The sequence below is a fragment of the uncultured Cloacibacillus sp. genome, from assembly GCF_963926575.1.
GTDB lineage: Bacteria > Synergistota > Synergistia > Synergistales > Synergistaceae > Caccocola > Caccocola faecigallinarum.
Window position 1 is genome coordinate 918,150 of the sequence record NZ_CAWUXW010000003.1, and the last position, 115,343, is coordinate 1,033,492.

General features: G+C 52.5%; 91 protein-coding genes, 2 tRNA genes and 1 other annotated feature (2 of these 94 cut by a window edge). Of the genes, 38 read left to right on the top strand and 55 right to left on the bottom strand.

Annotation, left to right across the window (positions count from 1 at the left end):
- The 12 genes from ABGT66_RS09525 to ABGT66_RS09580 form a co-directional block, all read left to right on the top strand.
- Positions 1 to 1,616, top strand: the 3' portion of a protein-coding gene (locus ABGT66_RS09525; protein ID WP_346690365.1) for a hypothetical protein. It extends 805 nt beyond the left edge of the window; the window shows 1,616 of its 2,421 coding nt (coding positions 806-2,421); the start codon falls outside the window, past its left edge; it ends in the stop codon at positions 1,614 to 1,616.
- Positions 1,613 to 2,353 (top strand): hypothetical protein, encoded by a 741-nt coding sequence (locus ABGT66_RS09530; RefSeq protein WP_346690366.1) that lies wholly within the window; start codon positions 1,613 to 1,615, stop codon positions 2,351 to 2,353. Before ABGT66_RS09525 ends, ABGT66_RS09530 begins: the two co-directional genes overlap by 4 nt.
- 18 nt (positions 2,354 to 2,371) lie before the next feature.
- Positions 2,372 to 3,577, top strand: coding sequence for a type IV secretion system protein (locus ABGT66_RS09535; protein WP_346690367.1), 1,206 nt, complete (start codon positions 2,372 to 2,374; stop codon positions 3,575 to 3,577).
- A 25-nt stretch (positions 3,578 to 3,602) separates the two neighbouring features.
- Positions 3,603 to 4,250, top strand: a complete 648-nt coding sequence (locus ABGT66_RS09540; protein ID WP_346690368.1) for a VirB8/TrbF family protein — start codon at positions 3,603 to 3,605, stop codon at positions 4,248 to 4,250.
- A 23-nt stretch (positions 4,251 to 4,273) separates the two neighbouring features.
- Positions 4,274 to 5,461 carry a P-type conjugative transfer protein TrbG gene (gene trbG / locus ABGT66_RS09545; protein ID WP_346690369.1) on the top strand — a complete coding sequence of 396 codons (1,188 nt, stop codon included), beginning with the start codon at positions 4,274 to 4,276 and terminating at the stop codon, positions 5,459 to 5,461.
- 124 nt (positions 5,462 to 5,585) lie between these two features.
- The gene (locus ABGT66_RS09550; protein WP_346690370.1) at positions 5,586 to 6,716 is read left to right on the top strand and encodes a TrbI/VirB10 family protein; all 1,131 of its coding nucleotides are present in this window, start codon (positions 5,586 to 5,588) and stop codon (positions 6,714 to 6,716) included.
- Positions 6,717 to 6,727: 11 nt separating this feature from the next.
- Entirely contained in the window at positions 6,728 to 8,071 is a 1,344-nt protein-coding gene (locus ABGT66_RS09555) for a TrbI/VirB10 family protein (protein WP_346690371.1), read from the top strand.
- 2 nt (positions 8,072 to 8,073) lie between these two features.
- Positions 8,074 to 10,347 carry a type IV secretory system conjugative DNA transfer family protein gene (locus ABGT66_RS09560; protein WP_346690372.1) on the top strand — a complete coding sequence of 758 codons (2,274 nt, stop codon included), beginning with the start codon at positions 8,074 to 8,076 and terminating at the stop codon, positions 10,345 to 10,347.
- Positions 10,331 to 10,840 (top strand): S26 family signal peptidase, encoded by a 510-nt coding sequence (locus ABGT66_RS09565; protein ID WP_346690373.1) that lies wholly within the window; start codon positions 10,331 to 10,333, stop codon positions 10,838 to 10,840. The genes ABGT66_RS09560 and ABGT66_RS09565 overlap by 17 nt, the downstream gene beginning before the upstream one ends.
- Positions 10,837 to 12,042 (top strand): hypothetical protein, encoded by a 1,206-nt coding sequence (locus ABGT66_RS09570; RefSeq protein ID WP_346690374.1) that lies wholly within the window; start codon positions 10,837 to 10,839, stop codon positions 12,040 to 12,042. The genes ABGT66_RS09565 and ABGT66_RS09570 overlap by 4 nt, the downstream gene beginning before the upstream one ends.
- A gap of 36 nt (positions 12,043 to 12,078) precedes the next feature.
- Positions 12,079 to 12,861 carry a nucleotidyl transferase AbiEii/AbiGii toxin family protein gene (locus ABGT66_RS09575; protein ID WP_346690375.1) on the top strand — a complete coding sequence of 261 codons (783 nt, stop codon included), beginning with the start codon at positions 12,079 to 12,081 and terminating at the stop codon, positions 12,859 to 12,861.
- Positions 12,849 to 13,172 carry a hypothetical protein gene (locus ABGT66_RS09580; protein ID WP_346690376.1) on the top strand — a complete coding sequence of 108 codons (324 nt, stop codon included), beginning with the start codon at positions 12,849 to 12,851 and terminating at the stop codon, positions 13,170 to 13,172. The genes ABGT66_RS09575 and ABGT66_RS09580 overlap by 13 nt, the downstream gene beginning before the upstream one ends.
- Before the next feature lie 348 nt (positions 13,173 to 13,520).
- On the opposite strand, the gene ABGT66_RS09585 is transcribed toward ABGT66_RS09580, so the two are convergent.
- The 6 genes from ABGT66_RS09585 to traI all read right to left on the bottom strand — a co-directional run bounded on the left by ABGT66_RS09585 (position 13,521) and on the right by traI (position 30,599).
- The gene (locus tag ABGT66_RS09585; protein ID WP_346690377.1) at positions 13,521 to 14,843 is read right to left on the bottom strand and encodes a hypothetical protein; all 1,323 of its coding nucleotides are present in this window, start codon (positions 14,841 to 14,843) and stop codon (positions 13,521 to 13,523) included.
- A gap of 268 nt (positions 14,844 to 15,111) precedes the next feature.
- Positions 15,112 to 15,552, bottom strand: coding sequence for a hypothetical protein (locus ABGT66_RS09590; protein WP_346690378.1), 441 nt, complete (start codon positions 15,550 to 15,552; stop codon positions 15,112 to 15,114).
- A 20-nt stretch (positions 15,553 to 15,572) separates the two neighbouring features.
- Positions 15,573 to 26,129: an LPD5 domain-containing protein gene (locus tag ABGT66_RS09595; RefSeq protein WP_346690379.1), complete on the bottom strand. Its 10,557-nt coding sequence runs from the start codon at positions 26,127 to 26,129 to the stop codon at positions 15,573 to 15,575.
- A 20-nt stretch (positions 26,130 to 26,149) separates the two neighbouring features.
- Complete coding sequence (locus ABGT66_RS09600; RefSeq protein ID WP_346690380.1) at positions 26,150 to 26,638, bottom strand: TnpV protein; 489 nt, start codon at positions 26,636 to 26,638, stop codon at positions 26,150 to 26,152.
- Between the two features lie 736 nt (positions 26,639 to 27,374).
- Positions 27,375 to 27,893 (bottom strand): putative metallopeptidase, encoded by a 519-nt coding sequence (locus ABGT66_RS09605; protein WP_346690381.1) that lies wholly within the window; start codon positions 27,891 to 27,893, stop codon positions 27,375 to 27,377.
- Positions 27,894 to 27,899: 6 nt separating this feature from the next.
- Positions 27,900 to 30,599, bottom strand: coding sequence for a TraI/MobA(P) family conjugative relaxase (traI, locus tag ABGT66_RS09610; RefSeq protein ID WP_346690382.1), 2,700 nt, complete (start codon positions 30,597 to 30,599; stop codon positions 27,900 to 27,902).
- 596 nt (positions 30,600 to 31,195) lie between these two features.
- Between traI and ABGT66_RS09615 the strand changes: the two genes are divergently transcribed.
- The 4 genes from ABGT66_RS09615 to ABGT66_RS09630 all read left to right on the top strand — a co-directional run bounded on the left by ABGT66_RS09615 (position 31,196) and on the right by ABGT66_RS09630 (position 35,138).
- Entirely contained in the window at positions 31,196 to 31,606 is a 411-nt protein-coding gene (locus tag ABGT66_RS09615; RefSeq protein WP_346690383.1) for a hypothetical protein, read from the top strand.
- A 5-nt stretch (positions 31,607 to 31,611) separates the two neighbouring features.
- Positions 31,612 to 32,481 carry a hypothetical protein gene (locus tag ABGT66_RS09620; RefSeq protein ID WP_346690384.1) on the top strand — a complete coding sequence of 290 codons (870 nt, stop codon included), beginning with the start codon at positions 31,612 to 31,614 and terminating at the stop codon, positions 32,479 to 32,481.
- A gap of 32 nt (positions 32,482 to 32,513) precedes the next feature.
- Positions 32,514 to 32,717: a hypothetical protein gene (locus tag ABGT66_RS09625; protein ID WP_346690385.1), complete on the top strand. Its 204-nt coding sequence runs from the start codon at positions 32,514 to 32,516 to the stop codon at positions 32,715 to 32,717.
- Positions 32,718 to 33,014: 297 nt separating this feature from the next.
- The gene (locus tag ABGT66_RS09630) at positions 33,015 to 35,138 is read left to right on the top strand and encodes a DNA topoisomerase 3 (protein ID WP_346690386.1); all 2,124 of its coding nucleotides are present in this window, start codon (positions 33,015 to 33,017) and stop codon (positions 35,136 to 35,138) included.
- Positions 35,139 to 35,577: 439 nt separating this feature from the next.
- On the opposite strand, the gene ABGT66_RS09635 is transcribed toward ABGT66_RS09630, so the two are convergent.
- The 10 genes from ABGT66_RS09635 to ABGT66_RS09680 all read right to left on the bottom strand — a co-directional run bounded on the left by ABGT66_RS09635 (position 35,578) and on the right by ABGT66_RS09680 (position 51,847).
- Complete coding sequence (locus ABGT66_RS09635) at positions 35,578 to 36,195, bottom strand: hypothetical protein (RefSeq protein WP_346690387.1); 618 nt, start codon at positions 36,193 to 36,195, stop codon at positions 35,578 to 35,580.
- 646 nt (positions 36,196 to 36,841) lie between these two features.
- Positions 36,842 to 37,789: a hypothetical protein gene (locus ABGT66_RS09640; RefSeq protein WP_346690388.1), complete on the bottom strand. Its 948-nt coding sequence runs from the start codon at positions 37,787 to 37,789 to the stop codon at positions 36,842 to 36,844.
- Positions 37,786 to 38,868 carry a hypothetical protein gene (locus ABGT66_RS09645; RefSeq protein WP_346690389.1) on the bottom strand — a complete coding sequence of 361 codons (1,083 nt, stop codon included), beginning with the start codon at positions 38,866 to 38,868 and terminating at the stop codon, positions 37,786 to 37,788. Before ABGT66_RS09645 ends, ABGT66_RS09640 begins: the two co-directional genes overlap by 4 nt.
- Positions 38,858 to 41,233: a dynamin family protein gene (locus ABGT66_RS09650; protein WP_346690390.1), complete on the bottom strand. Its 2,376-nt coding sequence runs from the start codon at positions 41,231 to 41,233 to the stop codon at positions 38,858 to 38,860. Before ABGT66_RS09650 ends, ABGT66_RS09645 begins: the two co-directional genes overlap by 11 nt.
- 2 nt (positions 41,234 to 41,235) lie before the next feature.
- Positions 41,236 to 43,602, bottom strand: coding sequence for a dynamin family protein (locus ABGT66_RS09655; protein ID WP_346690391.1), 2,367 nt, complete (start codon positions 43,600 to 43,602; stop codon positions 41,236 to 41,238).
- On the bottom strand, positions 43,599 to 45,896 hold the full coding sequence (locus tag ABGT66_RS09660) for a dynamin family protein (RefSeq protein ID WP_346690392.1): 2,298 nt from the start codon (positions 45,894 to 45,896) through the stop codon (positions 43,599 to 43,601). The genes ABGT66_RS09655 and ABGT66_RS09660 overlap by 4 nt, the downstream gene beginning before the upstream one ends.
- Before the next feature lie 233 nt (positions 45,897 to 46,129).
- Positions 46,130 to 47,119: a WYL domain-containing transcriptional regulator gene (locus tag ABGT66_RS09665; RefSeq protein ID WP_346690393.1), complete on the bottom strand. Its 990-nt coding sequence runs from the start codon at positions 47,117 to 47,119 to the stop codon at positions 46,130 to 46,132.
- 622 nt (positions 47,120 to 47,741) lie between these two features.
- Complete coding sequence (locus ABGT66_RS09670) at positions 47,742 to 49,448, bottom strand: GTPase (RefSeq protein ID WP_346690394.1); 1,707 nt, start codon at positions 49,446 to 49,448, stop codon at positions 47,742 to 47,744.
- Positions 49,449 to 49,462: 14 nt separating this feature from the next.
- Positions 49,463 to 51,547, bottom strand: a complete 2,085-nt coding sequence (locus tag ABGT66_RS09675; protein WP_346690395.1) for a GTPase — start codon at positions 51,545 to 51,547, stop codon at positions 49,463 to 49,465.
- 42 nt (positions 51,548 to 51,589) lie between these two features.
- The gene (locus ABGT66_RS09680) at positions 51,590 to 51,847 is read right to left on the bottom strand and encodes a hypothetical protein (RefSeq protein ID WP_346690396.1); all 258 of its coding nucleotides are present in this window, start codon (positions 51,845 to 51,847) and stop codon (positions 51,590 to 51,592) included.
- A gap of 102 nt (positions 51,848 to 51,949) precedes the next feature.
- Here ABGT66_RS09680 and ABGT66_RS09685 point away from each other — a divergent pair, with 102 nt between their 5' ends.
- The 7 genes from ABGT66_RS09685 (at position 51,950) to ABGT66_RS09715 (ending at position 59,603) form a co-directional block, all read left to right on the top strand.
- Complete coding sequence (locus ABGT66_RS09685; protein ID WP_206197938.1) at positions 51,950 to 53,800, top strand: recombinase family protein; 1,851 nt, start codon at positions 51,950 to 51,952, stop codon at positions 53,798 to 53,800.
- A gap of 78 nt (positions 53,801 to 53,878) precedes the next feature.
- Positions 53,879 to 54,058, top strand: coding sequence for a transposon-encoded TnpW family protein (locus tag ABGT66_RS09690; protein WP_005930684.1), 180 nt, complete (start codon positions 53,879 to 53,881; stop codon positions 54,056 to 54,058).
- Between the two features lie 134 nt (positions 54,059 to 54,192).
- Complete coding sequence (locus tag ABGT66_RS09695) at positions 54,193 to 54,489, top strand: hypothetical protein (protein ID WP_005930687.1); 297 nt, start codon at positions 54,193 to 54,195, stop codon at positions 54,487 to 54,489.
- A gap of 185 nt (positions 54,490 to 54,674) precedes the next feature.
- Complete coding sequence (locus tag ABGT66_RS09700) at positions 54,675 to 55,508, top strand: methyltransferase domain-containing protein (RefSeq protein ID WP_002584969.1); 834 nt, start codon at positions 54,675 to 54,677, stop codon at positions 55,506 to 55,508.
- A 131-nt stretch (positions 55,509 to 55,639) separates the two neighbouring features.
- Positions 55,640 to 55,936 (top strand): DUF3847 domain-containing protein, encoded by a 297-nt coding sequence (locus ABGT66_RS09705; protein ID WP_016147288.1) that lies wholly within the window; start codon positions 55,640 to 55,642, stop codon positions 55,934 to 55,936.
- 241 nt (positions 55,937 to 56,177) lie between these two features.
- On the top strand, positions 56,178 to 57,686 hold the full coding sequence (gene mobQ / locus ABGT66_RS09710) for a MobQ family relaxase (RefSeq protein ID WP_005930696.1): 1,509 nt from the start codon (positions 56,178 to 56,180) through the stop codon (positions 57,684 to 57,686).
- 15 nt (positions 57,687 to 57,701) lie between these two features.
- On the top strand, positions 57,702 to 59,603 hold the full coding sequence (locus ABGT66_RS09715) for an AAA family ATPase (RefSeq protein WP_035393622.1): 1,902 nt from the start codon (positions 57,702 to 57,704) through the stop codon (positions 59,601 to 59,603).
- Between the two features lie 387 nt (positions 59,604 to 59,990).
- Here ABGT66_RS09715 and ABGT66_RS09720 read toward each other — a convergent pair whose 3' ends face one another.
- Positions 59,991 to 60,116 carry a hypothetical protein gene (locus ABGT66_RS09720; RefSeq protein ID WP_346690397.1) on the bottom strand — a complete coding sequence of 42 codons (126 nt, stop codon included), beginning with the start codon at positions 60,114 to 60,116 and terminating at the stop codon, positions 59,991 to 59,993.
- Positions 60,117 to 60,404: 288 nt separating this feature from the next.
- Between ABGT66_RS09720 and ABGT66_RS09725 the strand changes: the two genes are divergently transcribed.
- Positions 60,405 to 61,604 (top strand): ATP-binding protein, encoded by a 1,200-nt coding sequence (locus ABGT66_RS09725; protein ID WP_346690398.1) that lies wholly within the window; start codon positions 60,405 to 60,407, stop codon positions 61,602 to 61,604.
- A gap of 60 nt (positions 61,605 to 61,664) precedes the next feature.
- On the opposite strand, the gene ABGT66_RS09730 is transcribed toward ABGT66_RS09725, so the two are convergent.
- The 8 genes from ABGT66_RS09730 to ABGT66_RS09765 all read right to left on the bottom strand — a co-directional run bounded on the left by ABGT66_RS09730 (position 61,665) and on the right by ABGT66_RS09765 (position 66,984).
- Positions 61,665 to 61,793: a hypothetical protein gene (locus ABGT66_RS09730; RefSeq protein ID WP_346690399.1), complete on the bottom strand. Its 129-nt coding sequence runs from the start codon at positions 61,791 to 61,793 to the stop codon at positions 61,665 to 61,667.
- Between the two features lie 123 nt (positions 61,794 to 61,916).
- On the bottom strand, positions 61,917 to 63,113 hold the full coding sequence (locus tag ABGT66_RS09735; protein ID WP_346690400.1) for a hypothetical protein: 1,197 nt from the start codon (positions 63,111 to 63,113) through the stop codon (positions 61,917 to 61,919).
- 112 nt (positions 63,114 to 63,225) lie between these two features.
- Positions 63,226 to 63,474 carry a helix-turn-helix transcriptional regulator gene (locus ABGT66_RS09740; protein ID WP_346690401.1) on the bottom strand — a complete coding sequence of 83 codons (249 nt, stop codon included), beginning with the start codon at positions 63,472 to 63,474 and terminating at the stop codon, positions 63,226 to 63,228.
- Between the two features lie 406 nt (positions 63,475 to 63,880).
- A complete protein-coding gene (locus tag ABGT66_RS09745) occupies positions 63,881 to 65,395 on the bottom strand; it encodes a helix-turn-helix domain-containing protein (protein WP_346690402.1) in 1,515 nt (504 codons plus the stop codon).
- Between the two features lie 2 nt (positions 65,396 to 65,397).
- Complete coding sequence (locus ABGT66_RS09750; RefSeq protein ID WP_346690403.1) at positions 65,398 to 66,195, bottom strand: ParA family protein; 798 nt, start codon at positions 66,193 to 66,195, stop codon at positions 65,398 to 65,400.
- Positions 66,196 to 66,200: 5 nt separating this feature from the next.
- A complete protein-coding gene (locus ABGT66_RS09755) occupies positions 66,201 to 66,407 on the bottom strand; it encodes a hypothetical protein (RefSeq protein ID WP_346690404.1) in 207 nt (68 codons plus the stop codon).
- A 12-nt stretch (positions 66,408 to 66,419) separates the two neighbouring features.
- Positions 66,420 to 66,692, bottom strand: a complete 273-nt coding sequence (locus ABGT66_RS09760) for a hypothetical protein (protein WP_346690405.1) — start codon at positions 66,690 to 66,692, stop codon at positions 66,420 to 66,422.
- Between the two features lie 25 nt (positions 66,693 to 66,717).
- Positions 66,718 to 66,984, bottom strand: coding sequence for a helix-turn-helix transcriptional regulator (locus ABGT66_RS09765; protein WP_346690406.1), 267 nt, complete (start codon positions 66,982 to 66,984; stop codon positions 66,718 to 66,720).
- A gap of 110 nt (positions 66,985 to 67,094) precedes the next feature.
- Between ABGT66_RS09765 and ABGT66_RS09770 the strand changes: the two genes are divergently transcribed.
- Positions 67,095 to 67,565, top strand: a complete 471-nt coding sequence (locus ABGT66_RS09770; protein WP_346690407.1) for a helix-turn-helix transcriptional regulator — start codon at positions 67,095 to 67,097, stop codon at positions 67,563 to 67,565.
- A 331-nt stretch (positions 67,566 to 67,896) separates the two neighbouring features.
- On the opposite strand, the gene ABGT66_RS09775 is transcribed toward ABGT66_RS09770, so the two are convergent.
- From ABGT66_RS09775 to ABGT66_RS09800, 6 genes are all read right to left on the bottom strand, one after another.
- Entirely contained in the window at positions 67,897 to 68,751 is an 855-nt protein-coding gene (locus ABGT66_RS09775) for an aldo/keto reductase (protein ID WP_346690408.1), read from the bottom strand.
- 129 nt (positions 68,752 to 68,880) lie between these two features.
- A complete protein-coding gene (locus tag ABGT66_RS09780) occupies positions 68,881 to 69,945 on the bottom strand; it encodes an iron-containing alcohol dehydrogenase family protein (RefSeq protein ID WP_346690409.1) in 1,065 nt (354 codons plus the stop codon).
- A gap of 68 nt (positions 69,946 to 70,013) precedes the next feature.
- A complete protein-coding gene (locus tag ABGT66_RS09785) occupies positions 70,014 to 71,213 on the bottom strand; it encodes a hypothetical protein (protein WP_346690410.1) in 1,200 nt (399 codons plus the stop codon).
- A 76-nt stretch (positions 71,214 to 71,289) separates the two neighbouring features.
- Positions 71,290 to 71,528: a binding site (T-box leader), on the bottom strand.
- A 145-nt stretch (positions 71,529 to 71,673) separates the two neighbouring features.
- Complete coding sequence (locus ABGT66_RS09790) at positions 71,674 to 72,372, bottom strand: hypothetical protein (protein WP_346690411.1); 699 nt, start codon at positions 72,370 to 72,372, stop codon at positions 71,674 to 71,676.
- Positions 72,369 to 73,868, bottom strand: coding sequence for a DUF1538 domain-containing protein (locus tag ABGT66_RS09795; protein ID WP_346690412.1), 1,500 nt, complete (start codon positions 73,866 to 73,868; stop codon positions 72,369 to 72,371). The genes ABGT66_RS09790 and ABGT66_RS09795 overlap by 4 nt, the downstream gene beginning before the upstream one ends.
- 116 nt (positions 73,869 to 73,984) lie before the next feature.
- Positions 73,985 to 74,061: transfer RNA gene (locus tag ABGT66_RS09800), tRNA-Arg, on the bottom strand.
- A gap of 52 nt (positions 74,062 to 74,113) precedes the next feature.
- Here ABGT66_RS09800 and tadA point away from each other — a divergent pair.
- Complete coding sequence (tadA, locus tag ABGT66_RS09805; protein ID WP_346690413.1) at positions 74,114 to 74,569, top strand: tRNA adenosine(34) deaminase TadA; 456 nt, start codon at positions 74,114 to 74,116, stop codon at positions 74,567 to 74,569.
- 134 nt (positions 74,570 to 74,703) lie between these two features.
- Positions 74,704 to 74,795: transfer RNA gene (locus ABGT66_RS09810), tRNA-Ser, on the top strand.
- A 191-nt stretch (positions 74,796 to 74,986) separates the two neighbouring features.
- Here ABGT66_RS09810 and ABGT66_RS09815 read toward each other — a convergent pair.
- The 8 genes from ABGT66_RS09815 to glgB all read right to left on the bottom strand — a co-directional run bounded on the left by ABGT66_RS09815 (position 74,987) and on the right by glgB (position 84,809).
- Positions 74,987 to 75,325, bottom strand: a complete 339-nt coding sequence (locus tag ABGT66_RS09815) for a helix-turn-helix transcriptional regulator (RefSeq protein WP_346690414.1) — start codon at positions 75,323 to 75,325, stop codon at positions 74,987 to 74,989.
- Between the two features lie 2 nt (positions 75,326 to 75,327).
- Positions 75,328 to 75,690 (bottom strand): type II toxin-antitoxin system RelE/ParE family toxin, encoded by a 363-nt coding sequence (locus ABGT66_RS09820; protein ID WP_294195221.1) that lies wholly within the window; start codon positions 75,688 to 75,690, stop codon positions 75,328 to 75,330.
- A gap of 277 nt (positions 75,691 to 75,967) precedes the next feature.
- Positions 75,968 to 76,609 carry a class II aldolase/adducin family protein gene (locus tag ABGT66_RS09825; protein WP_346690415.1) on the bottom strand — a complete coding sequence of 214 codons (642 nt, stop codon included), beginning with the start codon at positions 76,607 to 76,609 and terminating at the stop codon, positions 75,968 to 75,970.
- Positions 76,610 to 76,620: 11 nt separating this feature from the next.
- A complete protein-coding gene (locus ABGT66_RS09830) occupies positions 76,621 to 77,874 on the bottom strand; it encodes an MFS transporter (protein WP_346690416.1) in 1,254 nt (417 codons plus the stop codon).
- A 56-nt stretch (positions 77,875 to 77,930) separates the two neighbouring features.
- Positions 77,931 to 79,238 carry a glycosyltransferase family 2 protein gene (locus ABGT66_RS09835; RefSeq protein ID WP_346690417.1) on the bottom strand — a complete coding sequence of 436 codons (1,308 nt, stop codon included), beginning with the start codon at positions 79,236 to 79,238 and terminating at the stop codon, positions 77,931 to 77,933.
- Positions 79,239 to 79,323: 85 nt separating this feature from the next.
- A complete protein-coding gene (locus ABGT66_RS09840; protein ID WP_346690418.1) occupies positions 79,324 to 81,240 on the bottom strand; it encodes an LTA synthase family protein in 1,917 nt (638 codons plus the stop codon).
- Positions 81,237 to 82,766, bottom strand: a complete 1,530-nt coding sequence (malQ, locus tag ABGT66_RS09845) for a 4-alpha-glucanotransferase (protein ID WP_346690419.1) — start codon at positions 82,764 to 82,766, stop codon at positions 81,237 to 81,239. The genes ABGT66_RS09840 and malQ overlap by 4 nt, the downstream gene beginning before the upstream one ends.
- Positions 82,767 to 82,898: 132 nt before the next feature.
- On the bottom strand, positions 82,899 to 84,809 hold the full coding sequence (gene glgB / locus ABGT66_RS09850; protein WP_346690420.1) for a 1,4-alpha-glucan branching protein GlgB: 1,911 nt from the start codon (positions 84,807 to 84,809) through the stop codon (positions 82,899 to 82,901).
- A 63-nt stretch (positions 84,810 to 84,872) separates the two neighbouring features.
- On the opposite strand from glgB, the gene ABGT66_RS09855 reads away from it, so the two are divergent.
- Together ABGT66_RS09855 and ABGT66_RS09860 are read left to right on the top strand one after the other, a co-directional pair.
- Positions 84,873 to 86,306, top strand: a complete 1,434-nt coding sequence (locus ABGT66_RS09855; protein WP_346690421.1) for an FAD-linked oxidase C-terminal domain-containing protein — start codon at positions 84,873 to 84,875, stop codon at positions 86,304 to 86,306.
- 6 nt (positions 86,307 to 86,312) lie between these two features.
- Complete coding sequence (locus ABGT66_RS09860) at positions 86,313 to 86,768, top strand: hypothetical protein (protein ID WP_346690422.1); 456 nt, start codon at positions 86,313 to 86,315, stop codon at positions 86,766 to 86,768.
- 45 nt (positions 86,769 to 86,813) lie between these two features.
- Here the strand turns inward: ABGT66_RS09860 and ABGT66_RS09865 are convergent, their stop codons facing one another.
- Positions 86,814 to 88,328: an AMP-binding protein gene (locus tag ABGT66_RS09865; protein ID WP_346690423.1), complete on the bottom strand. Its 1,515-nt coding sequence runs from the start codon at positions 88,326 to 88,328 to the stop codon at positions 86,814 to 86,816.
- Between the two features lie 102 nt (positions 88,329 to 88,430).
- The gene (locus tag ABGT66_RS09870; protein WP_346690424.1) at positions 88,431 to 90,023 is read right to left on the bottom strand and encodes an ABC transporter substrate-binding protein; all 1,593 of its coding nucleotides are present in this window, start codon (positions 90,021 to 90,023) and stop codon (positions 88,431 to 88,433) included.
- Between the two features lie 114 nt (positions 90,024 to 90,137).
- Between ABGT66_RS09870 and ABGT66_RS09875 the strand changes: the two genes are divergently transcribed.
- Positions 90,138 to 90,671, top strand: coding sequence for a DUF1850 domain-containing protein (locus ABGT66_RS09875; RefSeq protein ID WP_346690425.1), 534 nt, complete (start codon positions 90,138 to 90,140; stop codon positions 90,669 to 90,671).
- On the opposite strand, the gene ABGT66_RS09880 is transcribed toward ABGT66_RS09875, so the two are convergent.
- From ABGT66_RS09880 to ABGT66_RS09920, 9 genes are all read right to left on the bottom strand, one after another.
- Positions 90,668 to 91,483 (bottom strand): hypothetical protein, encoded by an 816-nt coding sequence (locus ABGT66_RS09880; RefSeq protein ID WP_346690426.1) that lies wholly within the window; start codon positions 91,481 to 91,483, stop codon positions 90,668 to 90,670. The two genes, ABGT66_RS09875 and ABGT66_RS09880, sit on opposite strands and share 4 nt — an antisense overlap.
- 70 nt (positions 91,484 to 91,553) lie before the next feature.
- A complete protein-coding gene (locus ABGT66_RS09885; protein ID WP_346690427.1) occupies positions 91,554 to 92,510 on the bottom strand; it encodes a TAXI family TRAP transporter solute-binding subunit in 957 nt (318 codons plus the stop codon).
- Between the two features lie 79 nt (positions 92,511 to 92,589).
- A complete protein-coding gene (locus ABGT66_RS09890; RefSeq protein ID WP_346690466.1) occupies positions 92,590 to 94,635 on the bottom strand; it encodes a TRAP transporter permease in 2,046 nt (681 codons plus the stop codon).
- A gap of 475 nt (positions 94,636 to 95,110) precedes the next feature.
- Positions 95,111 to 95,770 carry a deoxyribose-phosphate aldolase gene (deoC, locus tag ABGT66_RS09895; protein ID WP_346690428.1) on the bottom strand — a complete coding sequence of 220 codons (660 nt, stop codon included), beginning with the start codon at positions 95,768 to 95,770 and terminating at the stop codon, positions 95,111 to 95,113.
- A complete protein-coding gene (locus ABGT66_RS09900) occupies positions 95,767 to 96,678 on the bottom strand; it encodes a LysR family transcriptional regulator (protein ID WP_346690429.1) in 912 nt (303 codons plus the stop codon). The genes deoC and ABGT66_RS09900 overlap by 4 nt, the downstream gene beginning before the upstream one ends.
- 158 nt (positions 96,679 to 96,836) lie before the next feature.
- Positions 96,837 to 97,961: a sodium ion-translocating decarboxylase subunit beta gene (locus ABGT66_RS09905; protein WP_346690430.1), complete on the bottom strand. Its 1,125-nt coding sequence runs from the start codon at positions 97,959 to 97,961 to the stop codon at positions 96,837 to 96,839.
- A gap of 2 nt (positions 97,962 to 97,963) precedes the next feature.
- A complete protein-coding gene (locus tag ABGT66_RS09910) occupies positions 97,964 to 98,167 on the bottom strand; it encodes an OadG family protein (RefSeq protein ID WP_294194029.1) in 204 nt (67 codons plus the stop codon).
- A 902-nt stretch (positions 98,168 to 99,069) separates the two neighbouring features.
- Positions 99,070 to 99,834 (bottom strand): hypothetical protein, encoded by a 765-nt coding sequence (locus ABGT66_RS09915; RefSeq protein ID WP_346690431.1) that lies wholly within the window; start codon positions 99,832 to 99,834, stop codon positions 99,070 to 99,072.
- A 132-nt stretch (positions 99,835 to 99,966) separates the two neighbouring features.
- The gene (locus ABGT66_RS09920) at positions 99,967 to 101,307 is read right to left on the bottom strand and encodes an S-layer homology domain-containing protein (protein WP_346690432.1); all 1,341 of its coding nucleotides are present in this window, start codon (positions 101,305 to 101,307) and stop codon (positions 99,967 to 99,969) included.
- Between the two features lie 561 nt (positions 101,308 to 101,868).
- Here ABGT66_RS09920 and thrS point away from each other — a divergent pair.
- Positions 101,869 to 103,758: a threonine--tRNA ligase gene (gene thrS / locus ABGT66_RS09925; protein ID WP_346690433.1), complete on the top strand. Its 1,890-nt coding sequence runs from the start codon at positions 101,869 to 101,871 to the stop codon at positions 103,756 to 103,758.
- A gap of 79 nt (positions 103,759 to 103,837) precedes the next feature.
- On the opposite strand, the gene ABGT66_RS09930 is transcribed toward thrS, so the two are convergent.
- A complete protein-coding gene (locus ABGT66_RS09930; protein WP_346690434.1) occupies positions 103,838 to 104,512 on the bottom strand; it encodes a hypothetical protein in 675 nt (224 codons plus the stop codon).
- Positions 104,513 to 104,793: 281 nt separating this feature from the next.
- Positions 104,794 to 106,338, bottom strand: a complete 1,545-nt coding sequence (locus tag ABGT66_RS09935) for an S-layer homology domain-containing protein (protein ID WP_346690435.1) — start codon at positions 106,336 to 106,338, stop codon at positions 104,794 to 104,796.
- A 508-nt stretch (positions 106,339 to 106,846) separates the two neighbouring features.
- On the opposite strand from ABGT66_RS09935, the gene ABGT66_RS09940 reads away from it, so the two are divergent.
- From ABGT66_RS09940 to ABGT66_RS09960, 5 genes are all read left to right on the top strand, one after another.
- Positions 106,847 to 107,086 (top strand): type II toxin-antitoxin system RelE/ParE family toxin, encoded by a 240-nt coding sequence (locus ABGT66_RS09940; RefSeq protein ID WP_346690436.1) that lies wholly within the window; start codon positions 106,847 to 106,849, stop codon positions 107,084 to 107,086.
- Positions 107,087 to 107,126: 40 nt separating this feature from the next.
- Positions 107,127 to 107,300 (top strand): hypothetical protein, encoded by a 174-nt coding sequence (locus tag ABGT66_RS09945; RefSeq protein ID WP_346690437.1) that lies wholly within the window; start codon positions 107,127 to 107,129, stop codon positions 107,298 to 107,300.
- Positions 107,301 to 107,449: 149 nt separating this feature from the next.
- A complete protein-coding gene (locus ABGT66_RS09950; protein ID WP_346690438.1) occupies positions 107,450 to 108,601 on the top strand; it encodes a tyrosine-type recombinase/integrase in 1,152 nt (383 codons plus the stop codon).
- Entirely contained in the window at positions 108,595 to 110,106 is a 1,512-nt protein-coding gene (locus ABGT66_RS09955) for an S-layer homology domain-containing protein (RefSeq protein WP_346690439.1), read from the top strand. The genes ABGT66_RS09950 and ABGT66_RS09955 overlap by 7 nt, the downstream gene beginning before the upstream one ends.
- Positions 110,107 to 110,280: 174 nt before the next feature.
- The gene (locus ABGT66_RS09960) at positions 110,281 to 111,057 is read left to right on the top strand and encodes a hypothetical protein (RefSeq protein ID WP_346690440.1); all 777 of its coding nucleotides are present in this window, start codon (positions 110,281 to 110,283) and stop codon (positions 111,055 to 111,057) included.
- A 487-nt stretch (positions 111,058 to 111,544) separates the two neighbouring features.
- On the opposite strand, the gene dut is transcribed toward ABGT66_RS09960, so the two are convergent.
- The 3 genes from dut to rpsO all read right to left on the bottom strand — a co-directional run bounded on the left by dut (position 111,545) and on the right by rpsO (position 114,695).
- Positions 111,545 to 111,982: a dUTP diphosphatase gene (gene dut, locus ABGT66_RS09965; protein ID WP_346690441.1), complete on the bottom strand. Its 438-nt coding sequence runs from the start codon at positions 111,980 to 111,982 to the stop codon at positions 111,545 to 111,547.
- Positions 111,982 to 114,315, bottom strand: a complete 2,334-nt coding sequence (locus tag ABGT66_RS09970; protein ID WP_294193855.1) for a polyribonucleotide nucleotidyltransferase — start codon at positions 114,313 to 114,315, stop codon at positions 111,982 to 111,984. The genes dut and ABGT66_RS09970 overlap by 1 nt, the downstream gene beginning before the upstream one ends.
- A 113-nt stretch (positions 114,316 to 114,428) precedes the next feature.
- The gene (gene rpsO / locus ABGT66_RS09975; RefSeq protein WP_087368601.1) at positions 114,429 to 114,695 is read right to left on the bottom strand and encodes a 30S ribosomal protein S15; all 267 of its coding nucleotides are present in this window, start codon (positions 114,693 to 114,695) and stop codon (positions 114,429 to 114,431) included.
- Here rpsO and ABGT66_RS09980 point away from each other — a divergent pair.
- Positions 114,664 to 114,993: a hypothetical protein gene (locus ABGT66_RS09980; protein WP_346690442.1), complete on the top strand. Its 330-nt coding sequence runs from the start codon at positions 114,664 to 114,666 to the stop codon at positions 114,991 to 114,993. The two genes, rpsO and ABGT66_RS09980, sit on opposite strands and share 32 nt — an antisense overlap.
- A 2-nt stretch (positions 114,994 to 114,995) precedes the next feature.
- On the top strand, positions 114,996 to 115,343 hold the 5' portion of the coding sequence (gene pgsA, locus ABGT66_RS09985) for a CDP-diacylglycerol--glycerol-3-phosphate 3-phosphatidyltransferase (RefSeq protein WP_346690467.1). The gene runs 201 nt beyond the window's last position; only the first 348 of its 549 coding nucleotides appear in the window; its start codon is at positions 114,996 to 114,998; its stop codon lies off the right edge, out of view.

The following is a 115,343-nucleotide window of genomic DNA, read 5'->3' on the forward strand; positions in this document are numbered from 1 at the left end:
CCAAAGAACAAAAAAAATGGGCGCAGCGCAAAACTCCTATGCTGGCGCAGCTCTTCGACAGGCCGACCAGCCGCTTGAACAAAGACGCGCTTGTCCAGGAATCCGATGTAAATGATGCGCTCCAGGCCCTCAACGAAGGCGTCGTCTCATACGGTCATTACACCAGCATCATAATCATAAGAGACGAAGACATGGACAGGCTCAACGATAAGACAAGAGAAGCAGTCCGCGTCGTCGAAAACATCCTTTTCAAAGTCATTGTCGAGCACCGCAACGCGATGGATGCGTTCATAGGCTCTCTCCCTGGTCACGGATACGAAAACGTCCGCAAGCCCCTGCTCCACTCGCTCAATCTTGCCCATATGCTCCAGCTAGGGTCAATGTGGCCTGGCGAACCTGAATGCCCGTGCCCTCCGCCCATGTATCCGCCGCACTCGCCCGCGCTCATTCAGGCTACCTCTGCTGGCGGCAGCCCATTCCGGCTCCACCTTCACTTCTCGGATATCGGGCACACGCTCATTTTAGGGCCGACGGGCTCCGGCAAATCGACGCTGCTTGCGACGATAGCCGCGCAGTTCGACCGCTATCCGAACAGCCAGATATTCATCTTCGACAAAGGCAGAAGCATGTATCCTCTGATAATGGCGATGAAACGCTCCGCCTTCTACAACCTCGGCGGCGAAAATACCCCTTCCCTATGCCCGCTCGCCTGTCTCGAAACCCGGGCTGACATAACATGGGCGATGGAGTTCGTAGAAACGCTGGTAACGCTCAACAAAGGCGAAGTGACGCCGCAGCGCCGCGCGCTCATCGAAAGCGCGATACAGACGATGGCCAAAGGCACAACCTCATCTGAAGAACGGTCGCTCGGCGCTCTGCAAGTCAACATACAGGACGAGCACATCCGCGACGCCCTCAACATCTACACCATGAACGGCGCATACGGGCAATACCTCGACGGCACTTCGACCGACATCTCCTATTCCCGCGTCAACGCCTACGAACTCGAAGAGCTCATGAACCACGCTCAGCAGGTCGTTACGCCGACTCTCCTCTATCTCTTCCACGAAATAGAAAAGCGGCTCGACGGTAAGCCGACGCTCATAATCCTTGACGAAGCGTGGCTCGCTCTCTCGACTCCGCTGTTCGCCGCGAAGCTCAAAGAATGGCTCAAGGTACTGCGAAAGGCGAACGCAGCCGTAGTGCTCGCAACTCAAAGCCTCGTCGACGTGCTCAACTCGGACATAGCGAGCGCTGTACTCGACTCGTGTCCGACAAAAATCCTGCTGCCGAACGCCGAAGCTCGCTCTGAAACGATGAAAAAGCTCTACGCAGAGCAGCTTCGCCTAAACGACGCAGAGATAAACACAATAGCCGGAGCTATCCCAAAACAGGATTACTTCTTCGTCAATCCATACGGACGACGGCTTTTCCGTCTTTCGCTCGGCGACGTCTCCCTGAGCTTCGTCGGCGCTTCAGGCAAAGATAACTTGAAGCGCATCGACGAGCTTATCGAGCAATACGGCGAAAACTGGCCCGTACAATGGCTCCGCGAACGTCGTCTCGACGACTGGGCCGATTACTGGATGCAAGTAGAAACGGAGCGCGTGGAATGAGACGCATCGTATTCATTGTGATAATAACAGCCGTACTCTGCTGCACGCTCATATTGTCCGCATACGCGGGAGGCGGAGGAATGTCAGGCGGCGCGCTCGAAACCACGCAGCTCGCCAACAACAGCGAGCTCGGCGCGATACTCGGCCAGGAGGTCGAGCAGATTTCCAACCAGGTTAAGCAGATAACGAACCAGCTTAACCAATACAACGAGATGCTCAAACAAGGATTAAAACTGCCGACCTCTTTTATTAACGATGTATCCGGCCAGCTCCAAAGCCTACAGACTGCGGTTCGGCAGACGGTCGGTCTCTATCAGAGCTACGGGCGCTTCGTCGACTCGCTTGAACGTATGCTCGATGCCCCGCTCTCAAGCAACGCGCTCGATAACGCTGTTACTCGCTCACGCCAGGCGACGGCTACTCTCAACGCCATTGCCAACAAGATCGACCAGACGATAAAGCAGATTGAGCGCGACAATCAAGTGATAGAAGAACTCCACGGGCGCAGCGCTAACGCAGTCGGTCAGATGCAGGCGCTCCAAGCTGGCAACGAAATCGCAGTAGCAATCGCTCAGGAGATTAACAAGCTGCGCAACGACATCAACATACTCCAGTCGCAGCTGCTCGCGATAGAAGCCGAACGTCAGCAGGCGAAATCGGAAGACATCTATTACGACCGGCAGATGCAGAGCGGCGAGCTTGACGATTCTACCGTCACAACAGACTTCGACCATTAAAGGAGTAATCATTACATTATGCAGAAACTCCTCAAAAAGACAGGAAAAATTTGCTGTGCGTCAGCTTTGCTGATTATTGCCGTAATGCTCACGGCAGATCTATCATCGGCAGCACAAGTAGATGAAGTCATAGAAAAGTTCCAGGACGTGTTCAAGACAAATACAAACATCACCGACTTCCTCTATTCTGCTGGCCGCACGTTATTCTGGGTTCTCGCGTCTATACAGATTGGATGGAATTTATGTCAACTCGCATTAGAAGGCAGAGCCGACATACAGTCCGTTGTATTAACCGTGACGAAAAACATCGTCATACTCGGGATAATGTGGTTCTTCTTTTCGCGGGCATCGCAGCATTTCGAGCTTATCATACAAGGCTTTCAAAACGCAGGAAAAACACTCAGCGGCTCAGGCACAATGTCTGAGTTGATAAACCTTGGAATGCGGACAGTGACGGGGCTCTTTGATAGTTTACGAGCTGTTCCAGGCAGTACGTTTGCAAAAATACCGGAATATATAATAGCCGGACTTTGCTCTGTAGTGATACTGCTATGCTTCTCGCTCGCCGTCCTCACGCTTATCATCGGCTTGTGCAAGCTGTATCTGTCCGCAATGGTGGCGCTTTACTTCGTGGGATTCGCCTCATGCGACTATACGCGCGGAATAGCAATAACCGCTTATAAATCGGTGTTCTGCTCCAGCGTAGAAGTATTCGTCATGTACTTGCTTTTCGGTATAGGCAATCAGATCTTTCCCTCATTTTTCGACGACGTGCAGACAATGACGCAGTCAGACATAATTCCGCTCTGCTTCCAGCTTGTCGTAGCGACGTTCGTCTTCAGCGGCGCGCTGAAAACCCTGCCTCAATTCGCAAGCGGCATAGTCGCCGGATCCCCGCTAGGAGGCGGAATGCAGGCCGGCTCTGGTGCTGCGTTAGCAGGTGCAATAGCCGGAGCTGTCACGACCGGTGTAGCTACCGCCGTGGGAGCCGGTATCGGAACCGCCGGAGGCGTAAAGCTTGCAGCGGCGACAGGAGGCGGTAAGTGGTCGAAACTCGGCCACGGTCTTGCGGGAGCTGTAAAAGGAGGCTACGGAGGAGAACACGGCGCGGTCGGCAACTTAATGCGTCAAGCGGGGTTCAGCGCAGTCAGGCGAGGCGTTGAAAAACAATACAACAACATAACTCCGCCAGACGGAAACCCTAACAACGTACCACCGCAATAGTCCATAAAAAAAGGAGATATAAGAAATGGACATATTTAAGACAAAGAAAGCAGCATTAGACAAGTATGCGGCGCTTAACAAGGCAGCCGTATGCTGGCGCACGGTAGCGATCACCGAAGCTATTGCAGTAATAATACTTGCAATAGGTCTAGTAACGCTCTCAAACAGCAAAGAGATCGTGCCGTGGGTAGTCCAGGTCGACAAACACAATTTCGCCATTGCGACAGGCCCCGCGGAACGCGCAAAGGCGGCAGATCCGCGCCTCGTCATTGCGAGAATCAGCCAATTCGTCGAAGGGCTCAAGTCCATCACCGCCGACCCTACAGCACAAGGCTGGCTCATCAAGCGCATGGTCTACAGCACGCTTCCCGAATCAAGTTCCGCGCTCAATACAACTAATCAGTTCTATCGCGCCAACGATCCGTTCAAACGCTACAAAGACAAGCGTGAAACCGTCGCCGTAGAAGTCCGCACCATACTGCCGATGGGCGCTAACAGCTGGCGCGCCGAGTGGACTGAGCACGTCTTCGTCGACGGGATCAGAACACGCAACGAAAACTGGAGCGGGGTCTTCGAGGTCAGCACCTCGGCGCCAACAGACGTAGACAAAATCAAGGACAACCCGCTCGGGATATACGTAGTGTCGTATTCCATGAACAGAGACTTCAAATAACAAATAAAACCGGAGGAAGCACAATGAAAAGAGAATTTGTCCTAATCGCGCTCATATCCACACTAATGACAAGCTGCGCCTACGCCGCTCCCAACTCAGCAGACTACGCCGAACAGGAATTTAAGGAAATGTACGGAACGATAAAAGAAAAAGTACAGCCTAGGCCGATCGACGAGAAAGCGTCAAAACTCGCGGAAGAATTCGCGAAGAAGAACAACGGCCCGGATCCGTCGCTCGGCAGAGGCGGGGCCGTCATATTCACATACGGTTCCACAATGCCGCGCATACTTTGCCGCCCCATGCGCGTCGTCGACATCGAGTTAGAACCTGGCGAAACCGTCACAACTGCTCCCTTCATCGGCGACAGCGTGAACTGGCAGGTGCTTCCCGCATCTTCCGGTTCCGGTGCAGACTTAACCATGCACGTAATGGTCAAGCCGTCCATGCCTGACCTAATGACGAACTTGGTAATACATACGTCGCGCCGCTCGTACCACCTCGACCTCGTATCAAGTAACAAGCACTACACACCGCACGTCGCCTTCAGGTATCCGCAGAGCGTCAACCAGTCTGAATGGAATGCCTTCCTTGAAAACATAGCGAAGCAAAAAGCTGCGGAAAAGGCAAACCGGCCATACGTACTTCCGCACGAAGCAGAAGCGTCCGCGCCCAAACCTTCGGACGAAAAAACAGCAAGCCCATCCGCGCGACCAACGTTGTCCGCTCTGGACTACGGCTACAAAATCGTCCCTAAAAGCAAAAATATCAAATGGCTTCCAGCGGCGGTATATACCGACAACGTGAAGACGTACATCCAATTTCCGCAGAACCTCAAAGTGCTTGAAGCCCCTGTCTTCATGGCCGTCCGCAACGGCGCTCGAGAACTCGTCAACTACCGCGTCGTCGGTAACACCTACGTCATAGACGCGATTATAGACAACGGGGTGCTTCTCGCCGGAAGCGGCGCGTACTCGCAGAAAGTCGTGATAGTCAAAGACAAAAAAGAGGCGAACAAAAAGCAGGAATCCCTAAAGAAATCCTCCCCATCTAATAAAACATACAAGCCGTCCACATCCGCGAAAAATTGGGGAGAACCGCAGCTTGAAAAGAAATCATACACATACGCAGACTATCTAAAAGAACGCAAGGCTAAAAAAGCGGCGAAGCGTGCGCAAGCGGAAGCCGCCAAAGCAAGCGCGGTAACTGAATAGCATGACAAAGAGCGCGATAAATCATCTCATATCAATAACCCTGGCCGCGCTTGCGTCCGTCGCGCTCTTTGCACAGCAAGTACCGGCGGCGGAAGAGTTAAGCCAGGATGAAATTGACCGCATCATGTCCATGCGCGCGGCCCCATTCCGCGAAGCGCCGGACGGAGACAGAGAGCCGCTGCCGCTGGGTATGGTGTACCTCGAAGACGGCACGCCTTACATCGTTGAAGAAGAACCGTCTGTCTCCCGTGAAGAAATAGCAAACGGCATCAAGACCTATACGTCGAGCATGACTCCGAAGTGGGAAACGCCGGCTCCGGCGCTTGAGACGACGCCCCAGGCAAAAATCGTCCCTCCGCAAAAGGCAAGCATTTGGAACAAATACTTGGCGCGACCGGCGGAAGTCAAGCGCATGGGCGTCGTCAACTCCGGCGTCATAATCCCTGCGATGCTTCTCACAGGTCTCAACTCAGACTTGCCCGGATACCTCATAGCTCAAGTCTCCGAACCGGTCTACGACTCCCCTACCGGAACGGAGCTGCTCATACCGCAGGGCTCCAGGCTTTTCGGCGAATACGACAGCAAAGTGATATTCGGCCAGCGGCGTCCGCTCATAAAATGGAGCCGCCTCATCTTCCCAGACGGCTCCGTCCTCGACATGGACAACATGCCGGGAACAGACCGCAAAGGTTATGCGGGATTCAAAGCGAGCGTAGACAACCACTATCTGCCTATGTTCGGCTCCGCCGTTATGATTTCCGTTTTTGCAGGATTAGCCGAAGAATACGGCAAAGATGAAACTGAAATAACGATTTCTCAGCCCCGCGTAGTCCTGGGTGATACAGAGCTCGTCGGCACAATCAAGGGCTGGAGCACAGACATGGCCCCCATAGGCTACCTAATGTGCGACGGCTCCGAGTTCGACGAAGCGTTATATCCAGACCTCAAAGAACTACTCGGTGAAAACAAAACCCCGGATTACAACAGCAGCGACCCCAACGGCATCAAATGGATAATCCGCGCACGTGCCAGCCGAAACATGTCCTTCGGCACGGGAAGCGGCGCAACCGTCGCCGTCGTAGACGACGACGGCAATGAAATCGTTAATGAAATAGCGGATTCCCTTGCGGACATGGCGGACAGGCTGCTTCGCAAATATCTCGACATGGCCCCAACGCTCCGCGTCAAACCGGCCTACAGATTTTCAGTCATCGTCAATAAAGAGCTTTTACTGCCAGTCCGAGAAACACTTTAGGAGGAACAGAAATGGCAAACTTAGAAGACAAAGAAACTCCCAACATCATCACGCCCAAAAAGAACAAGAAATTCTCAAAGCGTGTAGTAATAACCATCGCCGCCGTAGGGACGTTGGTGCTGCTAGTAATCGGCATCGCCGGCATAACGCCACCTAGAGAGCGCGCGGCCCGCACAGCCGGCGAAGAAACGCTTAAAATGGCCTCGGCTGAACAGGCGCTCGATATCGACAAAAAAGTCTACGAAGCCAGTCTGCCTAGCATGAGTGACATCGTGAATAAATACAAAAGCGATGTCCAGGAAGCCGACACACCTTCTCCGCAGAAAAACGAACAGGCCCCACTCATGCAGCCGGTATTCGATGGGGCTAAACAGGAGACAGCAGAAAGCAGTCTCAGCGACGCCGACCGCGACCGCCTCAATTATGAACGTGCGGCAAGACGCCAGTGGCTTGAACTTCAGCGAGAAGCGTTCCTTTCTTCTCCGGCTGCCTCGCAGGGAGGGAACTGGAGCGGGCACGAAAGGCAGAGAGAATCTGAAACGCAAGACACGCAAACATCAAGAAGGGGAATATACGACGATAATCCCTATCTTGAAATATACAACAAATACCTGGAACACGAATCAAACAAAGCAGCCGGAGAAGCAAGTCAGAGCCAGAGTGATAAAGAGAAATTCTTTAATCAGCGCAACTCTGGTAGGGGGGTCTTAACCACGACAGCTCAATCCCCAATATCTCCTTATATAATCCCATCCGGCACGATGATCCCCTGCAACCTCATAACCGGCGTCAATTCAGACCTTCCAGGTTACGTAGTCGCTCAGGTGTCCGAAAACGTCTGCGACTGGAAAAATCCAGACGTGATACTCATACCGCAAGGCACAAGAGTATTCGGTATATACGATTCAAAAATTGCTTTTGCGCAAAGAAGAGTACAAATCTCATGGTCAAGGCTTATCTACCCCGACGGAACGACGCTCGACCTCCAGGGAATGCCCGGAGCAGACAAACGCGGATATTCCGGCCTTTCCGACAAATATTATCCGCGTTACGGACGCCTGCTGACGGCAGCCATAATGACGGCTGCGTTCAGCTCCGTCGGCCTTCTCTTCGACGACGATAATGATACGGTCGTATCAACCGGCGGCAGCACAGTCGTAATACCTGACAACGGCAACAACGCCAGGAACGAGTTCGCGCGTGAAATAGCTGATTCCATCGGCAACGCAGGCGAACAGCTCTTCAACAAATATCTCAACAGCCAGCCGACAGTCCTTATCCGTCCCGCAAAACGCTTCAACATCGTAATCAACGCTGACGTTCCGTTCTTCAGCTCATACGGTAGGACAAGATAATCATGGCTATGGAAAACAACCGCACATGGGTTGAAAAGGGCGATTACTCAGTCCCGAACAACACGCCTAAGCCCTTAATTCCTCTGAAAGTAAAAGGGCTGTTATTCCTGCTCTGCTACTTCATTTTGGCCGACATTGCTCTCAACGTGTGTTTGTCCAGATATTACCACGAGCGTGCATTCACATCTTCACCCTTCTGGGGTTGGCGTGCCTTCATAGCCTACATCGCCTACTATGGCGCAGTCCCGTATCTTAAAACAGTATCTGCCGTGCTCGCTGCTTCGTTCCTGGCCGCCGCCGTACTCTTCCGAGTATGGTTCTTCGATCGGGTCGCATCCGACAAAGAGAAGCTGGCCACGCTGCACGGCTCGGCCCATTGGGCGTCAAAAGATGAAATTATAAAAGCTGGCCTCATGCCGCCGGACGGAACTCCGAAAGACAAAATCAAAATAGGCGCGACGCTCGGCGGCTGGAAAGACAAAAAAGGCGTGATACACTACCTTCGCCATTCAGGGCCGGAACACCTTCTTGTCGTCGCTCCGACACGTTCCGGTAAAGGTATAAGCATCGTCGTTCCCACGCTGCTGTCATGGCCGAAATCAATAATGGTACTCGACATAAAAGGAGAGAACTGGCTCCTATCCGCCGGTTGGCGTCAGAAACACATCGGCCCATGTCTCCGCTTTGAGCCTACTGACCCGAACGATGGCTGCGCGAAATATAATCCGCTGAATGAAATAGCCTTGGACACAACTGACGAGACCCGTGACATACAAAACATAGCGACTATGATATGCGACCCGGACGGCAAGCATGGCGACGACCACTGGATAAGCAACGCAACAACACTCCTGACCGGCGCGATAACTCACGAATGCTACTGTGCCAAAAACGACAAGAGAGAGCCGTCGATGCTTAACGTCCGCAACACAATCGCCGGAGGGGACATACAGTTCAGTATGCAGAACTGGCGCGACACTAAACATAAAAAAAATGATAATGGCGAACTGATTACACACCCTACGGTCGACGCGGTAGCCCTTGAAATGCTGCAAAAGGCGGATAAAGAAGTCTCTTCCATATTCTCGACCGCAATCACCAAACTCAGCCTATGGCTTGACCCTGTAGTGGCGAAAAACACTACCCAAAGCACATTCAGCATAAGCGATTTGGTAGACCGTGACGAACCGGTCTCTTTATACGTCGTCGTTCCTCCGAGCGATCTGACACGCCTTCGCCCCATACTGCGCCTCCTAGTCACACAGATCATATTTGGTCTGACAAAACGCATGGAGGCCGACAACGAGCATGGCGGAGTAAAATCCGGCCACAAGCACCAGCTGCTCATGCTGCTCGACGAGGCGGCGCGCCTTGCAAAACTTGACGTCCTTCAGGACGGCTTATCATATTTCGGCAGTTTTGGCCTAAAAGCCCTGCTCATATTCCAGTCATTCAAGCAAGTCTCAGATATTTACGGCAAAGACGAAACCGTAACGGCAAACTGCAAAGTACAAGTCTTCTTCGCTCCGAACGAGGAAGAGGACGCGAGGCTTATCTCCGAAAAGCTGGGCAAAACGACCGTAACGGTTGGCAGTTCCAACATCTCCGGCAAGAGATTCGCCGTCGGCCCGTTCGGAAAATCCTCGGAAAGTATCTCTTACAGCCAGCAGGCGCGCGAACTTATGACTCCCGACGAAGTAAAGCGTCTTCCCGGGCCGACGAAAGACGCCGACGGGCGCGTGACTGCTCCTGGAGACCTTCTGCTCATCAGCTCGGGGACAGCGCCGATATACGGCGTGCAGACGCCCTATTTCTTCGATCCGACAATCAACGATAGGTCGAAAATTAAGCCTCCGACGGAATTGATAGTTATGAATAATCCGCAGAAAACAGATGAACACGCCGCTGGCCCAAATGAAGAAAACCACGAGATCCAGCCTGCTCCATCCAAAGAAATAGAACACCAGGAGGTTGAGTCTCCGCAAACCGACGAACAAATCACAAAAGACGGGCCGGAAACTGACACACCTCCGATCGACGACGAGCTCTTAAGCCTCGTCTCATCGCCTGACGACATCGACGAGAAAGCAGATCCTACAACTCCGCCGGAGGAAACCGACACACTTTCTCCTGCGGAAATTCAGTCAAAGACAGAAACAGCAGCTTCGCAGCGCATAGAGCCTTCGAACAACGATAAACCGTCCATCCTGGATTTGTTCTATCCAGACGAAGCGCCGTCAGCCTACGGATACAGCGGCAATGAACAGAAAGACTAAAGCCCTCACTCTTGCTTTGCCCTTTATCACCTTGTTGGCCGCCGTAACGGCTTTCCGCCACTTCAATCTTTATATCAACATGACGGAAAGCCTGCCGCTGGGCATTTACACGCTCAAGACATCAGAAAAGATACTGCGCGGCGACGTCGTGCTTGTCGTCGATCTCGACGAAATCGGCGTCGACCGCAAACTTTGCCGCCAAAGTCGTATGCTCAAAGAAACCGCCGGACTCCAGGGCGACATGGTAAGCAGCGACGGAGAAAGCATATTCATAAACGGCCGACAGCTTCCAGATTCCGACATATTCGAGTTCGACAAATTGGGACGTAAACTTCCTCACCCCAAGTATCCCTACACAATCCAGGCGGACGAAATATACGTGACATCGCAGCATAAATACGGCTACGATTCCCGCTACTATGGCCCCGTTCCGAGAGCGCACGTAATAGGCGTCGCAGTCCCTATCTTCCTCTTCAAAGGCGAAAGCCGGTGACGCGCATAAGAACGATACTCTCCGCTGTAGCCGGAGCAGTAATTGGCGCACATATAGGAATAAGCCCTGCTCCTGAGCTGCTTGCCGTCACAGCGATCCTTCCGCTTCTCTGGTGTATTGCCGGTTCCAGACTCTCCGCTTTTGCGCTTGCCATAGCTTATTACCTTACCGCGGCAAGAGGCGTGCCGCTCGGCGCGGCCACATTCTTCGGCGACGGACGGCCTAACGCGCTTGCGCTGGGCGTCCTGCTCTGGTGTCTGTCATCCGTCGCGCTGGCCGCGCCCTGGGCGCTGCTCTGGAGCGGAAATAAATCTATTCCACAAAAAATACTTCGCTTATGCGCGGTCTATATTGTCATAACAATACCGCCCATCGGCCTGTTCGGCTGGGCGTCGCCGCTTCTGGCATCCGGCATTCTGTTTCCGCGTACATCGTGGCTGGGTATAGCGGCCATGACAGTCCTGCCTCCCATAATTGCAAGAGCCACAAAAACGAGGAAGGTTGTGTCAGTAATGTTCCCGTGTACTTTTATAATTTACATCTGTGTTCAAGCGTATATCATGCCTTTCTGTGTCATTTCTCCAGCAGGATTCACAGCTCTTAACACGCATCACGCAAAATCCGCATCCGGCTCCGCGCACTTTACCGACGCTTTCATTCGTACAACAGATATTGTTGACGACATACTCGTACAAAAAGCCGCATACATATTGCTACCTGAAACAATCGCTGGCGCATGGACGCACGCTTCCAAGCAGCTATGGCTTCCAGTCGGTGAATATCTGGCAAAACGCGGACAAACGCTCATAGTCGGCGCTGAAGTCTACGATGAGAATCTCCAATACGACAACTGCATGATATTCCTCGGAAAAGACGATAATCCAATATACCGTCAGCGCGTCCCTGTTCCCATATCCATGTGGCGTCCGTTCGGCGGCAAAGGCACGGCAAACGCATACTGGCTCGACGGAGGAAGAATCATGCTTAAAGACGGCAGAACAGCAGTATGCCTGCTCTGCTACGAACAGTACATAGCCTGGCCGATTCTCCTCTCCATGCTCAAAGGCAAAGCGGATATGCTCATATGCTCGGCAAATCAATGGTGGAGCCGAGACACAAGCATTCCCAACATTCAGATTCAGTCGTCAAAGTCGTGGAGTACACTATTTAGCTTGAAATATGTTTCTGCCTCAAACTCGTGATATAAACGTTATAATAAAGATACGGGAGGAAAAAGCATGATAATTAAACCACGTGTTGACATATTACCAGAAGCGCAGAAAATACTCTGGCCAATGCTCAAAGAAGTTCCCAAAGACTTTGTGCTCTACGGAGGTACTGCTATTGCGCTTCGATATGGCCATCGCAAATCTGTGGACTTTGACTTCTTTTCTTCGCTTTCAGACAATGCAATAACAAATTCTACTTGTGAGCTGCCATTCATCAAAAAGTTTGCGGTTAATTATAATTCACCATATTTGCAAACTGCTGCAAGCGCATCTCAAGTAATTTATGATCTTGATATGGGAAAAGGTGACCTTGTAGAGATTACGTTTATGCGTGATCCTAATTTTGTTGGTGGAGCAATCAATTCGCCTCATGTTTCTATAGATAACGGCGTTAAAATCGCTTCTCCGTTAGACTTAATGGCAACAAAAATCAACGCAGTTCTTTTTCGACAGTCTGTTAAAGACCTCGTCGACATCGCAGAAATGATCAGAAACAAAGTCTCCTTTTCGCGGGGGTTCGCATACGCAATGGCGTTAAAAGCCCCGTATCTACCTCAGATCGGAGCAGACTATTCACATTTACTTAACGCAATGTCGTCAAATGAATTTTATGTAGATTCTTTTGCTCGTGATAAAAACGCACCGATAGAATTAAAACACCTAGTAAATCAAGTGTCTGGTATAATTACTAAGGAGGCAGAAAAACTGTCTATAGCACGGCTTCTTTCAATGAAATTGAAGGTTTCTCCACATCTTCATAACGTTAGGGAGCGAGATGAATGCGAGAGATAAATAAAGACGAGTTTCAGGAATTTATACGTAAATACGTATATTGGTGGGGTGAGAATAGATCTGACTTCAACACAATGGCAGTGCTGTCTTTCATCTTAGCGCAGCGCCCGCCATACGTTGAACAAATGGCTAGAGAGCGCTTTGGCTTTACAGATAATGATTTTAGAGAAGCTCTAAAAAATGTTCAGCCTGGTATTTTCTGGGGTGTTGGAGCTGAAGAGCATTGGAACAACGTCAACAAGCGGCTTGGCATAAATCCGCCGCTCCCATTCCCTACTAATAGTTCATATTTAGCATCTTTTTCAAAGTAAAATAAAACACCTAAAAAAGGCAACGGTTTCCTTTCCGTTGCCCTGTTGCGGTCCATATGGAACGCTATTCTCATTCGTAGCTCGATTACAGCACCTTACTGGATATGGTACTATCGTTTCACTCACACACCTGTAAAGGGTGCGACTGCAATTACCTTATGCACGTTCAACTAATAATGTTTCAACCCACGCGCCCATGAAGGGTGCGACTGTACATATGATTCACGCACTCATAATAACATACAGAGCCCCCAAATGCGCGAACCTACAAATTCCTTGCCTATTCCTTATAAAGACTCGTAAAAAGCCATATACAAATAATAATGTTTAATGTAGCTTCGCATGTAATTAAGCGAAGTCTTCTGAGTGACTCTGAAAGCGAAGATTACCCGTCGGGCGGCTCTGAATAGAAGCTGTTTCGCTCTTGAACTCCGATTTTCCCTGCCACTTTTTATGCTCTCCTTCCGGCGTGTGGATTATCGCCGGTTTTATAACCGCTTTATCATACGTTGAGTTGATAGCGTCGATCGCCGCCATAGCACGGCGCTGTTTTGCATTATCCGCCTCACCAAACAAAGACGTTTGTACCCCCTGTGATACGTCTTGGAACTCTGACAATAGAATTCCACAACGTTTATATTTTTTCCCAGGAATGAAAATTTTCTCCAGCAAGTATACTGCAATCTTTATCAGGTCGGCGTCCGACGACACTGGAGTATTACAATCAAATTCTTTGGCGTTTGCGTAATAATCGGCGTTGAATCTGCTGGTCTCTACCTTTACAGCAACGCGCTTCGCCATCTGCTTCGCTGCGCGAAGCTGTCTTGCTGCTGATACTGTAAAGCAAAGCAGCGCATCTTGCAGATCTGCGTAATCAGTTATGCTTTCCCCAAATGTCCTTGATACCATAATACTTTTCTGGACGCGCCCCTCCGTAGCGATCGGATATGCTGGATAACCGCGCAGCTCCCATGCACAGAACACGCCGTTTACCCCAAACCGACGCTGCAATTTTCGGTCGTCCAGAAGCATAAACTGCGCGGCCGTTTTGATTCCGCCCAGCCGCAGCGCATTAGCCATACGTGGGCCGATCCCCCACACATCGCTGACGTCGATTTGCGACATGTACTCAGCGTCACGATATTTCGTAGCGTCCATCCAATATACGCCTAATGTTTCTGGATGTTTCTTCGCATATTCTGACGCTAGTTTTGCCAAAGTCTTACTCGGCGCGATCCCAATAGATACCGGAATTCTACATTTATCCCACACGGCTTTGCGGATCGTCCGGCAATATTTCACAACATCAGTTACAGAAGATATTGCAAGGTTAATGAAACACTCATCAATGCTGTATATTTCCTGTGCGTCAGAATACCTCTTAATAACGGACATGACCTGTGATGAAATCTCATTGTACAGCTTATGATTGGCGGATCGTATCGCCACTCCGTTATAAGCAAGCATAGATCGATATTGAAAATACGGTGCTCCCATAGGCACACCTAGCAACTTGACCTCGTTGGATCTAGCAATAACACACCCGTCATTACCAGATAGGACGACAACTGGCCTTCCGTTCAGTGCAGGGTTTACGCAACGTTCGCATGACACAAAGAAATTATTCGCATCCGAAAGTCCGATACGCCTATCATGTAATTCAGATCGCATACTGTTATCCTCCTTATCCAACAATTACTAATTGTCATCTTACAGTAACAATTCTATTGTTGTCAATAAGTAATCATATAAGACAATATAAATCTATAAAAAATGGAGGCAAAGCCTCCATTTATGTTTCTAAGTAATTACGAATTATTTATGACTAATCATGTTCTTCAAGTCTTTTTATAGGGGGGGGCCCTCACTTCTCTGTAAGTACAACATATCATTGATAATGACGAGACAGCGGAAGCTTTCTCTGCTGTCTCGTCTAGCATTATCTGCCATAAAATGCAACCGATGGGTTTTCTCCTGGCATATATGCAGTAACTGCGGCGGTTCGCCACGTTGATTTTTTTTCGTCTGCCATCAATTTTACGTAGTATATTGTAAATAAAGTTTCCGTTTCATCCCCAGCGACAAACGGCGATATTTCCAATTCTGGAAATATCATAGAGCCAACGCCTTCGGCATATTTTACTGGTTTATCAAATGTAACCATAAATAACATCACGCTTTTGTCAGATGCTTTACTATGATGTTTTTCGATAAATTTATAAACAGGCGAAGGACCGTTGAGCGTAAACTCTCTGCCAGGCGAAATTGAAGCTATTTCTTTGGGAATTGGGGCTTCACCGGCTTTCGCTGTAGTGGCAACAGCTCCAATCTGCAATCCAATTAAAAGAGCTGCTACTGCGTTTAAGATATACTTCTTCATGGTTGCCACACTCGAACGACTTAGCGCTCATTTTCCAGTTCTTTGTCTTTGGACATTTCCCGCACAACACCATGACCGTCTTTATAAATTACTTGCACTTTATCTCCTATCGCAAGTGGTTTATCAAGATTAGCTCCGTCATGGGCATATTCGACTGTTCCTATGCGCTGGAAATAAATGTCGTTCTGCATGTCGTGATCCGTTATTTCTCCCTTGTATATCCCATTCTGAGTATTGGGGTCACGTACTTCTGGGGCGTTGCCTTTCTCAACAGTAATCTCAAGAGTACGCTCCTTATACTTTGCAACGATTGTGGGTTCAAACGTCACTACGTTGCGGGCCACGCTCTTATCTGGACGCTGAACGTCATACATCTGATATGCGCCCTTCATAGACAACAATTTCGGCGTCCCTGACTGTGACAGCATATCGTCTATCTGCATAGGTTCTCGCGTTATGCAATGTACTTGGACAAACTCATATACAGGCTTGCCGTCCTCGCCTATAACGGTTTTCCCGTCATTGCCGCGTTTCGGAGTCGATACCGAAAAACGCGATTCATACCCGAAAGGCTGCTCCGGTTGGCCTAAAACCTTATTGAACGAGTTATACTTGCTCTCGTAGACATATCCGGTAAGATTCTCGCGCGCCGCGCTGAAAAATTCAGTTTGGACGGCATCATCTTTTGATACGACGACTTCTCCGCCGCGTACCGGCTGGCCTTTTACTACAACAGCCTCATGTATGGATCTTGCGAACAGCACAGGAACACGCGAACCGGCAGCGTGTCCATCACGATCGCGCGGCGTCAGAAGAAACGTTTGTCCAGTGAGAAGCAGCGGCTTTTCTCCTTTTTCAAAGGCGGACAGGTCAATCGGCTTCGTACTCCGTATTCTCACACGTGTCCCAGGATCTCTTTCAGACGCAGCGATTCTAAAGCTGGCGGAGTATACCTTTTGCTCCATCGGCGTACCGTCGTTAAGCCTATCCTTTTCTTCTTTGTAAACACGTCCGACGATCTTCCCTACTATGACTTTGCCGTGCTTATATCCGCTATGGATAAAATCGTCTCCTGCCGCAAGCGTTACTGTCTTTCTTTCCTGTTCTGCCATCAGCGATTCCTCCTTATGTTCTTCTTTGTCTTCGAGTCCCTGCCATTCAATCAGCTTTGAGACATACTTTTGCGCGCGTTCAGTCTCGGCTTTCCTCGCCTCGGATTCTCGCTCGTAAGCTTCAATCACCTTTCCTTTCTCTCCGACCGGGGCCTCATCAAGAGCGAAATGTAGCTCGCGATCTCGCGCCCTTTCGGTTGCAATATGTTCGTCGAGCGCTTCCAGCACCTTATCGGCTTCAGCGTTCGTCCACTCTTCCACCGGTTTTTCAATTATTTCGTCCGCTCCCTTCATGTTCCCCTCCCTATCGCGGATTTCATAGCGTACAGCCTCTTCCTCGCTCTGCTGAACTGATCTGCTATGCACCTTTCCCTCGGCAATCTGACGAAATATATCCTCGGAACCGCGCCCGAACAGCGAAGCGCGTATATCCATGAAGAAGTCCTTCAAACGCTGGAAGACGGTGGAGACAGCGGAAGACGACACCCCCACTCGTCCCTCAAGGTACGCAGCATATCTATCCGCGGCGACTTCGCGGCTTTTATAGGTTTTCAGCAATATATTCTGTTCTTCTCCCGTCAGCGTGCCCCATGATGCTTCAAAGACTTCGTGAGAAAATGTTTTGGCGTCACTCATGCCGGCCACAAGGTCAATAAACGTCCGTCCGCCGATAATGCGAGTTCGTCCAGACACAACATCATCCGGTTTGACGTCGCGCCCATAGTCACGACGAACGATATCCGGGTCAACTGGAATCTCGGCTGCTTCCATATCTATAATCCACTTCGTGCCGTTTATAAAATCAAGGCGTATTTTTCCCGAGTCTAACTCAGTTACCTCAGCGCCTTTTATTCGGGCACGTATGTCGTCTATAGATATGCTGGGAAATATATGGCTCTTTTCTTCAAGACTATACATCTCGACGCCTTTATCTGTTTCTCTTGTCTGAATAGCCTCAAAGAACTTATCGAACGCCTCGCGTATCACCGGCATCTCGTCCTTTGTCGGGTACGGATAATCATCTGGAAGTTCATCGCCGCGCGGGGCCGACATAGCCTTCCATGCGTCCTCAGATACGATATTCGCAAGATAGTCGTTAGATGCTCCGCTTTCAGCGAGCTTGTCTATGATATAAGCCTCGAAAGCCCTTGATTGCAGCTCGGTCTTCAACGACCAATACTCCTTACCGGAGCGGCGCTTATCAAGCTCTTCGGAACGTTTTGACAAATTCGTGTCTCTTCTGACGGCGCTCAAGACGCCGCCGAACGCCTGCACCATTTCACGCCGAACCTCGCCCACATCGCCCACCTCACGACCGATGGCGCTCATCGCAGCCACACTCGATTCGCTCATCATTCCTCCCTTCGTAAGCCTAGAGCCGAAATAGTCGTCGACCGCGTGCATCCACTCGTGAGCGAGGCTGCCTGCACCGTTGGTCTTTGTAAGGTTTATCGCCATATAAAGCGGTTCGTAATGAGCCTTCGGCGCGTTCTTTCCGCCTTTGCCGCGAGCTCCGAATGCCAGCCCCAGCCGTCCATTTAGCGACAGCGCCTTCGGCGGCACGCTTATGACATCCGCCATATCCATAAGCGCGTCATAAGCTTCATTCAGGTCGCGCTGCCTTTTATCCTGCTCTACGTAATTACCAAACTCTACGCCGCGAAAACCGAAGGCTTTCATAAACATATCCGGCGTCACGTCTCTTCCGCCGCGACGATCTACTCCTGTACGCGGCTCATTTCCGGCGCGCCGCTCTGACGGAATGAGCTTATAATTCGCCCACCGCTCTTCAAGCAGATCCCCGTTCTCGCTCCGGTACAGCGCAGCTTCTTTTTGTGACGCAAACGGCCCAGCAAGCCGGACATACTCGCGCCCCATCTTTTTTCCTATAAAAATTTCATTTGGCTTGTTCCTGTAACGGAAAAGATCGAAATCCAGCTTTCGCTTTGAAGGTTCCCCCTGTTTTGCCTGTTCTTTGCTTCTTTCAAATTCTTTCTTGAAATCCTTTACGGCATCCTCGAACAGCTCGCCGTAACCGCTCACGCCGCCGCGCTTTTTGCTTTCGATGCACCACATATATTCTGGTTTTGCCAGTTTTTCCCCGTGGATGTAATAGACATCTCTTCGGCTTATCATATAGCCGGACAAGGACACATCGTGCCCAACGGCGAGATATAGCTCTGCTTTCGAAATTACTTTCTTTTTTAATTCTGAATTGCTGTTGAAGCTGTTTATTACTTTTTCTACAGCATAGTCATTATCAAGAATTTCTGATACCAACGCTTTTGTCAGCTTCAATATCTGAGTATATACTAGGGCGTCACGTCCCCAAGAACGCCTCGGTTTATCCGGCACCGTTTCACGTAATGCGCGTATCACGGCCACTGCTTTGGGATTCATACCATTTGTAATGAGTTTCTTGTAATTAGGTTCAGGGAATACCGCTGAAAACTGTTTTTCTAATATCTCGTCGTCAGAGAAGGCCAGCGTTCTGTCCAGTTGGGATTTGATTGCAGCAATATCCTTACGGGCTCCGCCTATCTTTTCCCCAAAGTCCTCTATCTTCTCCGGTTTATCTTCGAGCGCAAAATCACCGTGCGTTTCTGTCCCTGGCTCAATAGACGACGATTCCTCCTGCAACCTGTCTTTGCGTATATCCTCTTCTGACTTCGTCGTCTGTGCCTGTGCGCCGCGCCCGCCTCCGTCCAGATTCAGCTCCGCATTAAGCAAATTCAGCCTCGCCTGCAACGTTTCAAGTTCTTTCGCGTGCTCAAACGGTTTCCGCAACTCTTCAGCATATCCGGCAAGCTGACTCTCTTTCTGCGCCAGCAGCCGTTTCTCGTTCTCAAGAATGTCCGGTATCTTGGCGAGCGCGTTGTTAATTCGTGTGATATTGCCGAGCTTATCGTCTCCTAGTTCTACGTCATACGACCGTCTGCCGCCTTCGCGTTTAAGCAGTAGCACATAGGTGGAATGTCCTCCGAAATAATCTCTGATGCCGACGGACATGTTCATACCTCGGTATTCGCCGATCGGAGTCATCTCTTTTCGAGTAGCGAGTTCCTTTGCTAAAAGTATCTTCTGTCCGGCAGAAGCCTTTTGTGTGCAAACCGTTTCTAACACGGTCATAGGCGAGAACTTCTCTTCGTTTTCGTCGTGCGTGTTGGCCTTAATATATTCTATATCGCTTTCAAGAAACTTTATCTTTGCTTTGCAGTTCGCAATCTCTTCCGGAAGCGTCTTGGCCACGCTATGTTCTAGCATATAACGGTTATCCTGATAGGCTGATTTCAAGAGCGTCAGCCGTCCGACCTGTATATCCAGGTCCATCTTCTCTTTGATACGCGGATCTCCAGCGCACAACGCCTTGATCTCTGCGTACTGCAATACGGATTCGTCGACGTCCTCGCAGCTTCGCACCGGACTTCTGCTCGTCATTATCTGTGCAATGAATTTCTGTTTGTTTTCGATTGTTTGATACAAGTATGCATCGAACGTACGCTCAGTGACGTACCTGTAGATATAGACCTCTTTATTGCGGTTGCCCTGGCGAACTATCCTTCCAGCGCGCTGTTCAAGGTCGGCGGGACGCCAGGGGCAGTCAAGGTCATGCGAAGCGACGAGCCTGTCCTGCACGTTTGTGCCGGCCCCCATCTTCTGCGTGCTTCCCATAAGCACTCTGACATGTCCTTCGCGCACTTTTGCAAACAGCGCCGCTTTCTTCGTCTCCGTATCGGCGTCGTGGATAAAGGCGATCTCGTTCTCTGGCACTCCGGCTTTTATCAGCTTTTCTTTTATGTCGTCATAAAGATTGAATTTCTTCGGATCAGGCGTCGAGAAGTCGCAGAAGATAAGCTGCGTCCCCTTGTCTTCCTTCGTCTCCCGCCATATCCGCAGCACGTTGCTTACGCAGGCGTTGACCTTACTCCCAGGGTCGTCCGGCAAGGAATCATCCATAAGCCTCTGGTCGAGCCCTATCTTCCTCCCATCCGATGTGATCTTGAGCATGTTGTCTTCATCGGGCCGGACGCTCCTGTTTCTTATCTTTTCGGCCCTCTCAGAGAGCTTGCCTATCATCTCGAGCTGCTCAGCGGACGGCTTCACGACGATATTCTCATAATGAGTGGCAGGAACCGGCAGATTAAGCATATCCGCCGTCTTTATATCCGCGCATTCAGAGAACATAGACATAAGCTCCGGCAAATTGAAAAATTTCGCGAACCGCGTCCGCGTCCTATATCCGCTGCCGTCAGGCGACAGCTCCAGCACGTTCGTCGTCTCACCGAACGTAGACGCCCAAGCGTCAAAATGAGCCAGGCCGCGCTTTTCCAGCTCGTGCATCTGGAGATAGCGCTGCATCGTAAAGAGCTCGACCATAGAATTTGAAACCGGCGTCCCCGTAGCGAAGACTATCCCCCTGCCGCCGGTAATCTCGTCCATATAACGGCATTTCATATAGAGATCCGCGCTCTTCTGAGCCTCTGTCGTAGAAATCCCCGCGACGTTGCTCATCTTCGTATACGTCATAAGGTTCTTGTAATTGTGCGCCTCGTCGATAAAAAGCATATCGACGCCGAGCTCCTCGAAGGTTATAACGTCGTCCTTCCGCGCTTCCATACGCTGCTGCAAAACGTCCATCTTTTCCTGGAGGCGCTTCTGCATCTGCTCGTACTTTTTTACGCTGAACCGTTCCCCGTTCGCCGCTTTCAGCGCTGTAATACCGTCCGTTATCTGGTCTATCTGCTCCTGTATAAATTCGCTTTGCCTTTCCAAACTCATAGGAATCTTCTCGAACTGCGAGAAGCCGAGGATAACGGCGTCGTAGTCTCCCGTGGCGATGCGCGAACAGAATGTTTTACGGTTCTTCTTCTCAAAGTCCCTTTTTGTGGCCACAAGGATATTTGCGGCGGGGTAGAGCTTCATAAATTCGGAAGCCGTCTGCTCCGTCAAATGGTTGGGCACGACGAACATGCTCTTTTGGCAAAGCCCCAGCCGTTTGCTCTCCATTGCCGAAGAGACCATTTCAAAAGTCTTGCCCGCTCCGACTACATGGGCCAGCAGCGTATTCGGCCCATATAATATTCTGGCCGCCGCGTCGCGCTGGTGCTTCTCAAGTTTCATTTCTGGGTTCATTCCGGCAAATGCGATATGTGCCCCGTCATATTCGCGTGGCCTAACGTTATTGAAAAGACGGTTATACTTATCTACCAGATACTCCCGCCTCTCAATATCCCTGAATATCCAATCACGGAATTTCTGCTTAATTATTTCCTGTTTTTGCTGAGCGGCGGCTGTCGCTTCTACGTCGAGTTCGCGATGTTCTCCTTCCGGCGTAATCAATGTCTTATATACTCTGGTAGATTTGCCGTTCAAAGCATCTTCTATAAGTTCATAAGCGTTCGCTTTCGCAGTACCGTACACTTGTTCTGAATTGACGTTCGCCCTATCCCCGTTTTTCCCGTTTATCCGCCACTCGGCGGTCATGGGTATATATGTCACTTTCAGGGTATTCACAGCGAAATAATAGTTGGGTTCTAAGAGCTCGACGATGAAATCCTTGACAAACCTTTCGTCGATCCACGGCGAACCGATACGCGCCGTTATCTCGGACGCGGTAAGCGGCTCCGGTTTAACTTTCTCAAGCGCCGTTACGTTCTCCGTATATTCGCCTGGACTGTTTTTTTCGGCAAGCTCTGCGAAGCGTATTTTCTGCAATATATCGCCGGAAAGGTACTCATCAGCGGTGTCGTACACGGCTTTTCCACCGTTCCGCAGCGTCTTCTCCGGATTTTTGTAAATAACTCCGTCAAGTTCTTTGACAATTTCTTCTTCAGATTTTCCGCAAAGAGCACTCATGTAAGGCAAATCGATCGAAGCGCGCTCAGATATAGATACTGCGAGGGCTTCGACCGCAGTTTCTACGCTTGTCGGGACGCTCCTGTAGCCGATTGTCCTCTTCGAGAACATATCCGCCAGCCCTTTGAGATTGCCTTCGGCATCTAGTTCTTCAAGAGAGCACAGTAAGAAGTAGCCGGAATCAGCCTCAAAAGCCTGAGCGTTGCCGCGGCTGTTTATGATCCCATACTTGGCTGTAAAACTGTCGTACAGCTGCCGCAGTTCGCGCTGTTTGGCGGCTATATCCACATCAGATTGTCCGTTCAGCTGATACTCTATCAGCTCGCGCGTACAGTCACGCAGCGCAACAAGCCCTTTTATCCGTTCAGCCCTCATGCCTACAGCATTTTCAGGTTTATACATTACGGCGTTCTCACGGTAATATACTTCTCCGTTGACGACCGTGTAGCTGTAGTTCCGCACGTCAGGATCTGCCGGTATCGTTTCACGAGGTTTTTCTTCATTCTCGTCCAAAACAAGCGAGGCTTCCGTCATTTGTCCTTCGATGCGAGAGCAGGCATTAGCAAGCAAATCTTCCAGGCTTGAGCCTTCTATCGGCATACACGTCGGTACAGGGCCATATGCGGAACTTGTAAGCTCCAGATTGCCGCAGACCATCTCAGGATGCTTTATAAAGTATTCGTTTGCGACTATTCCATCTTCGGTCTTGCCGGTAAATATCCATTCCGGCTCAACGTCCATCACGCGCTCGCGCTTTTGAAGGAACAGGATATCCGACACAACTTCCGTACCGGCTGCGCTCTTAAACGCAGTATTAGGCAGGCGCACCGCTCCCAACAGCTCCGCGCGCTGCGCGATGTAGCGGCGGACGGAAGGGTTTTCCTTGTCCATTGTGTATCTGGACGTTATAAAGGCGACGACGCCTCCAGGGCGCACCTTATCCAAAGTCTTCGCAAAATAATAGTCGTGTATGCTGTAGTTGAGCTTGTTATAGCGAGCGTCCGCCACCTTAAACTGCCCAAAAGGCACGTTCCCGACGGCCAGGTCGAAGAAATTGTCCTGGTAATTCGTATCTTCGTATCCGCAGACCTGTATCGAGGATTTCTGATAAAGCTGCTTGGCTATCCTGCCTGAAACGCTGTCCAGCTCGACGCCATAAAGACGGGATTTGTCTCTTATAGCCTCCGGCATCGTCCCGAAAAAGTGTCCCGTCCCCATTGCGGGTTCAAGAACGTTGCCGCCTGAGAACCCCAAACGTTCAAGCGTCGAGTATATAGCTTCCGTCACAACCGGCGGCGTATAGAAAGCCGTGAGGGTAGAACTGCGCGCCGAACGGTATTCCTCATCGGTAAGCAGCCCTTTAAGCTCCTGATACTCCCTGCTCCATCCGGAATCTTGCTCGTCAAAAGCGCCGGCCAGCCCGCCCCAACCTACGTACTTCGCGAGGGTTTCCTGCTCTTCGGCTGAGGCCATGCGCCCAGACTCTTCAAGCTCTTTAAGCAGCTTGATGGCGGCGATGTTGTTAGCGTACCGTTCTTTCGGCGTTCCGACGCCGATATTCTCGTCCGTTATCCGGTAGTCCAGCGGGATATGGGGACTTGGACTTCCCGGCTTTTTCTCATCGATTACGTGAGCCTCGACCGTTTCTGTTTTCTCATCCGAGTCGGGCTCTTCATCCTCGACGTAGCGCTCCTGTACAGCCTCGCGTTCTTCTTGGGTTATATACGTTCCTTTTTCTATTTCTTTAGCTATGATTTTGATTATTTCAGCATATGAAAAAGATGCTTTCTCTCCGGCCTTTTCTATAGCGATGCCTTTCGCATCATATCTGACAAATCCCCATAGTCCGGATGGATAAATGAAAGTGTGTCCGCTTTGTCCGTATATCTCTTTCAGGGCTTTCTGCCTTTCGGACGCAGCCGAAATTTTTTGAAAAACGTCAAAGATTTTCTCTCTGGTGGAAATAGGATCCGCAAGGCATATCTCGGCGACGTCGGCGTCTGTGATTTTTCTTCCGCCCTTAACAACATCTTCCGGCAAGTTGCGGTCCTTTTCGTCGAGATACGTTCCGCGTTGTATAAGGTCTTCGAGAATATCGCTTATACCATTTACAACCGCGACTCTTTTTGCAGAGGGAGAACGCAATCCGCCAGTCCTAATTTTTTCGTAATGCACGATGCTAGGGTCAATGCTGGCTGAGTTGTATATCCTTGTGCCTCCGCTGTCATGCGTATCAAAGCCGTATCGCGCTCCCTCATATTCCGCAAATAGAGCCTTTTCCATCGCGTCACGCCCGCCAGAGGCGTAGGCTTCAGCGATGCGGTTTTTCGCTCCAGGGAATCCTGTGCCTGCTCGCAGGAATTCTCTTATTTCTTTTTCGTCAACAACGAGAGCTCCGTCGTCGTTAATAAAATCCGGCCCAGTCTCATATAGGTATTTGTCTTCGGCTATCAGCTTTTCTATCCGCTCTTTAACCTCTTCCCAGGTCAAATAAGCATACTCGACGTTAATGCCGCCCCGTTCGCCTACGTTTTCCATATCGTAGACTTGTATGCGTATTCCCTCTTCGTCGTAATTTATGCGGGCCGCTTCATCAGCATTGTCACGTGACAGAAAAGTCTCTTCCGAACCTATGGGATAACAACTTTTTATCGTAGACAATTTTGTTTCGTCGTCCCACGTCGAGCTGATCTTGCCGAAGATTTCTTCTTTGCCCCACGCCGTAGCTGTTCCCATGCAGAGAATCGCGTCTACGGCTTCATGGGTCAGCAGCCTGTTGTCTTCGTAATATTTTTCGTAATATGTACCGTCTGCGACAAATTCAGCTATCCGGTCATACGCTTGCCGCACGGAGACAAATAACGGCGCGTATCCGGGCTTTTCTATGTAAACGCCGTCGTCGCCCGCTTCGACGCGCCCGACAGTACCGTCGCGGAAATGATATTGCAGCGCAGCGTGGGGCGAATAGCTGTTTTTTATGAATATTGAATCGTAGGTTTGGTCTCCGCCTTTATTTTCCGAGACTATTTCGTATACAACGTTTTTGTTGTATTCCAAGCCTGCGGGCGGCATGATTATCCTGTCTATGTCTTCCTGCGGTATCTGCGGCAATGAAGATATGGGCTGTCCGGCTCTGACCGACAGTTCTTCTTCACTTATGAACTCTCTTTCGCGTATGAGATCGAGCAATACGTCGCAAGCATGTGTCCACGATATTTTCATTGCGGCGACCTGGGCATTCGTATTGTGCCTTACTATGCTTATTCCATGCCCGTCATACGAGATATACGCTTTCTTTTGCTCTTCATCCCCTGGTAATGTCATCCACGATGATGTTGTGTTTCGGTGTATATTGCGCAGCCAGTTCACCGCCGCGGCTGTGTTCGCCTCGCGCGTAAGATTCTTATAGACGAGATATTTCTGTGATAAAAGCGTCTCGTCGGAAAGCAGGATGTGCCTGATATATAGTTCGACCTGTTCAGCTTGATTTCTATGGGAGGAAGTATTTGCTGAGTTTATTTCGGCTCGCTGCTCTTCTTCCGAAGGAAACAGCGACGCTTGTTTTAAGTTGTCTTTCTTCCTGCGTCTGCGCGCTGCTGAGGGAGGCAAAGCGCCTCCCTCGCCGTCTTTTAGACGTAAATCAGTTCGCTTCTCGCTATCTCTATCGCTTTCTCGCGCATCATGTTCATATGTCCGACCCACTCCAGCTGATGCTTCATCTTGTCCGGAGCCGGATTTTTCCGCAGCATCTCCTGCATCAGCTCGCGTATCTTGTCTTCCACCTGTTCGTTCAGCTGCTCCAGCGTCTCGTTCAGGTTCCCTGCCAGAATCATCTTGTGGACTTCTTCCGGCTTGTTCTCCTCCAGATAGCGCAGCCTCTCCCGACCGAAGCGTCCGATCCTCTCCGGTATCGCCTCTTCCGCCCGAAGGTCCGGTATGTAGTAGTCCCCGACCAGGACGTATGGTATCCCGTTCTCTATCTTCCTCTTCGGCAGCTCTGCCATCTCCATCGGTTCTTCCTCCGGTTCGTCCTTCTCCGGCCGCTGCATCCAATCCTCCCACGTGAACTCCTGGCGTATTTCTTCCTGTAGTCTGTCGAATTCTTCGTTCGTCATCATGACCTGTTAGGCTCCTTTCTTTCTCCGCTTCTTTGACCGATTTTTCTATGACACGCAGTATAATGCCGGAAATGCGGTTGATTCCGTTGCCAAGCAATGCAAGCTCGTCGTAGTCGAGCATTTCAATTCCATTAAAAGCCGGCGGCAACTTTCCGCGCAGTCCAATACGTTCCAGCACGACTATTATACTGTTTTGTACGATAAGATTATTCAATAATTCTGGCGCATGTTCGTCGATGTAATTGTGATTAGACAGCCACGTAAAAGTTGCTTTCTGAACAGCGTTTTTTATTGCTCGATTTACGCTATCACATTCATCCAGGCGAAAGCTCCGACATATGGAATCTCTAACGATATTGTGCAAATCTCCGCGATATGACCATATCGGCGGTATCTCCTTACCTCCGGTGTCAGAGATATCGAACACGTAGCGCAAGCCCGGCCTGCCATCGACATTGGTAAGCAGCGATACGCCGCTGTTGCCTCGCCTGACATACCGTCCCAGGCTGTTCCACATGCTGTATTCCGCACACGCTGTGGCGTCAGGGCGCTGGGCATGAATCAGCAGTTGATCTTCGAAATTATATTTATAAAACTTGACCGCAGCGTTAAGAATATAATCGTTCCATCTTTCCCGTTTTGAAAAGACGGCTTCTTTAGTCTCTGCTAATAGCTTTTGCGTCGATTCGAGCTTCTTCTGATTGACCATATCGTTCCGTCCCTTTTACCTATGTGACTATCCGTTATTCTCAATTTCTTCATAGTAACTTCCCATGAGCCGTTTCCAATCCACGTTATCGTCCAATAAGTTCGGACATGAAGCATCTGGATAAAACCACTTACGGCCTAGTCCCATAAGAAGCTGATACCAATCGGCAACGTCCGGCGCAAGCAGGTCGCCTTCTGGGCCAATGCGCCGAAGTTCACGATAGACAAGAGCGACAAGCTGTGATTCGTCCATTGCAGAAGTGGTCTTTGCATAAAATTCGATAATGTAGAAATATGGACACGCGCCAAGCTGGTATAGTATCTCCGTCCACTTCGGCGAGATTTTAGATGTCTTTGCCAGCGTGATTTGTTTCTTGCCGCCTCCGCTTTTACGATTAACGACGAATAAAATCTTATCAGGAGCAATATGGTGTAGCTCGTCATACTTACGGATAAGCTGCTCCGCAATCGGGTAAATCTTATTATTCACTATCTCGTAATCAAATTCGCCTTCTGTTCTCTCTGTTTTCCGCGCCATATTCTTCATCCCTTCTTAGCGTTCGATTCCTCGTTCGTTTGTACGTCCCTCTACTCGCAGCCAAGCTCGTTCCTTATTTCTATTCGATGCGACTTCACGACTGCCACGCATCGTCTCTGGATAATGAGCCGTGCGTTTCGCGTAATCAGGCCAATTATGCTTAAACTGATCCGCTTCGCTGCGTAGCTCTCTTGCCCCAGCTGCTATTGCTCTTTCAATATCTGAGACACTCCAGCCGGTTACATACATACGCACGGCAACCATACTGTCTACGACACTGAGATTGCTCTTTGCTCCCGAGCGATAATTCATAATGTCCCTGGCGTGAGCCATGTACGCTTCATAGGCTGTTATGTTTTTTCCGCTCTCGCGTTTTATAGTTCCCATACGCATAAGCCTTGCTTGACGTTCCCTTTCCATCTTTTGTAATTCTCTGAGTATTTCCTCTGCATCTGTTTGAGCTTTACGGCATATAGTTTTTTCCTTAGCGGCATAGACCAATTTGACCTCTGGCTGTGTCCCGTCTTGCAGCCTGCGCGACGGCTTATGATTATGAGTTCCTGCGACGCGATGAGGATGTACTGCTCCTTGTATGTTCTTATCACCGAACTCTTTATTCAGCTTTTTCATTAACAAGTTAGAGATTTCTTTATCATATCTTTCGTGCAACTTCGGGACATTTATTAGCGCCTGAAAGTTTCCTCTCGAGCTTTCGACAATTACCGAAGGCCGATATCCTGCGTCTATCATTCTTTTCAGAGAATCTTTTGTAAGGTCGTCAATGAGAATATGGTGAGTAGTCTTGCTGATCGGCGTGACGTATATGTTTTTCCCTCGCCGATCTTCTTTCTCTATCTTCCATACCTCTTTACGAAGCTCCTCATAGGTATATCCTGGAGACGGAGCGGAGGACGACTTGTCTTTGTCGAAGACATAAGCGCGTGGTTTTCCGTCCGATCCTGTATAGAATGCCGTTATACGGTATCTGTCTGCTTGGGTAGCTTCATTATACGCGGCAAAACCTTGTTCGATTTTATTCATCCTCTCACTCCTTTCCATTTCTGATTTTTTCTCTATCTGGTCATATGGCTTGTCGTGTGCAAGCTCGTCTCTGCGTTTCTGAATTTCTTCCTGTAGTTCTGGGTTATTGATTTTTATTCCGTATCGAGCGGCGATATCTACGCAGCGTTTTACATATTCTTTGCTGCCGTTAACGGTCGCTCCGCCCCATTTCTGCTGCGCTAGCTCTAATGCGTCGCGTAATGTTTTATTTGATTGCCAAGCAACGACATCTATCCTGCGGCCTGTATCAACAAAACTGACAGTATCTGCGAGATTTTCTCTATAAACAAAGCCTCTCCGTATGTTTCCTTTTTCGTTTCGTCCCCACTCGATAATTTCTGTCTTATATGTCGCCGCAGTTCGAATTTTGTTAATATCAACGAAAATTTCCTCGTCACCTGTGAGAATGCCTGAAAGGCTTTCACGATAGCGCCAGAAATCCGCTTCCTTTTTCTTTCCGCGCTGTATAAGCCAGTCCGTATAAGATGGGAATGTTTTGTGAAAAGATTCATTTAGCAACTTCAGACGAATGCTTTTCCGTTCATGCCATTCTTTTCTTTCTTGCAGCTGTTTCCACGCGAGTTCGCTTCTGAGCGCGTTAAGTAAAACTCCTTGCCCTTTCCAACTTAACCTCGTCATGAAGAGCTCTTTACGCTCTTCAGAATGGCGAGCCTTCATCTCGGCATATTCAACATTGAATCGTCTTTTTAGTTCTTCCCGTGCCGTCAGCTTGTCGTTGTAATATTCCTTCCGCGCTTTGAGATACTCTTCTGAGTTGGACGACTTCTTCAGCGGCTCTGCCTCGACGGCCTTGACTTCGAGCTTTTCTTTCGGCTCTTCAAACGCCCCAAGCCGTTTTTCCATCTTCTTCAGCGACAGCCTCTGACTGACCTTTGACAGCTTCACGGCTACATCTCCGACAAACAGCACCGCGCCGGAGCCTTTCTTCTCAAACCGGCATCCGACATCAGCAAGCTCTTTATGCAAGCTCTGCCAGTCGGCGACGTTGAATAGTATCGAAGCGCATCTTTCCTGCGCGATGCGCTCAGCGCTCTTCGCCGAAGTCAGGTTCTCATAGTCCGCCGCCTTCGTACTCAAGTTCGGGACGGCTTTCTTCGTATCTTTCTCAAAAATCTCTCCGTCTATGACTTCGTAATGCTCTCCGCGGTCAAGCACTTCCCATCCCTGTGCGAGCTCTATCCTCCGCGAGATCCTTTCATTGGCTTTATAGTCGAAGCCTTGCGCCGGTTGGATAGACTTATGCGTCGCCGGATCAATCTTGTTGACGCAGATATGCAGATGCAGATTGTCCGTATTTTTGTGCAGCCCGTAGTAACATTGGCAATTTTCAAGTCCCATCTCCAGAAGATATATGGAGACTGCTTCTTCGACTTGCTCTTTAGTCGGGACTTCGCCCTCGCGCCAGCTAAGTATTCCATGATGTATCTTGTTCTTAGCCCGAGGGTTCTCGCCGCCGCACGCTTCCATTTCCTTTATGATTTCTTCCGTACTATCAGATATAGGTGTCAAGTTGCGATGGTTCGTATATATCGTCTTCTCATCATCGCCGCCTCCGGCGATATAACTCACAAGGTCTCGGTAACTGTATTTCTGACGCCCATCCCTACGTCTTTCCGCCGTCTTCGCGATCATTCAATACGGCTCCTTCGACGCGAATTATAAGGTTCGTGATGTTGTCTAAGACTTCAATTTGCTTATTCCACGCCGCCCGCGTCAGCTCAGGCTCAAACTGTTTCTCGTTATATAAGTGCTTTATGAGCCCTCCCTGCCTTACGAGCTCCTGACGCAGAACTCGTAGCTCCTGTGTCAGTACAATATTTCCCCTAGCAGGAACATGTATTCCAGAAAGACGGCGGCGAACTACATCGCATAGAGTCAATCCAGACGCAACGGCTGCATCGTTGAGTTTTTGACGTAGTTCAGGAGTACACCGAAAAATAATTCTGTCTTCAAACTTTGATATTTCTTTCGGCCTATACACCTTAGAATTACTCCTTTCCGCCCGAAGGGCCAAGCCAGATATACGAGAAGCGAAGCGCCGAGTATTCGTTGACAGTGCTTGACAATTCGCGAAGCGATTTGTCATACACTGTCCGGCTTGTCCCGAAGTACCTGCCACATATCTCACTTAAATAATAGCATAATTTTGCATGAATACCAATTCTATTATTGCGATATATTTGAATAAATTGCGACGATGTGCTATTCTATTTTTGAGGTGATTTAATATGAAGACTATTTCTAAAGAATCATTGGAAGAGTTAATGAAAAACTTGGAAAACGTTGAAAAACCGGTTAAAGAGACGTTCACCAGAAGAGAAGCGATCGAGAAGCTCAAGCCGAAAATAAAAGAACTGAAAAGACAAGGATGGAGCTACAAGGAAATCGCACAGGTCATAACGGAACAGAGCCAGAATGAATTACGGCTGCGCCCAAAAGAAGCCGAAGAAATATGTGCCGGCAGAAAACGTCGAGACGTTCTTGAAGACAGCGAACTGACACAACCTTCTCGGGATTTATCTCAAACATCCGACACGCCTGACAACGGCAGCGATGTTGACACAACAGGCGGTGAAATCGAAGCAGCTGTAGAAACGTCCATGAATGATGCAGAGCGAGCAGAAAATCAAGAGGATTAACAAAAGTGCCGATCGCCAGAGTATTTCCGAGAAGAACTTCCGCGACTCCCGATGATGAATATGCGTTCGTCGGTGAGCCGCCATTCGTTGAATTTCTTCCGTCGGATATCACTGAGGTACACGTCTCAGTAACGTTTACTTGGGACATTCCATTCGCGCGCCATCTTGTTCAGACTTGGCGGCATATAGCGCCGGTAAAAATTGGAGGCCCCGCTCTCGGCTCTCCGGCGCTTGATTTTGAGCCTGGCATGTATCTCAAGCAAGGCTATCTTTTTACGTCAAGAGGGTGTCCCAATAATTGTTGGTTCTGTGACGTTCCGCGCAGAGAGGGGCAGCTTCGGGAACTAGATGTAAAAGAGGGATGGAATGTTTTAGACAGCAATCTTTTGGCTTGTTCAGAAGAGCACATCTGTAACGTCTTTAATATGCTGTGCCATAGAAAAGAAAAGGTTCTGCTGACAGGCGGCCTTGAAGCCGAGCGGCTCAGAGAATGGCACGTTGAACTATTTGAAAAAGCAAAAGTACAGGAAGCATTCTTCGCCTATGACCTGCCTGACGATTTACCAGCACTTAAAACAGCTGCGAAGATACTTACAAAAAGCGCATGGTACAGAGAACGCAAGGTCAGGTGCTACGTTCTATGCGGTTACAAAGGAGATACGCCGGAAGCCGCAGAAAGACGATGCAAAGACGTACTTGAACTCGGCTATTATCCATTCGCCATGTTCTACCGCGACGCTCAAGGAAAAAGCGAGAAGTCTCACGAGTGGGCCGCCATGCAGACGAAGTGGACACGACCGGCAGCGATAAACAGCGTCAAGAGAGCCTTAAAACAATCATCTGATCCATTGTCGTATATTCCGTTATTACCTTAGCTTTCTATACAGATACGGAGGAGGTATTAACAATGAACGTCGAGATAGCAATGCTTTTAGTTCTCGTAGGGATGACCGGCATTATTTTGAATGAAGATAAAGAAAACACCGCAACTGCACCTTATTTACACGCCTATAAACTTGCCTGCTATATCAGCGTCGCTGCCGGAATTCTTTTACTTTTCTTCTATGCCTTCCGGCCGGTATTTATAAGATACCTTGCAATCAAGATATAAGTTATGGCTATTATATTTTTAATCTTTTTACCATGCACTGTCCTGTACCTTACATCGGTTTCAATCGTAGTCCAGAAAGCTCTTATTGCCGTGAGCTTTCTCGTTATGGGACTAAGCACACTTGTAAGCCTGTTTTATGCTTGCGGTTTCTTTCAACTGAAAAGGCAAAGAAACGTGCCTAAAACACTCCAATGGTATATAGAGCATTGCATAGAAATTGCTCTTTATGCAGCAATAGCATTAGTTTTTGCCATTAGATTCGACCGATTTATATGAAAAAATTAAGGAGGGCATAAATTGAGACTATTCATAGCAGAAAAGCCATCTCTGGCCCGCGCGATCGCCGAAGCGATCGGCAAGCCTGTCAAGTCAGATAAGCTGTCTATCACTATGGACAACGGAGACGTAATTTGTTGGTCGGCTGGCCATATACTTGAACCGCAAACGCCGGAACAAATGTCTCCAAATTATAAAGCGTGGACTCTGAAAGACTTACCGATCGTCCCATCCGGCTGGACACTTGTCCCTAAGCCTGACACAAAGGATCTGCTCGGCAACATCGGCAGACTGCTCAAACAGGCCGATGTCGTAGTCAACGCCGGAGATGCCGACCGCGAAGGACAGCTGCTTATTGACGAGATACTTCAGTATTTCAACAAATATAATGGCAAAGTGATGCGTATCCTTGTCACCGACATGAACGCCGGTGCAATAAGAAAAGCCTTAGCTGAGATGAAACCGAACGAAGAATACAAAAACCTCTCGCTTTCAGCCGCTGCACGCCAGCGCGCGGACTGGCTGCTGGGCATCAATATGTCAAGACTCTTTACTGTAACGACGCCGAGAGAAAAGGAAACCGTCCTCTCAGTCGGGCGCGTCCAAACGCCGACGCTGGCTCTCGTCGTCGAACGCGACAGGCTGATAGAAAATTTCCAGCCGACGCCGTATTATGTAGTCAAAGCCCGAAGCATCGTCACAAACGGAGAGTTCACAGCGACGTGGAAACCGTCAGAAGACCACCCGGGGCTCGACAGTGAAGGCAGAATCGTCGACGCGAAAATCATCGATGAGCTGGAGCATAAACTTCACAGCAAGGTCGGCCACGTCACGAAATTCCAAAAAGGGACTTCACTGACACAACCTCCATTAACCTACTCTCTGCCTTCTCTACAGATAGACGCATCAAAGGTCTACGGATTTTCTCCCGATCAAACGCTCAAAATTCTTCAAACGATTTATGAGGCAAAGTACGTCACATATCCACGCTCCGACTGCGGCTACCTGCCGGAAACGCTATACGACAACCGTCAGAAAGTCATAGCGGCGATCTCCGCGTTCTCCGACGAGTACAAACAATATCCATACGACATGGCGCTCAAAACATCTGCCTGGAATACGTCTAAGACTGCGGAACATCATGGCATAATCCCTACAGGGACGATACCGATGAAACCCAACGGCGACCAGAAAAAGATATACGACCTCATCGCTAGGCGATACGCGGCTCAGTTCCTCTCGCCGCAGGAATTTGCATCGATCGAAATCGAATACACGATAGAAAACGAACTATTCGCCGCTAAATCACGGCAATGTACCAAACAAGGATGGCACATTCTTTACTCGAAAGTATCCGGCATAGAAGAAGACGCCGGCGCGCCCAAAGATGAAGACAGCCCTATCCCTGACGCAGTAAAAGGCGAAAACGTAGGAATTCGTGAGCTGATCCGCGAGAACAAGAAAACAACTCCGCCTAAACGCTTCACGGAAGCTTCGTTGTTAGCAGCGATGAATAATATACATAAGTACGTTGAAGACCCGAAGATTAAAAAAATACTCAAAGATACGCTCGGAATAGGCACCGCTGCGACACAGGCGAAAATCATCGACTCTCTCATCAACGGAAGAAGTTACATTGCCAAAGATAAAAAAGTCCTCGTCTCGACGCCCAAAGGCCGCGCACTCATCGACGCCGTAGACGATATACTCAGGAAACCAGACACAACAGCAGTATGGGAACAGGCGCTCGGAGAAATACAGGAAGGCCGCCTTTCAATCGACACGTTCATCCAAAATATCGTGAACACCGTTCAGCGTATCACAGACGCCAGGGTGAAAGCACATCCAGAAGTTCGCCCTACGCCCCCACAGGATCAACAGGAAGCGCTTGAACCTTGTCCCGTATGCAAAGAAGGGCGTATGAGGCAATTAACCGGCAAATTCGGCAAGTTCTGGCTTTGTCAGAAGTGCGGTATAACATTGAACGATTATAGAAACAAACCTCAAAAAACCTCAAAGTGCCCGGCATGCGGCGGCCTCGCAGTACGCATCGAAGGTAAGAACGGATTCTTTTGGAAATGCAGGAACGGAGACTGTAAAAAGACGTTCAGCGACGAAAACGGAAAACTTGTAACTCAAAAGTAGAATGCAAATGATAAGCCCCAACTAAGCTAGATGGGGCTCATCGTTTTGATATTTTGGTATATATTATCTATGACTTATAAAGCGGTTAATGCTCACTTAACCAAGCTGATAGACATCTTCAAGGGTGTGCAACCTGACGCATTCTTGAGGACAATATCTGATGGGATCACGGAGCAATCCCCCTAAATCTATCGTTGTTGGAACTATTTTTTGAGGTGCTTTCTGATTACTGTTCAGAAAAATTTATAGGTTACTTGTGAAAAAACAATGAAAAGGGGCGCTATTATACGTCGCCCCTTCAAACATTATTAGAAAGTGATAACCATCCGTTATAGCGTGATTATATATCAGACTGCTTTGTCCGCATGAAAGTTAGAAGATTTGCCCGCCTTCGATAGGAACAATCTTCATCCGAAATAGAGTAACAAGTTCTTACTTTCTACGCATTAGCTATGCAAGCATTTTTGATCCTACTGTCGAAATAAGGTTTCCATTTGTAAGCGTAAAAGTCACATCTGGATTCGTTGCGTTCATCTGACATAAAAACCAACTTTTTGACTATCTCGTCCAGTTCTTTTAATTCTTCGATTCTAACTTTGTCCAAAAATGACGTTTTAGCGGCTTCAAAATTCGGATTCGTCTCTATTGCCTCTTTTATCGCGGAAGCAATAGTTTGATCCACTTTGCTGTCATCAATATCATATTCATCGTCCAAACAACCTATATTCATGCATACTGCATACAGTGCGGATATCCTTGCCGAACGCTGTTCTTCTGTTTCTTCTGCCCTCCTGCGTATATCATATTCAATACTGAATTTGGGTTTTTCGTCAATTTCTTCTTCCTCTGCATCGTCGTAGTAATCATCGTCAAGATCTTCATCGTCAAAATCTTCTACTGTGTTCAGATCTGCTTTTTGGGCAGCCTCATGTTTTTTGCTTTCCTCGTCAAGCGCAGCTTTTTTGGCAGCTTCACGTTGTTTTCTGTCTTCCTCATTACCAATTACTCCTAATACGAAGCCTATAGCGCCTGCAGCCAGCAATGCCGGTAATGCCATTCTAATCTCCTCCAATATAACAAAGTTAACGGTACAAATCTAAAGCCGTTATCAGCCTAATTCAGACCTATCTTCAGACCACATCTCACTGTTGGTGAACAGTAGGCAATGCCTATTATTACCGCTATCCGTGCCATGCCTCATCTCCATTCTTGATTCATCGACGTACGCCATTTAACACAATTATAGGAATCTATATGGACAGATGTATGTCTACCTAAAACGTGAGATTTTAGAAGCAGCTCCAATCCTTGTAACTAAATATAACGGCTCTCAATGAATGTAAAATCTCATTGAGAGCCGTTAATAACTGTTTTCTTAATACTTTATTAGCTGTACGAATCAGCAAATCCTCTTATCTAATCGGCGTTGAGCCGCTTTCATTTTCTTTGTATCGAAGATTTGCCTACACATGCGTCTGTAAAGTCCAAGGTACAGCACGGCACGTCTGCATTGGTTATACATTACAGAGCTGTAAATACTGCGATACAGAACGTCCGCAATCTTAAGGTATCTAACCTGTTCCGATGTCCCAGCGAGCAAGATAAGATACATATTCTCTTTTGTGAAATAACGCTCGTGCATTTTACGAACAGATCCTATTATAGCGCGCTGGTTAGGAGAATCCTGCGCCGGAAATGTATCGTTATCTGCCATTGGTCTCTTCCAGTATCTTATTGAGCAATTCTATATCCTGACTACTCAATTGGGAGTAAGTTTCCATAACTTGAGCCATGAACTTCCGGTTAGCCTCATTCTGACTTTCTATTGAATTTTTCAAATCTGGGATAGTCTGCTTTACTGCGCCTTCGATATTTTCCAATGCGTCAAATAATTTCCCATCCACTTGTTTTTGTTGTTTCTGGATTTGACGCACGGATTCTTTCATTTCATCAGCATAGGATTCCAACTGGTTAAGAATTTCTATTTTCTGCTCTGAATTACTTGCAGAGTCTGAGCGTAAGTCGTACAACTCTCTGAATATCGCCTCGGAATTACGTTTATCCTGCTCTTTAATCTGTAGGATGAGCCCTGGCAAGTCACGGTAATTTCGTTCGCTCTGTTCAAGCTGAGCAAGAAGCGAATGGTGGCGCTGAGCTTCACTTTGCTCTTGCTGTTCAAGCGTGTGTCTGAGTTCTGTCAAAAGTTCCTTTAAGCAGAGCAGCGTCTGAATCACCTCTAGGCTATTCTTATTCACGTCTCTTATATTGCCGGCAATGTCTGTTAAATCAGCAAGATGGCGATTAGACTGTTCAATCATTTGAAGCAACCCATGATGGCGCGCAGTCTCGTTTTGCTCTTGTTGTTCCATTACAAGCTTGAGTTCAGCAACTGGCTCTTTTAGGACGTGCAGAGTATGTATCGTATCCAACAGTGTCGATACATACTGCTCGAGCGCGGTATTTCGCGCCGCGTTTTTCTCTGCGTTTTCCTTCATTACGGCGCTCAGGCCGACAACCAGAAAAACAACGCCGACCAACAGCGCGGCGACAGACGGCAAAACATCCGTTGTCAAAGATCCCTGCGCTGTTGAAAGCAGCAGGCCTAACGCAAAACAAAATACCGCTCCGGAGAGTGAATATACAGATTTCATGACAACGCCTCCCTCAATTGATTATATCTGAGTTCCAAACGATCTTTCAAAATATTTGAAACGGTTATATTGACGTAATGCTCAAGCCGTTTTCTGAAATTTACATTGATCTTGTATTCATTGACAATACTTAAATATACGTCTTCCGTATGTGAACAGAAAGTGACGGATAATAGCTCCGGCGCACTAAGCTCCTTTTCCAATGACTTTCTCATATCGTCAACTAAACCGCGACAGTCTTGTTCAAGATCCCACAAATTTGGAGAAAAAGCAGAGATTATATCCCGATAAAGCTCAGCTACGGGATACAATCCGCCTGAACCGCTGGCGGGAAACATTTGCAGCATAGCGGCTTTTGTGTACCCGTTCCAAATCGAGTTTTGACGGCTGCGCTGTACTGACTGGAATGAGCAGATCTTGTTTATCACATGCTCGCTCAAAATACTCTCAAGAAAATCCATATAAAGTATTTCATAATCATACTTTGAATCTTCAACGGATTCCTCCAGCCGGTCCAGTTCTGCCCATATATGCCGCCGCCACAGATTCTCTGAGTATTCCTCCCAGTGCAGTATTTTTAGGACATCCTCGCCTCCTCTGGCTATGCACACATTTTCCTTTGCGCGGTACTTTTCATATTGAATCTGCAATTCTCCCCCTTGGGGGACGAGGTCTGTGCTCCCTTGACGGTGCGGGATGTCCATAAGCACAATCAGGACAGAATTTGCTTCATAATCTTGACGGAGATTCTGGAGAATCATGCCGCTCGATTGTTTACCGTACGGGAACTCCTCGAACAGTGCAAAGCGTGTGTTTTTGCGCAGATGATATTCGTGCCAGTCAGTATCTGGCAGCGGGACAAACAGGACTGTTCCCGGTATCGTCCGCGGAGTACCGACTAACCACGCCTCGCCGCTGCGGCGAAACGATAATGTCTCCGTATACCGAACCCATACTGGCAGGCCTTCCAAATCCAACACGTGGGCGCTTCCGGTCAGCCATTGCAGAAAAACGCGGCGCGAATAGTCGCCGAGAAGCACCCAGTCGGGAATAGCCAGCTGCTTTTGTTCAGCAGGCATGGGAGGCCACTTTCAGCCTTTCCAACAGGCAGCCAACTTCTTCCAGCCGCACTGCGTACTCGCTAGGAGGCGTCTGCAACAGGGCCTCATACGCCTGTTTTTCCGTTTGCAGTTTTTCTTCAAGTGCCGCTATCTGCTCCTGCTGATAACGGTCGATGCGCTCAGGAAGCTCCTGCTGCGCTTTAGATATAGCGTCCTCCAACACAGTTGTCATCTGCCGGACGAAGAACCGCGCGCACGACTGACACCAATCACGGTTTGCCTTTTTCTGCGCTTCGAGCCGTATTTCACCCTCCCTCTTTGCTAGTTCCTCACGGACGCTCTTTTCGTCGAGTTCGTTCGCTTTACGCTCGGCCTCCAATTGGGATTGCCTGTCTTTAAACAGCCTCATCTCACGTTTTTTCTGAAATGCTTTTTGCTGCTCCTTGAGTATCTTCTGTTCTATCGCTGATTTCTCCGCTATATACTGTTCCTCGTAAGCTTTGTCAACCGGCTGAGGCGGCGTGTCAAATTGTTTGCCGATTTTTTCCGCCCAGTAGCCTACAGTCAGGAAGTCCAGTGGGGTGCCCTCATCTCCATGCGAACCAGCCAATTTTTTCTTGACGTTTTCAGTTCCAGTCCGGATCATCTGCTGCGCTTGTTTTATGCGTTTTTTCGTAGCATACGTTTTGCCCATGTTCGCAAAGGTAATGTCTTTTATGCTGTTACTTTTTTGAACGCTTTTCCCGATTTTTTCAGCAGAACCTATTAATTTTGCAAGAGGCTTCACTATTTTAGACGACATAGCAAGTTTGTTAACAACGGCTCCAGGTGAAGCTCCGGGAGCAAAAAGTAATGCCAAGTCGGCGACATCTCCAAGCATTCTCATGAGTTGAGACGGCTGGAAACCATCGACGGACTCTACCATTTGTGGTTCATATGCAGGGAACGAGTCGTATTGCTGGCGCAGTTCCTCAATGCCGTTTTCTAATTCAATCAGATCCTTCTGCAACCCGGCATAGACGGGATTGTTCTCCATCGATTTCAGTGATGCTTCAATTTCGCTTCGGTTCTGTGCAATCTGCTGAAGCATGTATCTGAGCCGTTCGACGCGTCTGTCCTGGGTATCGATCAACTCGTCGCACGTACCTATGGCTGGGATGGCGTTTTCATCAATATCGACAGAACGCATAATCTCCGCGTTCTCTTTGTTGATTTCCGCAAGCGCGTCGCCGCAGAGCGCATTGATGTCCCTATTAAGTTTTTTAGTCCATACGTTGGCTTCATGTTCCAGTAACGCCGACATCTCCGGTCGACTCTTCACGTCGCCTGCGTTTGCAATTCTGTGCGAGCTATCTTCCAGCTCTTCCTTCGCCCTGCGTGAGATCTCGCCGCTCAAACGCCGCCTGTACTGTGCCAGTTGAGCTTGCACCCGCTCTTTGCGGGATGCGACATTCTGCTCTATAGACTGGATGCGGCGCTCCAGGTCGCATCTTTTTTTGCGCAGAGCTTCGCTGTCATTTTCTCTGAGAGCCGCCAGAACGGACTTACGTTCCTCCAGCGCTGGGATGAACTGTCCCGCGATGGAACGCAGCTTCTCTTCCGCGGCGCGAGCCAGCTTCTCTTGTGCGTGATTTCCTGTATCCTCCAGAACTTTACGAAGTTTTTCAATCCCGCCGTACCACTTTGAATCCGGTAGGTTTGAAAGGTGGAAACATGACTCTGGAGCTAAGTCGAAACACGACAGAATGTTTAAATCGCTTTGAATGACGCTATCTGGGTCGTCTTCCAACGCCTTCAGCTCGTCGAAGTGAGTTCGTACAAAAGACAGATCCAGGCCGCGCTCCACAAGGATTTCAAGCATCTCTTCGTCAACAGCGCTTATAGCGTGTCCGGCTACGTAGACCACCTTCGAGGCAAGCGCCAGCGAGTCGGAAAGGAGACGCCTGTGCCGTTCTATCACAGTGTTGGCCCCCGGAGTGTCTACGAAAATCATCCCTCCGCGCAGGCATTCCTCCGGCAGAAATATTTCAATATATTCCAGCTTATCCAGATCCCATGAGCCGCTTCCCTGGCGAAGCTCCTTTACCTGTTCGACCGGGATAACCTGTACTGCGGCGTCGCAGTAATGGACTCTCGCCTCCTCCCTCTCTCCGTAACGGATATAGGTCAGGAGCGGGGTCGTCTCGGCAACCCCAAGGGGCAGCAGGTCGCGGTCGAGAAGGTTGTTTATCAGGCGCGATTTCCCGGCTGAATAATGGCCGACGAAGGCCACGAAATATGTTCCGTCGTTAAGAGAACGCTCCGTCTGTTCAATTATATATTTCTGTTCGGTCTGTCCGAGGAATTCCGCAGCCTCGGCAAACGGTCTGAAATCAGGCTTCATTATTACAGATTCTCCTCTTCTATATGGTCTTTCATAGATTCCTCGAGTTTAGCGCACAGCTCAGAACCTTTATTCATCAACCCTTCAAGATTCTTTATAGCCTCCTTGCTCTGCTTGAGATCTTGCTCGCGTACCTTCGCATCGCCTTCAAGTAGGCGCTTGCAATCCTCTAACTCTTTCTGTTTGCGTCCGAGCTCTTGGCTCAGGCTGAAAGTCACGGTATCCTGCACGGTGCGGACATAGCCGGACTTGCAGCTCTGTAGATATGTCTTGATTGCACTGACGGCTTCTTCCGCTTCGTCTTCAAGAGAGTCCAGAATCTCATTGCGCAGCTTGCGGCACACCCGTTCCGACGATTCCTTTGCCTCCCGCTGAAATTTCTCTTTCGTCTCCCGCAGTTCTTTTTCTTTGCGCTCTAGCTCGCGTTCGTTTCTTTGCATTTTGAGCTGGATTACTTCACTGTCTTCGCCGGAGCTGCCGGAAAACGCGTCGTTTAGCTCTTTCTTCAACAGACTGCATTCTTCCTGCATCCGGCTGAGCTCCGCATCTCTCTCTCTTTTTGCCTCGTCGTGTGCAGAGCTGTCCCTAATCTGTACATCTCTTGTCTTCTCTTTCTGACCAAACAAAACATTTCCAACAATTCCCACAAGACCGCGACGCCATTCGTAATAGGTCTTTTTTTCCGTATGTGTTACTACCTCAGGAATAACGAAATTCTGCATATAGTTGTGCATACTGTCCTCATATAACCTCAGTGCCTCTTTTTTATCCTTTATATCCCTTTCCAATCTCTTGGCTCGGATTAGGTCTTCCTGATTCCGCTCGGTCTCTTTTTCCAGAACGTCAATGCGCTCTCTAAGTTTCTTGCATTTGTTTTCGAAGTCTTCAAGATTGATCCCAGACGAAACGTTGGAGAGAATATGTTCCCTGCTGGAGAACTTGAAGTCCATCTGCCCTGACGTATCAGAGAGTTTGTCTTCCAGCTCATCCACGTAATTTTCATATTCTTCTGCGATAATGTTCATAAACTCTCCACGCAGTTCTTCATCGAGCTTTTTAACAATTCTCATGTAACTTGCGTTCATATTGGCAGTTAGGCGTTTGTTGTAGTCCTCTATATCCTCTTCTTTTTGAAATTCGCCTAGCTCGCGCTCCACTTTATCGCGAAGTTTTTCAAATTGTGAACCTGCCTTCTCCTCGATGTCCCTGAGAGCGTTGTTGACCCTCTTCCGGAGAGGGGCGGCTGCGCTTTTCCGTTTTTCTTCAAGTCCATTGATTTCATCATCAAGTTTTTTGTATTTGTCCTCTAATTCAGCGGGGTTCTGCTTTTCTTCGAGTGTTTTGATATGCGTCTCTAAACTATCTCTTTTATCTCTCAAATCGTTCAGTACTCTGTTCACAGGCGAGCACAGCTGGTCGCGGGCACGCTCCCCCTCTGTCAGATATCGCCAGAGACGCGCTTCAAACTCGCCCATTCGAGACTTAGCCTCAAGTTCGCTTCGCCGTTCCGGTGTAGTAACGATTTCACCATTCTTGTATTCATTGAATGTATGGTCTCTGGCTACCAGCGCGTCGTAAGCCGACACTGGCCAGATTTTAGGCAGCGTTTTATCGTCCGGGAACTGTTTTCGATACGTGTCCCGAAGTCTCTCGACAACGCTTTCCGCAGTCTCCCCCTCGCACTCTTTTATGTTGTCGATTTTATTTAATACCAAAAAGATATTATCCGACTGTTTCTTCAATTCTCCCAGGAATTCGAAGTCAGTTTTGGAGCCTGGGTGGTCGGCGGAAAAAAGGAAAATACATGCGTGCGACTCCTTCACCTGCTTCTCCGTTATTTCCCTGTGGTGCTCCGCCATGCCGTTCAGTCCCGGACTGTCGACGAGCTTCACTCCATCTTTTAGGAAGTCGGAATCGAGGAAAAGGTCGACATGGTCTACGCTGGTGGCTATCTGCTGTTCGTTTGTATTGCCGCGCGTGCTGACAACCTGTTCCAAGACCTTCGGACTAAGCTCGAGGAGAACCTTTTTCTCGACGGCAGGATCTCTATAGTATACGATGCCGGCTTCGCCGTCAGGAGCGCGCGATGTGTGGCAGAGGAAGTTGACTGTAGCCGTGGCCTCGTCGCTGAATGTAGGCAATATGCGCCGGCGCATCAGCGCGTTTAAAAAAGTGGACTTGCCGGAGCTGAATTCCCCTACAAGCACTATGCTGAAAAGGTCGTCAGCCACGTTGCTGCGGAGTGTCTTTATGAAGCTTGTAAAATCTTCTTCGTCGCGCTCCTGCTGCTTCAGGGCGTCGATGCTTTCATCCAAAAAGTCCAAGACCTCTTTTCTGCGGTTTTCGTACTGTTCCTGATACTCGTTCATATCAGCTGCCCCTCCAAATCGTCTATGAGTTTTTTAATTATTTCCTTTGTGTGAGTGAGCGAATCCGCCTGTTTGAGCAGTTCGGGATATTTTTGCTGCTTTGCCTGCTCAATTCCTTCCAACTTCTTGTCTATTGCCTTCTGGAAGCGCTCAACAGCCCATCTTGTGAAATCTTCTTCCATCTGCTTTATATCGCCTTCCAACGACTGGGATATCTGCACCTCAACGGAATCTTCGCCGAAAAGATAACGTTCGATCTCAGCCACAAGCGATTTCCGGCAGCTGACCAAATATTCTTTTAGCGCGTACTCACGCTTATGCCGCAGCGTCTCCTCCTCTACGCGTGCTTTTTCCTCTAGTTCTTTCACACGTTTCTTGGCACGCTGATATGCTTCTTCCTTGTCCGCGCGCTCAGCTCTCAGGCGGCGCTCGCTTCGTTGTGCGGCCTCTAGCTCCTTTTTCAGTCTGTATTCCTCGTCAATGAGGGGATTGACCTCACTCGCCATTTTTCTGTCCCACGCCTCGCCTTTTGAGTCGTCGGCGACAGTGCGGTATTTTGTTACTTTTTTAGGTCCCAACACCCAATCCAAAAAACCCAACCCGCCGCGGTATTCCTCTGCTGTATAGGCTTCCTCTTTGTATTCACATGCAGGACGGCTCCCGAGACGAGCCTTCCTGCTGGAAATGTTTGACCGAGTGCGCCTTAAAGACAGTTCCGCACTCTCGACGTCGTGCCGGCTCCTGTCGGCCTCGGCAGCAAGGGTCGCCATTTCCCTTTCAATCCGCTCCGCCTCGTTTTTCTTTGCTTCCGCCTGCTTGCGGATTCTATCAACTTCGCCCATCTCACGCTTAAAGCTGCTCGGGGAGCTCATCCGGCTGCTCGACTCGAACGAGTTCAAATCAAGCTCGTCGATTTTGACGCTGCTGTATTCCTCAATGCGCGTCAGCAAAAGCTGATATAAGGCCTGAATCTGCTGATCATAGCGATTACCGTGCCGGATCAGGATTTCGTTTATCTTTTGAGCAAGGATATCGGGCAGTCGTTTGCTCCATTCTTCCATTGGAGCTAACGCCTTGAAACCTTGAACTTCTTTGTCTGCATCCTGCATCACCTGAACAAGCTCTTGATGGATGGATTCCTTTGCGCTGACGCGCAGGCTGCGCCCTCTGTCCAGTATGAAGTCCTCTAACTGCTTTTTGTGCCGTTCCCTGCTTTCAAGCGTCTTCGTTTTCAGCCGCTCGAGTTTTTCCAGCGAACGTTTGTCGCTGCTGGCCTGATACAGTTCTATTGCCTGCGTCTCACGGCGGGTTATCTGCTCCAGTAACAAGCGCATCCAATCCGCGAGAGCCGCCGCCGTATCTCCGTACTGCATCATTTCCAGTTTGTCGTCAGGAAAGGTCCGTCTAAGCAGGTCATAAAAGGCTTCAAAGCGAGATCTTTCGTATATCTCTTGCCGCTGCTGATGCGTTAAAACTTCATTGCTGCCGGCATATAATGTCTTGATACTCTCATCACGACCGGTCAAAGCCAGTAGTGCGGATACGCCGCAGATAGAATAACGGGCATGTGGCGCATTGACAAACACATGGTCGTTTAGGATACGCTGCTGTGTCGCCAAAGTATCCTCCAGCGTATCACCCTCTAAAGTTTTTAGATCGTCTATAAAATTTTGTACAAAGATAAAATTCTTCTGTATTTGCGATAAATATGTCAGAAATGTTATGTCGCTCTCCGCAAGCCCTCTACGCTGCAAAAGGTAAATACAGGCGTGCGCCTGTTGGATCAGGCTGACCGTCTGTTCTCTGTGTCCATCGGCGGTACCGTTCAGCCCTGGAGTATCGACAATTACAATACGATGCTCTGATTCGAAGATAGGCAGATAAAGCTCCACGTATTCAATTTCATCCACGACTTGATATGTTTCGCTGGCCGTAGTCGTGTATTCTTTGAGGTCGTTCAGATTATGAAGGTCGATACTGTCGCCGTTACGAAGATAAACTTTCCCCTTGCCGCACAACGCATCCGAACTTAGTACATTAACAAGCCTTGTTACTGTGGCTGTCGTCTCAGTAGAAGCATGCTGCAACAGATCTTTTCCTAACAGCGCATTGATGAATGTGGATTTGCCTGAGCTGAATTCTCCTACGACCGCAATTCTGAATTCATTGTCTTGAAGGCGGCGGCGAAAGTGCTCAATTTCCTCCCTGAAGCGAGGAATCTCCACTAACTCTTTTTGTTTAGACATCTGTTCAACAATAGAAAGGCATTTTTGTTTTAATGCAGAAACGGACATGTTTGGGCACTCCTCATTTATGTTAAGCCGATTATGTTGTTATAATTTTGATTCCTAACTGTACAACTACTTCCATTATGATGATTATACCTTTAATTCAATAGAACGTTTTAAGTATTACGATGTGCTTTTGCACAGTCTTATGTATACTATTATATATATTCTATGTAAAACTGACGCATTTTAATGACATCAACTCTCGTAATCTGACAATTCTATATATGGCGAGCGCATTACACATACGGAACGGTTTCTTCATATTGTCTGTTCATTGAAGTAATCTCAGCTTTCATCTCGTCAACGAACTCGCGCGGAGATATGACCTTTACCCAGCTCCCCTGACTGAGAATCCACATTTTTATTCCGTCTCCGTAGGTCTCGGCTTCAATCACATATCGGCCCCCGCTTTTCCTTTCGATAACTTTCGCCGTGGGCAATTTGTCGAGCACGGCCTGAACAGATGGGCCTTTGAACTCAAAACGTATCGTCCTGAGTTTACCGGGCCACATGAAGAGGCTGCGCTTGCGGAGGAGGCCTTCATCGAAAACAGGAAATTCAGAGGCTTCACTCTGCTTGCGATGCTCCGTTATATGTCTTATTCTGTCCACACGGAAATAGACCGGCGTTTCTTGCTCATCTCCGTCGACTTTAAAGGCAATCAAATAAAAATAATAGTCGGTGAACATGAGAGAGGCAGGGCGTATACGGTGTGTCCTATACGCTCTGTCCATACGGAAATATTCTATCGTTATCTCTTTCTCCTGAATAATACAGTTTGCAAGCTGCCAAAGCATTGCCTGGACACTTTCACAATCGTGTTTCACTTCAACGTAATGGAAGAGCTCTTTTCGGATGAGCTCGTCGAGCTTAGGGCGATCTTCCGTTGTTGTGAACTTTTTTAGTTTGTTGATAAGAGTAAGCAGTTCTTCCTTAGAGAAGGCTCTTGCTCCAATCATTACTTTAACAAGAGAGAAGAGTTCTCTGTTACTAAGGAACTCATCCATATACAGTCTATAACATTTATCTTGGTTGGAATATTCCAGCTCCGTGCTCCCGACTAGGCCGCGATGGTCAACGAGGAACGCCTTTAAGTCGTTTATGTCGCGGCTGATGCTTTTTGTAGAAACTTCATATTCTTTTGCCAGCTTTTTTACGGAGATATCTTCTCCGCGCATGCAACGAAAGAATATTTCTAACAGTCGACCTTGTTTGGTGTTGTCCATGCTATGCGCCCCCTCTATGCCTCTTATGAGGACATTATAAGTAATTAGGCAGACAGAAGTATGTCTTAGTAAAACAAGAAATCACGCAAACGCCATAAACTTAATGTGTTTCGTCAATCATCTGTTACATCAATTCTAACAAACCAACTCATAAATTTGCTGATGTAGTGAAAAAGTCCAATTGCACATCTCTAATGTTATACAATTTATTCTTATAATAGAAATATAATGCTAATTTTATTGCATATACTGCTTTTATGCTGTACTCATTGCAATAAGGTGATACAAATGCTCCAGAGCAGTGTCAGAATCGCCTCTAATCTGCTTTTATTCACTTCTCTTATACTGTCGGCAATCTCTGTTAAATCTGTAAGATGGCGATTAGACTGTTAAAGCAGTTGAAACAGCTCATGATGGCGCGCAGCCTCGTTTACATGACGAACTGATTATTGAATGTACTCCCGGAATTGACCTAAAAGCTGTCTGTGAGCAGATGGGCAGATCCCCGACATGGATGCCGGATATCCTGCTGCAGGCGGATGAGTATGAAACAAATTTTTACAAAAAAGACTGACAGTCATCGAAATAGCGGCACCCGGATTATTTCCGAATGCCGCTTATATCATAGTATTTCTTCAATATCTTTTTCAGAATGTATTCCCTGAATCAACAATCTACATTCTTTTTGGAGATCTTCCAATTGACGACATGACGCACTTCTACTTGAACGTGTTTCTCTGATTCCTTGAATTTTTTCATCTATTGTCGTAATCGATGTCTCTAAAGGACGATTCACATTATCCTTTATATACTGCCTTGCAAAGTCTTCCAGTTCATTAGCTGCTACATTAAACTGACTTCGGATATTTTGACGATTGATTTTCAAATCCTTTCTGATACGCTCTTCATCTCGATCCGCTTTAATCTGCAAAAATACAGAGAGACCTACACCAAATGCGCTCAGGATCTGACCACCTATAGCAATTCCCTTTGTAACCTTTATCGCCTGCCAGGGCTTAAACTTGAATCCTACGCCGTGTCCAACCTTTAATACCATTTGGTGTATCGCACTCCCAGAGAATTTTGTAAGCTTCAGGCCACCTTGTACTCCAGCTTTATAAGCTTTGTTAATGACCGTCTGACCAGCTTTCTGGAACCCCGGACCGGCATTTGTAATAATTTTCTTGATTCCCTCTGGAAGACCTTCAAATTTACCCGTCAGTCTCGACTTAAGACGCATTGAAAACTCAGAGTTTTCAATAACTTCCAGCTGTTGTCCTATTTCACTAAGTCGCGCATTGATTATCTCTATCGCATCACCCTGACACTTTTCAATAATGTCTTCAGCCTTTCGAACTGACTTCTGAAGCTCAACTTCTACCTCGTCCTGCTCACATCCATCTACTAGAAGATTGGCAGCATCTAGCCCTATATCTCGGATCTGAGATGCGGCCGTGGCATATATATTCCTTACCTCCTGTTGCATACGCCCTCTTGCTTCTATGAGTAGATACCTCTGCTGCGTGAAGCTTTCTTCCAATGCATCAAGATCAGAATCAGATGACTTTGGTTGTAATTCCTTGATTGCTTTCTCCAAAAGATCATCGATAACATATAATTCCGTCGTAAGTTTTGACGGAATACTCTTTTCTTCGACAAAGCGGTTCAAAGTATCAATAAACTGAGCATAGCCGCTACGCGCAACCAACTCGTCCGCAAGTTCCGGATCCTCTGCCCTTTCCTCGACACTCTCAAGATATGATTCCGCATCCAGAAATGACAAGTTGAGTTGCTCCGGGGTATAAGGTTCCAGAACCTTTTTCAGATCTTCTCGAATGATATTTTGCTGTTCATCAGTATTTCCTTCCGCTGTTCTCTCCATCTTATTGACAACAAGAATCATTTCGCCTGCTTTGTCCTTGTCGATAGCAAGCTTCCTGAAATGATCCGCCATATAAGAATCAAACAATTCATTTGTAACAACAAACACCAGCATATCAGCCGAAGCAATGGCATCATAAGATATTTCGTCGTGATCAGGTCTGAGCTGCGTATGAATACCCGGAGTATCCACCACTTCTATACCGTTCCAATCATATATATGCGCCTGCTGTGTTGTAATATCGGCACCAATCGCTATATCCACTCTACCTGTAAGCATCTTCAATATAGACGACTTTCCTGCGCTATACTGACCTGCGAACACCAGCCGTATAGCATCAGATTTATTATCTTGAATCTGTATGTCTACACCTGCAGATAGTAATACAGCACGTGCCTTTTCTTTCAATTCTGCGCTTCTTTGAGCAAACCCAGCAATTCTAAACATAGCCTTCTCCTCACTCACTCATTCATTATTAACAGCCTCGAAAACTGTTGCGCCAAACGTACTCTGTTTTTCATATTCGGTGTAACATCACCCAACGGTATATGAGCCACACCTATTTTTTCTTCAATATTTATCAAGTTCATATCAATATTTCTTCCCAAGACTCTTGATATTAGTACCCTCTTATTGTCAGAATCATTTACAGAACCGATTCGTTCAGCCATTAATTTATACAGTTCTTCCTTCTGCTCTTTAGGGAAAACCGTCCCATCGTTTAGCAGGATCAGGCTTGTATTTCCAGGAATCCTTGCAACTGACTGTACATGGTACTGTAATCCTTCAGCACCTATCAGACGTATTGCTTCCGTCAAAATCTGATTATTTAGTTCCAGCATATGGTTATTCAATCCCCATGCCAGCTCTTTCTGTGTATCAGCCAACCGGAATATGACGGAATTAATTTTATCCATTTCTGACATTGATCCTTCAATTCTAACCGATACAAGCGAATCCAGATCCTTATTCATCTGCTTTTCAAGAGTATCACATATCTGAGTCACATTCTCCCTAAGCTTTTTTTCAAGCCGTGTTCTAGCTTCAAATTCTTTTTTATCTCTACTCTTAAACAAGAAAGAGCCTGCTATTCCTACCACTAATGCCGCCCATCCTAAATAAGTTGTTACCGCCGCCGCCCCAACCAAAAATGCAACACTGGTTGCTACGTATAAAGCAATCGATGACCAATCGCAAAGCTTTTTCCAATCAATAATCTTATGCATACGAAGAGATTTATCGCATTCAAAAGATGTGGCAAACTTCAACTCGTTCTTGATTTCTCTGGAAATCTCTTTGAGCTTATCATTACTTTTTGCTTCCAGGTCCTCAAGTAATTCCTGACACCTTACTTCCACCTTCCGGGACTTTAACAGCTTATTCCATGCTTTATCAGCATTTTTATCATCGAAATGATCTTCAGCGAATGTGGCTATCTCCCCGTTCAGCTCGCTCTTTATCTTTGCAATCAGCGACTTTATCTGGGCCTTCCCATCTCGATAGAAGATGTTCTTCCAATCTCCAAGCTGTCTCTTCTTTGCAAGGATCATCCGCCCTTGGACGCTGTTTATCTGGCTTTGTTCCAAAAGATTTTCCATAGATTCAAGTATCGGATTTGATATAACATCTATGAAAGTCTTTATTCTATAGAACTCACCCTTTGTTCTAACTTGCTCTCCAATCTTTCTTTTCAGATAATCAATTCGGCTCACTTCATGAAAGCTTCTGCTTTTTTCCGGATCCTCCGCTTTTAGGCCAGCATAAGCAGATTTCAGATGGACATATACAAAAGGAATGTGGCTCCAAGTCTGACCAAACTGTTCCGAAAATAAGAGAATCTGATTCCGTATCTTATTCAATCGCTCCATATCAAAGCGCTTGTTTATGTCACGCAACGCTAATTTCAAACTCTTGTCCTCTGCTATAGAAGCCTTGACATTCATGATACATATGATCGGTTTTCCAAGGTTCACGATTCTACTGAAACACTCTGCCTCTGCAACCTGCGGTGCATCATCTGTTACCAGGAACAGGATCAGATCGGCAGCCTTTGCCGCTTCAAATGCAATCCGTTCATCATCTTCACCTTCAAAAGCTCCAATTCCAGGAACGTCGGTGATTTCAAGTCCATTCCACGTATACTTTCGAACGTCTCTGGTTGTACGTTGAGATCCTTTTCCGATAGACGACCCATCGCCTTCCGTCAAAATCTCCATAAGCGTAGATTTACCAGCCATAGTCCTTCCAAAAAGTGTTACAGAAAACTTTGAAAGATTCTCTCGTAGGTTCTGTAAATCCTCCTTAAAAGCGAACGACAGACGAATGAACGCATCTCTGATCTCCACCAACTGTTTTTCCAATAGTTCCGTAGCCTCCGGCGCATAACACGAAGAACTATTGAAATCGCTAATAGTACTCTGTACTTTCTCTTGTGCTGAAGCCAGAGCCCTATTCAAATTCTTTTCTTGTGCTGAAGCTATCTTATAGCCAGTTTTTGCAGCCTTATTGCATTCTTCTAACACCTGCTTCAAATTTGTCTCTTCCATGTTACTTCACATCACCTTACAAGAGATTTTATTTTTAAGAATTTACTGCACTGTTTGTTTGCCTTTATTTATGTAAAATATATATTCACAATCCCATAATGGGGAGCTCATCCGGCTGCTCGACTCGAACGAGTTCAAATCAAGCTCGTCAACTTTGACGCTGTTGTATTCATCGATGCGCGTCAGCAAAAGCTGATATAAGGCCTGAATCTGCTGGTCATAGCGATTACCGTGGCGGATCAGGATCTCGTTTATCTTTTGGGCGAGTATATCAGGCAGCCGCTTGCTCCATTCTTCCATAGGGGCTAACGCCTTAAATTCTTGAACTTCTTTGTCTGCATCCTGGAGTGCATAATTTTAAGTGTAAAGGACACCTACATGGACGCACAGGAGGTTATGCACATGACTGATTATAGCAAAATTACCGCCCTTTACTCCCGCCTTTCCGTGGGCGACGAGGACAGGGACGGCGGTGAGAGCAACAGCATACAGAACCAAAAAATCTTTTTGGAGAACTATGCCAGAGGACAGCACTTAACCAATATCCGGCACTACATTGACGATGACGAAAGCGGCAGATTTTTTGACCGTTCTGCCTATTCCCGCATGATGGACGATGTAGAAAACGGAAAAATCGGTGTCTGCATTATGAAAGACCTGACGCGCTGGGGGCGCGACTATCTCCAAGTTGGCAACGCTATGGAGATATTCAGACGGAACAATGTGCGCTTTATCGCGGTCAACAACGGGATAGACAGCGAGAAGCCCGACACATTGGAGTTTGCGCCCTTTATCAACATCATGTCGGAGTGGTACGCAAAGGACATCAGCAAGAAAGTAAAGACCGGCATTAAAACGAAGGGCATGAGCGGAAAGCCGATTGCCACCGAAGCCCCCTACGGCTATATGAAAGACCCGGACAACAAGGATTTTTGGATAATCGACGAGGAAGCCGCCGAGGTTGTGCGCCTTATTTTCCGTCTGTTTATCGGCGGGAAGAACCGCAACCAAATCGCCGTATATCTGACGCAGGAGCAAATCCCTACCCCTACTTTCTACATGAAAGACCGGGGACGGGGAACGTGTAAAAACAAGGCGCTCAATGAGGATAACCGCTACAAGTGGAACAAAGTCACCTTGACCCATATCCTCACGCGGCAGGAGTATTGCGGCGATGTAGTCAACTTCAAGACTACAAAGCATTTCCGGGACAAGCGGAACCACTATGTAGACCGGAGCCAATGGCAGATAACCGAAAATGTGCATGAGCCGATTATTGACCGCGCCGACTTTGAAACCGCACAGCGGATTTTGGAAAACGCGCCCGTCAGACGCCCCAACGGGGACGGGGAAATCCACCCTTTGTCGGGCTTGCTTTTCTGTAAGGATTGCGGCGCAAAAATGCACATCCGCATAGATTACAGGAACGGCGGCAAGCGGCATGTTGCCTATTGCAGCGAGTATCACAAGGGGAAAGCTAAAAACCCCAAGTGCCATTCCCCACACATCATCGACGCGGACTTGCTCATGCAGACCGTCGCGGAAGTGCTGAAGAAAATCGAGGACTACTCTATCAGCAACCGGGCGGAGTTTGAAGCCTTAGTGAAAAAGAACCTTGCCATGCAGCAGACCGACCAGACCAAGAAGCAGCAGAAACGTATCCCGCAAATCACGACACGCCTTGAACAGATTGACAAGGTGCTGAATAAGCTCTATGAGGACAACGCCCTCGGCACTATCCCGCAAGACCGCTATGAGCAAATGTCGCAAAAATATTCGGAAGAATACTACACACTGAAAACGGAGCTTGCCACACTCCAAGAGCAGCTATCCGCTTATGAGAACGCGGGAGGGCGGGCGCAGAAGTTTTTGAAGCTGACGGAACGCTATGCCGCCTTTACTGACCTGACCCCCGCCATTCTCAACGAGTTTATCAGCCGGATTGAAGTGCATGAGCGCGACAAGAAAAGGGCAAAACAGGCTGTTCAGCACATCGGGATATATTTTAACTATATCGGCAGATTTGAGAACGAAGTGACGCAGCTTGCAGAGCCTACGGAGCAGGAAGTCCGGCAAATGCGGGAGGAAATCGAAGAAGCCCAAAAGGAAAAGAGCCGCGCCTACCACCGGCAGTATTCAAGGGAGTACCGGGCGCGAAACCTTGAAAAGCAACGGGAATATGACCGCATGAAAGCGCGGGAATACCGGGCAAGGAGAAAGGCGCAGGCCGCCGCCGCAGCACCCGCACAGTAAAACAGAATACCGACAACTAAGAGGGATTTTCCGGGCTACGGGAAATCCCTTTTTCGCGCCCTGAGAAAGGAGCCGCCTATGGCAGAACAGACCCCCGACAGTATCATCACGACACAGAAGAACGGACAGACCATCGTTGCGGAATTGTTTTTCAATCACAGCGGCACAGAAACATTCCGCGACAAGCTGCTCAAAGTGATACTTGCCGACAGCTTGCAGGACGGTCAAGAGCCGGAAAAATCGGAAATTTTGCGATAACAGCCGCCCCGACGATACATTCCCCGTCCGGGCGGTTTTTATCGTCAAAAACGCCGTTTTCTCCAAGTCAAGAGCCGGAGAAAACACCCGAAAAATGCCCCTATTGCGTAACAGGGGCGCAGAAAGGAGAGTTTATGCGAACAGGGCTTCCCAAGCAAAAAAAGACCACAGACATCTGGTTTGATGAGAAAGACCCGTTGATCCATATCCGTACCCACAATACCGACTTGAAGAAGCGGCTTGCCGCCTATGCCGAGCAGCACCCCGATGTGTGCCGCCAGACCGACGCAGACCCGGAAACGGGCTGCATGGAGTTTGACATTGAGAAAGGCCGCTTCTCTTTCCGTCTGACCGCCCCATACAGCGAGGAACGGCGGGAAGCGGCGCGGCGGTACGCCAGAGAGAGCAACGCCGCCGACAGGCTGAAATAGAGTGGAAATGTTCATAGTTTTGTGCTATACTTTTTCTAAAAGCAGAGTAATACTGCGGAATTGATTGGAGGACAACACAATGGTTACATTTATGAGATTAAGATAAAACCGCGAGTTATGTTGCGGTTATCCGTATTGCATAACTCGCTTATTGAAGCAGAGATGTAATTACGGAGGAAAAACAAATGAATAATAATTTATCACGCTTTGCAGACAGCAAGGTTTATTTTCAATGCCCAATTTGCACAAAATCAATGGATATACAAGGCAATAGCCTAATTTGTAGACATGGACATTGCTTTGATATTTCAAGATATGGGTATGTAAATTTGTTGTTAAAATCATCGCCCAAAACCAACTACAGCAAGCGGTCTTTTGACAACCGGCACCAAATTTTGGAGTATGGCATGTATGATGTTGTGTTGGAGAAAATCATACAGTTTATTTCTGATACGCCATCTATAAGAAACATTTTAGATGTTGGTTGCGGCGAGGGTTTCTATGCAAGGCAGATACAGCAAAGAACAGAACGAAACATCTTTGCCTTTGACTTGTCAAGGGAGGCAATACAGATTGCATCAAAAAAAGACAAGCGCAAAGCAGTGAAGTGGTTTGTTACTGACTTATCAAAAATCCCTTTGAAAGACGGAAGTATGGATTGTATTTTAGACATATTTTCGCCTGCACACTACAAAGAATTTCAGCGATTGCTATCTCCTAACGGATATGTTGTGAAAGTAATTCCTACGAAAAATCATTTGAGGGAAATCAGGACTAAAGTGCAAGCACACTTGAAAAATCCAGATTATTCAAATGAGTCTGTCGTTGAATATTTTGAGAAATATCTTAAAACCATTTCAAGAGAAACGGTTTCAGCCACCGTACAGTTGTCATCAGAACAAAGAATGTCGTTTATTGAAATGACGCCGCTTCTCTTTTGCGTTGAAAAAGATTGCGTTGATTGGCGTACTCTCACACATTTGACAATCGAAGCTGATGTTTTAATAGGAATGTATTAAAGGGCGTATTGATATTTAATATTCCCATTTATTGAGCAGAACGGAGTAAACCAAACACCCTAATCAAAAGGACAGCCGAGGAAATCGACTGTCCTTTTTCTATGCCGACAGGTAGAAAGGAGTGACCACCCATGACGAAACCGAGAGAAAAAAACCGCGAGGAATTGCAAGCCGAGATTGAGGACGGGAAGAAGAAAATCCGGCAGCTTGAAAACCGGGAAAAGGTGTTGCGGCAAAAGTTATCCCAAGAGGAACGCAGGACGCGCAGCCATCGGCTGATCGTCCGGGGTGCGGTCTTTGAGAGCATTGTGCCGGAAGCCAAGACCATGACCGACGAGGAAGCCGCCGCCTTTCTCCGGCTTGCCTTGACGAGCGAGGAAGCGCGGGCTTATCTGAAAAAACGCACCAAGGGCGGGAAAAGCGAATAATCCCTTTGGCACAAAGGGCGCACTTATACACCCTTACGGGTGCGTGCGCTCTGCCGAGGGCTTGTCGGCACAGAGAGAAAGCCGCTTGCTTCCCTCTCTGACCGACATTGGCGGCTTTGCCGCAACAAGGGGCTGCACCCCTTGCGCCGCTTACGCGGCTATCCCTGCACACCCACAAAAACAGTACACCCGCCGTTGGCGTCTGTACCATTTTTGCGGGTTTTATTATCCTATCCGGGAGGTGATACCCATAGCCATCTACCATTGTAATATCAGCATTGTCAGCCGGGGCAAGGGCAAATCAGCCGTTGCCGCAGCCGCCTACCGAAGCGGCGAAAAGTTGACAAATGAGTGGGACGGAATGACCCACGACTACACCCGCAAAGGCGGTGTTGTCCATACGGAAATCCTACTGCCGCCCAATGCCCCGCCCTCTTTCTCTGACCGTTCAACCTTGTGGAACAGCGTGGAGCTTTACGAGAAAGCCGGGAACGCCCAGCTTGCCAGAGAGATTGACGCGGCGCTTCCCATAGAGTTATCCAGAGAGGAACAGATCCGGCTTGTCCGGGAATACTGTTCCTCTCAATTTGTTTCCAGAGGAATGTGCGTTGATTACGCCATTCACGACACCGGCAAGGGCAATCCCCATTGTCACATCATGCTTACCATGCGCCCCCTTGACGAGCGCGGCGCATGGGCGGCGAAGTCCAAAAAGGAATATGACCTTGATGAAAACGGCGAGCGTATTCGCTTGCCAAGCGGCAAATACAAGGCCCGCAAAGTTGACCTGACCGGCTGGAACGACAAGGGCAACGCGCTTTTATGGCGCAAGGCATGGGCGGATATTTCAAACGCCTACCTTGAACGCGCCGGAAGCCCGGAGCGCATCGACCACCGCAGCAACGCCGAGCGCGGCATTGACGAGCTGCCCACCGTCCACATGGGCGTGGCGGCCTGTCAAATGGAGAAGAAAGGCATAGCCACCGAGAAAGGCGAGCTGAACCGGAATATCCAAAAAGCAAACCGCCTTATCCGGGAAATCCGGGCGCAGATTGGAAAGCTCAAAGAATGGATTGGCGAACTGTTCAAGGCGCGGGAAACCGCCCCGGAGCAGCCCCCGCAATCCCCCGGCCTTGCAAATCTGCTGATGAAGTATTTAAGCGTTCAGAGAGAAAAGAGCCGGAAGTATTCGCAGAGTTGGCAAAGGCAGCACACCGCCGACGAACTGAAAACCGTTGCAAAGGCGGTCAACTATCTTTCCGAGCATGGCATTTCCACCCTTGACGAGCTGGACGCTGCCCTTTCCTCTGTCAGCGACCAAGCCGACGCTATCCGGGAGGGCATGAAAACCGCCGAGAAGCGCATGAAAGAATTGCAAAAGCTGATTGAATACGGGAAGAACTACACCGAGTACAAGCCCATTCACGACGAGCTGAAAAAGCTGAAAAATGGCTGGACGAGCAAGCGCGACAAGTACGAGGAAGCCCACCGCGCCGAGCTTACGCTATGGAACGCAGCGAGCCGCTATCTCCATGCAAATCTGCCGAAAGGGACAAAGACCTTGCCTATCTCTGAATGGGAAAAAGAGTACGCCACTCTCAGCGGGCAGAGAACAGCGGAATATACCAAGCTGAAAGAAACCCGCGCCGAGGTTGCCGAGCTGCACAATATCCGCAAGTGTGTTGACATTGCGCTGAAAGCCGACCAGCCGGAGCAGACCCGCGCCAAGCGGCACGACTTAGAACGATGAAAGGAGTTGAGCTTTTTGTATTACACCCAAGAACAGATAGACCGGGCGAACCAAGCCGACCTTGTTTCTTTCCTGCAATCACAGGGCGAGCAGCTTACCCGCGCCGGGAATGAATACCGCTGGAAACGGCACGACAGCTTGACCGTCCGGGGAAACAAGTGGTACAGGCACAGCCAGAGCAAGGGCGGCGGCCCCGTTGATTTTGTTATGGAGTTTTTCGGCAAGAGCTTCACCGAAGCCGTAGAACTTCTCACAGGAGAAAAGGGAGCCGCACCGCCGCCGGACAGACCTTGCCCCGCGTCCCTATCCGACTTCCGGCTACCACCCCCAAACAGCGACAACCGAACAGCGAGGAACTACCTCACAACAGCCCGCCGCATTGATGAAGATGTGACGGGCTTTTTCTTTGCCCGCGGCGATATTTACGAGGACGCAGCCCACCACAACGCCGTATTTGTGGGGCGGGACGAGGACGGAATACCGCGCTACGCCCACAGCAAAGGAACGGCGGGAAACTTCCGGCTTGATGTGAAAGGCAGCGACAAAGCCTTTAACTTCTGTTACCGGGGCGAGGGCGAAAGATTGTTTGTCTTTGAAGCACCCATTGACCTGATCTCTTTCCTCTGCCTGTTCAAAAAGGAATGGCAGAAGCAAAGCTACCTGTCATTGGGCGGCGTGGGAGAAAAAGCCCTGCTCCGCTTTCTCTCTGACCGTCCGAACATCAAGACCGTTTACCTCTGCCTTGACAGCGATGAAGCCGGGAACGACGCTTGCAGCCGCCTTGTAAAGCTCATGCCGGAGGGCTATACCGTCCACCGGCTTATCCCTCTTTTCAAGGATTGGAACGAGGTATTGCAGCACCGGGCAGAAATCACAGACGGGAAGTATATCCGGGAAGCTGTTTACGGCTTGAAAGAGCCGCCGCAGGAAGAAACCGTCGAGATTATCCGCATGAGCGAGGTTGACACGCAGACCGTTGAATGGCTATGGGAGCCGTATATCCCGTTTGGGAAAGTAACCATTGTGCAAGGCAACCCCGGCGAGGGCAAGACCACCTTTGCCCTACGCCTTGCCGCCGCTTGTACCAACCGCAAGCCGTTCCCCCACATGGCAGCGCATGAGCCATTCAATGTGATTTACCAGACCGCCGAGGACGGTTTGGGCGACACCATCAAGCCCCGCCTTATGGAAGCCGAAGCAGACCTTGACCGTGTTCTTGTCATTGATGAGAGCAAGCAGGGGCTTTCCCTTTCCGACGAGCGCATAGAGAGAGCTATCCGGCAGACCGGGGCGCGGCTGATTATCCTTGACCCCATACAGGCGTACATGGGCGAAAAGACCGACATGAACAGGGCAAACGAGGTGCGCCCCATGTTCCGCCGCCTTGCCGATGTTGCCGAGCGTACCGGGTGCGCCGTTATCCTTATCGGACACTTGAATAAAGCCGCCGGAGGACAGAGCGCATACCGGGGCTTAGGTTCTATTGACTTCCGCGCCGCAGCAAGGAGCGTCCTGCTGATTGGGCGCGTGAAGCGGGAGCCAAATGTGCGCGTTATCGTCCATGACAAATCTTCCCTTGCGCCGGAGGGCAAGCCCGTTGCCTTTTGCCTTGACCCGGAAACGGGCTTTTCGTGGATAGGCGAGTATGACATTACCGCCGACGAGCTGCTATCCGGCGCGGGCGGCAACACGGCCACCAAGACCGAACAGGCGGAACGGCTGATACTTGACCTGCTTGCAGACGGGAAAGAGCTTGCCAGCGAGGAAATTGTAAAGGCCGCAGCCGAAGCCGGAATATCTGAAAGGACGGTGCAGAACGCCAAGCGCAACATGGGCGGTGTTTTGGATGCAAGGCGCGTCGGCGGTCAATGGTACAACTTCATCAAGAAGAAGCAGCCGCCCGAACCCGCAAGCTGAAAACGCAAAGTGCAGACCCTTTGCGCTTTGCACTTTCGCGCTTTCACTTTGATTGTGCGTCAATAACTCAAAATAGCACTTGACAAAACGCTTCATGCATCAACTGAACAAGCTCTTGATGGATGGATTCCTTTGCGCTGACGCGCAGGCTGCGTCCTCTGTCCCGTATGAAGTCCTCTAACTGTGTTTTGTGCCGTTCCAGGCTTTCAAGCGTCTTTGCTTTCATCGCTGCTGGCCTGGTAAAGCTCTATTGCCTGCGTCTGACGGCGGGTTATTTGCTCCAGCAACAAGCGCGTCCAATCCGCGAGAGCCGCCGCCGTATCTCCGTACTGCATCATTTCCAGTTTGTCGTTAGGAAAGGTCCGTCTAAGCAGGTCATAAAAGGCTTCAAAGCGAGAGCTTTCGTATATCTCTTGCCGCTGCTTCTTTTGCCAGCTTTTTTATGCAGACATCTTCTCCGCGCAGACTACGAAAGAATATTTCTAACAGCCGACCTTGTTTTGTGTTGTCCATGCCATTCGCTCCTTCTATGTCTCTTATGAGTACATTATAAGTAATTAGACAGAGAGAAGTATGTCTTAGTAAAACAAGAAATCACACAAACGCCAAAAACTTAATGTGTCTTGTCAATTATCTGTTACATCAATTTTAACAAGCCAACTCATATATTTGCTGTTGTAATGAAAAAGTTAAATTACATATCTCTAATACTATATAACTAACTCTTATAATAGAAACACAATGCAAACTTTCTCATTTAAACTGCATTTATGCTATACTCATTGCAATGAGGTGATACGAATGATCCAGCGCCCGAATTACGTTAATTTCCTGAAAGAGTGGAAGGATAAGCAAATCATTAAGGTCGTTTCCGGCGTCAGGCGCTGCGGGAAGTCTACGCTGTTCGATATTTATCAGGATTTTCTGCGTTCCTCCGGCGTATTGGACGACCAGATCATCGCCATCAATTTTGAGGAAGCAGAGAACGAACCGCTTCTTGACTACCGCGCGCTTTATGACTACGTGAAGTCAAAAATGCTTCCCGACCGTATGAATTATATATTCCTTGACGAAATACAGCACGTCGCAGAGTATCAGAAAGCAGTGGACAGCCTCTTCGTAAAGAAAAACGCCGACGTCTATATCACCGGTTCAAACGCCTATTTCATGTCAGGCGAGCTTGCTACGCTGCTGTCAGGCCGTTATGTAGAGCTGAAAATGCTGCCTTTGTCATTCGCGGAGTACGCGAGCGCATTTGATCCCGGCACCGGCAAGGAAGAACTCTACCGCAATTATGTATATAACAGCTCCTTCCCATACACGGTAGAGCTGAACAGCCGCCGTAATATCTACGCCTACCTTGACGGTATATATAACACCGTCGTGCTGAACGATATAGTCGCGCGCAAGAAAGTGCAGGACACGTCGATGCTGAAGAGCGTGATTAAGTTCATGTTCGACAACATTGGGAATCCGCTGACAATGAAAAAAATAGCCGACACTATGACCAGCGCTGGACGGAAAATATCGTATCACACCGTTGAAAACTACCTTGAGGGGATAACAGACAGCCTGCTCATGTATCGTGTTGGACGTTACGATGTCAAAGGAAAAGAGTATTTGCAGCTTCTTGATAAATATTATCTCGTCGACGTCGGGCTGAGGTATTATCTGCTCGGAACACGCAACGTGGATTATGGGCATATGTTGGAAAACGTAGTGTATCTCGAATTGTTGAGACGGGGATTCCACGTATATGTCGGTAAAGTCGGCGCTTCTGAGGTTGACTTTGCCGTGCAGGATTTTGACGGGGATCTTGAATACTATCAGGTCGCATGGTCTGTGCGCGACCGGGATACGCTCGCCCGCGAGCTTAAGCCCCTTGACTCCATTCCCGACCATAATCCGAAGTGCCTTCTGACGATGGACAATGATCCGCCTGCGTCATACAACGGCATAAGACAGAAGTATGTCCTTGATTGGCTGCTGGATGTAAATTGATGGGGTGGCCGATACATCGCCCGGCCCCCCGCCTCATGCTATAATCATCAAAGATAGGTGTTACCTACCTTTTTCGCTTGTACCCTGTCTGTCGGTCGCCAAACTAAGCAGGCAGGGCACTATTATTGCCGGAGCAAACGTTGCATAAACCATAACGGTCGCCTTCAACACCGCGGCAAAATCCTCCACGAAGTCCACCTCCTTTCTGAATTAGTTTTATGTTCAGCCCTCCTTTCCCCAAACAAGCAAATGCCTTCGCTGACTGCCCCCAATAAAGCAGAAAACTATTAACATCACCCTAGTTTTGTTAGGCTAATCGCTTTCAAGTAAATACTTGATATTTGGGGGGCAGCCGAAACCGGTGCTTTCTCCAATTTTTAATACTTTATTAAATAAATAATCAGTCATAACAGAGAAGGGCAAATCTTTGGGGCGAACCAATTTCCTCGTTTGCCACTCATGCTCTAAAACAAGCTCTGCATATCGTTCACATCCGGGGACAATATAGTTCACAGCATGTTTTTCTGTTATTTGCCTTTGACGCAGCTTCAACGATATATACTGCAACTGCTTCCAGATAAAATAATAAATCTCCTGTATTGAAAAATTTTCCAATATCTTACGAAAAACCATACGGCATCGCTTCTGTGGAGTATGATTTAGTCTCAGCTCTTTAAGTTGGAAAACTAGATATTGATAACATTCTTCAACAGCCAATTCCTTCCATAATGCGATAGCAGCGGCTACTTCCAATTCATCTGCAGAATCGGCGTCAAAAAAATCGGCATGGTGCATTTTTTCGACACAGGCGTTGACTTGCCCATCATAATCCACATTCAGAAGAAAATTTAATTTCTGCAAGTTGTATTCTACCAGGCTTTCCCCAGAATCCCATTCAAATGCATCGATCGGAGAGCTTAAACTAATTTTTATAAGCTGCGACTGCAATAAAGTTTCAATGATGTTCAAAGAGAACTGTTCGGTTGGGGCCAAAGGAGAAAGTTCATCTAAATCCTCAAGAGAGAGAATGACACTCGTATCGTCTGAAAGCATTGAATCACACACAGCGCCTAAAAATACCTTATCCCGAAATGCCAACTTCAAGAAATCCTTAACTCGTGCTTTCGTGGAATACTTTTCTGAAATCTTTGCTCTGCGCTGGGCAACTTTCTTTTCTCTCTTTTTGATGCAAGCTGGACAATTACACTTTGCATCAAAAGGCCTATGCGAACACTGTGGACAAAATAGTTTATCTCTGTCATAACCACAATAAATATCCCTAAAAGCCGCTTTTGAAAGATTTTCCGCGATAAGGTTACTTCCGCAGTATTCACACTGAAATCCATCGTCCGTAAACTCCATAGGCGGCAGTAGCGTATACAGCCTAGACGGAAATACTTGAAGAGAATAATCATCGAGAAGCCTCTGCACATTTTCGCCAGCATAATATCGTTTCACTAATTCCTTGACCTGTGATTCGTTCAAATGCAGTAAGTTTTTATATTTCATAAGTATGACTCCTTACAACTTTAGTTATGGCAATGTATGCTTTGTCAGCGAGATATTTTTTTATTGCCGCCACTTTAGTAGTTATTTGCCTGCATCTCTTAACAAGTTTCTGTCAGATTCCATAAGCGTCTCGGTCATATGAAGGAACTCCATTATCAATGTAATCGTCTAACTCGCCCAGCAGATACGACGAGATAGTGCGGAGAACCTCCGCAATCTTTTTTAATTTAATGCTGTCAGGTAAATATGCGCCTCTTTCCCAGTTGAATACACACGTTGCCATCATGCCGACCAGCTCGGCCAATTGTTTTTGTGTAATACCGTTTCGCATACGCTGTTCTCTTATTTTATCTGACAACATTGCCTGAAAAACCTTTTCGTTCTTTTCGTTCCTGGCACTTACCGAATTTCGGTAACTCTCTTATTTTCAGTACATCCCGAAAGTCAGACACTCTCCGATATTCGGTATATCTCCGTTTCTCGGTACGTTCCGAAATTCGGTACATTGTCATGCCTCATCAAAATCCCCATAACCCGGGAATGTTGTGTCAGTTACCCTTCCCCATGTAATTCCATTTCCTCGAAGCCCCTAATCTCATTTTCCTCATTCGAGCGGGTATCCTTATCGACCACATGCCTTTAATTTTCAACGAGAGCGCCATTTTTAGCTAGCAAACATGTATTTTTAGACCAATTTTCCGTATTTAACGAAACCGTGCCATTTTCGGTCGTTTTGGAGCGCTTTTCGGGAGCCGGAGGAAGTTGTGTCAGTATTCCCCTTTTTCCAGGGCGCGACAGATATACTCAATGAAATTGCTGGGAGTCCAGCGAAGGCCATACTTGACATACTTCAGCTGATCCATGATGTTCGGGTAATTATCTGCCGCCAACGCCCAGGTGAGAGTACACTTCCAGCCTTGAGATTCCGGTTCTTTGCCGAGAAGAAACGGGCTGCACCGGATAATGAACAATAAGACCACATACCATGCGAAGCCGACTTGAAGCCTTTCGGTCAATTTTTTTACAACTTGAAGCCTTTCGGTCGATTGGCCGGGAAACGCGATTCTGAACATGACCGAGACATACTCCGCGACCATCGAGTTATCCACATGAGTTATACACAAATTATCCACAAAATCAGAGATCTTAATATTTTTTTCTTTGAGATCTTTTAAGATCTTAATATCTTTAAGATCTTTGAGATCTCTGCTTTTCACCTCACGCAAAATTCCAATCAAATCACGCCTGAACTCAGTCGTATCAACGATTTTTCCTCTCTCTCCGAAATTCGGAGACTTACCGGATTCCGGTATATATTCGATTTTAAGAGACTCACCGATTCTCGGTACATCACCGACAAATCCAGTATTTGCAACGTTTTTCCCAATGTCTCCAAAATTCGGTATATCTCCGTTTTTCGGTACATCTCCGATTTTCGGTATATTATTGAAATTCGGATTATCTCCGTTTTTCAGAGAGTTACCGATTTTCGGAGACTCTCCAATTTCCGGTACATCATCGACAAATCCAGTGACTGCAACGCTTTTCTCACATGTCTCAATTTTCGGTATATCTCCGTTTTCCGGTATATTATCGAAATTCGGGTTGTTACCGTTTTTCGGATAGTTACCTAAATTCGGATATTCACCGATTTTCGGTACATCAGAGTTACCGATATTCGGTAACTCACCTGCATTCGTATACTCTCCGAAATTTGGTATATCTCCGATTTTCGGTATACCTTCCGCCCATCTCAAAACACGGTAGTGATTTTGCCTCGACTTGCCGTTTCGCGGAGCCTCCCAATCGAGCCAGTTCGCGCCACGCAACGTATTGATTGACGTGCTGACACTGCTCTTGGCGATATGCAGTGCGTCCGACAACTCACGTATGGAAAGATTATTCTTCCCCATAAGTACATTCGCATAGATAAGCAAATATACAAGGCGCTCAGAAATACCTACGTCTTTGGCGCATAAGGCATCAAGCGGCAACGGCACAAGCCGGCACGGACATTGCTCATGTGCCTCAACGGTCGGTGCCGGTAAGGCGGCTGAGACACCTTCATCCTTTAACCTGCTTCTGGCCTTCGCCCGCGCAACTGATTCCATTATTTTGCGCCGCTCATAATCGTCCTGCGTCTCGTTTTTACCCTCCAGCTCATGCGCCTCTATAGCCTGCTGTTCATCCACATTCGGCTTCTGCGCGACGTTGCCTAGGGCTACGCTCAAGACGTTTGACATACGCTGCGCTGCGTCGTCGTCAAAAGAAATCCTCTTCATCCTCACACGACCGCCCTATCACCGTCGATCCGCTTCAGCAACCGCTCCGCAACAACCTCAAACTCACCCAACAGCTTCCGATTGCTCTTCCGGCCTTCGGCGTCGCAGATAAATCCTTTATTGTGGCTCATACTCACTAAAGCAGCGGATTTATGTATAGTTCCTGCATATAGAGCCTGCTCTTTCAGTACACGCGCATAGTATGTATGAGCCATCTCGTTCTCACACATCCTATTGAGCACGATCCCCACAACATGCAGCCCAGTGTTCAATTCTTTGACTTCCGCCACTAAATTTATAAATACTGGAATAGCATCGACGCTCATCGGCTCCGGCGTCGTAGGGATAACCACATGACCGGCGGCCAGCAGCGCATTTAGAGTCAGCTTGCCAAGCGACGGAGGGCAATCGATAATAACGTAATCGAACTCCCCGCATGATGCGTCGATCCAGTATTTCAAGCGCCGTGTCGATTCGAACTCAAAAGAACCGCGCTCCCCTGCTGTGAGAGCGACATTGCTCGGTGCAACGGTCAAATTTACGTTTGAATCAATAGTGAACAAAAAAGAAGAATCATGCTTCACTACGCGCATCGGATGTGCCGCATCGAACAGCTTCGCTACAGAACGCTCATAGGGGACAACACCGTCAAAGAAAAAGCTCGTTGCCGAAGCCTGCGGGTCCCAATCTACAAGCAACGTCTTATAGCCCTTTACGGCAGAGAGATACCAGGCAAAATTGACGGCCAGCGTCGTCTTGCCGACGCCGCCCTTGCCCATGCTGAAAGCTATTGTTTTCATTGCATTTACCTTTCACCGGCGTAGTTTCCTTTGAGTTCATTTCCCCATGAAATCATCTCATAATAAGTGGATAAATCGGAGGCTGTACAATATATTCCAGTTTCTTTTTTCAAAATTGATTGTATTTCAGCCCATTCTTTTCCTTGACTTCTGGCATTTACAATCGTGTCGTAATATTTGCTTACCACTTTCAACATTCTAATGTTCAACATATTGCACCTCCATTAGACACTCTTCCAACGATAGAATTTATTTCGTGCAGACAGTTCACGTACTTCTACTTGGCCAGATTTCACCATGCGGTAGACACTACTTCTGCTCATCTGGTTGGTACTGCAAAATTCATTGATTTTCAGCCAGTCGTCAGTTGAAACTGTAGACATTTCCTTGATAGTCTGAGCAAACTCAGACAGCTTACTATCCATTAAATCGCTAATCTTTCCAATAAGCTCATCTGCCGGAATTACGATAAGTCCATCGCCGCCTTTTACTGCCATCTGCACTCACTTCTCCTTTCAGAACTTAGTCTGAACGTGGTTTACGGATAGGCTTTTCTTGCTCAAGTTTAGATTTAAGCAATAATGCCTCTTCATCAGATACCTGGAAATCGTTAGCTGAATACCCTGTCCGCTCGCATATTTTTTCGAGAATTCTAAAACTGGGCGACCGTAAACCAGTAATCAACGAAGCATAATAACTCTGTGAAATTCCAATATGTTTTGACGCTGCTACCTGCGTAAACTTGTTCTTTTTCTGCCAATTTCTCAAAAGTCCAAAGTTAAATGCCATATAATCACCTCAAAAAGAATATATCTCAAATAGAAGTATTTGTCTATTATTGAAATATTTATCTCAAGAAGAAGGTGGTTGCTTTTTCCTATAATTTGTATACTTTTGTTATGATGCGAATTGATTATTTTGGAAAATACATAAAAGAAATCCGTGGTAATATCCGACAAAAAGATTTTGCGGAATCTCTTGGCATTTCGCAAAATCATTTAAGCAATTTGGAGACAGGAAGAAGAGAACCTACAATTTCACTTTTGCTGCTAATTTTTCAGAAATATGGAGTAAGTCCTTCATATTGGTTTGAGGAAGAAACTCCATCCAAAGAAGGAGGCTGCACTTCGGTAGACAGCAATCTTAAAGCAATCGCCCAGCGTGCCAATGCCTTTGACGATTTGAAGTTCTCGGAAATTCATAGCATCATATCTCAGCTTTACGTTTATTTAGACACACGAAAAGAGCCATTGCCGCCGTCTGATAGAAGAATGCTCTCTGACATATTGGCCGCCTGCCAGCGTATTATGGATTGTCATGAGCACCCTAGACCAAGAGAGCAAGAAATCATAAAAGTGATTAACAACTAATATCGTTAAGGGGTAATGTTGCGGACTTAGCTTATAAAATTACAGAAAACTGTAATTTCGTACGGCATGTAATGGACATTTGCTTTTTTCTTGTATAAACCGTACAAAAAACCGTACAAAAAATTTTTTTAGTGAATCAAAAAACTACTGTCTAACACCACTCATGCAGCTTTAATTCAAATCCCACCCTCTCCGCCATTTTTATGCTCTTTTACCGGCTTAGCCTTGATTACGCGGCGAAGCCGGTTTTTTATTGATTTACGAACAAGGCCGAAGCGCTGGGGGAACGCCGTGCGCTTCGGCCTTGTTCGTTTATTTCTTCCGCGCGCCGCTACTGTATGTCGAGCGGCTCTTTGCGGCGCGGCGGCGCAAATTCGCGGTCGATCGCCGCGAGCTCCTCAGCGGTCAGCTCTATCGCGTCCGCGCCCGCGTTTTCCGCCGTGTGCTCGGGCGACGAGCTGCGCGGTATCGCTATGGCGTTTCCGCCGCGTATCGCCCAGGCCAGTAATATCTGCGCGACGGTCGCGCCGCGGCGGGCGGCTATGTCGTTCAGCACGCGCGAACGGAAGAGGCCGCGTCTCAGGCTTCCGCCCTGCGCGAGCGGGCAGTAGGCCATCAGCGCGACGCCGCGCTCCCTCATCTGCGGCAGAAGGCTGTACTCTATGCCGCGCGAGGCCGCGTGGTAGAGCACCTGGTTCACGAGGCAGCCGTCGCCGCCCTTCACGCGCCGGAGCTCCTCCATGTCGTCCGTGTCGAAATTCGAGACGCCCCAGCCGCGTATCAGGCCGTCGCGCTCAAGCTTCTCCATGCACTCGACAGTCTCCGCGAGCGGCACGCTTCCGCGCCAGTGCAGCAGATACAGGTCGAGGTAGTCCGTGCCGAGCCGTTGCAGGCTTTCTTCGCAGCTTCTGAAAATTCCGCGCCGCCCCGCGTTGTTCGGCAGCACCTTCGAGACGATGAAAAGCCTGCCGCGCTCCGTCCCCTTTATAGCTTCGCCGACGAGCCGCTCGCTGCGCCCGCCGCCGTACATTTCCGCCGTGTCGATGAGCGTCATGCCTTTTTCTATGCCCGTGCGCAGCGCCGCGATTTCGCGCGCTCGCCTGCCCGCGTCGTCTCCGAGGTACCACGTGCCGAGCCCGAGCGCCGGAACCTCAGCGCCGTTTTTCAGCCTTACGATGTGCTTCATTGCCTTTCCTTCGCTCCTTGCCGTTTCTCCGTAATTTTTACCGGAATTATATCACCGCACGAAAAGAGGCCGCGCGGCTCGTCCGTCCGCGCGGCCTCTGCCGCTTTCGCAGAATTGTCTTTTCAGCCGTTATTTCTGGAGCTCTTCGAGCTCTTTGACGCCGTCGATGAGCATCTGCTGCGTCACCTCGTACGGGTAGACGCGCACGTCGATGCCCTGGAGAGCCTTTTCGGTCGCGGCGTGGAGGTCGTCCGGCGTCACGTCGATGTCGGCGAGGCGCGTCGGCAGGCCGATGGATTTGTTGAAAGCGAGCACCTTGTCGCGTTCTTCGTACTGCTTGTCTACGGTGAGCATGACGAGGATGCCGTAGGAGACTATCTCTCCGTGCAGGTGGTGGTTCGCCTCGATCGCGGGCAGTATCGTGAAGCCGTTGTAGAGCGCGTGCGCCATGCCCGTCGTGTAGTCCACCTGAACGAAGTTCGAGACGAAGCCGGTCGATACGATTATCGCGAGAACGACCTCGGTGAGCTCTTCGCTCGCACGGTGCGCCTCGCAGTCGGTCATCGCCTGGCGTCCCCAGCGGATTACCGGCTCGGCGCACATTGTGCTGAGCGCTATGCCCATCGCGTCGGAGTGGAGCGGCGTGTCGTTGCGCGAGGATATGGTGCATTCGTAATGCTTCGCCATCGTGTCGCCCATTCCGGCCCAGAGGTATTTGACGGGCGCGTTCGCGATTATCTCCGTGTCGATGAAGATGTGGTTCGGCGGGATTTTCGAGAACGAATATTCGCGGAGGCTTCCGTCGGGATGATATACGATGCCGAGGCTCGTGCAGGCCGCGCAGGTCGAGGCTATCGTCGGGAAGGTGAAGAAGGGGCGCTTCGTGTCGTGAGCGAGCACCTTGCAGGTGTCTATGGCCTTGCCGCCCCCGACGGCGAAGATCATGTCGGCGTCCGCAGCCTTCGGACGCAGCATCTCTACGTTCTCAAGCGACGCCTCGCCGCCGTACCAATGGACGCCGGTGACTTCGAGCTTCGAGCCCTCTATAGCTTTGAGTATCTTGTCTTTCGCCGCGGCAAGCGCCTTTTCGCCGCCGATTATGACCACCTTTTTGCCGTACTGTTCGCATACGCCCGCTATGTCGTCGTAGGCGTCCGCGCCTACCGTGTAACCGGGGAACATCGTCCTGTGCATCTTAAATTTTGCTCCTTTCGATGATTCTTATGTTTTTTATAAAATTCGCGCCGTTCCGGCGTTTTTCGCTATTTCGCCGCGCGCGCGGGCTCCGTCGTTATTTCGCGGACTGGACGCTTCGCTTCGCCGTGCTCGGCGAACCAGCGGCGGTTCTTGTAAACTCCTACAGTCAGGAACGGGACGACGACGGCGGCGATCCCAAGGTATCCGCAGTAGCCGTAGCCGTATTTGATGATGTTGGTCAGCCCCATCATCGATATGGACATCGAGAGGATTATTATGAAGGCCGAGACTATCGCGCCGCGCAGGGGCGCGGACTTTATGCCGCCGAATATCGGATGGCTCTCGAAGCGTGCGACGAAGCCGAATATCGTCGTGACCGCCGTCGATATGAGGCAGAGCAGCAGACATACACCGTAGACGACGGTCAGCACGCTGATGTCCATGACGCCGCATATCGTGAGCGTCGGGATGACGCTGCCGCCCTCTATCGCGCTGTAGACGCTCTCCCACGAGAGCAGCATGAGGACGGAGAGGACGAGCGCCGCGGTGTTGAGGACGAACGATATCCACATGGATTTCGCGCAGTCCTCGCGCGTTTTCATTATAGTGCCGCATGCAACCATCGTCGGAAGCGTGACGCACTGGAAGCCAGCGTAGACGAAGGCGTTGAATACGGCCTCGGGCACGTCCGCGAAGCCCTTGCCGCCGAAGTCCGCAAGCATGACGGAGAGGACGGAATTATCGCTTTTGAATATGCCGACGGCGTATATCGTTATCGCGGTGACGAGTATCGCGAGCCCCATGTATGTCGAGGCCGCGCGCACGACGCCCGCGCCGAATATCGTCAGCAGCAGCACGAGAGCGCCGACCGAGACGACGCCGGCGTAGTAGTTGAGGCCGAAATAGGCCGTCAGCGCCGAGGCCGCGCCCGATATTGCCGCGGCGACCGCCATCAGCACCATGATGTAGAAGAAGAGCTCGAAGACCCAGACGAGCTTGTCGTAGGGATGATAGAGCGTTTCGAAGAGCTGCTTGTGGTTCGTGAGGCCGCGCGAGTTGTACATCACCATCGCCTGGCGCATCGTCAGCGTCAGCAGAAGCATCGCGAGCGCCGCGGAGAGCACGCCGGCCCAGCCTAGATAGACGTAGTAGGTGTTAGCCTGGTTGCCCGTAGCGAAGCCGCCGCCCGCGTGGGCCGAGAAGAGAACCGCGCCGACCGAGAAGGCGGCGAAGAACGACGCTTTTGCGGAATTTCCGTTTTTCATTACATTTTCCTCCTGCCAAATATATTCCGCTTGTCAGGAGGAACAAAAAAATCCTTTCGTCCCTCCTGCTCCGTGCAGAAGAGACGAAAGGATTAAACCTTCCGCGGTACCACTCTTCTTCGTCCCGAGAGGGACGCGCTCATCGGGGCACCATCATGCCCCAGCTCTGTTACGGGAGCGCCCGTCCGCGCTTACTTGGTTCGGCGCGGCTGCTGTTACAGCGAGTTCACAGCTTTCGCAGTCTTAATGCCTCGCACCGTCCGGCATCTCTCTGAAAGCGCGTCAGCCGCTACTACTCTGCGTCATCGCATTTCAAGCGTGAAGAAGAATAACAAACGAACGATAAACTGTCAAGAAAAATTTTATAGACGTTCATCAAAAATCCTTATGTGCGCCGGCACAGAAAAGCGCCGGAGGGCGGCCGCACCTCCGGCGCTTGCTCAGCGAATAAATCGAAAAGCTAGAGCTTCGAGAAGCCCGCGATGCGTTCGACGGGAAGCGCAAAGGCGACGGCCTTGGCCTCCGTCTCCGGGCCGGCCCTGTCGATTATCGAGCGGACTATCGCCTCTTCGGAATCCTTGCCAGTGACGATGTAGATCATCTCTTTCTCCTCGGCTATCGTAAGGCCGAAGAACTTCGCCATGCGGCCCGCGGTGCCCTTCGCGTGGATGACGGTACCGCCGCGCGCGCCGGCCTCCCTGGCCGCGTCCATGACCATATCCACGCAGCCCTTCTCAGCTATCGTAACTATCAGCGAATACCTCATTTCCTCCACCATCCTTCTGAAATCTTCACCGTCGCCGGCCTCCGGTTCGTAGCTCGCGTTCGACGCTCCCGCGATGGACTCGACGGGAAGCATCACGGCGACGCCCTCGTTCGGCGCGTCTATGCGCATCTCCGAGACGAGGCCGGACATTATATCGTTTGCGGTCTCCGAGGAGCAGAGCGCGCATATCACGTGGCGCTCCTTCCGCTCAAGCCCCCAGAGGTTCAGCATCTTCTTCTGCGCCGTACCCTCGCACAGATAGCTGTAAACGAGGTTCGCGCCGCGGCGGCGGAAGAACTCCGCGTAATCCTCGCTGTGCTCGCGCTGCACCACTGCCAGCACGAAATTCAGGCCGAACGTGGCCGATGCGCGTGAATCTGCGGCGTTCGTCATATCGCATTCTCCTTTTTCTTAACGGCGGACATTCCGCGCACGTATAGCAGACCGAGAAGCTGTATCGTAATCAGCGGCGTCATCGCGACCATAGCGACCACGCCGAAGGCGTCCTGCGTCACATTGCCGCCGACCGCCGTGCAGAGCCCCATCGCGAGCGGCATCAGGAACGTCGCCGTCATAGCGCCCGAGGCGACGCCGCCCGAGTCGAAGGCGATGGCTGTGAATATCGTCGGCACGAAGAAGCTCAGCACAAGCGCGAGCGCGTAGCCCGGCACGATGAGCCACAGAAGCGGCAGCCCCGTCAGTATGCGCAGCATGGCGAGGCCGACGGATATCGCGATGCCTATCGATAGGCTGACGCTGAGCGCCTTGCCCGGAATAGCCCCCGCCGTCACCTCGAGCACCTGCTTGCCGAGGACGTGGACCGCGGGCTCCGCCTGCACGATGAAGTAGCCGATGACCATGCCGAGCGGCACTATCACCCAGTTGTACTCAAGCGCGCCGATGAGCTGCCCCAGGTAGTTGCCGACCGGAAGGAAGCCCGCGTTGACCCCCGTCAGGAAGAGGACGAGGCCGATGTAAGTGTAGAAAATCCCTATCACTATCTGCATGAGCTCCGTACCGTGGAGCCTGAGCTTGAATATCTGAAAGGCGATGAAGAATACAATAATCGGCGCGAGCGCGAGCGCGACCTCATGGAAGAAATGCGGGAACTCCGAGGCGAAGAGCCGCCAGAGCTCGAGAGAGTCCGCGATCTCCGGCACGACGACCGGCGTGTAGTCGCTGCCGCCGCCGGGATAGAGCACGCCGAGAATCATGACCGCGAGTATCGGGCCGATCGAGCTTATCGCAACAAGGCCGAAGCTGTCGTTCTGCGCGTCGCTGTCGCTGCGTGACGACGCGACGCCGACGCCGAGCGCTATGATGAACGGAACCGTCATCGGCCCCGTCGTCACGCCGCCCGAGTCGAAGGCGACGCCTATGTAGTCCGCCGGCATGAAGAAGGCGAGCGCGATTATTATCGGATAGGTTACAAGCAGCAGCGTGCGCAGAGAAATTCCGAGGAAGATGCGCAGCATCGCGACGGCGAGGAAGATGCCGACGCCGAGCGCGACCGCGCCGATAATCACTGGGTTGGGGATGCTAGGCACCTGTCCCGCGAGCACCTGAAGGTCGGGCTCGGAGACGGTGACGAAGGTCCCGACCAGAAAGCTTATGAAAAGCGCGAACATGAGGCTGCGGCTCTTGGTTACGGCCGAGCCGATGTGGCTGCCTATCGGCGTCATCGCCATATCGACGCCTATAGTAAAGAGGCCGACGCCGACGACGAGCAGGATGGAGCCGAATACGAATGCGAGAAGCGCGCCCGCGGGAACGGGGATGAAAATGAAGCAGACGGCGAAGACTATCGCGACGACCGGCAGAGTCGACTTCAGCGACTCCGCGAGCTTCGCGGCCAGAATAGTATTGTCCAGTCCCCATTTCTTCAACATAGCGCAATTTTACGAAGCCTGCGGCAAATTATTACATTTCGACCCAACGCCTCGCTCTCCTTTCTCTTTCGGATTAAATGATAAACGTGGGAAATCGTCTATAATGTTCTGGGAAGTGGCGCGTCTGTGGGGATTCGAACCCCAGACCTTCGCCTCCGGAGGGCGGCACTCTATCCAGCTGAGCTACAGACGCGCATCCAAACCTTACGAAGTATAGCATATTATGAGGGGAGCCGCCACAGATTATGGACGAAACGTTTTTTATGCGCGAGGCGCTCGCCGAGGCGCGCGCGGCGATGCGCGGCGGGGAAATTCCGGTCGGCGCCGTCGTCGTGCGCGGCGGCGAGATAATCGGACGCGGGCGCAACGCGCGCGCCGCGCGCAGCTCGCCGCTCGCTCACGCCGAGATAGAGGCGATGCGCGACGCGGCGAAAAATATAAATTCGTGGCGCTTCGACGGCTGCGCGCTGTACGTGACACTCGAGCCGTGCGTCATGTGCGCGGGCGCGCTCGTGCAGTGCCGCATGGGAAGCATAGTATTCGGCGCGAAGGATCCGAAGGCCGGCGGCTGCGTCTCGCTCTACGCGATTCCGCGCGACCCGCGCATGTACCACCGCTGCCGCGTGACGGGCGGCCTGCTCGCCGAAGAGTGCGCGGCGCTGCTCACGGAGTTCTTCGCCGCAAAGCGCAGGAAAGCGTAAAAAAATTCTTCCGTGCATTCGGCGGCGCGTCCCAAGCACAAAGCCGCGGCCGCACACGCATGAAAAGCGCGAAAACGCCGCGCCGAGCTTTGACATAGCGCGGACAATAGGCTATAATGCTTCGCGTCCAGTGCGGAGAGGTGTCTGAGCGGTCGAAGGAGCTCGCCTGGAAAGTGAGTGAGGGGGTCAAACTCCTCCATGGGTTCAAATCCCATCCTCTCCGCCATTTTTATGCAGATACGACGAAAGCCCCGCTTTTTCGCGGGGCTTTTGCTTTTTGTAATCATAACAACCGGCTTAGCCGGTGTTTATGATTCGTGTCTAAACTTAGATTTTGCGAGGCAAGCGTTAAACAAGGTTATGCGATTCCAAGTTGCCGGTAACTTGCAGACACTCAGAAAAACGGCAGACCGTAGTCTACCGCGAACGCTCTAAAGCTGCGGGTGTTTGTGTTTTTGCCTGCGTCGCCGCCGATGCGACGTCGGTTATTGTAAGCGTCTTTCCAAGAGCTAAAAGCACCTTTTGCAGCGTGTCTATTTTCGGAACGCTCCGCCCCGACTCTATGCGCGCTATAACAGGCTGTTTTATTCCGGTCATTTCTCCAAGCTGCCGCTGCGATATGCCTTTTTCGTGCCGTGCGTTGATAATCGATGTCACGATGGACGCGCGGAAATGCGTGTCGGCGATTTCTTCAGGCGTGAAGTGTGAGCGTTCAAATTCATCATCCCATAGTAAAAAACCGTTTTTATAGGCCATTGTTATTCCCCCTCGCTGTTTCTGTCTATGAAGTCGTCAAGTTCTCGCTTGGCCTGCTCTATTTCCCGTTTGGGCGTTTTCTGCGTTTTCTTTACAAAGCTGTGAAGCAGAACAAAAGAATCGCCGAAGACCCCGGCAAATAGTATGCGGTCACGGATTGGGCGCAGTTCCCATATTTCGCCGTCTAAGTGCTTTGCGATATTTGCAGGCAATAGGGTGCCGCTTTCGGCCAACATAAAAATATATTCGTTGATTTTATTCAGCTTTATGCGGCTGTCTTTGTCCGTGCGGCTTTTTAGCTCTTCGATGTACTCTATAAGCTGGCTGTATCCGTCTCTATCTTCGTAAAAAATAATGTTGTGCATAGCCGCGTCCCCTTCTCATTCAATACGATAACTTATAAGTTATCGTATGTCAAATGAAATGTCTCGTTTCTAATAATTCGGTCTTTCCGAATTTTCTCCGACTATCCGGTAATCCAGAATAGCTGACCAAGCAGTTATCAAATATCTTCTGGGAACTTTTACACGCGTGAGTGAAGCGAGTTAGGCTTAGTTTTCTGGATGCTGATTACTATATACATACATGAAAGCCCCGCTTTTTCGCGGGGCTTTTGCTTTTCTTCGTAATTCTGCGCCGCCGCTATCTCTGTCCGTAGCGGCGCGACATGTCCTCCGATTCGTTTTTTATCTCTTCGGCTGTCAGCGGCACTCCGCCGCCGCGCAGCGCGGTGAGGAAATATATTTTTGCGAATATCTCTAGCATTTCGCATTTGAGCGCGGCTTCGGCGAGCGAGGCGCATGCGCAGAGCGCGCCGTGGTTTGCAAGCAGGACGCCGCAGCCGCAGCCAAGAGCCTGCGCGGCGCTGCGCGCGAGCTTTTCCGTGCCTATCGGCGCGTATTCGGCGCACGGCACGGGACCGCCGAAGAGCACGGCCTGATTGTCGGTCAGCGCGGGCATAGGCGCGCGCAGCGCCGCGGCGGCCGTCGCGTAGACAGAGTGCGTGTGTATGACGGCGTTCACGTCGGGGCGGCGGCGGTATATCTCCGCGTGCAGCTCGCGCTCCACCGACGGTTTGCGGAAGCCTTCAATCATTTCCCCGCCGAGGGAGAGCACGGGGAGGTCGTCGGGCGTCAGCGCGCCGTAGTCCATGCCGCTCGGCGTTATTATCATGCCGCGCGCGCAGCGGACGCTGAAGTTCCCGCCAGTCCCCTGCACGAGCCCCTTTGCGAGCATCGCTCGCGCCGTCTCTATTATTTCGCGTTTCGCCGCGTTTTCGTCCATTGCGCCGCCTCCTATGATTTTTTCGCCGCATCCGTCCGCGCTATCTTAAGCGTGAGCGGAAGCATCAGCAGGTTGATGAAAGCCATCGAGAGAAACACCGAGTTTATCGACATACCCGCCGCTATCATCGCGGACATGAGCGCCGCCGCGATGACCATGCCGAGCGAGTCTATTATGTTGAGCGAGGCTATCGTGCGCGCCATGTGCGTCTCGGGCGTGAGGTTCTGCATCATCGCGTACATCGGTATGCTGTAAAGGCCGCCGCTCGCCGCGATGAGGAACATCGACAAAATTATCAGCCACGAGCGCCCCGAGGAGAGGAACGCGCCGACGCCGGAGAGCGCGCCGCCGGATGCCTGCGACGGGCTGACGAGGTATAGCATAACGATGAAGACGCTTATCGCAATTAGGCTTCCAGGCACATATTTTCCGCTGACGCGCCCTCCCAGCAGCTTGTTGCAGAACGTAGCACCGAAGCCTATGCCGACGGTGAATACGACGAGGAAGAGCGTCGAGACCTGCTCGTCGCCGCCGACTATGTCCTTCGCGAACGACGGGAACTGCGCGAGGAATACCGAGCCGAGGAACCAGAACCAGCTTATGCCGATTATCGACATGAATACCGGGCGGTTGGGCACGGGGTAGGTGATAAGCCGCCACGTGGAGCGGAAGAGGTTGCGGTCGATTTTGAGCTCGGGCGACGAGGCGGGCAGCACGGGGATGAAGCGGCTCGCGATGTAGCCCGCCGCCGCGACGCCGACGATTCCCGCGGAAATGTAGTAGCGGCCGAGCGGCGACATGATGAAGAGGCCGCCGCAGAGCGTGCCGGTCAGTATCGCGACGTTCGTGCCCGCGTTGACGAGGCCGTTGCCAGCGACGAGCTCGTCCTCGCGCAGGAGCTGCGGCAGGACGCTGTACTTGAGCGGGCCGAAGAATGTAGACTGCGCCCCCATGAGGAAGAGCAGCGCGATGAGCCACCAGAGCTGCACGTAGTGGAAGGCCGCCGCGGTCAGCGCCATCAGGATTATTTCGACGAGCTTGATTATACGGATGAGCCGCGATTTTTCATATTTGTCGGAGATCTGCCCCGCGAGCGACGAGAAGAGGAAGAAGGGCAGAATGAAGAGCCCCGCCACGACCGTTATAAGCACCGGCGCGTTGAGGCCGTACTTCGCCGCGAGGTCGAAGGTTATGAGCGTGACGAGCGCGCTCTTGAAGAGGTTGTCGTTGAACGCGCCGAGGAACTGCGTCAGAAAGAGCGGCACGAAGCGGCGCGTAAGGAAGAGTTCAAACTGAGATTTTATGCCGGTTCACCTCGCTGTTATTTTTTCACTTCGTCGAGAGATATGCCGCGCGTGTGCTCCGTCTTGACCCATTTGCCCTGGTCCTTCGCCAGGAAGGCGGCGCGGAAGAGTATCGGAATCCACGTGAGGCCGAACCAGAAGTACGAGAGCGTGTACTTCACGTAGCGCAGCGTAAACCGGCGCTCGTGGAACGACGGCCCCGCTATAGCGCAGAGCAGGCAGAAGGCTATTATCGATACGACCGGCATCCCGAAGAAGAGCGCCCAGTCCACCATCGTGTGCGGCACGTCCGCAGACGGATAGAGCACCATGTTGTTGACGAGCGTGAAGGCCATGCCGCCGAGCATGACGACTATGCCGAGGCACGCCTTCGCCGGCGCCAGCAGATAGAGGAAGAGGTCGAGATATTGGAGGCGGCCCGTCGTGAAGAAGCTTTTCAGCGCGGGACGGCCGTAGTGCCAGAAGACCCAGTAGTGCCCCTGCATCCAGCGCGTGCGCTGACGCACGGAGATATGCATGTCCTGCGGCTTTTCGTCATAGATGACGGCGGCGTCGTTCCAATGCACGCGGCTGCCGGAAAGTATCAGCCGCGTCGACATTTCAAGGTCCTCGGTCAAACTCTGCAGGTTCCAGCCTATTCGCTCAAGCGTCGCCATGCGTATGACGAGCCCGGTGCCGCCGAGAGTGCACGAAAGCCCCCAAAGGCCGCGCGCGAGCTGCCAGAAGCGGTTCGTGAACCAGTAGGCCATCGCGTACGAACGCGTCAGCCAGTTGTCGTCCGGGTTCTTCACGTCGAGGACGCCCTGTATCGCCTCGGCGTCTGGGTGCAGCTCCATGTAGTTGTTCATAGCCATCAGGAAGTTGCGCTCAGCAAGGTTGTCGGCGTCGAACATCGTCAGCGCGTCGTAGTCGTCGAGCGGTATCTGCGTCAGCGCCCAGCGGACGTTCCACGTCTTTCCGTTGTGCTCGTCGTCGAAGCGTTCGAGCGCGACGGCCCCTTTCGACCGCGCCAGCGCGGCCGTGCCGTCCGTGCAGTTGTCGCACGATACGTAGACCTTGTAACAGTTCTTGGGATAGTTCTGCCCGGCGAGGCTGTCGAGCAGCGGCGAGAGCACCGCCTCTTCGTTATGCGCGGGTACGAGCACTGCGAAGCAGCGGTAACGTTTTGCAGGCGGCATTTTTTTCTGATTCCAGAAGCCGCGCAGGCTGACGATTATCTGATAGACGCCGTCGCACATCAGCGCGCCGAGCAGAGTGTAGAGTACGAACTGGATTATCCACCAGCCCCACCATATACACCAGTAAAAGAGTTCCGTTTTATCCATAAAAGCCCTCCGTCGCCGGTACGGCGTAATTTCAATGGTTTATCATACAACGCGCGGCAGAGGGAGGCAACAGCAGAAAGACGCGCTATTTTGCGCCGGAGGGGAAGCGCAGGCCGTATTCGAGGATTTTATCGCTCAGCGCAAGCTCCCGCGCGCACTCCTCGCTCGTTTCAAGAAACGGAAGATAGTCGCGCCGGCTTCCGTCCTTCAAATCGACCGCTGTGCGCTTCGCCGGCTCGACGAGAGTCCCGCCGCTCGCGTAGTCGCCGCTCCTGAAAACCACCGGCGATGACTGCGGCTCGGGCGCGAAAATGTTTCTTCCGAGGCCTGAGGCGAATTCCACGCCGAGCAGCGACGCGGCGGATGCCGGAATATCTATCTGTCCGAGCGCGCGCCCCTTCACGTACGGAAGTTTCAGGCCGCCCGGCACATGCGCCATGAACGGCACGCGGTTCACCTCGCGCCATTCGTATTCCTCATCCAGATCTTTTCCGATGAGTTTCGAGAGCGACGCGGAGTCCCATTTCGGTATCGCCGCGTGGTCTCCGTAGACGATTATTACGCTTTCGTCGAAGAGGCCGGAGCTTTTGAGGCCGTCTATGAATTTGCCGAACTCGCGGTCGAAATAATGGATGGCCGCGAGATAGCTGCGCAGTATCGTGCCTTCCGCCTCGCCGCCCTGATCGAACGCCGCGGCTTTCAGAAGCTCAGGAAAACCGAAAGGATAATGGCTCGACAATGTCACGAGGAACGCGTAGAAAGGCCGCTCCTGCGCTTCGAGCATCGCTAGCGACTGGTGGAAGAAGCTGCCGTCGCTGAGGCCGAGTCCGAAGACCTCGTCGACTTCGTAATCCTTTTTGCTGACGAAGCGCTCAAATCCGAGCGCGGGATACATGTGCGCGCGGTTCCAGAATCCCGCGCGGTCGCCGTGCATCGCGAGCGCCGCGTAGCCGCGGGCGCGCAGCAGCCGCGGCAGGGCGTCGTAGCTCCTGTCCGCGAAACGGACGTAGGCGACGCCGGAGCGGGCGGGATAGAGCCCGGCGTTCGCAAGGAACTCCGCGTCGGCGCTGTTGCCGAGGCCGGTCTGCACGTACAGATCCCCGGCAAAAGAGGCTTCACGCGCGAAGCGGTTGAGATTCGGCGTCACCTCGCGCCCGTTTACGCGCAGGCCGACGACGAAACTCTGGAGCGACTCGGCCTGTATCATTATAAGATTTTTCCCGCGCGCCGCGCCGAAGGCCGCAGGATACGGCGGCGCGAGATTTTTGCGGAAGGCCGCGAATTCTTCTTCGGCGGCTGAATATTCCTCCGCGCTCAGCTCGCCGCGGCCCAGACTCTCACGCGCGACGTTGCGCGCGTCGGCTATGTGGTAGGCCATCGCACCGACGTTGCAGCATACCGCCGGACGGTCCCACATCGCGGAGAGGGCGTTTGGCATACGTTTGTCGTAGCTGTAAATCATTGCCGCAAACAGGCAGAGCGAAAACGCGAGCACCGCGCACGAAGCGGCGGCCCGGCGCAGGTTCAGAGCTCCGAAAACATGCGCTGCGCGGGTCCTCGCCGCGAACAGGCAATATACGAAGAAAAGCGGAATGTCGCAGAAATAGAGCGCGTCGCGCGGCGAAAGCAGCGCGAGCACGGAGTCGGAAACGTCGTCGACCTGCGCGGAAAGCCCGAGGTTGTGCAGGGTGAAGAGGTCCGAGTAAAAGCGCATATGCAGGACGTCGGTTACGGCGAGCGCCGAAAAGGCGAGGTCAAGCGCTATCGCGCAGGCGAAACGCAGGCGGCGCGGCAGCAGCGAAAGCGCCGCCGCGAACGCAGCGCAGAGTGAGGCCGACAGCGCGTAGGCGAGAGGCGCGCGCGGCAGCCGTCCCCACACCTCGCATTCAAGTCCGAAAAATTTCAGAAAAACGGCGAGCCCCCAGAGCGCGAAGAAAATCAGCTCGCGCCGGTCGCCGCGCGCGGAACGGTAGCCCGATATGGAGTTTTCGAGATAGTTCATCCCCGCAGCCTGCCGTATATGTCGTTGAGCGCGCGCAGCGACGGCGCTTTATCGCGCAGCCGCGCGGCCTCGTCTTCTGTCAGCCGCCAGCCCCAGTTGCCCTTCGGCACCGACGGGCGGTTCATGCGGCACTCCGCGCCGAGGCCGAGAAGGTCCTGCGCGGGGACGACGGCGAGCTCCGCGGTCGAGGAGAGCGCCATGCGCGTCATTATCTCCGCCGCGTTTCCGGCGTCCACCTCGCGGCCCGTATAGAGCGCAAAATTCTCGCGCTCCTGCGCGGTCGCGCTGCCGCTCCACCAGCCCGCCGCGGTGTCGTTGTCGTGCGTGCCGGTGTATATAACACTGCGCGGCGCGACGTTGTGCGGCGCGTATGGATTTTCAGCTACTCGCCCTCCGAAGGCGAACATCAGCACCTTCATGCCGGGCAGGCCGAAGCGCGCCATCAGCTCGCGCACGTCGTCCGTGATGATGCCGAGGTCCTCCGCGACGAGCGGCAGCTCCCCGCCGCCGCATTCCTCGCGGCGGAAGGCTTCGAGCATCTCTCCGCCAAGCGCCGGAAGCCAACGCCCATCCTTCGCCGTCTCGCACTCCGCGGGAATCTCCCAGAACGCAGAGAGGCCGCGGAAATGGTCTATCCTCGCGACGGCGCAGTATTTCAAAATATGGCGCAGACGTGAACGCCACCATGCGAAGCCGTCGCGGCGCATCTCCTCCCATCTGTAAAGCGGATTGCCCCAACGCTGCCCAGTCTCGCTGAAATAGTCCGGCGGCACGCCCGCGACGCAGCGCGGCCTGCCGTCCGGCTCGAGGTCGAAAAGCCCGCGCGCGGCCCAGACGTCGGCTCCGTCCCACGCGACATAGATCGGCGCGTCGCCCATCAGCTCGACGCCGAGCTCCGCGCAGTAGGCGGAAAGCGCGCCGAGCTGGCGGAAGAATACGAACTGCGTAAATTCTATAAACGAGAGCTCCTCCGCGCACTCAGCCTCGAAGCGCGCAAGCGCCGCTTCGTCGCGGGCCGCGAGCTCCGCGGGCCAGTCCGCCCAGCAGCGTTCGCCGTTTTTCTTTTTCAGCAGGGAATAGAGCGCGTAGTCGCGCAGCCAGTAATTTTCTTCCGCGCGGAATTTTTCAAATTCATCGGTCATCTGACGATACCAACCGCTTTTGAAGCGCGCGAAGGCGAGCGCGCAGAGCCGCGCGCGTATCTCCGACGCGGCTGCGAAGTCTGCGGCGCGCCCGGAAGGAACGGCGCAGCCGTCGAGCTCCGCCTTCGTCGCGAGGCCGTCCTCGAAGAGCAGCTCGGGGCTGACGAGCGACGGATTTCCTGCGAAGGCCGAAGGGCTGCTGTAAGGCGAGTGGCCAAAGACGGGAAGCACCGGCGTGAGCGGAAGCAGCTGCCACAAGGAGAAGCCGGCCTCTTTGAGAAACTCCGCGAACCTCCTCGCGCCCGTTCCGAAATCGCCCGCGCCGTAAAGGCCGGGCAGAGAGGTGACGTGCAGCAAAACCCCGCTTCTTCTACCGATAGACAAAACTCAACGCCTCCGAGCATAAATATCCAAAAACCGCTATATTATAAAGCAAAAGCGCGGACGATGCGCCCGCGCCGTGAAAATTCGGGAAAAATTAAAGGCCCGGAACGCGCCGGGCCTTTTCGTTTCTTTCTATTCGTCCTCGGGCTTCAGCACGACGCAGCCGAGCGGCGGAAGCGTCAGCTCGGCCGAGTAGGGCCGCCCATGGAACTCCTCCGTCTCGGCCTCGACGCGCCCCATGTTGCCGACGCCGGAGCCGCCGTAGACCTCTGCGTCGCTGTTCAGGACCTCGCGCCAGCCGCCGCCGCAGGGCAGGCCGACGCGGTAGCCCATGCGCACGACGGGCGTGAAGTTCGCGACGAGTGCGAGCGTGCGCCCCTCGCCGTCGCGACGTATGAACGATACGACGCTCGAATCCCTGTCCGAGCAGTCGATCCATTCAAAACCCTTGGGCGAAGCGTCGAGCTTCCAGAGCTCGGGGCTCTCGCGATAGAAGCGGCATACGTCTGCGAACCAGCGCGCTATTCCCGCGTGGCGCGGGTCGTTCAGCTCGTGCCAGTCGAGGCTCTGGTCGTGGTTCCACTCACGGCTCTGCCCGAACTCGCCTCCCATAAAGACGAGTTTCTTGCCGGGATGGCAGAACATCCAGCCGAAGGCGAGGCGCAGGTTCGCCGCCTTCTGCCACGGGTCGCCGGGCATCTTTTCGAGCAGCGAGCATTTGCCGTAGACGACCTCGTCGTGCGAGAAGGGCAGCACGAAGTTCTCGGCGTAGGCGTACCACATGCCGAAGGTCAGCTTGTCGTGGCAGTATTTGCGGAATATCGGGTCTTTGGACATATATGAGAGGAAATCGTTCATCCAGCCCATGTTCCATTTATAGCCGAAGCCGAGGCCGCCGAGCCACGCGGGCTTCGTCACCATCGGCCACGAGGTGGACTCCTCCGCCGTCGTCATTATGCCGGGGTGCTCGTCGTAGAGCGATATGTTGAGCTCCTTGAGGAAGTCTATCGCCTCGCAGTTTTCCTTGCCGCCGTACTTGTTCGGCACCCATTCGCCGTCGCGGCGCGAATAGTCGAGGTAGAGCATTGAGGCGACGGCGTCGACGCGCAGGCCGTCCGCGTGGTAGCGCTCGAGCCAGAAGTTCGCCGACGAGACTAGGAAGCTGCGCACCTCGTTGCGCCCGTAGTTGAATATCGCGCTCTTCCAGTCGGGGTGGAAGCCCTGGCGCGGGTCGTTGTGCTCGTAGAGCGCCGTGCCGTCGAAGCGCGCGAGGCCGTGCGCGTCCATCGGGAAGTGCGACGGGACCCAGTCGAGTATCACGCCTATGCCCTCGCGGTGCAGCGCGTCGACGAGCGCCATGAAATCCTCGGGCGAGCCGTAGCGCGAGGTCGGCGCGAAATATCCCGTCGTCTGATAGCCCCACGAGCCGTAGAACGGATGCTCCATGACCGGCATGAATTCGACGTGCGTGAAGCCCTCGTCCTTCAGGTAACGCGGCAGCTCCTCGGCGAGGCCGCGCCAGCCGAGCATCGTGTTTCCGTCGCCGCGCCGCCACGAGCCTGCGTGCAGCTCGTATATCGCCTGCGGCGCGTCGGGCGAGTTCTTCGCCGCGCGGCCCGCCATCCACTCCGCGTCGCCCCATTTGTACGACGGCGCGCCGCAGACCACCGCGGCGGTCGCGGGCGGCGTCTCGCAGAAGAAGGCGAGCGGGTCGCACTTTTCGAGAACCGCGCCCGTCTCCGTAGTTATCGCGTATTTATAAATTTCTCCCGCTCCGACGCCGGGGATGAAGCCCTCCCAAATTCCGGAGGAATCCCAGCGCGGCGCGAGCCTGTGGCTGTCTTTGTTCCACGAGTTGAAATTTCCGATGACCGATACGCCTCTAGCGCAGGGAGCCCAGACCGCGAAGAGCGTGCCGCTCTCCCCTTCGTGCTCCACGACGTGCGCCCCGAGGAAGGTGTAGATGCGGCGGTGCGTCCCTTCGCGGAAAAGATAAATATCGTTGTCGGTGGCCAGCGTCGGCCCGTATATCATCTCTCTCATAAACATCGCCTCCGTCTCTGTTTATGTTATTATAGCGTGAGTTTGAACACAGGAGGTACAAAGATGAGCGGCATCTTTTCCTACAATAAAATCACTCCCGAGATAATCTCAGAGATAGAAAGCAAAATCGGCGCGCACAACGTCAGCGCGGAGGCGGAGAAGCTCGAAAGCTACTCGCACGACGAAGTGCCCGCGAACGCATACGATCGCGAATACCGCGCCTCGCTGCTCGTCTTTCCCGAGAGCACGGTGCACGTCTCCGAAATTATGAAGATCGCCTCGCGCGAGCGCATCCCCGTCACGCCGCGCGGCGCGGGCACGGGGCTGTCGGGCGGCGCGCTTCCCGTACACGGCGGAATCGTCATGAGCTTCGAGAAGATGAACAGAATCCTCGAAATCGACGAGGCGAACCTCACCGTGACGGCGGAGCCAGGCGTTGTGACCGCCGAGATAAGCCGAGCCGCGGCCACGCGCGGGCTGCTCTACGCCGGCGACCCGTGCAGCGGCGACGCGTCGTTCATCGGCGGCAACATCGCGGAGAACGCGGGCGGCAACAAGGTCATCAAATACGGCGCGACGGGCGCGCAGGTGCTCGCGCTCGAATGCGTCCTCGCCGACGGCTCCGTCACATGGTTCGGCGGCAAGCGGCGCAAGGACGTGACCGGCCTCGACTTCGTCCACCTGCTCTGCGGCTCGGAGGGCACGCTCGCCGTCGTCACTAAGGCCGTGCTCAAGCTCATGCCGATGCCGCGCCACGCCGTCGACCTGCTCGCCGCCTTCCCCGACGCGAAGACGGCGATAGACTTCGTGCCGAAGATAATAAAAGAGGGCGGCCTCATCCCCGCCTCGGTCGAGTTCATCGACAAGAAGGCGCTGCAAATCGTCGCGCGCTACCTCAACACCGAAGTCCCCGCGGGCGACGCGGGCGCGGCGCTCATCATCCAGCTCGAGGACAACGACGGCGACGTGATAGAACGCCAGTACGAAGAGATAGGAAAGCTCTCGCAGAAGCACGGGGCCTACGAGGTCTACGTCGCCGACACGCGCAGCACAAAGGAGCGCGTCTGGCAGGCGCGCAAGAACGTCCCCGAAGCGATAGCCTCCGTCTACAAGCGCTACACGAAGGAAGATCTCGTCGTGCCGACCGCGAGCGTCCCGGAGCTGCTCGAGCTTCTGCGCGGCACCGCCGAGGCCGACGGCCTCGAGGCCATCGTCTACGGCCACGCGGGCGACGGCAACATGCACTGCACGATAGTCGCCCCGGACTGCGACGGATGGCACGAGCGGCTGCACAAGGCGCAGATAGAAATTTACGAAAAGCTGCTGAAAATGGGCGGCACGCTCAGCGGCGAGCACGGCATAGGCTACAAGCGCCGCGGCTACATGAAATACTTCCTAGACGAAGCGCAGCTCGAGCTGATAAAGCGCGTGAAGCTCGCCTTCGACCCGCAGAATATATTAAATCCAGGGAAAATCGTAGACTGGGGCGACGAGTAGAAACTTATGGCGCGCGGCGCGGAGCACGCGGAAAATCCTAAAAGACAGATTACGCTGTTCATCGTAAAGGCGGCGGCGGTACTCACGCTAGCCGCCGCGCCTTACCTAATTTTCTGCGGCCTGCCGCTCGCGGGCCTGCCAGACGCGGACGAGGTGACGCGCGTCGAAATAACGCGCATCGACGACGGCCTATCAAAATGCGCGACGAATGCAAAAGACATCGAGCTCGTGCGCAAAGCCGCAGAGCTTCTGCGCTATGCGCCGTTCGCCGTACCGCGTGAAGAAGCGCCGCGCATTGCGGTGACTTTCATAACGCGCGGCGGAGAAGAAACTTCTCTGACAGCCGGGCTTACAAGCGTAGAATACAACGGCCGCACACGCGTGCTCAGGCGCAAAAAACTTTTCGTAAACGTAATAGAGGGAATTTTTTTCAAGGAAGAGCGCGCAAACGGCGCGCCGTAAAAAATTTCAAGGCCGGGGCTTCGCGCTCCGGCCTTTTTGTTGGTTTTACTTTTCTTTTTCGATTTTCATTTTGCGCAGCTCGCGGCGGAGGATTTTGCCGGTCGGCGAAATCGGATATTCTTTGACGAAGCCGATTTTTCGCGGGACTTTGTAGTGCGCGAGGTGGTCTTTGCAGTATTCCATAAGCTCCTTCGGCGTGGCCTGCGCGCCTTCTTCGAGGATGATGAAGGCTTTGACGAGCTCGCCTGCGACTTTGTTCTTTTCGCCGACCGCGACTGCGGCGTGTACCGCCGGATGCTTGCAGAGGACGGCTTCGACTTCCTGCGGGTAGACGTTGAAGCCGCTGACGATGATGATGTCGGTCGCACGGTCTACGATTTTTATGTATCCGTCCTCGTCTATGCGCACGACGTCGCCGGTGTTGAACCAGCCGTCGGGCGTGAAGCGTTCGCGCGTGTTTTCTTCGTCGCGGAAGTAGCCGCGCACGACCGCGGGGCCTTTGAGGTAGAGGACGCCTTCGTCGTGGAGGCCGATTTTGTTGCCTTCGCGGTCGCGTATCTCTATTTCGTAGTTATAAAAGGCCGGGCCAACCGTGCCGAGTTTTTTCGTCGCCTCGGCGCGGTTGACTGCGACGACGGGGCTGCACTCGGTGAGTCCGTAGCCCTCGAGTATCCCGACGCCGAGGTGCTCGCGGCAGCGGCCCTCCATCTGGACGTTGAGGCGGTCGCCGCCCGTGATGACGAAGTCGACGCCCTCGATGCGCTCGCCGCGTTTTTCGAGCGCGCCGAGCAGGAACGCCATGACGGTCGGGACGGCTATGACGCGGTTGACACCTGATTCCTTTATCGCCTTTATCGTGTTTTCGACCGGGACGAAGCTCGGGACGACGGTCTGCGCCATGCCGTAGGTGAGCGCGAGGAGTCCCGCGACGGTGTAGCCGAAGGCGTGGAAGTTGGGCAGGACGTTGAGTATTACGCCCGTTTCGGATTCAAGTCCGGGTACGTGGGCCGCTATCGGCTCGAGGTCGCCGATGAGGTTGCCGTGCGTGCAGCCGACGGCTTTCGGCAAGCCGGAGGTGCCGGAGGTCGAGAAGATGACCGCGAGCTCGTCCGTCTCGGGGCGGCCTTCGCGCCCCTTCCATGCGGGCAGCGGCCCTTCGAGCGGCGCGGCGGCGAGCGGTATGTCGCTCATGAAGCCCGCTTCGCGCGCCTTTTTCGCGCCGTCCTCGGTCAGTATGACGGAATGTACGTCGAGCATTTTTATCGTGTCTGAGAGATTTACCGCGCCGGTACGCGCGTTGAGCGGAGCGACGGCGCCGCCGAGACGCCAGCAGGCGAGCGAGAGCGCGAGGACGAGCGGCGAGTTCGGCAGGAGCAGCGCGAGGCGCTGTCCTTTGGAGAAGCCGGCGGTGCGCAGCTTTTCCGCGCAGTCGTCCGTGAGCGCGGCGAAGCGCGCCCAGCTCCACCATTCGCCCTGCCACCAGAGGCATTTTTTCTCGTCTTTGCCGCGCCACGTGGATTCGATAAGGTCTTCGAGGCGCTTATAATTGAAGTCGGTCATTATGATCAGGCCACCTATCGCTGTTGATAGGACAATTATGCCATATTCTTTTACCGTTGTATATTGCGGGAAAACGCCGTTTATTCCCGCCGCGCGCGTTTTTTAGTTGCGGCGCATCGTGAAGCGGCGCTGGAAGATGCCCTTGTCCTCCTCGCAGTATATTATCGCCGATGATTTGTTGAGCGGCATGTGTGTGCGCGGGTCTATCGTGAGCGTCGTGTGGGCGAGGACGAGGTCGCGCGTCGCAAGCAGCGTGTGGCGTATAGCCTCGCCGCGGAAGCCCGGCGTGCTGCGGAAGGCCGAGGCTATCCACATCACGGCGTCGTATGAGAGTATCGCCGCGGTTACGTCGCCAGGCTGGCATTCCTCGTTGTATAGGCTGCGGTACTCGCGCAGCACGGAACTTATCTGCGGGTCGAGCGCGGAGACTTCGTTTATCCACCAGCTCCCGGCGAGGGCGCGGCCCGCCTGCTGCGGCAGCCTGTCGGTATAGCCGTCGCCGAGCGCGTCCGCTCCGAGGCCCGCGGCTGCGCGCTGGGGCAAAATCTCGCCCGCCGCGGCGCCCGCGCCCGGGAGCATCAGCAGGTCCGCGCCGCTCTCCGCGAAGGCGCGCATCGCCGCGTAGTGTCCGCCGCCGCGTCCGTATGGAAGCTCCGCGACGACCTCGGCACCGAAGCCCGCGGCCCATTTCCGCGCGGATTTATAGACCGCCGAGGAAACGGCGTCGCTCGGGTCGTAGTAGAACGCTATCTTCTTTTTATGCAGCGCCTGCGTCGCGAAGTACGAGAGTATCTTGCCGCGCGAGGCCGCGTCGTTCACAAGCGAGAAGGAGTAAAGATAGGGCAGCGACGATTCGTCGAGCAGCGGCGCTTCGAGCGGATTTGGCGAGGCGACGACGAGCGGGGCTTCGAGCTCGTCGGCAAGCGGCGCGAGGGTCTTCGCCGCGGAGGCGCGCCCGAGCACCATGACCAGCATGCTCTTATCCTTCATCACGTTCTCGACGGCCCGCTCCGCCGCGGCGGGGTCCGCGGGCAGGTCGAAGCCTATGACCTTTAGCTTGTACTCGCCTCGCGCAAGGCCGCGGCTGTTGACGCGCTCGACGGCAAGCTGCGCCGCCTTGAGCTGCACATGCGACAGCCGCGCGTCGGGGCCCGACATCGGCGCGAAGAAAGCGATGCGCAGCTCGTCGCCCGTGGGCGTCCTCTGGTTGCCTATCTGGAAGAAGAGCGCCGCGAGCACGGCGAGCGAGACGATCAGTATAATTCCGTTGTAGAGCGATTTCTTGCGGATGCGCATCGTGCGCGGCCTGTTCGCCACGCCGCCCGCGATTTTCTTGAGATTTCCGGGGACGGCGACGACCGCCTCCGTCTCCGCTTCGTCCTTGGAGCCGCCGTACTCCATCTCCATCAGCCAGTTAATGAGCTTCATGACCTCGGCGGCCTGCTCCTTCGTAAAGCCGAGCTGCGATTCGAGCGACGCGCGATAGTCCGCGCCCTCCTTCATATATTCGCGGCGCGAGGGCCGCCAGCCGCACTTCAGCAGAAAGCGCAGCGCGAAGGTCAGGTGGAAGGTGTCCTCGGGGCGCAGCGAAGAGCGGTCCTCGAGGAACTGCGCGAGGCGGTCAGGGTCTTCGAGTATCTTTATTCCGTAGCTGTCTATAATTTCGACTAAAATGTCGCGAATGTCGTCCGGCATTGCTTCACTCCTCAATTCTCCCGCCTAGTATAACTCAAAGCGCGCAGGATTTGAATTTCGCGAATTGTAAATTTTATCGCCGCGTGCTAAGGTAACGGAAAGGAGGCGCGTTCGATGAAGATATCGGGAAAATTCCGAGCGGCCGCGTTCTGCGCCGCAATGCTGGCGTTATCCGCCGCGGCCGTCGCAGGCTGGCGCGTCGGCGCGCTGACGCTGGCCGACGACAAGGCCGGGCGCGCCGTCTTCGTTCTGCCCGCGGCGAACGGATACCGTTTCACGACCGGCTACACGCACTCCGTAGAGCTGACGCCGGTCGAGGACGAATACGCCGTCGCCGGCGGCGCGCTGTGGAACTGGCAGGAGCGCGTGAAATCCTCGAACGCCGGAATGCCGAGCATCGCGCCGGAGCACGGACGGTACATCAACACCGGCGAGTGGCTCATCTTCCAGGGCGGCAGGCGTCCCGCCGAACGCTTCTACCTGCGCGTCGGAAACGAAAAATTCGGACGCAACTGGATAGAGCTGCCGCCATACGGGCGCGCCGAGCTGTACCAAATAATTCCCGGCGTCCGGCTCGCAGTCTCCGCCGAAAAAAAGCCGCTCGCGTCGATTTCGCCCGTCGGCCTTGAGCTGCTCGAAGGCCGCTAAAAAATCCTTGCTTCGGTGAAAATGCAGAACGCGCCGCAGATTATCAGCGCGGCGTAAAGCAGCGGCGCTCGCCGCCGCACGAGCAGAACCGCCGCGCGCGGCGCAAACGTCGCAGCGCATCCGACGGCGGACGCCTTTATCCAGAAAAATATAAAATCCAGGAAAAACGCATAAAATCCGCCGGCGGCGATAAATTCCGAGAGATTCCACGGCAGAAGGAGCGCCGTGACGAGCGCGGCGCAGAGCGAAGCGCGCAGAGCCGCTGCGAGATTTTCGGAAGAAACGCGCGAGCCGACGTTGGCGCGCGAAGCGTTGGGCAAGAGACATAAAAGCAGGACAAACAGGCAAACCATGCCGGCGCGCCCCCAAACACCGGCGGCGCGCCAGAGCGGCATGACGGAGTACGTTCCGAGAGAGCCGAGCGCGCCCGGCACTCCGGCGCGGGAGACAAAGAGCGCGAGCAAAGCCCACGCGAAGCAGAAGGCCGCGGGAAAAGAGAGCGCCGCCGCGGCAGAGCCGAAACGCGCCGCGCCGCGCGGCATATCAAGCAGCGCGGACGCAATAAGCAGCGCCGCCGCTGCGAATCCGCCGAATTCAAAATCTATGAACGGCGGCAGAGAACCCACAGGGACGAAGTAAAAGGCCGCGAGCGCGCAGAGCGCCGAAAGGCGCGCAAAACCGCGCGGCGCGCAGCAAAACAGCAGCGAAGCCTCCGCGCACCGCTCCCCCACCGGGCGCGGGAAGACAAGCGCGAAGCACAATATAAACGCGGCGAACGAAGCCGCGGAGACGAGCGTCAGAAGAATTTCCAAAATCTGCGGCGGCGCGAAGCTTCAAAAAAAGGGCCGCCTTGCGACGGCCCTTCCGTTGATTCGCGTTTCCTTACTTGAGTATGCCCTTCTCCTTGAAGAACTTCTCCGCGCCGGGGTGCAGCGGGCATGTAAGTCCGTTGAGAGCGCCCTCGAGCGTGATTTCCTTACCCTTCGCGTGGACGGCTGCGATGTCGGCGAGGTTGCCGTACATGGCGGTCAGGAATTCATAAATCTGCTCCTCGGGGACGGAGTCGTTCGTGATGAGGATGGCCATGACGGCCGGGGTCTTCGTCTCGGTCGTTATGCCGCTGTAGGTGTTCGCGGGAACGGTGCTCGGAACGAAGAACGGATATTCCTTCTGCAGCGTCGCGAGCATCTCGTCATCGAAGCTGAGCAGGGTGACGTCCTTCGTCGTCGTGAGGTCCATTATCGAGGCGGTCGGATAACCGGCGACAACAAATCCGGCGTCGATCTGGTTGTCCTTAAAGCGGCTCGTGGTCGCCGCGAAGTCGAGGAAGTCGGCCTTCGCGAGGTCGTCGTAGGTCAGCCCCGCAACCTTGAAGATGGCCTGGACGTCGCCCTCGACGCCTGAGCCCGGAGCTCCGATGCCGACGCGCTTGCCCTTAAGGTCGGCTATCGACTTGATGCCTGATTCCTTCGTGACGACGGCCTGGATGTGCTCCGGATAGAGCGACGCGACGGCGCGGATGTTCTTCGCCGGCTTGCCCTGGAACATCAGTTCGCCGTTGTAGGCCCAGTATGCGATGTCGTTCTGGACGAACGCTATTTCGATGCCTTCGGTCGCGACGAGGTTGAGGTTCGCGACGGAGGCGTTTCCGGTCTCAGCCGTGCACTGTATTTTTCCGCCCTTCGTAATGGCCGACGCTATAGCGCCGCCGACGACGTAGTAAGTTCCGGAGGTTCCGCCCGTGGCTACCGACATGTAGGTCGGGGCCGCAGCCGCTACCGTGGTGACCGCAAAGGCCGCCAAAAGCGCCATGAAAGTTACGATAATACCTTTCTTCATCTTCAATTCCTCCCTTAAATTTTTTGCAATGCGGGCTTTATGGACGAAAGCCCGCTTATCGCCTTTTCCGCGCGGCCAGTTAAGCCGCGAGCCGTTTCGCCTTCGCAGTCTGCATGACGTAGATGACGCCGAGGACCGCGAGGCCGAAGAGGTCGGACATCGTGCCCGGTATCAGCAGGCAGATGGCTCCGACGAAAGCCAGAGCGCGCATGTACCATGCGAGGTGCGCCTTGAAGTAGCCTATCGTGAACATCGCGAGCAGGAAGACGCCTATCAGCGCCGTGCATATCGCCTGCGCCATGTAGAACGGCTCGACGTCGATGAAGAGCAGCATCGGGTTGTAGACGTAGATGTACGGGACGAGGAAGCCCGCGAGCGCCAGCTTGAACGAGGTGACGCCCGTCTTCATCGGGTCGGAGCCCGCGATGCCCGCCCCCGCGTACGCCGCGAGCGCGACCGGAGGCGTCAGGTCCGCCGCGATTCCGAAGTAGAAGACGAACATGTAGGCCGCCATCGGCGGAACGCCGAGCAGGAAGAGCGCCGGGGCCGCCATCGTACTAGTGACGATGAAGTTCGCCGTCGTCGGGAGTCCCATTCCGAGGATGAGGCTCGCTATCATCGTGAAGAAGAGCGTGAATATCTTCGTCAGCGCCAGAGCCGCCGTTTCGGCCGTGACTTCCGCGCCCGGCGCGAGCGAGAAGAGCGACGCGCCGAGGGCCGCGAGCGAGCCGTCCGGCGAGACCTCCGCCATCGCGACTATGGCTCCGGCTATCTTGAGCGCGAGCCCCGTCAGCGTGCCCATGCCGACGACCATGCCGACCGTGGCGCATGCGCAGGCGACGCCTATCGCGCTGCGGGCTCCGCTCTGGAATGCGTCGTAGAGCTTCGCCGGCGTGAGGCGCGTTTCCTTATTGAGCCACGAAAGCACGAAGCTGACGAGTATGCCGTTGAAGGCCGCCTTGAGCGGCGTGTAACCCGCGAGCAGGAAGTAGATTATCGCGACGAGAGGGATAAGCAGGAAGCCCTTGGTCTTGAGCAGCGGGCCGAGCGGCGGAAGCTGCTTCCACGGAATGCCGCGCAGTCCGAGGCGGCAGGCCTCGAAGTGTACCTGCACCATGACCGCGAAGTAATAGAGCAGCGCCGGGACGACCGCCGCGATGGCGACCTCGATGTAGGGGACGCCGAGTATCTGCGCCATGATGAAGGCCGCGGCTCCCATGACCGGGGGCATTATCTGACCGCCCGTCGAGGCGACCGCTTCGACCGCGCCCGCGAAATACGGCTCATAGCCGACGCTCTTCATAAGAGGTATCGTGAACATACCCGTCGTACAGACGTTCGCGACAGACGAGCCGGAGACCGTGCCCATAAGGCCGGAGCTGACGACCGCAACCTTCGCCGGGCCGCCCGTGGACCATCCGGCGAGGGCGAGCGACAGGTCAATGATGAACTTTCCGAGGCCGGTCTTTTCAAGAACCGCGCCGAAAAGTATGAACATGAACACGAACGTCGAGGAAACCTCGAGCGGAGTGCCGAAGATGCCCTCCGTGCCGAGATACATGTGGTTGACTATTCGCGCGACGTTGAAGCCGCGGTGCGCCAGCATGTCCGGCATCGAGCGCCCGAAGTAGCAGTAAAGCAGCGCGATGATTGCGAGGCAGGGAAGGACGGGGTTCGATATTCGCCGCGTCGCCTCCAGCAGCGTCGCAATGAGCAGGAAGCCCATAATCAGGTCCGTCTGCGTCGGGAGCCCAGCCCTCGTGACGAGTTCGTTGAAGAATACAACGAGGTACAGCGCGCTCGCGACGCCTATCGCGCCGAGAATGAAGTCATAGAACGGTATGCCGCTTGTTTTGGACTGTTTGGACGATGCGGGGTAAAGCAGGAAGACGAGCGCCAGCGTGAAGGCGAGATGGACGGCTCCCTGTTTCTGCGCGAGCAGAAGGCCGAACCCCGAAGTGTAGAAGTGGAAGCAGGACATCGCCACAGCAATGAGGGCGACCAGCTTTCCCTGCCAGCCCGACAGAATCCTAAAGCGCGATTCCGTGTCGTACTTGCGCATAAGCTCTTCGAGGTTGAGCTTGGTCTGTTCGTCGGCCTCTTGAATTTGTCCTGCGTTTTTCATTTCAGTGTCACTCACGACTATTCCTCCTTTTGCAGAGCTTGTGTAGCGTTACTGACTCACCTGATGCTTTGCCCTCCTTTTTATTTAGCGTGATAAACAAGACCTTAGAGCATTTTTCTGAATATAAATGAACTGCACTGCTTCGCTATATTCACTGCCGTCGGCAAATTTACGTATAATGCTCTGAATCTATAGCAAGATTATATACTCGATTCAAACGATTGTCAGCATAAATTTTCATAATAAACAACAGTCATCGGCTTGATTTTATATCCGTAAATGCGCTTATCCTTCGCATGTATGAAGCGGAAAGCGCAGCGCGCCTCAATGCGCCGTCGGACGGCGAAGCCGCGCGCTGCGGACGCGGAGCGCCGCGGAAAATCCGTGCGCCGTATCCGAACACGAAAAAAGCGGCGGAAGCCTCCGCCGCTTTTCAAAATTTTCCGCGTTTCGCAAACCTTGCGCGCCGCGCGGTTTATATCTCTTTTTCCGCAGCTTCGCGGCAGATGGCTATGGACCTCGAAGTTCCCAGCCGTTCCGCGCCGGCTTCTATCATTGCGCGCGCCGCCGCCGCGTCGCGGATGCCGCCGGAAGCCTTGACCTTCACCGCGGCGCTCACGGAGTCTCTCATAAGACGCACGTCCTCGGCCGTCGCGCCGCCCGTCGAGAAGCCCGTGGAGGTTTTTACGAATTTCGCGCCAGCGGCCTCGGCTATACGGCAGGCGGCGATTTTCTCCTCTCGGGTCAGCAGGCAGGTCTCTATGATAACCTTCACGACGGCCTCAGGCACGGCCTCGACGACGGCGCGTATGTCGTCCTCGACGGCCTTTGCATCGCCGTCCTTAAGCAGCCCGACGTTTATGACCATATCTATCTCCGACGCGCCGCCGGCGGCGGCCGTGCGCGCTTCGAAGGCCTTCGCCTCCGGGCTCATAGCGCCGAGCGGGAAGCCCACGACGCAGCAGACGGCGACGGTGCTGCCGTCGAGCAGCGAAGCCGCGAGCGGGACGCGCGACGAATTTACGCACACAGACGCGAAGCCGTATTCGCGCGCCTCCGCGCAGAGCTTTCTTATATCGTCCGCCGTCGCGGCGGGATTCAGATTAGTGTGGTCGATGTATCGGGCCAGATTCATTTTACAGCCGCCTTTCCTCCAAGCTCGGTTATCCGCCTCTTCAGCACCTCGTCGAAAATCGCGAGCGCTTCGACGGAGCTTGTCTTCGGGTGCTTGTGCGTGAGCTTATAGTATACGATGTCGGGCGGCGTTTCGTGAAGGCGGCTGAACACTACGCGAGGCTGCTCCAGCGCGAACTGCGCGCGCGCCGACTCCGGAATCATGCACCACTGCCCCGGGCGGCGCATCAGCAGCGTCGCGAGCTTCACGGAGTCCACATTGACTTTCAGAGTCTTCATCGGCTCCCATATATGGTCGTGCCACAGGCGGAAACCGCCGCTCCACTCGATGTAGAATTCCATTCCGTCCTCGAGCTCCGACGGCTTTACGTATTCGGCCGGCTCTTCGTCCTCCAGCGGTATCCGCGCGACGACGAAGTTCTCGCGGTAGACTGGCTCAGCCTCTACCGAGCGCGCGCTCTCCTCGTGGATGACTATCGCCGCGTCAAGCGCGCGGCTCTCGACGGCCTGGTACATCATGTCGGACGGGTCGGTGACGATTCGCAGATAGACGGGCGGCTCGTGTTCGAGCAGCGCGATGTAGACGGGCGGCAAAAGGCGGCAGTTGACGCTCTCTGAGCCGCCGACCGCAAGCGCGTAGGCCGAGCCGGGCGTGCGCGCGTTCGCTATCTCGCGGCTGACCTCCTGCCATTTGAGCGCGAGAGGCAGAAAGCTCTCCCCCGCCGGAGTAAGCTTGATGGATTTCATACCCTTCTGCCGGTCGACCAGAATCATGCCCATGTCGTTCTCGAGCTCGTTGAGGTTGTAGCTTATCGTGGACTGCGTGACGCTCAGCAGCTCCGCGGCTTTTCCGAGAGTCCGCGACATGGCGACGGCGAGAAAGGTCTCTATCCCTTTTTCATGCAACAACGGTCACATCCTTCGTGTAATTCTTCGTCCGCGCCTTTGCGCATCGTGCGCGGCGCATAATAAAAGCGGGTCCCGCGCGGCAGAGGCGCAGCTCTGCGCCGGAGCCGAGGCGGCACCCGCTCTCAGCGTTTAAATGCTGTTTCCGTCAGCCGGCTGTATTACTGGCCGAGCAGCGTGAGCATAGCGCCCGCCGCGACCGCGGTACCGATAACTCCGGCGACGTTCGGGCCCATGGCGTGCATAAGCACGTAGGAACCGGGGAACTCTTTCTGGACGACCTTCTGGCAGACGCGCGCCGCCATAGGAACGGCGGAGACGCCAGCAGCGCCGATGACCGGGTTGATTTTGCCGCCGGACATGACCTTCATGACCTGGCCAAAGATGACGCCGCCCGCCGTGCTGAATATGAAGGCGACGAGGCCGAGGAAGATGATCTTAATCGTGGCGACCGTGAGGAACGTGTCCGCGTTCATCGTACCGCCGACGGAGATTCCGAGGAATATCGTCGTCGCGTTGAGGACTTCGTTCTGCGCGGCCTGCGAGAGACGGTCCGTGCAGCCGCACTCGCGGAGCAGGTTGCCGAACATCAGCATACCGATAAGGGGAACGGCCGCGGGAAGGACGAGGCCGCAGGCGATCGTCGAGATTATCGGGAAGAGGATGCGCTCGGTGCGCGAGACGGGGCGAAGCTGCTCCATCTTGATGCCGCGGTCCTTCTTCGTCGTAAGAAGCTTGATGACCGGGGGCTGAATGAGCGGGACGAGCGACATGTAGCTGTAAGCGGCGACCGCGACCGCGGGAAGAATGGCGGGAGCCAGCTTCGCGCAGAGGTAGATGGCCGTCGGGCCGTCAGCGCCGCCGATGATGCCGATACCGGCCGCTTCCTGAATCGTGAAGCCCATGAACATAGCGCCGATGACCGCGACGAAAACGCCGAGCTGCGCCGCGGCGCCGAGCAGGAACGTCACGGGGTTCGCAAGCAGCGGGCCGAAGTCGGTCAGCGCGCCGATGCCCATGAATATGATGATCGGGTAAATCTCGTGACGGATACCGAACATGACGTAATAAAGGAATCCGCCCTCGTCGATAATGCCGGACAGCGGAAGGTTGACGATGAGGCAGCCGAAAGCGATCGGCATAAGAAGAAGCGGCTCAAAGTCCTTCGCAATGGCGAGATACAGAAGAATAAAGGAAATGAGAAGCATCAGCAGGTTTCCGCCCGTAAGAGCGACGAGCCCCGACTGATCCAGAACTCCCTTCAAAGCGGTCATATAAAGTTCCATGATTATTTAGCCTCCGAAGATTTCTTATCAAAAGATCCGACAAGTCTGTTCGTTCCGAGCATAACCATCATCAGTCCGATAATGACGAGGAAGACTATGCTCATCGCGATGAAAGACATCACAAGCGCTCCGGACGTACCGGAAAAATAGGCGCTCAAAGAAGCGACGCCTGGCATTGTTTCTGCCTCCTGTTCCAAGTTTCCCATCCGGGCCGCCGAGGCCCGTCCCCCAGCCGCGCTCCGGCGCGGCGCCTACACCGCAAAAAAGACGACACGCAAGCCTCCGGTGAAGATCACTCCCCCTCCAGCACGGTTTCAAAACCCGCCGCGCGGCACAGCCCCGCCGCGGAGCTCGAAAGCACAGAGATAAATAAAAGGAAACGAACATAGAAAAGCTTTGAAGAAGCTCCTCCGGCAAGACGCCCGAAGCGCGCGGACGCGGCGGCGGACGGTCTCGCGGAAACCGCGTCGGACAAAGCCGGACAAATCAATCGCCGTAAATCGCGCATCTCGGAGCCTCCCTCAAAGAAAACTAAATACTCCACGCATTAAATACATCTTTCCTCTATAATTAAACACCGTAATTTTACCTATAATATGCACCGCGCCGATTTATCCCCCGCTCGGCCCGGACTCGGACAAAGCGCGGAAAACCCGCTCACAGCGCAGGTCGGCGCGCATTTTACCCCCACGTCGCATATCCGCCCGAACGCGCGCAGCGCCTCCGCCGCTTCCGCACACAATAACGACGGCGGCAAAACCACCGCCGCGCCGGACCTCGCCGCAGAAAAGCACAAAAACGCAGCCGCAACGCTGATTCTGCCGTGTTCACCAGCCGCAGTAACGATTCAAGAATTATCTGCAAATATAGAATTTTGAAATAGCCGCGGCGAATTATCACAAAATTCTATTTTTTATTGTATCTGGATACAAACCATTCGATTTTCAGCAGAAATACCCATGACGAACACGCACGCCGCTTTACAAAAATTTCACGGCAAAGAGCGGCAGCGAAACAAAGCCCACCAACATGCAGCAAGCCCCCGGCATATGCTGCCGGGGGCTTGAGCGTTTGATATTGTTGCGGCCTTGCGCCGCGCTGTTATGTGTTACTGAATGCTCGCGAGCTCGTCGAGTCTGGTCTGTATTGTGTTGATTTCGTCGTCGATGGCTTTGAGCTTGGCTTCTTCTTCGGAGCGGTCTTTGCGAAGGTTTTCGAGGCGCTTGAGCAGTCGGTCGGTTTCAAGGCGCGCGGCGGTTCTTCCCGCATAAAGCTTGCTTGGGTCGTCTTTCGATACATTCCACATGAACCTTGTCGCCTGTCCCCTCGTCATTGCCGGACTTATCGCTCCGCCTAACTCCAATGTAACGTTTTTAACGCCGGATAATAGATCTGCCCCTGTTTTGGGGTCATAGCGATTGAAAAATACAAGCCCGTCTTTTTTCCCTTGGAACTTAAAGTTAAACCGCTTGTCGTAGTCTGCGGGTTTATAACTTTTATTGCCGATGATGAGCTTTACCATGATATCAAACGGCCCTAGATACATGGTTTCGGCATTATTGACAAACGCTATATGTATGGGGATCATATCTTCCATGCGTAAGGTCTGCAAGAATTTATACTTGAAATCTTCCGTTTCTTGCTGCGTCCACAAATTCGTTTCCGCTTCTTTATTGATATACGCCTCTATAAACTCAGCCGAATAATACGTTACCTCTATGTTAAGCGTTGTTATATCGTCCTCGCCTTTATATAGGCGGTCTTTTGTCCATCTTTTAAGAACCTGGTCGAAACTGTCCGCAGACGCCGGACCCATCGTCAAGATGCAAAGCAGCAGCGCAAGCGCCGCTAAAGGCCCAAATTTTCTACTCAAATCGCTACCTCCATTTTCGCAGTATAAAAAGACTGATCCAAATAAAGCCGAATTATAGAACTTCAACTACCTGATAAAAATAAAACAGAGAGCCGCAGCCCTCTGTTTTATTTTTTTACTAGTAGTATGAAACTAGAAGCTGATCGTTGTACGGAACTGGATGACGTGGTCGTCTCCGTTGTAGTTGCCTTTACCGTTGCCGGAACCGAAGTCGATGTAGTCATAGGCGAGACGGAAAGCGATGGCCGGGGTGTACTGGTATTTCACAGCGACTCCCCAGTTGTCTGCGTCATCGAGTCCGTTCGTATCATAGTCAGCGTGGACGTAGCGGATGTAGCTGCTCCACTTCTCGTTCCACTGCTGGTCGGCGCGGACAAACCACATCTTCGTGGTCTCGTTATCCCACTCCATGTTCTGGAGGACATGAGCATACTCACCGGTGTCGGTACCGAGGCCGTAGTAATCTCTGGCGCCTATGAACATGTTATCCTGCTCCAAGTATTCGACACGGAGGCCGGTGAACTTCAGGAGATCCTGGTCGATAGTGAGAACTGCCTTCCAAGCTGCGGGGCTGTCTTCAGCGCCAGTGCCGCCAAGCGCATTAGCGAGGTCGCCGTCGATATCCTGCCAGTAGTAGATTCCTTTAAGGCCGATCGCGTCGGTGAAGTCGTAGCCGAGATAAGCTCCGTAGGTGTTGAAGCCGTAGCTTCCGGCAAGACTCGTCTCGTCATCGTCGAAGAAGAACGCAGAAGCACCGACAAAGAACTTCTCGCTGGCCTGCCAGTCAAGGTTGAGACCGTAGGACATATAGGAACCGTTAACGAGATTTATCGGGTCCATATCGGCCGTACTGAAATTCGTCTCCCTAGAAGTGTTGCGTCCTACAAAAGCGGTAGCCTTGAGTCCGCCCCATGCCTTAGTGAACTCGAAACCGTCATAGCGGAAATCCGTGAAGAGAGCGTCGGTCTCGTCATAGAAGCCGCGGTCAGCTTCCCAGTCGTTGAGGAGGCGTCCGACGCGGAGGCCGATTTCCCACGGAAGCTTCGTCTGGAGGTACATATCACGGATTCTCGCGTTGTACATATCGCCGCGGCCCCATCCGTCGTTCTCATTTTCACCAGCGCGGAGCTCGGCATAGAAGAGGGAGTTCTCGTCTATCTGCTTTGTAAGGAACAGACGGAAACGCTGCTTGTTGAATTCCGTGTCCATATCGCTTCCAGTGTAGGAATTTCCGCCAGGCTGGTCGTCTCCACCGGCAAAGTTGGCGTCGAACCAGAAGGTTCCGCGGACTTTCCATCCGCCGAGACCGTCTTCAAGCACCGCGACTCTCTTGTCGAGGCTGTCGACCTTCACGCCGAGGGCATCGAGCTCATCCTTGAACTCCATGACGAGCTTCTTGAGGAGCTCGAGGTCCTGCTTGCTGGCCTTTTCAGCGTCGACGGTCACGAGCGCGCGCGCCACTACGGACGCCATCTCGTAACGGGTCGCGGGCTGCGCACCCTTGAATGCGATTTTACTTATTTCAGTATATATTTATCCCTCGATAATAACATATAGATTTATTCTATATTTACTGTAAGTATCGTAAAAACACGCAACATCGTCTAAAAAAGTATATTTTTCGCGTGCCGTTATACAGGCGTTACACGATTATGACGCCCGCAGAAGCTGCGTTTCACGGCGTGCCGCAAACGCAGCCGTAAACTCGCTTCCCGCCTTGACAAAAGCTCGCGGCGGCTGTATAAAATCAAAGGTTACGAATATTGCGCGACGATGGGGAGAGTAGGGGCCGCGCACCGCGACAGAGAGGGAATCCCGCGCATGCGGAGCTGGAAGATTTCTCGCGGACGAGCCTTGAAGACCACCCTGGAGCGGGCGTCGAAGCCGCCGATGCGGATAAGACGCCGGGGAGCGCCCCTCACAGCGCGCGAGAGGGCTTCGCACGCGAGGCCGAATCGGAGTGGAACCGCGGAAATTCAAGCCGCCTCTGAGCTTTCAGGGGCGGCTTTTCAATTATCAGGAGGAGGAATATCAATGGCACATTTCACAACGCCGGAAGGCAAGCACTACGAGGCGGAGCGCGCGACGGTGCGCGAGCTGCTCGAGCAGTGGCATCTTAAAAAGGCGATAGGCATGACGGTCGGCGGCGAGGTCGTCGACTGCGACAAGGTTTTCACGGAGGACACGGAGTTTGCGCCGCTCTTCCCTGACTGCGAACAGGGACTGGAGCTTCTGCGCCACTCAACGGCGCATCTTCTCGCCCACGCCGTTCTGCGCCTCTGGCCCGAGGCCAAGTTCGGCATCGGCCCCGCGATAAAGGACGGATTCTACTACGACATCCGCTTCCCGCAACCGATTTCCGACGACGACCTGCCGAAGATTGAGGCCGAGATGCGCCGCATATCGCAGGAGAAAATTCCGCTCGTGCGCGGCGAGCTGTCGAAGGACGAGGCGGTCAAGAAGTTCGCGGCGATGGGCGAGGACCTCAAGGTCGAGCTCATCGAAGGCATAGAGGGCGAGACGCTCTCGACCTACACCGAGGGCGACTTCACCGACTTCTGCCGCGGCCCGCACGTCCCGCACACCGGCTGCTGCAAGTTCTTCAAGCTTCTCTCGCTTGCGGGCGCGTACTGGCACGGCGACGAGAACAACGAGATGCTGACGCGCGTCTACGGCACCGCCTTCGGCAGCGAGGACGAGCTCAAGGCTTACCTCAAGCGCCTCGAAGAGGCGAAGGCGCGCGACCACCGCAAGCTCGGCAAGGAGCTGGACCTTTTCAGCATCCATCCCGAAGGCCCCGGCTTCCCCTTCTTCCACCCGAAGGGCATGGTCATCCTCAACACGCTCCAGGCCTTCTGGCGCAAGGAGCACACGAAGCGCGGCTACGTCGAGATAAAGACGCCGATGATTCTCGACCGCGCGCTCTGGCTGCGTTCCGGCCACTGGGACCACTACAAGGAGAACATGTACTTCACCGAGATAGACGGCGAGCCGTTCGCGATTAAGCCGATGAACTGCCCCGGCGGCATCCTCGTGTACAAGAGCGACATCCACAGCTACCGCGAGCTGCCGATGCGCGTCGGCGAGCTCGGCTTCGTCCACCGTCACGAGCGCTCGGGCGCGCTCCACGGCCTCATGCGCGTGCGCGCCTTCACTCAGGACGACGCGCACATCTTCTGCACGCCGGAGCAGATAAAGGACGAAATTAAGGCGATAATGGACATCGACCGCTACTTCTATCAGGACGTCTTCGGCTTCAAGTACCACGTCGAGCTTTCGACGCGTCCCGAGGATTCGATGGGCGATCCCGAGCTCTGGGACCTCGCCGAAAGATGCCTCAAAGAGGCGCTCGAAGAGACCGGCACGGAATACAAGCTCAACCCCGGCGACGGCGCGTTCTACGGCCCGAAGATAGACTTCCACCTCGAAGACTGCATCGGGCGCACCTGGCAGTGCGGAACGATACAGCTCGACTTCCAGATGCCGGAGAAGTTCGACATGACCTACATCGGCAAGGACGGCGCGGAGCACCGCCCCGTCATGCTGCACCGCACGGTCCTCGGCAGCCTAGAGCGCTTCATGGGGATACTGATAGAGAACTACGCGGGAGCCTTCCCCTTCTGGCTCGCCCCCGTGCAGGCGCGCATCCTCCCAGTCGCGCAGGACTACGTCGAGTGCGCCGACAAGGCCGCCGCGAAGCTCCGCGAAGCGGGCATCCGCGTCGAGATAGACGCGCGCGATGAAAAGCTCGGCAAAAAAATCCGCGACGCGCAGCTCCAGAAAGTCCCCTACATGCTCGTAATCGGCGCGAAAGAGGCCGAGAACGGCACGCTCGCCGTCCGCGAGCGCTCCAAAGGCGACATGGGCACGATGACCTTCGAGGAATTCCTCGCGCAGACTAAGACGGAGTTTAATCCGCTGTAAAAAACACATTTGCACGCAATAAAAAAGCCTCGGAATTATTTCCGAGGCTTTTTTATTGCGTATAAGATTTACCGCTCTGCTATTGAACATTAGCGAGTTCGTCAAGCCGCTGCTGTATAGTGTTGATTTCGTCTTCGATGGCCTTCAGTCTGGCGTCTTCAGCTTCTTTGTCCTTACGCAGATTTTCAAGCCGCTTGATCAGGCGGTCTGTTTCTATTTTTGCCGCCGTCGTTCCCTGGTAGAGCTTCGACGGATTGTCGTTCGCCACGTCCCACTGGAAGCGCGTCACGTTGCCGTTGGTCAGCGACGGCGAAATCGTACCGCGCATCTCAAGAGTTACTGTCTTTGCTCCTTCGAGCAAATCCTTGCCCGTCTTCTCGTCATACCTTGGAAAGAATACAAGTCCCTCTTTTTTGCCCTGAAAGGCAAAGTTGAAGCGTTTGTCGTAGTCGACCGGCTTGTAGCTCTTGTTTTTAATCCTAAGCGACACCATTATATCGAACGGGCCTAGATGCATCGTTGGACCGTTATTGTTGAAATATATCTGCACCGGAATCATTTCGTCGAGCCGCAGCGCCTTCAGGAATTTATACTTATAGTCGTCCGCTTCCTGCTGCGTCCAGAGGTTTGCGGCGGCCTCCTTCTGTATGTAGGCTTCTATGAACTCGGCCGAGTAATAGGTCACGCGGATTTCCAGATTGCTTATGTCGTCCTCCCTGTCGACGTATGTGCGTGTCTTGGACCATCTATCCAATATCCTATCAAATGAATCTGCATGAACAGCGACAGAAAATAGCATAATCGCAGACAAGCCCACGAGTATGCAAAAGAGAAATTTCTTTTTCAACGTTGTACCTCCAAAGTCAAATTTTTCTATTTTTATTGCGTTTTCAACGCTGTAATAAAACCTTTCATTTTTCAATGAATTTCGTATCCTCTAGCGATTGATTAATGAGTATAATGACTGAATAAAATTCACTTTAACAAAAACAGAGGCCCGAAGGCCTCTGCTTTTGTTTATTGAAATGTTTTTTCTTAGAAGTTAACAACCGTACGGAACTGGAATACATGATCCTCGCCGCTATAGAAGCCATTCGGGTTGTTGTCACCGTAGTCAACATAGTCGTAAGCGAGGCGGAACGCTATTGCCGGGGTATACTGATAGGTCACGCCAATACCATAGTTGTCGGAGTCGTCGATATTGTCAGTATCAAAATCAGCATGTCCATAGCGGAGATAGCTACTCCACTTGTCATTCCACTGCTGAGCAGCGTAGACGAAGAAGAACTTCGTAGTACCATCGTTCCAAGGCATATTCTGGGAGATAGAGGCCTGCTCGCCGTTGTCTACGCCAAAGCTGTAAGGATCGCGGACACCAACGAACGTGTTGTCTTGCTCCTGATACTCGAAGCGGAGTCCAGTGAACTTAAGGAGATCCTGACCAAGATCGAGGGTAGCTCTCCAAGCCTGCGGGCTGTCCTCGGTGGCATTACCATACTGATTAGCAGCAATCATATTGGCAGCAGCGTTTACATCATCGATATCCTGGAAGTAATAAGTTCCCTGAAGGGCAATAGCCGGCGTAAAGTTGTAAGAAGCATAGACACTGTACGTCGAGACATCGGTGTTGGCATAGATGGAGTCATTGCTGTCTTCCATCATCCAGTTGCCGTTAATGCCCACAAAGAAGTTTTCATTAGGCTGCCAAGTGAGGTCGACGGCGTAGTTCATGAAATCGTCGGCGAAGCCGCTAGTGTCTCCTGCAAGGACTTCATTGTAGAATCCAGCATTGCGGCCTACAAGAGCTTTAACAGAAACAGTGTTCCATGCCTTCGTGAACTGGAAACCGTCTACACGGTAGTCACCGAAGATGGCGTCATTGTCGACATAAAGGCCATGATCAGCCTCGAAGTCAACCATGAAACGTCCGGCGCGGAAACCGATCTCCCACGGAAGGACGGTATCAACATACATATCACGAATACGAGCCCAATTCATATCGCCCATACCACGACCATGTCCTTCATTTTCACCAGCACGAAGTTCCGCATAGAAGCTCGTCGTCTCGCTAAGCTGCTTGGTCAGATAGAGACGGAAGCGCTGCTTATTGAACTCGTTGTCGTTGCCGCCAGTGTAGGAGCTGGTCGCCTGATCTCCACCGGCGAAGTTAGCGTCGAACCAGAAGGTTCCGCGGACTTTCCATCCGCCGATGCCATCTTCGAGAACCGCGACTCTCTTGTCGAGGCTGTCGACCTTCACGCCGAGGGCGTCGAGTTCATCCTTGAATTCCATAACGAGCTTCTTGAGGAGCTCAAGGTCCTGCTTGCTGGCCTTTTCAGCGTCGACGGTTACGAGCGCGCGCGCCACGACGGACGCCATCTCGTAACGGGTCGCGGGCTGCGCACCCTTGAATGCACCATCCGGATAGCCGGAAACGATACCACGGGAGGCGAGGAGGCCTACCGCATCATACGACCAGTGTCCCTGCGGGACATCCATGAACGGGTTTGTCGCTGCAAGTGCCGGGGCGGCGAAAGCCACGACGGCTACCATTGCCAATACTGCCATAAACTTTTTCATAGTTAATGTACAACCCCCTTGGTTGTGTTTGTGAGTTTTTTTATATCACGGAAATTTTCCGCCTCGGGGGCCGCGCTTATTTCGCGTAAGTATCCAATGTTTCCTTCACGCTGTTTCGCCCGGCGCTCTTCGGCTTGTCTTTCCGTCTTAAATTCCCGCTCTCCTTTATTGGCTGGGGGTTGGTTTTCACCTCTCTTTCTTGCCGTCCAGGGTCGTCGCGGAAGTCTAAGCATTTTTCGGGAGTCCAAATTGTCAAGATGCGTTCCGGCTTTCGCCGGTCAGACGATGGTTCTGTCTGTTCGTTATGGATTTTACAATATATTTTTTTTCATCGCATGGGCCTGTAGTCCTATGTTTCATGAAATTTACACAATTTTGTAAGTTTTACGAGAGTTTATGACTATAAAAGATAACTGATAGATTATTTTTGTTGTATGCCGTTCGTTGTGGAAACGGGTGCTGACGCGGACGAAGATGGTATAATTTAGCAAAAAGCGGAGGCTTTTGTATGCAGGCTAAGTTGTCAAAGCGTGCCGCAAAGTTTTTAGGGGCGCAGGTTCAATCTGTAAAAGATAGGATAAAGTCAGCAATTCATGAAATCCCTAAGGGGGATATTAAGCCGCTGCAGGGGCAGTTCAGCGGATTGTTCAGATTACGGGTCGACGGCTTTAGGGTTATTTTCAAATATATGGACGCGGAGACGGTGTATGTTTACGATATCGGCTCCCGTGGGGATATATATAAGTGAGGTGTTTAGGATGACCGCTACGACACAAGAGATTTGCGAGATGGTCGAGCTTTTGCCGGAGAGCGAGCAGGAGCTTGCGCGCGAGTTCATTCGACGGATGGTTTTGGCTTGGGACCCTGATTTCGTGAAGGTGACGGCAGATGAGGTGCGTGATATCGAGGAAGGAATACGGCAAATCGAGAGCGGAGACTGCATAGATTTGGACGCAATATAGCTGAAGGAGCGGGTTCTTTGAACCCGCTGATTTTTTATTGTCAGGTTGATTTTGCTTCACTAGGTATTCATACCCCATTTTTTATAACTTTTTTTGCCTCATAGAATTCTGTTACACATATATTACACAGAATGAGGAGGCAATATCATATGACTTTGGTCTATCTTACGCAGGCTTTGTGCAACGCGGCCGCTCCGCGCGAGCGGCGGTATGACTTGCGGGATTCGCTTGTGCGGGGGCTTTTTCTGCGCGTGGAGGTGTCGGGGCGGAAGACGTGGTATCTCTGTTACCGCACGCCGTCGCCGGAGCGCAGGCTTCGCAATATGAAGATAGCGTCCGCGGCGTATGCGCAGCTTGCGGCGGCGCGGCGCGCGGCGAAGGAGTATCTCGCGCGGCTGTATCTTGATAATGTAGACCCGGCGGAAGCGCAGGAGCCGCCGCGCGCGGATGGGCCGACGCTGCGCGCGCTTATAGATATGTACGAGCCGTGGGTGTGCGCTCATCAGAAGAGCGGGGCTGTGACTGTGCGGGCGCTGCGGCTTTTTTCGGAGTTTATGGAGGTTCCGGCAGACGAGGTGGACGCGGAGTCCGTCGCCGCGTGGCGCGACGCTCAGGCGGGGAGGCTGAAGCGCGCGACTATCAACAGGCGTGTCGCGGCTTTGCAGGCGCTGCTTGCGTGGGGCGCGAAGGAGGGGCTCTGCCGCGCGGCGATGAAGCTGCCGAAGCTCGCGCAGTCGGATTCGAAGGTCGTGACGCGGTTTCTGGAGGAGGGCGAGCGGGCGCGGCTGATGGCGGAGCTCGCGGCACGCGAGGCGCGGAGCGGGCGGGATTATCTGCGGCCCGCGGTTATTTTGAGCCTGAACACCGGGATTAGGAAGGGGACGCTGCTGGGGCTGCGCTGGGGCGACGTGGATTTCGCGTCGCGGACTTTGCGGCTGCGCGCTGAGATTATGAAAGCGGGGCGCGAGGCGGTCGTGCCGCTGAACGACGCGGCGCTCTGCGCGCTTTCGGAGTGGCGTGAGTTCTGCGGCGGCGATGGCGGCGGATACGTATTTCCCGCCGAGAACGGCGCGCGGCGGAAGGATACGTCGAAGGCTTTCATGCGGGTGCTGGACAAGGCTGGAATCAAGAATTTCACATGGCACTGCCTGCGCCACGACTTCGCTAGCCAGCTCGCGATGAAGGGAGTGCCGATGCACGTGATTCAAAAGCTGATGTGTCACGGCTCGCTCGCGATGACGCAGCGCTACGCGCACCTTTCGCCGAATTCGCTCGAAGAGGCGGTGCGGCTGATATGCTGACCGTTACACATAGGTTACACGCCGCGCCGGAACTGCCCGCAAGGCAGCGCGCGGCGCGGAAGGGACGCGCATTCAAGGGTGCGCAGCCCGCGACCCGTTACGAGATGGCGTCGGTAGTGGCGCGCGCGCTCGTGACCGTAGACGCTGAAAAGGCTTCGAAGCAGGACCTCGAGCTCCTCAAGAAGCTCGTCATGGAATTCAAGGATGAACTCGATGCCCTCGGCGTGAAGGTCGACAGCCTCGACAAGAGAGTCGCGGTGCTTGAAGATGGTATCGGCGGATGGAAAGTCCGTGGAACATTCTGGTTCGACGCCTCGTTCGGTGATTCTGACAACGGGTACAATATGTACACTGGTCAGGGCAACGACACAGAATTCAACAAGCAGCGTTTCCGTCTCTACCTCACCAAGCAGATAGACGAGAACACGAGCTTCTACGCTGAACTCCGCGCCGGTGAAAACGAGAACGACGGATGGGGCCGCGGCGATATGTACAACGCGAGAATCCGTGATATGTACGTCGACACGCTCCTCTGGAACAGCGTCGGTTTCCGCGTTGGACGTTTCACCGTTGACTTCGAAGGCGACCATGGCCTTTACATCGACAACGAGCCTATCTTCGGCGACTACCGTATTGATGGTTTCCAGTTCACGAAGCAGTGGAACACCGTTTCCGCTAAAGCGATCATTGGTCGTAATATCGGCGGCAACGGCTTCAGATCGTGGGATAATAGCGACGGCATAGAGTACAATTCGGGCGCGATAACTGATTTGGCGGGGTTTGAAGGCAACTTCATGAACTACGCCCTCGACCTTACCTGGCAGCCCAACGAGGCGTTCTTCCTCGGTGTCAACGGCAACTGGATGGTCTGGGACAGCGATGTGCCAAGCAATAATGCTGCTTTCAGCGGTTTTGGCGATGATATGGACGCTTCTACCTACAGCGTCTATGCTTCCTATAACTTCACGCCGGCCATCGCCCTCCAGGGAATCTACTACTTCCAGGATCTCGGCGACGGTTGGGCGGCTGAGTTCGGTAATACGAACTTTGAAGACAGCCCGCAGGCTTGGAGAGCTACCCTCGACCTCAAGCAGGACCTCCTCAAGTTCACGAGCCTCCGCTTTGAGTATATGCAGCTTGACAATACTTTCATCGGCCAGAACGACCCGTACAACCTTGGCGTCGACACCGGCGAAGTTGCTTCTATCATGAACAACTGGGGCGAAGCGGGATTCGACTATGACGGAACATCGAAACTCTTCTTCATCTATGCTGAGCAGAAGTGGAGTGAGAAGTGGAGCAGCTATCTCCGTTATCAGCAGGTTGACTACGACTCTGCCAACCTTGACGATGCTCAGGGCTATGGTATCGGTGTAACCTATCAGTACACTCCGGCCATCGCTTTCCGTCTCGCGTATGATCTTGTTGACTACGGTAACGCTACCGGTCAGAAGTACCAGGACGAGGAGAGCGTAATCCAGTTCCGTACAGTCATCAACTTCTAATCTGTCTCCTCAGATTAACATTAACACTATTCAAAACAGAGGCCTTCGGGCCTCTGTTTTGTTAAAGAACTATGAATTTCTTTTAGGCCTTTATATTCATTTTTATTTTTTTACAAGCAATAATGTGTGGATTCACACTTTACATAGCTTATACAAGTAATAGGAGGAAATATTTTGAAAAGAAAGATATTCATTGTAATTTCAGCTTTGATGCTGGCAATGACGTCCGGAATCTTAGCAATGACTTGTGCCGATGCGGCCTCATTCGATCGTATATTAGAGAGATGGTCTAAAACGCGAACATATGTCGACCGTGAGGACGATATCAGCAACTTAGAGATACGCGCGACGTATTATTCCGCAGAGTTTATTGAAGCGTACATACAAAAGGAAGCGGAAGCCAATCTATGGACGCAGCAAGAGGCTGACGACTACAAGTACAAATTCCTGAGTGCTCTTCGTCTGGACGAAATGATACCGGTACAGATATATTTCAACAACAACGGCCCTACCATGCACCTTGGCCCGTTTGACATAATGGTAAAGCTGCTGATAAAAAACAAAAGCTACAAACCGGTAGATTATGACAAACGCTTCAACTTCGCTTTCCAGGGCCCAAAAGAAGGCCTTGTGTTCTTCCCACGCTATGACGAGAAGACAGGAAAAGACCTTCTCGAAGGAGCAAAAACTGTGACGCTGGAATTACGTGGAACGATATCCCCTTCTCTGACGAACGGGAACGCAACGAGGTTCCAGTGGGACGTGGCGAACGACAACCCGTCGAAGCTCTATCAGGGGACGACGGCGGCGCGCATTGAGACTGACCGCCTTATCAAACGTCTTGAAAATTTACGCAAAGACGAATCGGCTGAAGAGGCTAGGCTGAACTCGATACGCGAAGAGATAAATACCATACAGTCGAGGCTCGACGAACTCGGTAAGGTTCAGTAGAAGTGAGAAAAGCGTATTTCATGCACTAACATACAAGCCCGCGGCAATGTCGCGGGCTTGTCGTTTATATTCCATTCAAACTATAGCCTTTAAACTTTTTAAGTTAAGCAAAACCGAAGTATCTTTCATCATACCTCATTTGACGCAGAATTCAACGGCTGCCATATATTGCTCACTCTGTGTCCAGTAAAGTTTGTTTTTGTCGCGTCTTGAAAATCAAAACCGCTGGATTCCACGTCAGCCTAGAAACATCACTAGCATTAGCAGCGCACTGTTAGGATTTTTGTGCACACTTACGCAAACGGTACATTGCACCAATGCATAGAATGAAAAGATTTGCTTTTTCTCTCGCATAGCTAAGTTCTTACTTACATACTACTGATGATTCAGCCGTCAATACACAAGACATTACCTTCTGTTATAAGAAAATCCCCGCACAAGTCGCGGGGATTTTCTTAATTATCATTATCAGCACTTTTGTGTTTCGCTATTTTCTTCCGGTGCTGCCGAAGCCGCCTTCGGCGCGGGCGGTTTCGCCTAGTTCGTCAACGATTTCCAGTTTCGCTTTCGTGACGGGGGCGAAGACCATCTGCGCTATGCGGTCGCCGGGCTCTATCGCGAAGTCTTCTTCTCCGAGGTTTATCAGGATTACTCGGATTTCTCCGCGGTAGTCTGAGTCTATTGTGCCGGGCGCGTTGAGGACGGTGACGCCGTGTTTGAAGGCGAGGCCGCTGCGCGGGCGCACCTGCGCTTCGTAGCCCTCGGGTAACTCGATGTAGAGGCCCGTGCCTACTATGCCGCGCTTTCCGGCCCTTATGACGGCGGCTTCGCTCGCGCGGAGGTCCATGCCGGAGGCCCCCGCGGTGGCGTAAGCGGGCGGCGTTACGCCGCCCGCGGCTTTCAGCTTAACCTTTATTACGTCCATTAGTTTTTGCGCTCGCGCTCGAAGCGGCGCGCGGGACGGTGCGGCTTTTCCTCGAAGTCGTCCGCCTCATGCCTCTGGTCGCGCTCGCGGCGTTCGCCTCTGTCGCGGTCACGGTCGCGTCCGCCTCTGTCGCCGCGTCCGCCTTCGCGGCGCTCGCCGCCGCCGCGCGGGAACTGCGAGTAGCGCTCCTCGCGCGCCTTCTCGACGGGTATCTGGTCGCGGAATTCGGGCTCGAGCGCGAGCTCGTCGAGCTTGTCGAGCAGCTTCTTACGGCTGAGGTTGACGCGGTGCATGTCGTCTATCTCTTTGACGGTGACGAGCACCTTTTCGCCTATCTCGAAGGCGTCCTCGACGGAGGGCACGCGGTAGTTGCTTATCTCGCTTACGTGGAGCAGCCCTTCCTTGCCGGGCAGCACTTCGATGAATACGCCGAAGGTGAGCATTCTCGTGACGGTGCCGACGAAGGTCTCCCCCGCCTCTACTTCGCGGACGAGGTCTTTGATTATCTTGACGGCCATCGCGGCGGATTCTTCGTTGACGGCGGCGACGCTGACCTTTCCGCTGTCTTCGACGTCGATTTTCGCGCCGGTCTGCTGGACTATGCCGCGTATCGTCTTTCCGCCGGAGCCGATGACGTCGCGGATTTTTTCGGGGTCGATATTAAATGTAACGATTTTCGGAGCGGTGGGCGCAAGCTCGGGGCGCGGCTCGGATATGACGGAGTCCATGATGTCGAGTATCTGGTAGCGGCCTTTTTTCGCCTGCGCGAGCGCCTGGGTCAGTATCTCGCGCGTGATGCCGCCGGCCTTGTTGTCCATCTGGAGCGCCGTTACGCCGTCGCGCGTGCCCGCGACTTTGAAGTCCATGTCTCCGTAGTGGTCCTCGAGGCCCTGGATGTCGGTGAGGATGCAGACCTGTCCGTTGTCGGCGATGAGGCCCATCGCTATGCCCGCGACGGCTTTCTTGACAGGGACGCCCGCCGCCATCATCGCGAGGCTTCCGCTGCATACCGAGGCCATGGAGCTGGAGCCGTTGGACTCGAGTATGTCGGAGACCTGGCGCACGACGTAGGGGAAGGACTCTTCCTCGGGGAATACGGCGCGGAGCGCGCGCTCGGCGAGCGCGCCGTGGCCTATTTCGCGCCGTCCGGGGCCGCGCATAGGGCGCACCTCGCCGACGGAGTACGGCGGGAAGTTGTAGTGGAGGATGAAGCGCTTAGACGGCTCGTCGAGCTTGAGGCCGTCCATGACCTGGTCGTCGGTGCCCATCATTCCGAGGGTCGTGACGCCGAGCGACTGCGTCTCGCCGCGAGTGAAGAGCGCCGAGCCGTGGGTCATCGGCAGTATGTCGACCTCGCAGGTTATCGGGCGAAGCTCGTCCATCGCGCGTCCGTCTGCGCGTTTTTTGTCGACGAGGAGCAGGCGGCGCACGGCCTTTTTGACCATTTCGTCCATTATCGTCGCGATGTACTTGGCGGAATCGGGGTAGCTCTCGGCGAAGAAGTCCTCGGCCTTCTGCTGAGCCGCCGCTATTGCCGCGCCGCGCGGCTGCTTCTGGTTGATCTGCACCGCCGCGTAGATTTCGTCGGTGAGGTTGTCACGCATCCAGTTATCGATTTCTTCTATAACTTCGGGGGCGGGGAGCTGCGCCTTCGGCTTGCCTATCTCGGCGACGACTTCGTCGATGAAGTCCATTATTTTGCCGATGGCCTCGTTCGCAAGCTCCATGGCGTCCACGAGCAGCTCTTCGGAGACTTCTTTGGCTCCGGCCTCGACCATCGTGATGCCGCCGCGGTGTCCTGCTACGGTGAGGTCGAGCGTGCTGTTCGGGAGGTCTTTCTCGTCGGGGTTGACGACGAGCTTTCCGTCGATGCAGCCGATGCGCACCGCGCCTATCGGGCCGTTCCACGGAATGTCGGATATCGCGAGCGCGAGCGACGCGCCGTTGATGCCGAGGATGTTGGCGGGGTTTTTCTGGTCGACGGACATGACGGTCGCGACGACGTGTACGTCGTGGCGCATCCATTCGGGGAAGAGCGAGCGGATGGAGCGGTCGATCATGCGTCCGCTGAGTATCGCGGACTCGGACGGACGGCCCTCGCGCTTGATGAAGCCGCCGGGGACTTTGCCGGCCGCGTAGTAGCGCTCTTCGTAGTCGACGAGCAGCGGGAAGAAGTCGAGGCCCTCACGCGCCTTTTCCGCGAGCACCGTCGTCACGAGTATCACCGTGTCGCCGTGTCTCGCCAGCACCGCAGCGTTGGCCTGCTTCGCCACGCGTCCGATTTCGAATGACAATTTCTTGCCATAGAAATCAAGTTCGTAGATTTTCTTCAAGGTTATTCCTCCTGCCTATTATTCATCACGATAAGAAGGATAACACAAAATAATAAAAAATGGCGAAAGGGAGAGCCCTTTCGCCATGAAATATGCGAAAAAATCGCGCGGGATTAGTGGCGGAGTCCGAGGCGCTGGATGAGCGTCTGATAGCGTCCGAAGTCCTTGTTCCTGAGGTACTGGAGCAGGCGGCGGCGCTTACCTACCATGATGAGGAGTCCGCGGCGGCTGTGGAAGTCCTTCTTGTGGACCTTCATGTGCTCGGTGAGCTCGCGGATGCGCGCCGTGAGGATGGCGACCTGGACTTCCGTGGAGCCGGTGTCCGCCTCGTGCGTCTTGTACTCTTCGATGATCGACTGTTTCTTATCCTTTTCTATCATACCTATCACTCCGTTCCGGGCCTTGCTTTGCCCTTATTTCCCCCAACTCAGGCATGTTGTGGTGACGCATGTCCGTGTAGGAGGTCTTGGGTATATTACCAGAAAGCCGCCGCTTCTGGCAAGCCCCCGCGCGCTCCTTAAAAATACAAACGTTTTTGATATTTCAACGCCGCAAAAAGCGGGCGCAAAGCGCCGCGCGCGCCGTTTTTTATGCAAAAATTGCGATTTTTATGATATAAATAACGAAGTGCAAAAACAGGCGCGGCGCAACGCCGCCGCGCGAACAACGGAGGAATGAAAATGCCGTCGTCGCCGTGGAATCTGCCTAATATGCTGAGCCTTTTCAGGGTGATACTGGTTCCCGTCATACTTGTATTTCTAACGCTGCGCGGACAGCTCGGTTACGTAATGGGGCTGAACGTCGGAGACTGCATCGCGGCCGCCGTCTTCATCATCGCGTCGATAACGGACGCCGTTGACGGCTACATCGCGCGCAAGCGCAACATCGTCACGAACCTCGGAAAGTTCATCGACCCGCTGGCGGACAAGATACTCGTCATCGCCGTTCTGACGGCGCTCGTCGAGCTGCACCGCTTCCCCGCGTGGATGGTAGTCGTGATAATTTCGCGCGAGTTCATCGTCTCGGGG

What these genes read in the sequence shown, in the direction of transcription:
- ABGT66_RS09530 (WP_346690366.1), top strand. Translation starts at nt 1,613, where the DNA reads ATGAGACGCATCGTATTCATTGTGATAATAACAGCCGTACTCTGCTGC.
- ABGT66_RS09535 (WP_346690367.1), top strand. Translation starts at nt 2,372, where the DNA reads ATGCAGAAACTCCTCAAAAAGACAGGAAAAATTTGCTGTGCGTCAGCT.
- ABGT66_RS09540 (WP_346690368.1), top strand. Translation starts at nt 3,603, where the DNA reads ATGGACATATTTAAGACAAAGAAAGCAGCATTAGACAAGTATGCGGCG.
- trbG (WP_346690369.1), top strand. Translation starts at nt 4,274, where the DNA reads ATGAAAAGAGAATTTGTCCTAATCGCGCTCATATCCACACTAATGACA.
- ABGT66_RS09550 (WP_346690370.1), top strand. Translation starts at nt 5,586, where the DNA reads ATGTCCATGCGCGCGGCCCCATTCCGCGAAGCGCCGGACGGAGACAGA.
- ABGT66_RS09555 (WP_346690371.1), top strand. Translation starts at nt 6,728, where the DNA reads ATGGCAAACTTAGAAGACAAAGAAACTCCCAACATCATCACGCCCAAA.
- ABGT66_RS09560 (WP_346690372.1), top strand. Translation starts at nt 8,074, where the DNA reads ATGGCTATGGAAAACAACCGCACATGGGTTGAAAAGGGCGATTACTCA.
- ABGT66_RS09565 (WP_346690373.1), top strand. Translation starts at nt 10,331, where the DNA reads ATGAACAGAAAGACTAAAGCCCTCACTCTTGCTTTGCCCTTTATCACC.
- ABGT66_RS09575 (WP_346690375.1), top strand. Translation starts at nt 12,079, where the DNA reads ATGATAATTAAACCACGTGTTGACATATTACCAGAAGCGCAGAAAATA.
- ABGT66_RS09580 (WP_346690376.1), top strand. Translation starts at nt 12,849, where the DNA reads ATGCGAGAGATAAATAAAGACGAGTTTCAGGAATTTATACGTAAATAC.
- ABGT66_RS09585 (WP_346690377.1), bottom strand. Translation starts at nt 14,843, where the DNA reads ATGCGATCTGAATTACATGATAGGCGTATCGGACTTTCGGATGCGAAT.
- ABGT66_RS09590 (WP_346690378.1), bottom strand. Translation starts at nt 15,552, where the DNA reads ATGAAGAAGTATATCTTAAACGCAGTAGCAGCTCTTTTAATTGGATTG.
- ABGT66_RS09600 (WP_346690380.1), bottom strand. Translation starts at nt 26,638, where the DNA reads ATGATGACGAACGAAGAATTCGACAGACTACAGGAAGAAATACGCCAG.
- ABGT66_RS09605 (WP_346690381.1), bottom strand. Translation starts at nt 27,893, where the DNA reads ATGAAGAATATGGCGCGGAAAACAGAGAGAACAGAAGGCGAATTTGAT.
- traI (WP_346690382.1), bottom strand. Translation starts at nt 30,599, where the DNA reads ATGATCGCGAAGACGGCGGAAAGACGTAGGGATGGGCGTCAGAAATAC.
- ABGT66_RS09615 (WP_346690383.1), top strand. Translation starts at nt 31,196, where the DNA reads ATGAAGACTATTTCTAAAGAATCATTGGAAGAGTTAATGAAAAACTTG.
- ABGT66_RS09625 (WP_346690385.1), top strand. Translation starts at nt 32,514, where the DNA reads ATGAACGTCGAGATAGCAATGCTTTTAGTTCTCGTAGGGATGACCGGC.
- ABGT66_RS09635 (WP_346690387.1), bottom strand. Translation starts at nt 36,195, where the DNA reads ATGGCATTACCGGCATTGCTGGCTGCAGGCGCTATAGGCTTCGTATTA.
- ABGT66_RS09640 (WP_346690388.1), bottom strand. Translation starts at nt 37,789, where the DNA reads ATGAAATCTGTATATTCACTCTCCGGAGCGGTATTTTGTTTTGCGTTA.
- ABGT66_RS09645 (WP_346690389.1), bottom strand. Translation starts at nt 38,868, where the DNA reads ATGCCTGCTGAACAAAAGCAGCTGGCTATTCCCGACTGGGTGCTTCTC.
- ABGT66_RS09650 (WP_346690390.1), bottom strand. Translation starts at nt 41,233, where the DNA reads ATGAAGCCTGATTTCAGACCGTTTGCCGAGGCTGCGGAATTCCTCGGA.
- ABGT66_RS09655 (WP_346690391.1), bottom strand. Translation starts at nt 43,602, where the DNA reads ATGAACGAGTATCAGGAACAGTACGAAAACCGCAGAAAAGAGGTCTTG.
- ABGT66_RS09660 (WP_346690392.1), bottom strand. Translation starts at nt 45,896, where the DNA reads ATGTCCGTTTCTGCATTAAAACAAAAATGCCTTTCTATTGTTGAACAG.
- ABGT66_RS09665 (WP_346690393.1), bottom strand. Translation starts at nt 47,119, where the DNA reads ATGGACAACACCAAACAAGGTCGACTGTTAGAAATATTCTTTCGTTGC.
- ABGT66_RS09670 (WP_346690394.1), bottom strand. Translation starts at nt 49,448, where the DNA reads ATGTTTAGAATTGCTGGGTTTGCTCAAAGAAGCGCAGAATTGAAAGAA.
- ABGT66_RS09675 (WP_346690395.1), bottom strand. Translation starts at nt 51,547, where the DNA reads ATGGAAGAGACAAATTTGAAGCAGGTGTTAGAAGAATGCAATAAGGCT.
- ABGT66_RS09680 (WP_346690396.1), bottom strand. Translation starts at nt 51,847, where the DNA reads ATGGAAGAATGGAGCAAGCGGCTGCCTGATATACTCGCCCAAAAGATA.
- ABGT66_RS09685 (WP_206197938.1), top strand. Translation starts at nt 51,950, where the DNA reads ATGACTGATTATAGCAAAATTACCGCCCTTTACTCCCGCCTTTCCGTG.
- ABGT66_RS09690 (WP_005930684.1), top strand. Translation starts at nt 53,879, where the DNA reads ATGGCAGAACAGACCCCCGACAGTATCATCACGACACAGAAGAACGGA.
- ABGT66_RS09695 (WP_005930687.1), top strand. Translation starts at nt 54,193, where the DNA reads ATGCGAACAGGGCTTCCCAAGCAAAAAAAGACCACAGACATCTGGTTT.
- ABGT66_RS09700 (WP_002584969.1), top strand. Translation starts at nt 54,675, where the DNA reads ATGAATAATAATTTATCACGCTTTGCAGACAGCAAGGTTTATTTTCAA.
- ABGT66_RS09705 (WP_016147288.1), top strand. Translation starts at nt 55,640, where the DNA reads ATGACGAAACCGAGAGAAAAAAACCGCGAGGAATTGCAAGCCGAGATT.
- ABGT66_RS09720 (WP_346690397.1), bottom strand. Translation starts at nt 60,116, where the DNA reads ATGGACAACACAAAACAAGGTCGGCTGTTAGAAATATTCTTTCGTAGT.
- ABGT66_RS09725 (WP_346690398.1), top strand. Translation starts at nt 60,405, where the DNA reads ATGATCCAGCGCCCGAATTACGTTAATTTCCTGAAAGAGTGGAAGGAT.
- ABGT66_RS09735 (WP_346690400.1), bottom strand. Translation starts at nt 63,113, where the DNA reads ATGAAATATAAAAACTTACTGCATTTGAACGAATCACAGGTCAAGGAA.
- ABGT66_RS09740 (WP_346690401.1), bottom strand. Translation starts at nt 63,474, where the DNA reads ATGTTGTCAGATAAAATAAGAGAACAGCGTATGCGAAACGGTATTACA.
- ABGT66_RS09745 (WP_346690402.1), bottom strand. Translation starts at nt 65,395, where the DNA reads ATGAAGAGGATTTCTTTTGACGACGACGCAGCGCAGCGTATGTCAAAC.
- ABGT66_RS09750 (WP_346690403.1), bottom strand. Translation starts at nt 66,195, where the DNA reads ATGAAAACAATAGCTTTCAGCATGGGCAAGGGCGGCGTCGGCAAGACG.
- ABGT66_RS09755 (WP_346690404.1), bottom strand. Translation starts at nt 66,407, where the DNA reads ATGTTGAACATTAGAATGTTGAAAGTGGTAAGCAAATATTACGACACG.
- ABGT66_RS09760 (WP_346690405.1), bottom strand. Translation starts at nt 66,692, where the DNA reads ATGGCAGTAAAAGGCGGCGATGGACTTATCGTAATTCCGGCAGATGAG.
- ABGT66_RS09765 (WP_346690406.1), bottom strand. Translation starts at nt 66,984, where the DNA reads ATGGCATTTAACTTTGGACTTTTGAGAAATTGGCAGAAAAAGAACAAG.
- ABGT66_RS09770 (WP_346690407.1), top strand. Translation starts at nt 67,095, where the DNA reads ATGATGCGAATTGATTATTTTGGAAAATACATAAAAGAAATCCGTGGT.
- ABGT66_RS09775 (WP_346690408.1), bottom strand. Translation starts at nt 68,751, where the DNA reads ATGAAGCACATCGTAAGGCTGAAAAACGGCGCTGAGGTTCCGGCGCTC.
- ABGT66_RS09780 (WP_346690409.1), bottom strand. Translation starts at nt 69,945, where the DNA reads ATGCACAGGACGATGTTCCCCGGTTACACGGTAGGCGCGGACGCCTAC.
- ABGT66_RS09785 (WP_346690410.1), bottom strand. Translation starts at nt 71,213, where the DNA reads ATGAAAAACGGAAATTCCGCAAAAGCGTCGTTCTTCGCCGCCTTCTCG.
- ABGT66_RS09790 (WP_346690411.1), bottom strand. Translation starts at nt 72,372, where the DNA reads ATGACGAACGCCGCAGATTCACGCGCATCGGCCACGTTCGGCCTGAAT.
- ABGT66_RS09795 (WP_346690412.1), bottom strand. Translation starts at nt 73,868, where the DNA reads ATGTTGAAGAAATGGGGACTGGACAATACTATTCTGGCCGCGAAGCTC.
- tadA (WP_346690413.1), top strand. Translation starts at nt 74,114, where the DNA reads ATGGACGAAACGTTTTTTATGCGCGAGGCGCTCGCCGAGGCGCGCGCG.
- ABGT66_RS09815 (WP_346690414.1), bottom strand. Translation starts at nt 75,325, where the DNA reads ATGGCCTATAAAAACGGTTTTTTACTATGGGATGATGAATTTGAACGC.
- ABGT66_RS09820 (WP_294195221.1), bottom strand. Translation starts at nt 75,690, where the DNA reads ATGCACAACATTATTTTTTACGAAGATAGAGACGGATACAGCCAGCTT.
- ABGT66_RS09825 (WP_346690415.1), bottom strand. Translation starts at nt 76,609, where the DNA reads ATGGACGAAAACGCGGCGAAACGCGAAATAATAGAGACGGCGCGAGCG.
- ABGT66_RS09835 (WP_346690417.1), bottom strand. Translation starts at nt 79,238, where the DNA reads ATGGATAAAACGGAACTCTTTTACTGGTGTATATGGTGGGGCTGGTGG.
- ABGT66_RS09840 (WP_346690418.1), bottom strand. Translation starts at nt 81,240, where the DNA reads ATGAACTATCTCGAAAACTCCATATCGGGCTACCGTTCCGCGCGCGGC.
- glgB (WP_346690420.1), bottom strand. Translation starts at nt 84,809, where the DNA reads ATGAGAGAGATGATATACGGGCCGACGCTGGCCACCGACAACGATATT.
- ABGT66_RS09855 (WP_346690421.1), top strand. Translation starts at nt 84,873, where the DNA reads ATGAGCGGCATCTTTTCCTACAATAAAATCACTCCCGAGATAATCTCA.
- ABGT66_RS09860 (WP_346690422.1), top strand. Translation starts at nt 86,313, where the DNA reads ATGGCGCGCGGCGCGGAGCACGCGGAAAATCCTAAAAGACAGATTACG.
- ABGT66_RS09865 (WP_346690423.1), bottom strand. Translation starts at nt 88,328, where the DNA reads ATGACCGACTTCAATTATAAGCGCCTCGAAGACCTTATCGAATCCACG.
- ABGT66_RS09870 (WP_346690424.1), bottom strand. Translation starts at nt 90,023, where the DNA reads ATGCCGGACGACATTCGCGACATTTTAGTCGAAATTATAGACAGCTAC.
- ABGT66_RS09875 (WP_346690425.1), top strand. Translation starts at nt 90,138, where the DNA reads ATGAAGATATCGGGAAAATTCCGAGCGGCCGCGTTCTGCGCCGCAATG.
- ABGT66_RS09885 (WP_346690427.1), bottom strand. Translation starts at nt 92,510, where the DNA reads ATGAAGAAAGGTATTATCGTAACTTTCATGGCGCTTTTGGCGGCCTTT.
- ABGT66_RS09890 (WP_346690466.1), bottom strand. Translation starts at nt 94,635, where the DNA reads ATGAAAAACGCAGGACAAATTCAAGAGGCCGACGAACAGACCAAGCTC.
- deoC (WP_346690428.1), bottom strand. Translation starts at nt 95,770, where the DNA reads ATGAATCTGGCCCGATACATCGACCACACTAATCTGAATCCCGCCGCG.
- ABGT66_RS09905 (WP_346690430.1), bottom strand. Translation starts at nt 97,961, where the DNA reads ATGGAACTTTATATGACCGCTTTGAAGGGAGTTCTGGATCAGTCGGGG.
- ABGT66_RS09910 (WP_294194029.1), bottom strand. Translation starts at nt 98,167, where the DNA reads ATGGGAAACTTGGAACAGGAGGCAGAAACAATGCCAGGCGTCGCTTCT.
- ABGT66_RS09920 (WP_346690432.1), bottom strand. Translation starts at nt 101,307, where the DNA reads ATGGCGTCCGTAGTGGCGCGCGCGCTCGTGACCGTCGACGCTGAAAAG.
- thrS (WP_346690433.1), top strand. Translation starts at nt 101,869, where the DNA reads ATGGCACATTTCACAACGCCGGAAGGCAAGCACTACGAGGCGGAGCGC.
- ABGT66_RS09935 (WP_346690435.1), bottom strand. Translation starts at nt 106,338, where the DNA reads ATGAAAAAGTTTATGGCAGTATTGGCAATGGTAGCCGTCGTGGCTTTC.
- ABGT66_RS09940 (WP_346690436.1), top strand. Translation starts at nt 106,847, where the DNA reads ATGCAGGCTAAGTTGTCAAAGCGTGCCGCAAAGTTTTTAGGGGCGCAG.
- ABGT66_RS09945 (WP_346690437.1), top strand. Translation starts at nt 107,127, where the DNA reads ATGGTCGAGCTTTTGCCGGAGAGCGAGCAGGAGCTTGCGCGCGAGTTC.
- ABGT66_RS09950 (WP_346690438.1), top strand. Translation starts at nt 107,450, where the DNA reads ATGACTTTGGTCTATCTTACGCAGGCTTTGTGCAACGCGGCCGCTCCG.
- ABGT66_RS09955 (WP_346690439.1), top strand. Translation starts at nt 108,595, where the DNA reads ATGCTGACCGTTACACATAGGTTACACGCCGCGCCGGAACTGCCCGCA.
- dut (WP_346690441.1), bottom strand. Translation starts at nt 111,982, where the DNA reads ATGGACGTAATAAAGGTTAAGCTGAAAGCCGCGGGCGGCGTAACGCCG.
- ABGT66_RS09980 (WP_346690442.1), top strand. Translation starts at nt 114,664, where the DNA reads ATGATCGACTGTTTCTTATCCTTTTCTATCATACCTATCACTCCGTTC.
- rpsO (WP_087368601.1), bottom strand. Translation starts at nt 114,695, where the DNA reads ATGATAGAAAAGGATAAGAAACAGTCGATCATCGAAGAGTACAAGACG.